Source organism: Citrobacter amalonaticus Y19 (assembly GCF_000981805.1).
In the GTDB taxonomy this organism is placed as follows: domain Bacteria; phylum Pseudomonadota; class Gammaproteobacteria; order Enterobacterales; family Enterobacteriaceae; genus Citrobacter_A; species Citrobacter_A amalonaticus_C.
Genome location: NZ_CP011132.1, coordinates 692,056 through 805,918 on the forward strand (window position 1 = coordinate 692,056; position 113,863 = coordinate 805,918).

Here is a 113,863-nt window from a genome sequence, read left to right on the forward strand (position 1 = left end):
TCCCTGTGCGCGCAGGCGTTGGGCCTCGGCGAGCATAGCCCAGGTTTTCCCGACGCCCGCACAGGCGCCGAAGAAAATTTTCAGTTTTCCGCGATGCGGCGCAACCGCCTGCTCCAGCAGGCGATCGGGATCGGGGCGTATCGGTTCATCATTGACCATCAGAGCCTGTCCAGCGCTAAATTGAGTTCGACAATATTCACGACCGGTTGGCCGATAAAGCTCACCAGCGGTTTCTGCGTGTATTCTGCAACCAGTCGCGTCACCTGTTCAATGGTGAGATGGCGGGCCTGCGCCACGCGAGGGATTTGCCACGCCACCGCAGCAGGCGTCAGGTTGTTGTCCAGACCGCTCGCGGAGGCAGTGACCAGTTCCACCGGTACGCTACGACTGGCCTGCGGGTTGGCGGCGCGCAGGGCGGCGACTCGGCTTTGCAGTTGTTTATCCAGTTCCGGGTTACTGACGGCGAGATTACTGCCGCCGGAAGCCATGGGATTATAGGGCATTTCAGCGGTAGCCGAAGGCCGTCCCTGGAAATAGCCTTCGGCGGTAAAGTTCTGCCCAATCAGCGCAGAACCCCGCACCCCGAGGTCATCCCGAATCAGTGAACCGTTAGCCTGATGCGGGAACCACCATTGCCCCAGCGCAGTGGTCAGCAGCGGATACACGCCGCCCGTCAGCAGCATCAGGAAAATCATTGTTGAGAACAACGGACGTAAACCACTCATCAGACACCTCACACCAGACCCAGCAGGGTCAGCAGTAAATCAATCACTTTGATGCCGATAAACGGCACAACCAGACCACCCAGACCGTAGATCCACAGGTTACGCCGCAGCATGGCAGACGCGGAAAGCGGCTTGTAGCTCACGCCTTTCAGCGCCAGCGGGATCAGAAAAACAATGATCAAGGCGTTAAAAATCACCGCGCTCAGAATGGCCGAATCAGGCGAATGCAGACGCATAATGTTCAGCACATTCAGTTGCGGATACGTCGCGGCGAAAGCGGCCGGAATGATCGCGAAGTACTTCGCCACGTCGTTGGCGATACTGAAGGTGGTCAGCGAACCGCGCGTCATCAGCATCTGCTTGCCGATGTGCACCACTTCGATAAGCTTGGTGGGGTTAGAGTCGAGATCCACCATGTTGCCTGCTTCTTTTGCTGCCTGCGTACCGGAGTTCATCGCTACCGCGACATCGGCCTGGGCCAGCGCCGGAGCGTCGTTGGTGCCATCGCCGGTCATTGCCACTAAGCGGCCTTCCTCCTGGTACTGGCGGATGAGCGCCAGTTTGGCCTCCGGCGTCGCTTCGGCAAGGAAGTCATCTACGCCCGCTTCGGCGGCGATGGCGGCGGCGGTCAGGCGGTTATCGCCGGTAATCATCACCGTTTTGATGCCCATTTTACGCAACTGGGCAAAGCGCTCTTTTATCCCGCCTTTGACGATATCCTTCAGCGCGATCACGCCGAGTACACGGGAACCTTCCACCACCACCAGCGGCGTGGCGCCCTGACGGGCGACGCTATCCACTTTCTGCTCAACATCCACCGGGAACTGGCCACCGTTGGTCTCAACGTGGCGACGGATGGCATCGACGGAGCCTTTACGAATCATCCGGTTGTCGATGTTAATGCCGCTCATGCGGCTCTGGGCGGTAAAGGGAACAAAGGTGGCATGCAGCGACTGCACGTCGCGCTCGCGCAGATTAAACCGCTGCTTGGCGAGGATCACGATGCTGCGGCCTTCCGGCGTTTCATCGGCTAATGAAGAAAGCTGTGCGGCGTCGGCCAGCGTTTTTTCATCCACGCCCTGGGCAGGCAGGAAGTCCGAGGCCTGACGGTTGCCCAGCGTGATGGTGCCGGTTTTGTCCAGCAGCAGTACGTCCACGTCGCCTGCGGCCTCCACTGCGCGTCCGCTGGTGGCGATGACGTTCGCGCCGAGCATACGACTCATCCCGGCGACGCCAATGGCGGAGAGCAACCCGCCGATGGTTGTTGGGATCAGGCAAACCAGCAGAGCGACCAGCACCGTGACGCTGACCGCGTGACCGCCCCAGGCCGAAAACGGCCACAGCGTGGCGGTTGCCAGTAAAAAGACAATCGTCAGGGCAATCAACAAAATGGTCAGGGCAATCTCATTGGGTGTTTTACGACGCTGTGCGCCTTCGACCATGGCGATCATCCGGTCAAGGAAGGTTTCGCCGGGGTTTACGCTGCATTCGATCACTAGCCAGTCGGAGAGAATACGCGTCCCGCCGGTTACCGAGGCGAAATCACCGCCGGACTCGCGGATAACCGGCGCGGACTCGCCGGTAATGGCGCTTTCATCCACCGAGGCACCGCCTTCAATGACTTCGCCGTCGCAGGGAATGATATCGCCTGCTTCCACCAGCACAATGTCGCCTTTGCGTAGCTCATCAGCAGGGACGTGGTCCATCTTCGCCCCGTATTTCGGCTCACGCAGTTTGCGGGCGAAGGCGGTTTTTTTAACCCCTTTGAGGCTATTGGCCTGCGCTTTACTGCGCCCCTCGGCGAGCGCTTCGGCAAAGTTGGCAAACAGTACGGTGACCCACAGCCACAAACTGATTGCCCCGGTAAACAGCGCATTGCCCCCCATCTGTCCCGTCACCATCGCCAGCGCGATAACGGTGGTCAGCAGACTGCCAATCCAGACGATGAACATCACCGGGTTGCGCCACTGGGTATGTGGGCTTAATTTTTTCACTGCGTCCATCAGCGCCTGAGCGACCAGAGAGGGTTCGAACAGCGCCAGTTGTTTGCGACTCATAACATTCTGCTCCGCATTACTCAGCGTAAGGAAAGGTGTTCAGCGACTGGGCCAAGCGCCAGTGCAGGAATAAAAGTCAGGGCGCCGACTAACAGCACGGTGCCTACCAGTAAACCGATAAACAGCGCGCCGTGCGTCGCCAGCGTACCAGGACTGGCCGGTTGGCTTTTTTTCGCCACCAGCGACCCGGCAATCGCCATCACCGGGATGATGACCCCGAAGCGACCGACAAACATGCAGAACGCCAGCAGGCAGTTCCAGAACGGGGTGTTGGCGCTCAGACCGGCAAAGGCGCTGCCGTTGTTGTTGGCGGCTGAAGAGACGGCGTACAACACTTCGCTAAAGCCGTGCGGACCGGGATTGAGCATGGCGCTGCGTCCCGCATCGGTCATCATGGCGAGCGCGGCGCCAAGCAAGACCAGAGCCGGGGTCACCAGAATCGCCAGCGCGGTCATTTTCATCTCGCGAACGTCGATCTTTTTGCCCAGGTATTCCGGCGTGCGGCCAATCATCAGTCCGGCGATAAACACCGCCAGCAGCACGAACAGCAGCATGCCGTAAAGACCCGAACCGACGCCGCCGAACACCACTTCGCCAATCTGCATCAGCCACATTGGCACCATGCCGCCCAGCGCAGTAAACGAGTCGTGCATCGCGATCACCGCGCCGCACGAGGCCGCCGTCGTGACCACGGCAAACAGACTGCTCACCAGCACGCCAAAACGGCTCTCTTTACCTTCCATATTGAGACTGGAATCTGCGCCAAACTGCAGCAGATGCGGGTTGCCCTGAACCTCTGCCCACATCACCACGGCAACGCAGACGATAAAGATGAGCGACATGGCCGACAGCAGCATCCGTCCCTGACGACGATCGCCTGCCGCGTCGCCAAACGCGAAACAGAGCGCGGCTGGAATTAAAAAGATCGCCAGCATTTGCACCATGTTGGTCAGCGCAGTCGGGTTTTCGAACGGGTGCGCAGAGTTGGCGTTAAAGAAACCTCCGCCGTTGGTTCCCAGCATTTTGATGGCTTCCTGCGAGGCCACCGGCCCCATCGGCAACAGCTGTTGCACGCCTTCCAGAGTGGTGAAGGGTTGATAGGGCAACAGGTTTTGCAGGCTGCCTTGCTGAATAAAAAACAGCGCAATCACCAGCGCGATGGGGCATAAGATCCACAGCGTAATACGCACCAGATCGACCCACGCATTGCCCAGCGTGCTCATGCTCTGGCGCGTAAAGGCGCGGATCAGGGCAAATACCACGGCGATCCCGGTTGCGGCAGATAAAAAGTTTTGTACAGTCAGTCCGGCCATCTGGCTGAAGTAGCTTAAGGTGGTTTCTCCGCTGTAGGACTGCCAGTTGGTGTTAGCAACAAAGCTGACCGCGGTGTTGAGCGCCAGATGCCACGACAGGCCAGGCAACTGTTGAGGATTTAGCGGCAGAAGGTTTTGCCACAGCAACAGCAGAAACAGGATGACCAGCCCCAGCACGTTCAGCCCGAGGATCGCCAGCAGGTACTGCTTCCAGTTCATCTCGTGTGACGAAATGCCCAGTCCACGCCAGATCAGGCGCTCAACGCCCGCTGTACCAGGCAGTGAATTGTTGCCGATCAGCCGCGCCAGGCCCGCACCTAACGATCTTGCGAGCACGAATAGAATCACCAGGAAACTGACGATGAGTAAAAATCCTTGCGCAGCCATCAGAACGCCTCCGCATTGATTAATGCATACACCAGGTAACCTAATAATAAGAAAATCAGCACGATGCCAATTATCACGCCTGCACTCACGGTGCACCTCCAGTGGCATAAATGAGATAAACAAAGCGTAAATATCTGGCTGCAAAGATTTCGCAAAAATCGGCGTCGGGGGTGTAAAAAAAGTATAAAAATGGCAAAGACCATTGTTTAACTAATGGTTAGTATTAATTTAACCTTCTTGTAACTTTATTACGCGATAAAGATAAACAAAGCGTAAATAGCTAAAAATAAGTGGTCGGATGAGTAGTAAAATTACACGCAAAGCGGTACTATTTTCAGCAGATAACCAATTTGACTTTACCGGTGATGATTACCGGCCAGATAAAGGGGAGAGAATCATGGGGTTGTACAAAGAATATCCAGCACATGTTGTATTGTTACGCCGTACTTTCGCCATTGTGGCTGGGGTGCTGGCGCTGCCGGTCATGTTGTTCTGGAAAGACCGCGCCCGTTTTTATAGCTATTTACATCGCGTCTGGTCAAAAACCAGCGATAAACCGGTGTGGATGGATCAGGCTGAAAAAGCCACCGGCGATTTCTACTAAGACAATCGCGTTCAGAAAAACCGCCAACAGCAATGTGGCGGTTTTTTTTATGCTCCGGCGTCTACACTGATACAGTGAAATGCAAAAGGAGCTGTCATGAGCGAGAAAATCCCTGTTGGCCTCAGTGCCTGCTTGTCAGGGGGCGCGGTGTTGGATTCAGGCGAAGGCCGACCGCAGATTGACGAAAATGAACTGGTGCGGATCTACGCGCTGCATGAACTGTACGTATTACATCAGCAAGGCTTAACGCGTGCGGCGTTGATCGCCTGGCACAGCCGTTACAAGCTGCTGATGCTGGCACACTCCCAGCCCGAGTATCGCCAGTTGGGGCCGTTTGTGGCGGCCGTCCATGAATGGGACAATCTTGAGGCTTTTTTTACCGCCTACCGTCAGCGTGTGGCGCAGCTACTGTCACACCGTTCCACCCGGCGTAACCATACCAACGTGCTGATGCACGTTCAGGGCTATTTCCGTCAACAGCTTACGCACTCACAGCGGCGTGAGCTGACTTCACTTATCGATGCGTACCGGTGCGGAACGCAGCCCCTGCTTGCGCCGCTGATGCTCATCAAACACTATATGCGGCAATACCCGCACCTCTGGCTTTCTGGGCAGCGTTATTTTGAACTCTGGCCTGCGATTCTGCGTTTACGTACTGAACGTTAATTCTTTGATTCATTCGGGAGTGTTATGTCCACCCATCTGGTCTGGTTTCGCCGCGATCTCCGTTTGCATGACCATCTTGCCCTCGCCGCCGCCTGTCGCCACCGCACCGCGCGCGTCATGGCGCTGTTTATCTCCACGCCTGAACAGTGGGCGAACCATGAGATGTCACCGCGACAGGCCGCCTTTATCCAGGCTCAGTTGACCGCCTTACAAAAGGCGCTGGCGGAAAAGGGCATTCCGCTGCTGTTTGAGGAGGTCGATGATTTTGCGGCCAGCATCGACGTGGTGAAATCGGTGTGTGAGCAGCAGGACGTCAGTCATCTTTTCTACCACTACCAGTACGAAGTGAATGAGCGTGAGCGCGATGCGGCAGTGGAACGCGCGTTACCCAATGTGGTTTGCGAAGGGTTTGATGACAGCGTGATCCTGCCGCCAGGTTCGGTGATGACGGGCAATCATGAGATGTATAAAGTCTTCACGCCGTTTAAAAACGCCTGGTTAAAACGGCTGAAGGAGGGGATGCCAGAGTGCGTTCCCGCGCCCCAACGGCGTGAGGGGCATGAGGTTTCGTCATCGTTACCTCCGCTTCGCCTTAACTATCCGCAGCAGGAATTTGACCCGACGCTTTTCCCGGTGGACGAGAAAGCCGCGATTGCCCGACTGCGTCAGTTTTGCCAGCAGGGCGCGGGTGAGTACGACGAACGTCGTGACTTCCCGGCAATTGAAGGCACCAGCCGTTTGTCCGCCAGTCTGGCAACGGGAGGCTTATCGCCGCGTCAGTGTTTGCATCGCCTGCTGGCAGAACAGCCGCAGGCGCTGGACGGCGGCGCGGGCTGCGTCTGGCTGAACGAACTTATCTGGCGCGAATTTTACCGCCATCTGCTGACGTACTATCCCAAACTGTGCAAACACCGCCCCTTTATTCTCTGGACCGATCGCGTGCGCTGGCGGGACAGCGCGGCCCACTTGCAGGCCTGGCAGGAGGGAAAAACGGGCTATCCGATTGTCGATGCGGCGATGCGGCAACTGAACGCCACCGGCTGGATGCATAACCGTCTACGGATGATTACGGCCAGCTTCCTGGTGAAAGATCTGCTGATTGACTGGCGTAAAGGCGAGCGTTATTTCATGTCGCAACTGATTGATGGCGATCTCGCCGCGAATAACGGCGGCTGGCAGTGGGCGGCCTCCACCGGAACCGACGCCGCGCCGTATTTCCGTATTTTTAACCCAACGACGCAGGGCGAAAAGTTCGACCGCGACGGTGAGTTTATCCGCCAGTGGATCCCCGAACTTAGCGATGTACCGGGTAAGGCTATCCACGAACCGTGGAAATGGGCGACGAAAGCAGGCATCACGCTCGACTATCCGCAGCCCATTGTCGATCACAAACAGGCGCGCACGGAAACGCTCGCCGCGTATGAGGCCGCGCGAAAAAGCGGATGATGACTATGCGGTCTGACGCCATAACTATTCAGGAAGATGTCCGTAACCACACATCTTTTTTAGGGTTTAACACCGGGCGATGGTTTCTTAATATGGCTAATAATTGTCTATCGACGAACAGGCACAGGGACGTTATGTTAACGGAGTGCATAAATAAACAAGGGCTCGATGATGAAAAACACCGAACTGGAACAACTGATCAACGAGAAACTGAACAGCGCCGCCATCAGCGACTACGCGCCAAACGGTTTACAGGTTGAAGGTAAAGAGACGGTGCAGAAAATTGTCACCGGCGTGACCGCCAGTCAGGCGTTACTGGATGAAGCGGTGCGTCTGCAGGCCGATGCGGTCATCGTTCATCATGGTTATTTCTGGAAAGGCGAGTCCCCGGTGATTCGTGGGATGAAGCGCAATCGCCTGAAAACGTTGCTGGCGAATGATATTAACCTCTACGGCTGGCATCTCCCGCTGGATGCGCATCCTGAACTGGGCAACAACGCACAGCTGGCGGCCCTGCTGGGGATCACTGTGATGGGTGAAATCGAGCCGCTGGTTCCCTGGGGCGAACTGGCGATTCCGGTGCCGGGGCTGGAACTGGCGTCGTGGATTGAAGCGCGTCTTGGGCGCAAGCCGCTATGGTGTGGTGATACCGGGCCGGATACCGTTAAACGCGTCGCCTGGTGCACCGGCGGCGGACAAAGCTTCATCGACAGCGCCGCGCAGGCTGGCGTCGACGCCTTTATTACCGGCGAAGTTTCCGAACAAACCATCCACTCTGCCCGTGAACAGGGGCTGCATTTTTACGCCGCCGGGCATCACGCCACCGAACGTGGCGGGATCCGCGCGCTCAGTGAATGGCTGAATGAAAATACCGATCTGGATGTGACGTTTATTGATATTCCCAACCCTGCATAACCCGCCTCATAAGGGCTATTTTACTTGCCATTCTGGCCCTGGGCAGTGCTCAAAATCCTCACGTACTTCCTGTACGCTCCGGTTTTTGCGCGCTGTCCGAGTCCAGACTGGCTGCGACAATAACGCCTGATGAAGCGGGTGGTAAGAACAAGAGGAACGCAAGTGCAACGAGCGCGTTGTTATCTGTTAGGTGAAACGGCGGTGGTGCTGGAGCTTGAGCCGCCGGTGACGCTGGCGAGTCAGAAACGTATCTGGCGACTGGCCCAGCGTTTGGTTGAGACGCCCAATGTCGTTGAGGCCATTCCTGGAATGAACAATATCACCGTGATCCTGCGCGACCCGCAAACGCTGGCGCTGGATGCGATTGAACGCCTGCAACGCTGGTGGGAGGAGAGTGAGGCGCTGGAGCCTGACTCGCGCTATATCGAAATTCCGGTGACCTACGGCGGCGCAGGGGGGCCCGATCTGGCAGACGTTGCCCGCCACAGCGGTATGAGCGAAAAGCAGGTGGTGGAACTGCACGCGTCGGTCGAGTACGTGGTCTGGTTTTTAGGTTTTCAGCCGGGATTCCCGTATCTCGGCAGCTTACCGGAACCGCTACACACGCCAAGGCGCGCAGAGCCGCGGCTGATCGTTCCGGCAGGTTCGGTGGGGATCGGCGGGCCGCAAACCGGCATTTATCCGCTGCCAACGCCAGGCGGCTGGCAACTGATTGGACACACCGCGCTGCCGCTGTTCGATCCGAAAAAAGAGCAACCGGTTCTCCTGCGCCCCGGCGATAGCGTGCGCTTTATCCCGCAGAAGGAGGGGGTATGCTGAATATTATTCGCGCGGGACTGTACACCTCGGTTCAGGACGGCGGTCGTCACGGTTTTCGTCAATCGGGCGTCAGCCACTGTGGCGCGCTGGATAAACCCGCGATGCAAATCGCCAATCTGTTGGTGGGCAATGAGGCCAGTGCGCCCGTGCTGGAAATTACCCTTGGGCAACTGGTGGTGGAGTTTGAAACCGACGGCTGGTTTGCCCTGACCGGGGCGGGATGTGAAGCGCGACTGGATAATCACCCCGTCTGGACGGGCTGGCGTCTGCCGGTAAAAGCGGGCCAGCGCCTGGCGCTGAAGCGTCCGCAGCACGGTATGCGCAGCTATCTTGCGCTGGCGGGCGGCATTGACGTGCCGGAAGTGATGGGGTCATGCAGTACCGATCTCAAAGTGGGCATTGGCGGGCTGGAAGGTCGTCTGCTCAAAGATGGTGACCGGTTGGCCATCGGCAAACCCCGCCGCGCGTTCAGGGAGGCGCTGGGGGTAAAACAGCTATTGTGGGGTAATCGCATTCGGGCGCTGCCGGGGCCGGAGTACCACGAATTTGACGCGGTTTCGCAGGAGTCATTCTGGCGATCGCCGTGGCATCTCAGTCCGCAGAGTAACCGGATGGGCTATCGCCTGCAGGGGCAACCGCTGACGCGAACAACGGATCGGGAACTGGTGTCGCACGGTCTGCTGCCTGGTGTGGTTCAGGTTCCGCACAACGGCCAGCCGATTGTGTTGATGAACGATGCCCAGACGACCGGCGGCTATCCGCGCATCGCCTGTATTATCGAGGCCGACATGTACCATCTGGCGCAAATCCCGCTCGGTCAACCCATTCACTTTGTTCAGTGTTCGCTGGAGGAGGCGCTAAAAGCGCGTCAGGACCAACAGCGCTATCTGGAACAACTCTCATGGCGACTTAACGATGAACATTGATTTAAATGCGGACCTCGGCGAAGGCTGCGCCAGCGATGGAGAGCTGCTGACGCTGGTCTCATCGGCCAACATTGCCTGCGGATTTCATGCCGGCGATGCGCAAACCATGCTGGCAAGCGTGCGTGAAGCGCTGAAAAATGGCGTGGCCATTGGCGCACACCCGAGCTTTCCGGACCGGGAAAACTTTGGTCGTACGGCGATGACGCTGCCTGCACAAACGGTTTATGCACAAACGCTGTATCAAATCGGCGCGCTGGCGGCAATGACCCGGGCGGAGGGCGGTGTCATGCGCCATGTGAAACCTCACGGCATGCTCTACAACCAGGCGGCGAAAGATCCGCAACTGGCGGATGCCATTGCGAAGGCGGTGCACGCCTGCGATCCGGCGCTGATTCTGGTCGGCCTGGCGGGAAGTGAACTGATCCGCGCGGGTGAGCGTTACGGTCTCGCCACGCGCCAGGAGGTGTTTGCCGATCGTGGCTATCAGGCGGATGGCAGCCTGGTGCCGCGTAGCCAGCCGGGCGCGTTGATTGAAGACGAAGAACAGTCGCTGGCGCAAACGTTGGGGATGGTTGAGCATGGACGCGTGAAAAGCCTCACCGGTGAATGGGCAAGCGTCATCGCGCAGACGGTCTGCATTCATGGCGATGGCGAACACGCGCTGGCCTTCGCCCGACGTTTACGCTCGGCGTTTGAAGCTCGCGGGATTAAGATTGTCGCATAAAAACTGACGCAGCCCCCGCAGAGGGGCTGTGCATATAAAAACACCACAACAAAACACAACATACAGGAATGGATTATGGGAGATGCAATAACTCTCTGGCCACTGATGGGCATAGCCGTCATTGTGGTCGGATTTCTTTTACGTTTTAACCCGGTGCTGGTGGTCATTGTCGCCGGGATCGTCACGGGACTGGCGGCGCAAATGCCGTTCGCCACGATCCTCGAAAAACTGGGTGAAGGTTTTCTCAACACCCGCAACCTGCCGTTTATCCTGCTGATCCCGCTGGCGGTGATCGGCCTGCTCGAGCGTCACGGTCTGAAAGAACGCGCCCAGGCGTGGATTGCCAAAATTCAAAGCGCCACGTCAGGCCGCCTGCTGATTGTTTATCTGTTTATTCGTGAAGCTACCGCCGCGCTGGGGCTGACCAGCCTGGGTGGACATCCGCAAATGGTGCGCCCACTGTTAGCGCCAATGGCGGAAGGGGCGGCGGAGAAAACGTATGGGACATTGCCCGGCGCGGTGCGCTACCGCCTGCGGGCGATGTCGGCGGCGACGGATAACGTGGGGCTCTTTTTTGGCGAGGATATCTTCGTGGCGTTCGGCGCGATTATCTTCATGCACAACTTTATGCTGGAGTCCGGCGGCATTCAGACCGAGCCGCTGCACATAGCCCTGTGGGGGATCCCGACGGCCCTGTGCGCCTTCGTGATCCACGGCACGCGACTGTGGCGGTTGGATAACTATCTGCAACGCGAGATGGCGAAAGCCGGTTCTGTCGACACCCGCAAAGGAGAGGCGCAATGAATTTTCAACAAAGCTACCTCTACTGGTTGGCGGGGATCGTTCTGCTGATTGTCGCCATCATGTCCTGGCAGGACAAAGCCAACCCACGTCGGCTGACGACCGGGTTATTCTGGGGCGTTTACGGACTGCTGTTCCTGCTGGGCGACTGGACGTATCAACTGGTGGGCGACAAACGTACGGTCAACATTGCCGTGGGCGTCGCGGTGGTGCTCATGGCGCTGATCGCCGGTTTTGGCGGCGTGAAGCTGGGGAGTTATCATCAGCGCACCCGCGAGCAGCGTGAAGAGAGCGCCACGCGTCTTGGGAACCGCCTGTTTTATCCGGCGCTGGCCATTCCGGTGGTCACCGTGATTGGCGTGCTGATGTTCAACCATATTCCGGGATTGCAGGACGCCCTGTTTGGACCGGGCAATCACGCCACGCTGGTGACGCTGTTCTCAATGACCGCAGGCTCGCTGATTGGTCTGGGTATGGCGATTAAAATGACCCATGAGAAGGTGCATCAGCCAGTTCAGGAGGCACGTCGCCTGCTGGATTCCATCGGTTGGGCATTTATTCTGCCGCAGATCCTCGCGACGTTAGGGCTGCTGTTTACGGCGGCAGGCGTCGGCAGCGGAATTTCGTATCTTACGCAAGAGTATCTGGCCGTCGACAGCCGCTTTATCGCGGTGGCGGTGTATACCATTGGGATGGCTCTGCTGACGATGGTGATGGGCAATGCGTTTGCCGCCTTCCCGATTGTCACGGCGGGGATTGGCATTCCGATTCTGGTGCTCCAGCACGGCGGGAATCCGGCGGTGATGGCGGCCATCGGGATGTTCTCCGGCTATTGCGGCACGCTGATGACGCCGATGGCGGCGAACTTTAACATTGTGCCTGCCGCGCTGCTGGAACTGCCGGATAAAAATGCGGTCATTAAAGCGCAGGTGCCGACCGGCGTACTGTTACTGCTCGTTAACGTGTTCCTGATGTATTTCCTGATGTTCCTGTAAGGAGGACGGATGAAAACGGTATTAATCACCGGGTTTGAGCCCTTCGGCGGCGAGCGGGTTAACCCTTCCTGGGAAGTGGTCTCGCAGCTCGACAATGCTGTCATCGCCGGGTGTCGCGTAGTGGCGCGCCAGTTGCCGTGTGTGTTTGGCGAGTCGCTCAGTGTGCTGAATTCCGCCATTGATACGCTCTCGCCGTCGCTGGTGCTGGCGATCGGTCAGGCGGGCGGACGGTCGGATATCACCGTTGAGCGCGTGGCTATCAACGTTGACGACGCCCGTATCCCGGATAACAAAGGCCAACAGCCAGTGGATGAACCGATTGTTGTCGGCGGGCCAGCGGCCTGGTTTAGCACGCTGCCGATCAAAGCGATGGTGGCCGCGATGCGTGAAGCGGGCGTGCCAGCGTCGGTATCACAGACGGCGGGGACGTTTGTCTGCAACCATGTGATGTACGGATTGCTGCATAAACTGAGCGGCATTGCGGAGGTGAAAGGGGGATTCATCCATATTCCTTATTTGCCGCAGCAGGCGGCGGCGCATCCGGGGGCGCCCAGTATGGCGGCGGAAACGGTGCGTCTGGCGCTGGAAGTGGCGATCGCCACCGCATTACAGGTCGATGATGACATCGCCGTGACGGGTGGCGCCACGCACTAATTCTCTTCAGATAAGGACTGAACCATGCCTGAAGGCCCGGAGATCCGCCGCGCGGCGGATAACCTGGAGGCGGCGATCAAAGGCAAACCCCTGACGGATGTCTGGTTTGCCTTCGCGCAGTTAAAACCGTATCAATCTCTGCTGGTGGGGCAGACCGTCACGGCGATGGAGACGCGCGGCAAAGCGCTGCTGACCCATTTTTCCGCTGGTTTGACGCTCTATAGCCATAACCAGCTGTATGGCGTCTGGCGCGTGGTGGACAGTGGTGAAATGCCGCAAACCACCCGCGTTCTGCGCGTTAAACTGCAAACGGCGGATAAAACCATTCTGCTCTACAGCGCGTCTGACATCGAGATGCTGACGCCAGCGCAACTGACTACCCATCCCTTTCTGCAACGGGTCGGGCCGGACGTGCTGGACCCGCGCCTGACGCCCGAAACGGTGAAAACCCGGTTACTCTCACCGCGTTTTCGCAACCGTCAGTTTTCCGGTCTGCTGCTGGATCAGGCCTTTCTTGCCGGGCTGGGGAACTATCTGCGAGTGGAGATCCTCTGGCAGGTGGGATTAACCGGCCAGCACAAAGCGAAGGATCTTAGCGATCAGCAGCTTGAGGCGTTAGCGCATGCGTTGTTGGATATTCCGCGCCTGTCGTACACCACGCGCGGACAGGCGGATGACAACACCCATCATGGCGCGCTGTTTCGTTTCAAGGTGTTCCACCGCGACGGTGAACCCTGCGAGCGCTGCGGCGGGATCATCGCAAAAACCACGCTTTCTTCCCGTCCGTTCTATTGGTGTCCGCATTGCCAGCATTAATGGGCCTGTCGTGGCGCATGGGCAGAAATAAACCGCGCCACCGCGGGACCGGTCAGCAAAATGCTAAACAGTCGCAGGGTTTGCATCGCCATGATCAGCGACATATCGGCGTGACTGCCGGCGGCAATCACCGCAACCGTATCCAGCCCGCCAGGGCTGGTGGCGAGATAGGCGGTTAAAAAATCAATCTGCATATAGTGGGCGAGTCCCCAGGCCATCGCCGCACAAATCGCCAGTAAGGCGAAGATGGAGACCAGGATCTGCGGCAACGGTCGCAGCGCCATAAAAAACACCTGCTTGTCGAACCCCAGACCAATCTGCCAGCCAATGATCATATAGGCTATCGCCAGCAGCCATTCCGGCAGTTCAATCACCATCACGCCGCTTGCGTGCAGCACTGCGCCAATCAGCATCGGCACCAGCATCGTACCGGAGGGAATGCGCAGCACCCGTCCGATGACGCTTGCCACCGCCGCTAACAGCAGTGTCGTGAACAAATTACCGCTCAGCGGCGGGAACCACGCAATCTGTTGGCTGACGGACTCTGCGCTTTCGCCCATGATAAACCGCGTCACCAGCACTGCCGCTCCGGCGACGAACAGGACCCGCAGATACTGCATAAAGGCGACCAGACGGATGTCCGCGCCGTAATCCTGAGCCATTGCAACCATCGCCGCCGCGCCGCCGGGCGATGAGCCCCACGCGCCGGTGTTACCCGGTAGCGAACTGTAACGAACCAGTAGCCAGCCGACGACCGTACTGGAAAACAGCGTCACCAGTAGAACCGCCAGCACGACCGCCCAGTTCGCCGCCAGAGTGGTCAACAAGGACGCGGAAAGATTTTGCGCAATCATGCAGCCGAGAATGGCCTGAGCACCGAGGAACGTGCAGCGGGGAAGTTGCAGGGAGATACCGCGCAGGCTGAACAGTATGCCGGTAATCATCGGGCCGAGCAGTAACGCCGCCGGAAGATGAATGCTGAGAAAGAGCAGGGACAAAAGAAGCGACAGCAAAAACAACAAGCCCCACTGCAGAACTGGCATCCTGTGCTCCCGGAGAAAATGAACAAACTATCCGTAAATCATAGAGAAGGGCAGAGAGGATTAATATAACGAGGGTCAAGAAAAGGTAGGGAAGTTGCCGGATGGCGCTAACACGTATCCGGCCTACGAATTGACAACAGTAGGCCGGATAAGACGCGGTAGCGTCACCATCCGGCAGTCTGACGATTAATGCTTAAGGTCAGATTTAAAGTCGCGCTTGTCGTAGCCGGTATACAGCTGACGAGGACGTGCGATCTTCATGCCATCGGTATGCATTTCGCTCCAGTGCGCAATCCAGCCAACGGTACGCGCCATTGCGAAGATCACCGTGAACATGGAAGACGGGATCCCCATCGCTTTCAGGATGATACCGGAGTAGAAGTCGACGTTCGGGTAGAGTTTCTTCTCGATGAAGTACGGGTCGTTCAGCGCGATGTGTTCCAGCTCCATCGCCACTTCCAGCAGGTCATCTTTGGTACCCAGCTCTTTCAGGACTTCATGGCAGGTCTCACGCATCACGGTCGCACGCGGATCGTAGTTTTTGTAAACACGGTGACCGAAGCCCATCAGGCGGAAAGAGTCATTCTTATCTTTCGCACGACGAACAAATTCCGGAATGTGTTTAACCGAGCTGATTTCTTCAAGCATTTTCAGTGCGGCTTCGTTCGCACCGCCGTGTGCCGGTCCCCACAGGGAAGCAATACCGGCCGCGATACAGGCAAACGGGTTCGCGCCAGACGAACCGGCAGTACGTACGGTCGAGGTGGATGCGTTCTGTTCGTGGTCGGCGTGCAGGATCAGGATACGGTCCATCGCGCGTTCCAGTACCGGGTTCACTTCATACGTTTCGCACGGTGTGGAGAACATCATGTTCAGGAAGTTACCGGCGTAGGAGAGGTCATTACGCGGATAAACAAACGGCTGACCGATAGAATATTTGTAACACATCGCCGCCATCGTCGGCATTTTGGACAGCAGACGGAATGCCGCGATTTCGCGGTGGCGCGGATTGTTAACATCCAGAGAGTCGTGATAGAACGCGGCGAGCGCGCCGGTGATCCCACACATTACCGCCATCGGATGTGAATCGCGGCGGAAGGCGTGGAACAAACGGGTGATTTGCTCATGGATCATCGTATGACGGGTCACGGTGGTTCTGAACGCGTCGTATTCTTCCTGCGTCGGTTTCTCACCGTTCAGCAGGATGTAGCATACTTCCAGATAGTTAGACTCGGTGGCTAACTGATCGATCGGGAAGCCGCGATGCAACAAAATCCCTTCATCGCCATCGATGAATGTAATTTTGGATTCGCAGGATGCAGTAGAGGTGAAACCAGGGTCAAAAGTGAACATCCCCTTTGAACCCAGGCTACGAATATCAATAACATCTTGACCTAGCGTGCCCTTCAGCACATCCAGTTCAATAGCAGCATCACCATTGAGAATGATTTTTGCTTTTGTGTCAGCCATTTACGGTCTCCTTAGCGCCTTATTGCTTAAGACTACTCAGGTGAGATTTGCCATCGATACATCAATCAACCGTTACCAGTTTGTTATTCGGCTCGCCGCTCTGGATAGAGGAGAAAACCAGGGTACAGAGCAATGGGCGCTTGCAGGTAAATCAGTTAACTCATGGTGAATTAGCAACAAATCAACAACTTAGCAATCCGAATTATTCAACCTGTCTATCACTATTAACTGTACTGAAGGGATCGGTCAATATCTTCCTACTGTTGCATAACTTATTTGCAGGTTAAAGAGTGACCCCATAACTTTTACGCATTATATGCCTTTTCTGGTGTTGTTTGTAACAACTTTGTTTAATGATTGTCAAATCAGATGATTAAAAATTAAATAAATGTTGTTATCGTGACCTGTGTCACTGTTCGGGATAAAACCCGACAAACTATATGTAGGTTAATTGTAATGATTTTGTGAACGTCCTATACTGCCGCCAGGTCTCCGGAAACCCCTGCAATCCCGAGCCACCCAGCGTTGTAACGTGTCGTTTTAGCAACTGGAAGCAGTGTTTTACATGACGCGCAGTTATAGAAAGGACGCTGTCTGACCCGCACGCAGACCGGAGGAAGGAAATCCCGTCGTCTTTCAGGCTACAGGAGATTCACTCTCTGTACCCGAAGTCCAAAGGGAATAATAAGAACAGCATGTGGGCGTTATTCATGATAAGAAATGTGAAAAAACAAAGACCTGTCAATCTGGATCTACAAACGATCCGGTTCCCAATCACGGCGATAGCGTCCATTCTCCATCGCGTTTCCGGAGTGATCACCTTTGTGGCGGTCGGGATCCTGTTGTGGTTACTGGGCACCAGCCTCTCTTCCCCTGAAGGATTCCAACAGGCATCCGCCATCATGGGTAGCTTTTTTGTTAAATTTATTATGTGGGGCATCCTCACCGCGCTGGCGTATCACGTCGTGGTCGGTGTTCGTCACATGATGATGGATTTTGGTTATCTGGAAGAAACATTCGAAGCGGGTAAACGCTCTGCCAAAATCTCTTTTGTTATCACTGTCGTGCTTTCACTTCTCGCAGGAGTCCTCGTATGGTAAGCAATGCCTCCGCACTAGGACGCAATGGCGTACATGACTTCATCCTGGTCCGTGCTACCGCTATCGTTCTGACGTTATACATCATCTATATGGTGGGTTTTTTCGCCACAAGCGGCTCACTCACCTGGGAAGTCTGGACCGGTTTCTTCTCATCGGCTTTCACCAAAGTTTTCACCCTGCTGGCACTTTTCTCCATCTTGATTCATGCCTGGATCGGCATGTGGCAGGTGTTGACCGACTACGTTAAACCACTGGCAATTCGTTTGCCGCTGCAACTGGCTATCGTCGTTGCACTGGTGGTTTACGTGATTTATGGATTCGTTGTGGTGTGGGGTGTGTAATGAAACTGCCAGTCAGAGAATTTGATGCTGTAGTCATTGGTGCAGGCGGCGCAGGTATGCGCGCAGCGCTGCAAATTTCCCAAAGCGGCCAGACCTGTGCGCTGCTGTCCAAAGTGTTCCCGACCCGTTCCCATACCGTTTCTGCGCAGGGTGGCATCACCGTCGCGCTCGGTAATACCCATGAAGATAACTGGGAATGGCACATGTACGACACCGTTAAAGGGTCGGACTACATCGGTGACCAGGACGCGATCGAATATATGTGTAAAACCGGTCCGGAAGCGATTCTGGAACTGGAACACATGGGACTGCCGTTCTCCCGTCTTGACGATGGCAAAATTTACCAGCGTCCGTTTGGCGGCCAGTCGAAAAACTTCGGCGGCGAGCAGGCGGCACGTACCGCGGCGGCGGCTGACCGTACGGGTCATGCGCTGTTGCACACGTTATATCAGCAGAACCTGAAAAACCACACCACCATTTTCTCCGAGTGGTATGCGCTGGATCTGGTGAAAAACGCCGACGGCGCGGTGGTCGGTTGTACCGCACTGTGCATCGAGACCGGTGAAGTGGTCTACTTCAAAGCCCGCGCGACGGTGCTGGCAACCGGCGGCGCAGGTCGTATCTATCAGTCCACGACCAACGCCCACATCAACACCGGTGACGGCGTGGGGATGGCTATCCGTGCCGGTGTCCCGGTTCAGGATATGGAAATGTGGCAGTTCCACCCAACCGGTATTGCCGGTGCGGGCGTGCTGGTGACAGAAGGCTGTCGCGGTGAGGGCGGTTATCTGCTGAATAAACACGGCGAGCGCTTTATGGAGCGTTATGCCCCGAATGCGAAAGACCTCGCGGGTCGTGACGTGGTGGCGCGTTCCATCATGATCGAAATCCGCGAAGGTCGCGGCTGCGACGGCCCGTGGGGCCCGCACGCTAAACTGAAACTCGACCATCTGGGTAAAGACGTTCTCGAATCCCGTCTGCCGGGCATCCTGGAACTGTCCCGTACCTTTGCGCACGTTGACCCGGTGAAAGAGCCGATTCCGGTTATCCCAACCTGTCACTACATGATGGGCGGTATTCCGACCAAAGTGACCGGCCAGGCGCTGACGGTGAACGAGCAGGGCGAAGACGTGGTGATCCCGGGGCTGTTCGCGGTGGGTGAAATCGCCTGCGTATCGGTACACGGCGCTAACCGTCTGGGCGGTAACTCGCTGCTGGATCTGGTGGTGTTCGGTCGTGCGGCAGGTCTGCATCTGCAGGAATCTATTACCGAGCAGGGCGAACTGCGCGATGCGACAGAAGATGAAATCGAGGCTTCCCTGGCGCGTCTGAACCGCTGGAACAATAACCGTGATGGTGAAGATCCGGTGGCGATTCGCAAAGCGCTGCAAGAATGTATGCAGCATAACTTCTCGGTCTTCCGTGAAGGCGATGCGATGGCGAAAGGGCTGGAAGAGTTGAAAGCTATCCGCGAGCGTTTGAAAAATGCCCGTCTGGACGACACCTCCAGTGAATTTAACACTCAGCGCGTAGAGTGTCTGGAGCTGGATAACCTGATGGAAACTGCCTATGCCACCGCAGTGTCCGCCAACTTCCGTACCGAAAGCCGTGGCGCGCATAGCCGCTTCGACTTCCCGGAACGTGATGATGCAAACTGGCTGTGCCATTCCCTGTATCTGCCAGAGACGGAATCCATGACCCGACGTGAAGTCAACATGGAACCGAAACTGCGCCCGGCATTCCCGCCGAAGATTCGTACTTACTAATGCGGAGACAGGACAATGAAACTCGAGTTTTCAATTTATCGCTATAACCCGGATGTTGATGACGCTCCGCGCATGCAGGATTACACCCTGGAAGGCGAAGAAGGGCGCGACATGATGCTGCTGGACGCACTGATGCAGCTCAAAGAGAAAGACCCCAGCCTCTCTTTTCGCCGCTCCTGCCGTGAAGGCGTGTGCGGTTCAGACGGCGTGAACATGAACGGCAAGAACGGTCTGGCCTGCATCACGCCGGTGTCTGCACTGGTTCAGCCGGGTAAGAAAATTGTTATCCGTCCGCTGCCCGGATTGCCGGTGGTTCGCGATTTGGTAGTAGACATGGGGCAATTCTATGCACAATATGAGAAGATTAAGCCTTACTTATTGAATAATGGGCAAAATCCGCCAGCTCGCGAGCATTTACAAATGCCAGAGCAGCGTGAAAAACTCGATGGGCTGTATGAATGCATTCTGTGCGCATGTTGCTCAACGTCTTGCCCATCTTTCTGGTGGAATCCGGATAAGTTTATCGGTCCGGCAGGTCTGTTAGCGGCCTATCGCTTCCTGATCGACAGCCGCGATACCGAAACCGACAGCCGTCTGGAAGGGCTAAGTGATGCATTCAGCGTATTCCGCTGTCACAGCATCATGAACTGCGTCAGTGTATGTCCTAAGGGACTGAACCCGACGCGCGCCATCGGCCATATTAAGTCGATGCTGTTGCAACGCAGTGCGTAAGTAGACATTGCCCGCGGTGGCAATCCTGTAGGCCGGATAAGACGTTTACGTCGCCATCCGGCACATTTTGCCTGATGGCGCTTCGCTTATCAGGCCTACGGGGTCGCCATCCGGCAAATGAGTGCAGGAAACCTCTAAAAACTGCCAGATTGATAGCAATAATCGAGATGTTCAGCGCGAGACAAGGCGCGAACGGAACGAATCACCGGGAGCATAGTTCACTATGTGACCGGCGTGAGAGACGGTTGCAACGCAGTCGCAGCCTGAACAGCGACGATTATTAGACAGTTTTTAAAGGTTCCTTAGCGGACGCAGATGACACGACAGTCCGTAACAAGTGAACCCCGGCACGCATACGGCGTATGCGTGGTAGTATCCACGGCGAAGTAAGCATATAAATGCTTAAGGGATCACGATGCAGAACAGCGCTTTGAAAGCCTGGTTGGACTCTTCTTACCTCTCTGGCGCAAACCAGAGCTGGATAGAACAGCTCTATGAAGACTTCTTAACCGATCCTGACTCGGTAGACGCTAACTGGCGTTCGACGTTCCAGCAGTTACCTGGCACCGGAGTCAAACCGGATCAATTCCATTCAAAAACACGTGAATATTTCCGTCGTCTGGCGAAGGATGCCTCACGTTACACTTCTTCGATTTCCGACCCTGACACCAATGTGAAGCAGGTAAAAGTCCTGCAGCTCATCAACGCTTATCGCTTCCGTGGTCACCAGCATGCGAATCTCGATCCGCTGGGACTGTGGCAGCAAGACACTGTGGCAGATCTGGATCCCTCCTTCCACGATCTGACTGAGGCCGATTTCCAGGAAAGCTTTAACGTAGGTTCTTTTGCCGGCGGCAAAGAGACGATGAAGCTGGGTGAGCTGATTTCCGCGCTCAAACAAACGTACTGCGGCCCGATCGGCGCTGAGTACATGCACATCACCAGCACCGAAGAGAAACGCTGGCTGCAACAGCGGATCGAATCCGGTCGCGCCGCATTCAGCGGTGAAGAGAAAAAACGCTTCCTGAGCGAACTGACCGCAGCAGAAGGTCTGGAACGTTACCTGGGCGCGAAATTCCCGGGCGCGAAACGCTTCTCGCTGGAAGGCGGCGATGCGTTAATCCCAATGCTCAAAGAGATGATCCGCCATGCAGGCAACAGCGGCACCCGTGAAGTAGTGCTGGGTATGGCGCACCGTGGTCGTCTGAACGTACTGGTCAACGTGCTGGGTAAAAAACCGCAGGACCTGTTCGACGAATTTGCGGGCAAACATAAAGAACACCTCGGCACCGGCGACGTGAAGTACCACATGGGCTTCTCGTCAGATATCGAAACCGAAGGCGGTCTGGTTCACCTGGCGTTGGCGTTTAACCCGTCGCACCTGGAAATCGTCAGCCCGGTGGTGATTGGTTCCGTGCGTGCGCGTCTGGACCGACTGGACGAGCCAAGCAGCAATAAAGTCCTGCCGATCACCATTCACGGTGACGCGGCGGTCACCGGGCAGGGCGTGGTTCAGGAAACGCTGAACATGTCGAAAGCGCGGGGTTACGAAGTGGGCGGTACCGTTCGCATCGTTATCAACAACCAGGTGGGCTTCACTACCTCTAACCCGCTGGATGCCCGTTCCACCCCGTACTGCACCGACATCGGTAAAATGGTACAGGCGCCAATCTTCCACGTGAACGCGGACGATCCGGAAGCGGTCGCATTCGTGACGCGTCTGGCGCTGGACTTCCGTAACACCTTCAAACGCGATGTCTTCATCGATCTGGTGTGCTACCGCCGTCACGGCCACAACGAAGCCGACGAGCCGAGCGCAACCCAGCCGCTGATGTATCAGAAAATCAAAAAGCATCCGACCCCGCGCAAAATCTACGCTGACAAGCTGGAAGCGGATAAGGTCGCGACGCTGGAAGATGCCACTGAAATGGTTAACCTGTATCGCGATGCGCTGGACGCGGGCGAATGCGTGGTGAAAGAGTGGCGTCCGATGAACATGCACTCCTTTACCTGGTCGCCGTACCTCAACCACGAGTGGGACGAAAACTACCCGAGTCAGGTTGAGATGAAGCGTTTGCAGGAACTGGCGAAGCGTATCAGTACGGTGCCGGAAGCGGTTGAGATGCAGTCACGCGTCGCGAAGATTTACGGCGATCGTCAGGCGATGGCTGCCGGTGAGAAGCTGTTCGACTGGGGCGGCGCCGAGAATCTGGCCTATGCCACGCTGGTGGACGAAGGTATTCCGGTTCGTCTGTCCGGTGAGGACTCAGGTCGCGGCACCTTCTTCCACCGTCACGCGGTCATTCACAACCAGGCGAACGGTTCAACCTATACTCCGTTGCAGCATGTGCATAACGGACAGGGTTCCTTCCGCGTCTGGGACTCCGTGCTGTCTGAAGAAGCAGTACTGGCCTTCGAATACGGCTACGCCACAGCGGAACCGCGTACCCTGACTATCTGGGAAGCGCAGTTCGGTGACTTCGCCAACGGCGCCCAGGTGGTTATCGACCAGTTCATCTCTTCCGGCGAGCAGAAATGGGGTCGGATGTGTGGTCTGGTGATGCTGTTGCCGCACGGTTACGAAGGGCAGGGGCCGGAGCACTCCTCCGCGCGTCTGGAACGTTATCTGCAACTTTGCGCCGAGCAAAACATGCAGGTGTGCGTACCGTCTACCCCGGCACAGGTGTATCACATGCTGCGTCGTCAGGCGTTGCGCGGGATGCGTCGTCCGCTGGTGGTCATGTCGCCGAAATCGCTGCTGCGCCATCCGCTGGCCGTCTCCAGCCTGGATGAACTGGCTAATGGCACCTTCCTGCCAGCCATCGGCGAAGTCGATGACCTCGATCCGAAAGGCGTGAAGCGTGTGGTGATGTGTTCTGGTAAGGTTTATTACGACCTGCTGGAACAGCGTCGCAAGAACAACCAGAAAGATGTCGCCATTGTGCGTATCGAACAACTCTATCCTTTCCCGCATCAGGCGATGCAGGAAGTATTAAAACAGTACGCTCACGTACATGATTTTGTCTGGTGCCAGGAAGAGCCGCTCAACCAGGGCGCATGGTACTGCAGCCAGCATCATTTCCGTGAAGTGATTCCATTTGGGTCCGCTCTGCGTTATGCAGGTCGCCCGGCCTCCGCCTCTCCGGCGGTAGGGTATATGTCCGTTCACCAGAAACAGCAACAAGATCTGGTTAATGACGCGCTGAACGTCGATTAATTAAAGGATAAATAATGAGTAGCGTAGATATTCTTGTTCCCGACCTGCCTGAGTCCGTAGCGGACGCGACTGTTGCCACCTGGCACAAAAAACCGGGTGATGCGGTAGTTCGTGACGAAGTGCTGGTAGAAATCGAAACTGACAAAGTGGTACTGGAAGTACCGGCATCAGCGGACGGCATTCTGGATGCGGTTCTGGAAGATGAAGGCACGACCGTGACCTCGCGCCAGATCCTCGGTCGCCTGCGTGAAGGCAACAGCGCCGGTAAAGAAACCAGCGCGAAGTCTGAAGAAAAAGCGTCCACCCCGGCGCAGCGTCAGCAGGCTTCTCTGGAAGAACAAAACAACGATGCGCTGAGCCCGGCGATCCGTCGCCTGCTGGCTGAGCACAGCCTCGACGCCAGTGCTATCAAAGGCACCGGTGTGGGTGGTCGTATCACCCGCGAAGATGTGGATAAGCATCTGGCGAAAGCGCCTGCGAAAGCCGAAGACAAAGCAGCGCCAGCGCCAGCGGCACAGCCTGCTCTGGGTGCACGCAGCGAAAAACGTGTACCGATGACCCGCCTGCGCAAACGCGTTGCCGAGCGTCTGCTGGAAGCGAAAAACTCCACCGCCATGCTGACGACCTTCAACGAAGTCAACATGAAGCCGATTATGGATCTGCGTAAGCAGTACGGTGAAGCGTTTGAAAAACGTCACGGCATCCGTCTGGGCTTCATGTCCTTCTACGTGAAGGCCGTGGTGGAAGCGCTGAAACGTTATCCGGAAGTGAACGCCTCTATCGACGGCGACGACGTGGTGTATCACAACTACTTCGACGTGAGCATGGCGGTTTCTACGCCGCGCGGCCTGGTGACCCCGGTTCTGCGTGACGTTGATACGCTGGGTATGGCTGACATCGAGAAAAACATCAAGACGCTGGCAATCAAAGGTCGTGACGGCAAGCTGACGGTGGAAGATCTGACGGGCGGTAACTTCACCATCACCAACGGTGGCGTGTTCGGTTCCCTGATGTCCACGCCGATCATCAACCCGCCGCAGAGCGCGATCCTCGGTATGCACGCGATCAAAGATCGTCCGATGGCGGTAGATGGCAAGGTGGAAATCCTGCCGATGATGTACCTGGCGCTGTCCTACGATCACCGCCTGATCGATGGTCGCGAATCCGTGGGCTTCCTGGTGGCGATTAAAGAACTGCTGGAAGATCCGACACGTCTGCTGCTGGACGTGTAGTAAACAAGAGTATCACCTGCCCGTAGGCCGGATAAGGCGTTTACGCCGCCATCCGGCATTGATGAGATGCCTGATGGCGACGCTACCGCGTCTTATCAGGCCTACGGTTTAAGATAACGATTACCTGAAGGATGGACAGAACACATGAACTTACATGAATACCAGGCAAAACAACTTTTTGCCCGCTATGGCTTACCGGCGCCGGTGGGTTATGCCTGTACTACTCCGCGTGAAGCTGAAGAAGCGGCATCGAAAATCGGTGCAGGTCCGTGGGTAGTAAAATGTCAGGTTCACGCGGGCGGCCGCGGTAAAGCGGGCGGTGTGAAAGTGGTCAAAAGCAAAGAAGAGATTCGCGCTTTTGCTGAACACTGGCTGGGCAAACGTCTGGTGACCTATCAAACAGACGCCAACGGTCAACCGGTAAACCAGATTCTGGTTGAAGCAGCGACCGATATCGATAAAGAGCTGTATCTGGGCGCGGTGGTTGACCGTAGCTCTCGTCGCGTGGTCTTCATGGCCTCCACCGAAGGCGGCGTAGAAATTGAAAAAGTCGCGGAAGAAACCCCGCACCTGATCCACAAAGTTGCGCTTGATCCGCTGACCGGCCCAATGCCGTATCAGGGACGTGAGCTGGCGTTCAAACTGGGTCTGGAAGGCAAACTGGTTCAGCAATTCACTAAAATCTTTATGGGGCTGGCGACGATTTTCCTGGAGCGCGACCTGGCGCTGATCGAAATCAACCCGCTGGTCATCACCAAACAGGGCGACCTGATCTGCCTCGACGGCAAACTGGGCGCTGACGGCAACGCGCTGTTCCGCCAGCCGGATCTGCGTGAAATGCGCGACCAGTCTCAGGAAGACCCGCGTGAAGCGCAGGCTGCACAGTGGGAACTGAACTACGTCGCGCTGGATGGCAACATCGGCTGCATGGTTAACGGCGCAGGTCTGGCGATGGGCACCATGGACATCGTGAAACTGCACGGCGGCGAACCGGCTAACTTCCTTGACGTTGGCGGCGGCGCAACCAAAGAGCGCGTGACCGAAGCGTTCAAAATTATCCTCTCTGACGACAACGTTAAAGCGGTTCTGGTTAACATCTTCGGCGGTATTGTGCGCTGCGACTTGATCGCTGACGGCATTATCGGCGCGGTAGCGGAAGTGGGTGTTAACGTACCGGTTGTGGTTCGTCTGGAAGGCAACAACGCCGAACTCGGCGCGAAGAAACTGGCTGACAGCGGCCTGAATATTATTGCAGCGAAAAGTCTGACGGATGCAGCTCAGCAGGTTGTTGCCGCAGTGGAGGGGAAATAATGTCTGTTTTAATCGATAAAAACACCAAGGTTATCTGTCAGGGCTTTACCGGTAGCCAGGGGACGTTCCACTCCGAACAGGCGATTGCTTACGGTACGCAGATGGTTGGCGGCGTAACCCCAGGTAAAGGCGGCACCACGCATCTGGGTCTGCCGGTGTTCAACACCGTGCGTGAAGCGGTTGAAGCAACGGGCGCGACCGCAACGGTTATCTACGTTCCGGCACCGTTCTGCAAAGACTCCATTCTGGAAGCGATCGACGCAGGTATCAAACTCATCATCACGATCACCGAAGGTATTCCGACGCTGGATATGCTGACCGTGAAGGTGAAACTGGATGAAGCCGGCGTACGCATGATCGGTCCAAACTGCCCGGGTGTTATCACCCCAGGCGAATGCAAAATCGGCATCATGCCGGGTCACATCCATAAGCCGGGTAAAGTGGGTATCGTCTCTCGCTCCGGTACGCTGACCTATGAAGCGGTTAAGCAGACCACCGACTACGGTTTCGGCCAGTCCACCTGTGTGGGCATCGGCGGCGACCCGATCCCGGGCTCTAACTTTATCGACATTCTGAAACTGTTCCAGGAAGATCCGCAGACCGAAGCGATCGTGATGATCGGCGAGATCGGCGGTAGCGCTGAAGAAGAAGCGGCTGCGTACATCAAAGATCACGTCACCAAGCCGGTTGTTGGCTACATCGCCGGTGTGACCGCGCCGAAAGGCAAGCGCATGGGTCACGCAGGGGCCATCATCGCAGGCGGGAAAGGCACGGCGGATGAGAAATTCGCTGCGCTGGAAGCTGCCGGCGTGAAAACCGTTCGCAGTCTCGCCGATATCGGCGAAGCGCTGAAAGCCGTGATTAAGTAAGACTCAAATAAGCAATAAAACAGTCTACTCCCCTTCATTTACCCGTGATGAAGGGGCAAAGACTGGTCCATTTTCGACATGGTTGGCCATCTGATGATGGCCTTTTTTTTACCTGCAGGTTTGCCGGATGGCGCTGTCGCTTATCCGGCCTACGGGTGTAGGCCTGATAAGATGCGCCAGCATTGCCATCAGGCGCTTTCCGCCAGCGTTTTCAGCCAGCGGATGCCACTTTCTGGTGAGGTCATCACCGGGACGGGCGGAGGAGGGAGCTGTTGCAGAACGCGCGCCATCGATGCCTGCGCCAGCATTACGACATCGGCCTGTTTATACGCGCTGTGCAATCCTTCGCTGACGATGCGATCGTGGGTTTCCATATCGCCCGCCAGCAGAGCGTGGAAAGCCTCTTCCATCAATATCGGCGTCACCGCGCACTGCTTGCCGCTGGCCTGTACTTTGCGCTGCACGTATTCCAGCGTCGGTTTCATCGTGGTGGCGACGGTGGCCAGTACGGCAATGTTTTCACCCAGGCTAATGGCGCTTTCCACCATTGCGCAGTCGATACGGGCAAGTTGCAGCGGCGTCATAAACTGACACTGCTCAACCGCTGTGCCAATGGACGAGCAGGCGGTGATGAAAATCTCACAATCTGCTTTTTCGGCAATATGGACGTAGTCGGCAATGCGCGCCGCAATGTTCGGCGTGACGCCCCCGGCTTTCATCACCTGTTTAATCATCGACTCTTCGACCAGGTGCATCACGTCCGCTTCTGGCATGATGTCCCCGATCAGTTGCTGCATCATGGCGAGCGTGGCGGAACTGGTGTGAAGCATAGCGATCTTTTTCATTCTGCGATCTCCTTGAGCAAACATTCGGCAACGGCCATGGCCGCATCATGATCTTCCTGCGCGGACAGTCCACCGACCGCGACGGCTCCCAGGCATTTACCGTTGTGAAGAATCGGTACGCCGCCGGGCAGCGCGGTAAAACGTGGGTCAGCAAAGTAGCTGATATCCAGCGACTCCTTTTGCAGGCGCTGTAGAAACGCCTGCGTGGTGCAGCCTAAACGGCTGCTGGTGCGCGCTTTGCGCTGTGTCAGCTCAATGGTTAACAGTTTGGCGTTATCCATACGGGCAAAGCTCAGTAACTCACCGTGGGCGTCGCACACTGCCGCGCTGAGCGGACGTTGCGTATAACGGGTGTCAGCGAGCTCGAGCGCACAGTCTACCGCGCGTCGTGCCTGTTCCAGAGTTAAAGTCATCATTGTGAATTATCCTTTTGACAGAGGTTCTGATACTGGCTGAGCAGACAAATTCTCGTTCTGTGCCTGCGCCTGTCGGGCATCTTTTTTGCGCCAGTAGTTAGCCAGCAGCGAGCCGCTGACGTTGCCGAGCGGCGTCATGACCGCAGAGGCGAGACCGACGGTCGCCAGTTTGCCCATCGCGGCAGCAAGACCCGACGCCATACCGCCATTTTGCAGACCGACTTCGAAGGCCACCGTCCGCGCTGACTGGACATCCATGCGGAACACCCAACGGCTCATCAGATAGCCAATCAGGAAGCCACCGAGGTTGTGCATCAGCATGGCGAAGCAGAGCAGGAAACCGACCTGCACCAGGTTGTCACGCCCGGCGGCGGCCGCGGTAGTGGTGAAGAAAATGATGCCCATCATCGAGATGGTCGGCATGACTTTCTTAACGCCGACCACGCGGCTGTAGAGCCAGTTGTAGAACAGCGCCCAGATAATCCCGCCTGCCACAAAGTTCAGCACCACTGCGTACATTTGTGCGTCGGCGCTGGCGCTGCCAAACAGCGAGTCCCAACCCCCGGCAATCATATACAGCAGCCAGACGGCGCTGATCCCGGCCAGAATTTGCACGGTACGACGTCCCTGCACACCGGCATAGGTTTTCAGGTAGTCGTGTAAAATCGCCGCGCCAATTGGGATCAACACGATTTTCACCACGTCCATTACCATCGCGGTGAGCTGAATGTCGATCATCGATCCAGCCAGCAGATTCACCCACAGCGGCGTCATCACCGTCGCCGCCAGCGTCGAGACTGCGGCGATAGAGACCGCCAGCGCCAGGTTGGCGTTAGCGATATACACCATGACGGTGGAGGAGAGCCCGCTGGGGCAGGAACCAATCAGCAGAATGCCCACTGCCACTTCCGGTGGGAAGTCAAAGAGCAGCGTGATGCTCAGGCCAAGCAAAGGCATGATGACGAAATGGCAGAAGGTGCCGATAAACACCGCCCATGGCATTTTGGCAACGTCGATAAAATCCTGAATCGTGAGTTTGGTCCCCATACTGAACATGGTCGCCTGGATCACTAAAAAGACGATCCACTTATGCGTGATGTTGAATCCGCCCCAGACGATCAGATCGGTTGACCAGGTCATCGCGGCGACAAAGCCGGCGATGATCCACAGGGTAAACTGGTAGCTGCGAAGACCAGGCCAATGGCCTGCGCCAGCCGCGAAGCCTGCCGTCAGCATTACCAGCCCCGGCTGCCAGAGGGCGGGAGACTGCATCAGCGCGCCAATCGCCGCCAGTGCGCCACCGGCGATGCAGACGCCCAGTCCGGTTTTGTGAATAACGGTCGTGATAGTCATGATGAAATGTCCTTTCTCTCGTTATTACTGTCGTGGTGGAATAGCTAACATTTGCCGCGCAATATCCGGCGTGGCGACCTTTTTATCCATACTGCGAATAAGCGTGGCGAGTTTGGCAACCTGCTGATAATTATGCTGGGCTTTTTCTTCGGCGCTTAAATAATAGCTGTCTTCAAAACCAATTCTCACTTCACTGGCGCCCATACCGACCGCTGCTGCAATAATGTCGAAGTTCTTGCGGCCAAAATGCGTAATTCCCCACAAGGCGTCACGTGGAATCATGCTCCGCAAGGCTATTAATGCATCAACCGTCGCCGGCGAACTTCCACGATGTCCGAGCACAATATTGAATAACATGGGTTTTGTGAACTGAATTTTTTCTTCCAGCGCCAGAATGTTATTAATCATTCCTATTTCAAAGACTTCAAATTCAGGAATAATGGAACGCTGGGTAATTTGTCGGGAACAATATTCGACGTCCGGTCCGGGATTAAAATACACGGCATCGCCGAGGTTAACGGAGCCGACATTCAGCGAGGCCATTTCGACGCCGGGACAATCCAGCGGCGCACAGCGCTCGGCAATCGACATCGAGGAGACGCCACCGGTGGAGGCCTGAATGATCAGGTCGGAATGGCGCATGACGTTATCGATCGTCGCCTGAAAATCCGTGGTGTCCGGCGTCAGGCGACCCTGCTTATCGCGAACGTGTAAATGCACTATTGCCGCACCATGTTCGACGCTGGCTAATATTTCCTGCGCCAGTTCTTCGGGTATAACTCTGGGGCAATCCGCGGCAACGGGTGCCAGCGAGATAATAACAGTATCCGACATGTGTTCCTCCGGTTTTCCGGTACAGAGATATTAAAATTATAAGTACGGTGTCATCCAGCGTAACGATTCGGGCCCTGGTGTTGACGGTTTATATTCACAACCCATCCAGCCCTGATAACCTGTCTGCTTAATAAATTCAAAGAGCCATGCTTCGTTTAATTCTCCCGTTCCCGGTTCATGGCGACCTGGCACGGAAGCAATCTGAAAGTGTTTAATTATCGGTAAATAACGTTCAATAAGATGCGCAACATTACCGTGTATTTTTTGGCAGTGATAAATATCAAACTGTAAGCCGATATTTTCCCTGGCCACTTTGTTAATCAGACTTTCGGCCAGTGGAAAGCTGTCGACGACATAACCTGGCATATCCTGCGGATTTAAGGGTTCAATCAGCACGTCGATTCCGGTCTCGACCATGACGTCACAGGCGATACGCAGTCGTTCGGTTAACCGTTCATGCTGGGCGCTGACGGAAAGTGTGTCCACGCGCAGCCCAGCCATGACGTGCACCTTGCGACAACCCAACGCCGTGGCGTAATCGCGGGCAATCATCAGACTGTGATGAAATTCCTCATCACGATCCGGCAGGGATGCCAGCCCACGTTCGCCTGCCAGCCAGTTACCCGCCGGTGCATTCATTAACGCCACGGGCAGACCGGTTTCCCGCTGTGCTGCCAGCAGAACATCCAGCGGATGCTGCCAGAGAAACAACCCTTCAACGCCGTGGAAACCCGCCGCCTTTGCGGCCTGAAAGCGCCCGGCAATGGGGCGTTCGCAAAACAGCCAGTCGAGGTTAGCCGCTAACTTCAGCATGGTGCGTTCCCTCCCGACAATCAACCAGATGCAGCTTCACGCCCTGGCTGGCAATGGTGTCCTGCGCCACGTCGGGCAACTGGTTATCCGAAATAATATCGGTCAGTTGATCCAGCGAGCAGATGTGGAACATCCCGTATTTGCCAAATTTACTGCTGTCGCAGACCAGCACCCGACGGCGGGAAACGGTGAGCACCGCCTCTTTCACCGAGGCCTTGCCCTCGCTGGGAGTCGACATACCGCGTTCGGTATCCCACGAGGATGAGCTGAGAAACGCCACGTCGATGTTAATCGTGCGCAGAAAACTGGCAGCGCTTTTCCCGAGGCAGGAACGGTTGCGCTGATCCACCAGTCCCCCGGTGTGATACAGCGTGATGTGCGGCATGTCCATCAGATAGTGGCTGATGGAAAAATCGTTCGTCACGACCGTCAGGTTGAAGCAGTGGCTGGCAGCGACCGCTTTCGCCACTTCAAACAGTGAGGTGCCGGCATCCAGATACAGCGTTTGCCCTGGTTCTATCAGCATTGCGGCAAGCTGTCCCATCCGCCGCTTCACATCATGATGCAGTTCGGCCTTTTCACGCCACGGCAGCTCCGATTTCAGCAGATTGTTGAGTTTCACCCCGCCGTTGATCGAGATGACTTTGCCTTCTTCTTCCAGCAACTGGATATCGCGACGCACGGTCATGTGCGACACGCTCATCAGATCCGCCAGCTCATTAAAAGAGGCGACGTTTTTTTCATGCACGTAGCGGTAGATAAAATCACGTCGTTGTTCGGGGATCATCATTTCACCTCACGCTTGCCGGGATGACTGAAGTTCGGCTACCGCTTCCGCCGTTAGCGGCACGTAACCGAGGGGTTTTAAGGTCAGCCAGATCCGGGCGCTATCTTCCAGCTCTTCGGCATTAAACACCGCCTCACGGAGTGAGCGGCCACTGACTACCGGGCCGTGATTGGCCAGTAGCGCCGCGGTATGGTCCGCCGCAATCTCGCTGAGTGCGCTGGCAATGCCTTCATGACCGGGTTTGAAATAGGGCAGAAGCGGCAACTGCCCGACGCGCATCACGTAGTATGGCGTTAACGGCGGCAGACAGTTTTCCGGCGTGCTGCACGGCAGACAAGAGAGGGCAGTCAGCCACGGCGAATGCAGATGAACTACCGCGCCGCAGGCCGGGCGATGACGGTACCAGGCCAGGTGCATAGGCACCTCTTTTGATGGCTTATCGCCACTCAGGTGAACGCCGTTAGCATCCAGTTTACTGAGCGTGGCGGCGTCCAGTTCTCCCAGGCAGGAGTTGGTCGGTGTGACCAGATAGCCACCGTCCGGCAGCCTTACGCTCAGGTTGCCCGAGCCGCCGCTGCTGAAGCCGCGCATAAACAGAGAGCGACCATAATGCACCAGCTGTTCACGGAGTTGCTGTTCGGTAAGCGGGTTCATGATGTGTGCTCCTGCGCGGTAAAAAAGAAGTCTTCGTCACCGAAGTTGCCTGACTTTAGCGCCAGCGCTAACGGTGGTTCGGCGGAAAACACCCAGGGGACACCGGGGGCGATGGCTTTACCGACCGCCAGTCGCGACACCTGTAACGCTTCCACTACGGTGCCGGAGGTTTCGCCGCCCGCGACGATAAAACCGTTCACGCCTGCGGCCTGCAGTTTGGCTGTCAGTCTGGCAAAGGTATGTTCAATCGCCCGGCTGGCAGGCTGCTCGCCATACTCCTGTTGAATGCGTTTAAGCGCTTCCGGCGGCTGGGTGGCGTAAATCAACGGGGCAAGCGCGTCATCGACATGCGCCATCGCCCACAGCGATAACTCATCGCTGTAACGTTCTGCGTCTGTCAGGCAGCGCGCCACGTCGAGTAAACGGGATGCAGCCTGCGCCTTATAGCGGTTCACCTGGCGGTTGCTCATGGTCGAACAGCTTCCGGAAAAGACCACCGTTTTTGCAGGCGTCGGGAAAGGATGTGCCGCTTCCTGCCCACGCTGCGGGGTGGCGCAGGCGGCCAGTGCGCCGCCCAGTCCGGAACCGCCCGCCAGCAGCGGCGTATGACGCAAGGCCTGAGCGAGCGTGTGCAGATCGGCTTCGCTGAAGGTATCCACGATCACATGGCGTACCCCTTCAGACTGACAGCGGTCCAGCGCGTGAGTGACCGCTTCCACACCTTTTTGAATTGTGCTGAGGTCGATGCGCCCGACGGTGCGGGGTGTTTGCGCCGCGAGCAGTCGAATCAGGTTCGCGTCGGTCATCGGGTTGAGCGGATGTTTCTCCATGCCGGATTCGTTCAGCAATACGCCATTCACAAACAGATGTCCGTGGATCACCGTCCGTCCGTTTTGCGGCAGGGCGGGACAGTGAATGATATACGGCGTGTGCATGGCTTCCATCAGCGCATCGCTGACCGGACCGATATTACCGGCAGGGGTGGAATCAAAAGTGGAACAATATTTGAAGTAAATCTGCTGCGCACCGGCTGTGTTGTGCAGCCATTGCCAGCAGCGTAATGATTGATCGATAGCCTGGTCAGCCGCCAGAGAACGGCTTTTAAGCGAGATGACAATCGCGTCGACCTCTTCATTCCACGGCTGTGCGGCGTCTGGCATACCGGGCAGCAGTGCGACTCGCCAGCCTTGTTCAGCCATAAAACTTGCTATATCCGTTGCGCCAGTAAAGTCGTCGGCGATAACACCTGTCGTGACGGGCATACATCCACTCCGTTCAGATTGTCTGGTAATTGAGCCTATTATTCAGGAGCGCGTTTCACATTCACATGATGATTCTCACAAATAAGCACATCATAAAATTGTATGAATATGTGGTAACTCAATGAAAATAATGGATAAAATTTAAATTCACATTGAAATAAAGCTCACAGGGTGGTGTGAAGATTCGTTAATCTTTGGGAAATGTTGTCACAACAGCCGTAGGACAGGTTTTGAGGAGACGGGACGCCGCTCTTGCAATTTGATCATAATCACCTGAATAAATGAGATTATTTTTTGCGGTCAGGGTCATTCTTTCCCCCGGCTAAATTCTGCATATTAGCGACGTTATCCAGACCACGGGCGGAGCGTAACGTGCCTCAGCATATTCAGGACGATGTCTTACACACTTTTTACTCCCTGGCAGAGGTGTTTGCTAAGGCGACAGGGCTTGCCGCTGTCGTGGTGGACATTAATGGTCGGGAAATTTCCGCCTGTCATAATTTTAATTCTTTCTGTTCATTACTGCGTACCGATCCGCGATATCAAAAAAGTTGTCAGAAATGTGACAAATATTGCGCTTTTGAAGGACTGAAAGAAGAAAAAACCAGAATACTCTGCTGTCATGCGGGGTTGAGTTTTTTCTCTATGCCATTAATTCGTCAGGGGCATCTGCTGGGATTTATTATTTGTGGTCAGGTGCGCGCAAAGTATCCGGAATATAAAACCATTGTCATTGATGACGATCGGCAATGGGATTACGATCCCAAAATTAAATCAGCCTGGAGTCAGGTTGCCGTTGTTGAAAATAATCATCTGGTGGCGGCGGCAAACCTGCTCAGTTTTATTATTAATAATCTTAATCCGGTACAGAGTACAACGCTGAGCAATACCGATGTGCAGTTGAGTGATCTGCGCTTGTCGGCAATGGAGCTTTCGCGTCACGAAAAGAAACTGGTCGCGGCACTGCGTTATATCGATGAGCACTTGTACGAGGAGCTGACGCTGGAGTCGGTGGCGGCACATGTCTGTTTAAGTGCTAACTACTTTAGCCGCTTCTTTAAGAAACGGCAGGGCGTGAATTTTAAAACCTGGGTGAGTCAGAAAAAAATGCAGCGGGCGAGTGAGTTACTGTGCGATCCGACGAACTCTATCGACAGCATCGCCCGGAAACTTCAGTATGCGCAGACCAGCTACTTTTGTCGGGTGTTCCGGGCGGCTCACCAGACCTCTCCGCAGTCATTCCGTCATGAACAACTTTCGCTGTAGACGCGTTCCATCACCTCTGGAATAAAAGAGAGCCGGTCGCTCAGACGGACAACATCGCCAACCACAATCAGCGCCGGCGGCACAATATTCGCTTCCTGCGCCTTGGTGAGCAATGTGCCGAGCGTACAGGTTAAGCGCCGCTGATTTTCCCGGGTAGCCGACATCACAATGGCGGCGGGCGTGTCCGGTGATTTGCCCCCCATCAGCAGTTCTTCACAAATAAACGGCAGATTCGCGATCCCCATAACAATCACCAGCGTGCCGTTGAGCTTCGCAAGCTGCCGCCAGTCCTGTTGCTGATTGCCTTCTCGGGTATGTCCCGTCACGACATGAAAACCTGAGGCCAGGTCGCGGTGGGTGACCGGGATCCCGGCGCAGGCCAGCCCGCCAATAGCGGAACTGATACCCGGCACCACTTCGAAGGCAATACTTTCCTCAACCAGACACTCTACCTCTTCGGCACCGCGACCAAACACGTAAGGATCGCCGCCTTTCAGACGGACAATGTTCCGCTGCGTCCGCGCATGATGGATAAGCAGGGCATTGATCTCCTCCTGAGGAACGCAATGATAGCCCGGACTTTTGCCGACGTTGATACAGGTACAGTTCGCTGAGCACCACTCGAGTATTTTAGGGTTGACCAAGCGATCGTAAATAATGACATCAGCCTGTTGAATGCATTGCAGGGCTTTGAGGGTCAGTAAGGTGATATCACCAGGACCGGCGCCAACCAGCCAGACTTTTCCGGAATTTTTCATATGTCGTCCTTAATTATTGTCGGGAAAAACGGTAAAAAGAGTAAAAGCGGATGGAAAAACGCCATCGTTTGCTTATCGTTTAGTGAACTAAATTCTCCTGAAATAATAAGTAAATAATATTGATTAAACCCGCAAAGTTTTTTCTCCGATAAACAAGTTATCTTGAAAAATTATTAAGAACTTATTGACGCTATTTGTCGCAAAATAACCTTAATTAAATTGTGTTTATGGCCAGCCTTGCGTATTATCGGTCATTATTTGTTCGCCTTCTGTGTGAATAAACCATGGAGTGGATCAATGACATCCAGGTAGGAAATAAAATATAACTCTCAGGCCAATCGGGAGTCGGTTGCATTTATTTTTTATAAATTAAACTATTTTTGTACGCGGCATATGGAAGACGTTATGAGAGGAAAGATACCAAAGACTGAATTACTGGTGACGTTTGAAGTGGTGGCACGCCATGAAAGTTATACGCGTGCGGCGGAGGAGTTAGCATTAACGCAAAGTGCCGTATTTCGCCAGGTGAATGCCCTTGAGGATTTTCTGCATACTGCATTATTTAATCATGCTAAAAAGCGGATTTTTTTAAACGCGGCCGGAAAGCATTATTTGAGCATTGTTAAAGAAACGCTAAATAAACTGGAGCGTGATACCAACACCATTATGACCTGGCAGCCGACGGTCGAAGTCATTGAACTGGCGGTCAATCCGACGTTCAGCACCCACTGGCTGATCCCCAATCTGCGTGAATTCAACAAGCTTAACCCCGATATTATCGTCAATATTCACTCACTGGCGAACATAGGCGATTTTCTCAACCGTGAATATGATGCGGCCATTATGCGTGAGGACTTCTGTTCGCCGTGGTCAGAAGTGGAGTATCTGTTCGAAGAGGAAATTTTACCGGTCTGTAGCGGCAGTCTGCTGTCGCAGCCCAACCAGAAACTGGCGGTCGAAGAGTTGCTCAATGAGTTTCCGTTACTGCATCAAAGTACGCGAATTAACGGCTGGCAGGAGTGGTTCGCCCTGTCGGATGTCAGTAGCCCACTGGCCAACAAAGGCCCGCGCTTTGATCTGCTGTCGATGCTGATCGCGGCGGTGCGGTCTAATCTGGGGGTCGCGCTGCTCCCGCGCTTTGCGATCCAACACGATCTGGACAACGGTGACATGGTGATCCCTTGTGATGTGCCCATGCGTACCGTTAATCGTTTCATCATGACCTGGCGGGAAGAAAAAGCGGAATCCCGTCATTTACAGGTCTTCCGCGAGTGGTTGTTGCAAAAATCAGTGGTGTCACCCCTGGAACGCTGATGCTGGATGACAGGCGAACGGTAGGCCGGATAAGCGCATGCGCCATCCGGCAACTACGTGACTACCAGTCGATTCCCGCCTGTGCCTGAATACCGCTGTCAAAGGCATGCTTTACCGGGCGCAGTTCGCTCACCGTATCAGCAAGCTCCAGTAACTGCGCGTGGCAACCCCGCCCGGTTACAATCACACTTTGCTGCGCCGGACGTTCCCGGATAGCGGCGATCACCTCTTCGGTATCAAGATAGTGATACGCCAGCATATAAGTGAGTTCGTCCAGTACCACCAGATCGTAATGCGCATCGGCCAGCATACGCTTGCTCTCTGTCCAGACGGCAAGCGCCGCCGCGATATCCGACTCGCGGTTTTGCGTTTCCCAGGTAAACCCGGTGCCCATAATGTGAAATTCAACGCCCAGCGGATGCAGGGTGTTGTATTCGCCATTATCCCACTGGCCTTTGATAAACTGCGCGACGCCAACGGTTTTACCGTGTCCCACCGCGCGCGTAGCGGTGCCAAAAGCGGCCGTGGATTTCCCTTTTCCATTACCGGTGAAAACGATCACAATCCCTTTTTGTTCCGTGGCGGCTGCCACGCGAATATCAACCTGTTCTTTCAGCTTTTGCTGACGCTGACGATGACGGTCGCTATTGGCTCGCGCTTGCATAAACGCTCCTTAATGTCCTGCCGGGCAGGATGCACAACGGTGCTGTTGTTCAAACTGGCTGAAGAAGTTGTTCCCTTTGTCATCCACCAGAACGAAGGCAGGCAGATTTTCAACTTCCATCATCCAGACCGCTTCCATTCCCAGTTCGGGATATTCGAGGCAGCGCAGACTTTTCACATACTGTTGCGCCAGCAAGGCCGCGGCGCCGCCGATACTGCCGAGGTTGAATCCGCCGTGTTTATGGCAGGCGTCGGTTACCTGCGGGCTGCGGTTGCCTTTTGACAGCATGACAAGGCTGCCACCAGCGGCCTGGAAGGCATCGACATAACCGTCCATGCGCCCGCCGGTGGTTGGCCCGAGCGAGCCGCAAGCCATCTGGTCTGGTGTTTTGGCCGGGCCCGCGTAGTAGACAATGTGGTCTTTCATGTACGCCGGCATCGCTTCGCCGTTGTCCAGACGCTCTTTGAGTTTGGCGTGCACGATATCGCGGGCGACGACAATCGGGCCGTTCAGCGAAAGCCGTGTGCCGACGGGCAGGGCGGATAAATCATGCAGGATCTCGCGCAGCGGACGGTTCAGATCCAGGTTTACGCTCTGCGCGCTGTTCTCGACGCGGCTGGATTCAGGGATAAATTTGCCCGGGTTATGCTCGAGTTTTTCCAGCCAGATCCCGTGTTTGTTGATCTTCGCTTTGATATTGCGATCGGCGGAGCAGGAGAGGGCCATTGCGATCGGACAAGAGCCGCCGTGGCGCGGCAGGCGAATCACGCGTATATCATGGGCGAAATATTTGCCGCCAAACTGCGCGCCGATGCCAAATTCGCGACTGGCGTTAAGCAGCGCGGACTCCAGCGCCGTGTCACGAAACGCCTGGCCCAGTTCGTTACCGCTGGTGGGCAGATTGTCGTAATACTTGGTTGAGGCCAGTTTGGCGACCTTGAGCGCCTGGTCAGCGGAGAGACCGCCGACCACAAAGGCAATGTGATACGGAGGGCAGGCTGCCGTACCCAGCGATTTCATCTTCTCTATCAGGAACGCGGTGAGTTTTTCCGGTTGCAGGATAGATTTGGTCTCCTGGAACAGTGCCGCTTTGTTGGCCGAGCCGCCGCCCTTATTGACAAACAGGAAGCGGTATTCGTTACCCGGCGTGGCGCTGATGTCTATCTGCGCTGGCAGGTTCGTGCCGGTGTTGACCTCGTTATACATATCCAGCGGGGCATTTTGCGAATAGCGCAGGTTATTTTCTTTAAAGGTGGTGTAAATCCCTTTGCTGAGCGCTTCGGCATCATCGCCGCCGGTCCATATTTGCTGACCTTTGCTGGCAACAACCGTCGCGGTGCCCGTGTCCTGGCAGTTCGGCAGCACGCCTTTCGCCGACACTTCCGCATTACGCAACAGTTGCAGGGCGACGTATTTGTCGTTACTGCTGGCCTGCGGATCGTGCAGGATGCTGGCTATCTGCTTTAAATGTCCGGTGCGCAGGAAGAACGATGCTTCGTAGAATGCCTGTTGAGCCAGCAGCGTTAATGCTTCCGGCGCCACTTTGATGACCTCTTCGCCATCCAATTCTGTCACCGTAACATGCTGATTGCTCAGTAATTCGTATTCCGTACTCTCTTTGCTTTGTACAAAGAGTTCTTGCCAGACAAAGGGTTTAGACATGTGACTTCTCACGTTAAGGTTGATATCGCCGGAGGGTGGCGCAAGCACCTTATCCGGCCTACAGGTTAATGCTGTATATGTAGGCCGGATAAGCGATAGCGCCATCCGGCAACCTTATACAATCAGGACATCACCACTTCTGACGGTTCCGTTGCAGGACGTTCCTGTTCCGGCGTTTTGACCGGCGCAGTGCCCCGGCAGCCTGAACCGAAGTGTTCACCTTCCCAACGACCGACAATCGCGGCACCCATGGCGTTACTCATCACGTTGGTCGCAGAACGGCCCATGTCGAGGAACGGATCGACGCCCATCAGCAGGATCAGACCCGCCTCCGGAATGTTGAACTGGTTGAGGGTGGCGGCAATGACGACCATCGAGGCGCGCGGTACGCCCGCCATGCCTTTGGAGGTCAACATCAGGATCAGCAGCATGGTGATCTGCTCGCCCATGCTCAGCTCAATGTTGCACGCTTGCGCGATAAACACGGTGGCAAACGAGCAGTAAGCCATTGAACCGACCAGGTTGAAGGAGTAACCGATAGGCAGCACGAAGCTGGCAATCTTGGACGAGACGCCGAATTTCTCCAGCTTATCCAGGGTTCCCGGGAACGCGGCTTCAGAACTGGAGGTGGTAAACGCCAGCAGCGCCGGTTCGAGGATTGCTTTCGTCAGACGGCTAATGCACGGACCGACAATCATGGTTGACAGGCCGATCAGAATCGCCCACAGCATCCCCAGCGTCAGGTAGAACTCACCCATGAAGATCCCGGCGCTAACCATCACGCCCAGCCCGCGTTCAGCGATCAGCCCGGAGATGGCGGCGAACACCGTTAACGGAGCGAACAGCATGACGTAACCTGTCAGCTTCAGCATGACGTGCACCAGCGAGTCGAGCACTTTCACGATCGGCTCGGCTTTCTCGCCAATGGCGGCCAGGCTGCAGCCGAGGAAAATCGAGAACACCACGATTTGCAGGATTTCGTTACGCGCCATCGCATCGACGATACTGGTCGGTACGGCGTGAGAGATAAATACTTTCAGCGTGAACGGTTCTGACTGCACGCCAGCCACTGCCGCAGCGTCATGGGCGACGAAGTTGATGCCCGCACCTGGCTGGAACAGATTGACGATGACCAGACCCAGCGCAATCGACAACAGTGAGGCGCAGATAAACAGGAAAAAGGTTTTCGAGAATATACGTCCCAGCGTTTTGGCATCGCCCATTTTTGCGATACCAACGACCAGGGTTGAAATAACCAACGGTGCGATAATCATTTTTACCATACGTAAGAAAATAGTGGTAAAAATCGAAATATCCTGCGCGTACGATTTTGCTGTATCAGCCGATGCCATATTATTAATAGCCACCCCGGCAATCATGCCGAGTATCAGGCCTAATATGATCATTTTGGTTAGACTTATTTTCTTCATGTTTACTCCATCGGATCAAGGCTAGTCTGTAAAATTATGTAGGGCGGCGTGCGCCTGAGCGTGGACAGCAGCTCAGATGCACGCCTGTTATGACCAACCGCATGAATTATCTGGAATACAGTGATACAGCGAAATCCTGTACGCCAATGGACGTTGTTGTATTTTTTAATTACAGATCAAACTCAATACTTAATAACGGCGCATGCTGCTGCGCGCCATAAACATCATTGTCACCAACGTTGCCGGAAATAATATCGCGAGGCATCACGATTTTTACGGCATTCGCGGGGTCAAACCAGACGATGCGATGAATAAAATCAGGTTCAACGTTATATAAGCGGGCAATTAACTGCGGCGTTAATTGCTCAGAACGTTTTACCCGCTGATAGTCTTCGCGCGTTTTAAATAAAATATCTAACACCAGTTCATACGGTCCGGCGTTTTTGGAACGAATCACCTGCGCCAGGGTGCAAATAGCGTGTTTCATGCCTGAACTCCTTCTGGCGTCACCTGTTCAATGTGGAAGTCAAAACGCAGGGCGTCGCTGGCTTCGATCAGGTGATAGATTGAGAACTCATACACCGGGCCGCTTTGAATATCGGATGGTGAGAACGGGAAGGCGAGGTTGCCTGCCGTGGCGATCCGGTTTTCGTAGCCGTAGTGCAGCAGGGTAGAGCGCACCAGCGAACAGACGCTGTTGGCGATATCCTGCGTTGGCGCGACCACGTCCAGCAAAATGCCCAGTTCGTGCCCGGCAGTTTGCATCGGTTCATGATTGCCCATCACGCCGTTCTTACCGTACAGGTGGAACGTCATGCGGATGCTGTCATCATTCAGCGAGAGGTTGCGGGCAACGCTTGCCTGCACTTCTTCGAGAATGGTGTCGATGCCAGCAATCATGATCGGATCGCGGGTACCGGCAATGGTCAGGCAGCGGAAGCCCACCTGGCGCGCACCTTCCAGCTTCAGCGCATACGGCGTTTCTTCATGACGGGAACCGCTGACGTACACTTCGCCATCGTTTACCGCTGTGAAGCTGCACCCTTTCAGGTTCAGCACACCGCCAGGACCTGGCAGGAAGTACGGATCGGACTTCTCATACAGGGTGTGCGCCGCCGCCGACGTTTCGGTGAACTTGCGCTTGGGATTGAACGTCTTCAGCGTAAAGCCGTTGTCGTCGATAATCCCCATTGCGCAGTCGGAACCGGAACCTGGGGTCGCGGCAATGGCCGCACATTCCAGGATCTTGCCGCAGTGCAGCGCCAGACCTTCATCAAAGCCCTGCATAATCGGCAGTGCCGCGAAGCAGGCCGGATCATAAGCCCGTCCGCCCAGCACCACTTGCGCACCCGCTTCCAGCGCACGCTGGAACGGTTCGATCCCCATCTGCGCCACGATGTAGGTGCTCTCTTCGATCGCCTCGTGGGTCAGTGCCGGAACAAAGTCCAGCGCGGTGATTTTGCCGTTATCCAGCGCCTGATGAACCACCTCTTTATTCACATCCGATGGGATCAGCGCCATTGAGAAGGACAGTTTTTCTTCCTGCGCAATCTCAAGGATAATCTGCCGACACCACTCAAGGTGCGGGGCAGCCCCGGATCCCCCGGCGGTGCCAATCACCACCGGAATGTTGTTCTTAACGCCCGCCGTGATCATATAACGCAGATCGCGTTTCACCCCGGCCCTGTCGGTAAACGGTTTACCCGCCCCCAGATAGTGGGGGCCTGGATCGGAGGAGCCTGCGTCAACCGCGATCAGATCCGGTGACTCTTCCATGGCTTTACGAAAGCTCTCTTCCGGGAAGCCATAACCCAGGATAGCCGTCGGCGATAAGATCTTAAATGTGCGTGCCATCTCTTAATCCTTAGTCTGCAACAGCGCGATGGTGCGGTTCATTTCGTTAAACACGATATTGAGACCTTCATCGAAGCCCATACCAGGCTTGATCAACATACGCATCGGACGTGCGGCGAGAGCCACATGTACACAGGTGCGGGCGCTGATTTCGGTTTCGTTACAAGTACCGCCCTGGTAGGCTTCCATTCCGTGTTTGTTGCAGTACAGCACCGCGTCAACGATGTTGTGAATGCCGCCAAGATCCGGCGTTTTGATCTGCACCATGTGGCAGCTGCCGGCATCGGTGAAGTCCACGATGTCCTGATAGGTGTTACACCATTCATCCGCGACAATTTTCACGCCGGAACCCAGACGGGTCAGCTCTTTGGTGATGGCCGTCAGCATGCGGATTTGATCCGGTTTGTTGCCTGCATCAACCGGGCCTTCAATGTACAGCGGCAGACCTTGCGCTTCTTTTTCCAGGCTGGCGATGTACTCGGCGCAGCGTACCGGGTCCATATCGAAGATCAGACCGATGGTGCCATACACGTCGATATGCAGCGTCGGATGGTAGCGCGGGCTGCTGCGCAGGCTGAGAATACGGTCGGACAACCAGCGCACGTACTCACGCAGTTTTTCGCCTTTGAAACCGAGCTTCTCTTCAACGTTGTTGATCAGCGCATGCGGCAGGACGTCAACGCCTTTGAGGATCATTTTGTCGACGGCGATGTAGCGGTCGTCGCCGCTCTGACCAAATAAAGGAATTGCTTCTGGTACGCACGGCAGTTGCCATTCGTCACACACCACTTCCGTTTTCAGGCGACCCGAGGCCAGCGCAGTGGCGTCAAGCAGCGCCTGTGACAGACCGTAACGAACGGCGGTATGCAGCAAATTACCGTCGATACGCAGTTTGTCGAAGAAGCGGGCGTTCGGCAGGAACGCATCCACATCGCGGCCTTCGAGCAGCGGTTTGATGTGATCGTTGAGGAACGGAATAAAATGTTCAGCCAGGAACAGCGGATCGCGACCACCGGCACCGGAGTACTGCACCGCGGCGCAATCACCCACTGCCACTGCGCCGTTTTCCAGAATCAACTGGACGGAAACGCACTCGCCAGCCTGACGCACAGAGGTAAAGCCAGGGGTAACCGGATCGCCGGTATAAATAAACCCGTCATGACCTGCGCCATTTTTGATCGCCTGCTGGTCATCAAAATAGAATGAGGAGTAGCCAGCGGTGAAAAGCGCCTGTTTAATTTTCATTATGGTCTTCCTATTAATTGACTGTGGGATACAGCGTTGATGTCATCAACAACCATCTGGAATGAGGGTTTACGTCCTTCGTATTGCGCACGCTCGGCCACATAGTCGTGGTGCAGGGCGAGAATGTCTTTCGGCAGTGGAACCGAGCCGGCTTCCAGAATACGGATAGCGCCGGAGTTGTCGCGAACCGGCAGAATTTTCCCGGCGTTGCAGGAGGCCGGGGCGAAAGGCACATCCAGTACGCCTGCTTCAAAGGCCAGCACCGTGCCGCGCGCAACGTCGCCGTTGCCCAGCTCAAACACTTTCTTCAGGACCGCGCGAACTTCGCTCTTAATCAGATCCACTTCCTGTTCTACTGCGGCGCACGGCGGGAATTTCTGGTCGCTGACCATGTTGAGCATCTGACGCGATGCGCGCAGCCCCTGGGCGTTAGCCGCTGCCGTCGGAATACCGAAGGCTTCGTGCGGGCTCTTGGTGATCACTTTGGTGGCACCGGACATACCGGCGACCGCTGCGCCCCAGGAGATAATGGCGAACGCTTTGGATTCGTCTTCCGGGAAGCCGCCCATCCACTGGTGGAAGACGGTGCTCAGTTCGTAATCATTGAACCCGTAATTCTGGAAATATTCGTGGGACAGTTCGCGCAGTGACTGGATAGCCGCAATATCCTGCGTCAGGCTGCCTACCTGGCCGTAGCCGACGGTGATGGATTTCACACCCTGTTCCAGCGCCAGCAGACCTTCGATAATCGCCACCGCGTGAGACATGAATGGCGGGATCAGCGTGCCGGTCAGCGGGCCGAACGGTTCGCGGTTAATGCGAATGCCGTGCTCTTCATACAGTCCCATCAGACGGTCGCAGTACTGCCAGTCTCGAATGGATTTTTCCAGCGTAACGCGCTTGGCGTAAGGAATGTTGTAGGAGATACCGCCGCCTTCGTAGCTGGTGAAACCGCTGGCCATGGCAATCTCCGCCAGCAGACGCGCATCCGGCGTACCGTGACGTACCTGAATGGGTTTCTCCAGCGATTCGGTCATTCGACGACAGGCCGCCACGCCGTGGTTAACCACCGGCAGTCCGTTGAGCTTCGAGGTTCCGGCTTCGATGGATTTCTGGATCCCAATGGCGGCTTCTTCATAACGATTCAGACGGGTGTAGGCATCGATGGTGCTGGGCAGCAGGTCACACTCTGCCTGCAGGGTTTTCAGCAGTTCAATGTGCTCATCCATCAGCGCCACGCCGGCACGCGGTTGGCTCAGGGTTTTTCCTTCCTGATCGGCTTTCAGCAAGGCATGAGAGAAACGTTTTTTCTCAGGAATGGTCTGCTGGTACTTCACGCCATCTTCAAAATGTTCGACGTCTTTGCCGGTATGCCACGTCTGCAACACCTGATGCCGCTCAGTCATAAATTCGTCATGGGTTAATTTCTTATTTCGAAGTTCCATTCGTCGCTGCCTTAGGTTTTATAGGGTTAAACAGTGAATGCTGGTGCGCGCAGCGGCCTGGGGATCCAGTCTGGCAACGTTTGCCAGCAGCGGGAGCAGACCTTTTGCATCGCGGTAGTACTCAAACTGAGTGGGTAAAAGAATGCGTCTGCCGTCATCGTCCAGTTCGCGATACTTGAGCCAGTGATGGATATCAAACTGACTGGCGCGGGAGAGCCAGCCGCCCGAACCGACCACTTTGCGCACGGTGGTCAGGTCGCGCCCCATCTGTAAATCGACGTTGCCAACGCAGGTACAGACCTGTTTTTTGGTGCCTGCGTGACGCTCGGCGGCGTAACCCACGCACAGTCCGGCTAACAGAGAGTCAAAGTATTTCTCTTCCTCGCTTTGCGGCAGATAATCGGGATGCGCGACCAGATGGCGCAGGTAGCCATAGAAGGCCTCCTGGCGTGCCGGTTGCTGAGCGAATACCACCTTCACCAGTGCCTGGGTGCTTTCGCCCACCACCACTGCGGAGACGCGCATGCCGAGATCGCCTTCCACGGTGCGCTTAACGAAGGGCTCCGGGACGCCGTGCAGTACGGTGTCGGGCGATAGGGTATTGGCGCTGGCGGAATAGACGTCGGTGGTCGCGCCGCCCATGTCGATGAGCATGAACTCTTTCCATGCGCTATCGACTTCGCTGATGGCTTTGACCAGTTCGTACACCGTCCAGGGCGTCGGCATGGGTTCTTCGCCGGTTTCACCGACAATCACATCCAGTCCTTTGCCTTTTACGATGCGCGACAGGAAAACATCACAAATCGCCTTGCGGGCGGCGAAGGGATTCGGGTGATCGAGGTCGGGCAGGATGTTATCTACCGTGATCAGATCTTTGTGTCCCAGAATCGCCTGGACGTCGTCCTGAATGTCGCGGTTTCCGGCGTAGATAATGGCGCAGTCGAGGCTGGATTCCGCCAGCGCGTGCGCATTAGCCAGTCCATAGCTCTCTTCACCGCCATCGGTTCCGCCGGTAAACAACAGAATGTCCGGCGGCGTGGCTTCCAGCGCCTGAATGTCATGGCGGTTCAGCTTATACGAGTAGTACTGAGCGATTTTTGCCCCGGCGGAATGCGCCGTGACTTTTGCTGATTCCAGCGTGATCGACGGCACCAGTCCCATTGCGGCGACGGCAAGACCGCCTTTCGCCGACGAGGAGTATTTCAGTGTCACTTCACCGCGGTTGAGCAGTGGGCGCGCATCGGCAACGTTCAGCACCTGGTTCAGGCTGGCGAAAAAACCGTCCGCCAGATGATGGGTCGTCGTCGGAGTCAGAACGTGGTTAACCAGTGTTAACGCATCCCCCTCCTTTGCGAAGAGGGCAGCTTTGGTCCACGTCGAGCCGATATCGACAGAGACGGTTTGCATCAGATAGCCTCTTCCAGACAACGCTGTTCGACACCGTGGCGCTTGTTGATATCCGTTGCCATCAACTGACAAACATCTTCGAGATCGTGGCTTGGGGCGAAGACGCGCTGGAAGCCCATCTCTTTAAATTTGGCTTCAACGTCCGCGAAGTCATGCTTTCCGACCACCAGGTTGCCGCCGACGTAAAGCAGGATATCGCCAATGCCGCGCTCAATGCAGCGCTCGCGCAGCCCCAGGCAGTCAATGTCGCCATGGCCATAAATGGAAGAGACGACAATCGCATCGGCGCCGGTTTCGATTGCGGCATCGATATATTCATCCTGGCTCACCATTACGCCCAGATTGATTACGCGAAAATCATGGGCAGTAAAAACGCGGTCCAGAACTTTATTGCCTACGGCATGGCAGTCAGCACCAATGACGCCAATAACGAGTGTTGATTTTTTCATGGGTAATCCTCTCCAGGACTCAGGGTAAGAAATAAAATGTTTTCGAATGTTTTAATAGGGACGGAGTGTCGTGGGGCGAGGGTAATGATGCAATTGATCTATTTTCAGAATATCATTCGAAAAACGACTGTTCTATGAATGAAAATTAAAATCTCTTTGTTTTCATGTGGTTGTGATTTAGCTTTCAAATGGTTAATATTTTAATAAAGAGGTATCGGTTAAACGGAGTTTCATGTTTGTGATCTGAATCTTGTTTATTTGTCTTTAAGCGAAAGGGCTGTTTAAATAATTTCAGAAGAAGAAGTGTGAGGCAGATAACGGAATTAACCGATCCCTTAATATAGACATAAAAATAGCTGTTAATAAAAAGATAATAATTTGTTCTGAGTGCGTTTGTATTATTCTATTAAGCTGTACACCATTCCACGCACACCGTGCCGCCTTCTGGTCATTTCTTACCGTTTCGGGTGAGTCAGTTCCGCAAACGTATCGTCTTGAGATTGATGGGGTCTGGCTAAATGTGAGCGCATGCCGGGAGGGGAGAACGATTCTTGGTCAACATGCAGGGCAAGCAGAGGTATACCTGGCGGAATAATCAGCAAACAGATCGGCGCTGTTCACAGTATCATTTTATTGTTAACGAAATAATAACAACATGGTGTTAATTCATCTTTCCGTAAAAGTAAAATAATTGTGAATGACGGCGAGCAAATTCGCCGACTCTGGAAAATAGCCAAAAATTGACTACGCTAAATTGAGCGGGCAGGGCCACGGAAAATGCCGTTACCGCGTTAATTAAAACACTGTCTTTTTATATATACATTTTCACTTAGTAACCACTCCCACCCGCAAAGATACATGTTAGCAACATGTTTTTCACTACGATCACTCAATTTAAACACCATTAACAAAAAGCATTGTTTTTGATTTAAATCAATGTTTAAACGTTGGAAAAAGGATGTGAAACACGTTAAATTGTCGCCGATCAAATTGGTGAAAAGGTGATAAATTCGCTATAAATTGATCACTGTCGAAAAATGCAAATCTTCCTCAATAAAAACCTGTTTATTGTAAGGATTTTGCGGCGTAATATAATTGCGGGATCAATTTGAGTTTTTTATTAACATGTTTGTAACCTTTCGCGCTTTCTGTTTTCCTTCTTCAGGAAAACGGTAACGGTGAAAGTGCACAGATAAATTTGTATTGGGGCATGCGTGTGACCCTTTCTAACGGGGTCACTCTCGGAGTCTTCATGCGATGAGCAAGGAGTCATGATGTTAGATATAGTCGAACTGTCGCGCTTACAGTTTGCCTTGACCGCGATGTACCACTTCCTTTTTGTGCCACTGACGCTCGGTATGGCGTTCCTGCTGGCCATTATGGAAACGGTCTACGTCCTTTCCGGCAAACAGATTTATAAAGATATGACTAAGTTCTGGGGCAAGTTGTTTGGTATCAACTTCGCTCTGGGTGTGGCAACCGGGCTGACCATGGAGTTCCAGTTCGGGACAAACTGGTCTTACTATTCCCACTACGTTGGGGATATCTTCGGTGCGCCGTTGGCGATCGAAGGTCTGATGGCCTTCTTCCTCGAATCCACCTTTGTAGGTCTGTTCTTCTTCGGCTGGGATCGTCTGGGCAAAGTTCAGCACATGGCGGTAACCTGGCTGGTCGCTTTAGGTTCTAACCTGTCAGCTCTGTGGATCCTGGTCGCAAACGGCTGGATGCAGAACCCTATCGCATCGGATTTCAATTTCGAAACCATGCGTATGGAGATGGTGAGCTTCTCTGAACTGGTCCTTAACCCGGTTGCCCAGGTGAAATTTGTTCACACCGTGGCGTCTGGCTACGTGACCGGCGCGATGTTCGTGCTGGGGATCAGTGCTTACTACCTGCTGAAAGGTCGCGACCTTGCTTTCGCAAAACGCTCTTTTGCTATCGCTGCTAGCTTTGGTATGGCTGCCGTGCTGTCTGTTATCGTTCTGGGTGATGAATCTGGTTACGAAATGGGTGACGTGCAGAAAACCAAACTCGCGGCTATTGAAGCAGAGTGGGAGACTCAGCCTGCTCCGGCTGCCTTTACCCTGTTCGGTATTCCTGACCAGGAGTCGCAGGAAAACAAACTGGCGATTCAAATCCCTTACGCACTGGGCATCATTGCCACGCGTTCTGTCGATACGCCGGTTATCGGTCTGAAAGACCTGATGGTGCAGCATGAAGAGCGTATCCGTAGCGGGATGAAAGCGTATGAATTGCTGGAGCAACTGCGTGCCGGTTCGACCGACCAGGCGGTTCGCGATCAGTTTAACAGCATGAAGAAAGACCTCGGTTATGGTCTGCTGCTGAAACGCTATACCCCGAACGTCTCTGATGCGACCGAAGCGCAGATTCAGCAGGCGACGAAAGATTCTATCCCACGCGTTGCGCCGCTGTATTTCGCATTCCGTATCATGGTGGCATGTGGCTTCCTGCTGCTGGCGATCATTGCGCTCTCCTTCTGGAGCGTGATTCGTAACCGCATCGGTGAGAAAAAATGGCTGCTGCGCGCCGCGCTGTACGGTATTCCACTGCCGTGGATTGCTGTAGAAGCCGGCTGGTTTGTCGCCGAATATGGCCGTCAGCCGTGGGCGATCGGTGAAGTGTTGCCAACCGCAGTGGCGAACTCGTCACTGACCGTCGGTGACCTGCTGTTCTCCATGATCCTGATTTGTGGCCTGTATACCCTGTTCCTGGTGGCTGAACTGTTCCTGATGTTCAAGTTCGCACGCCTTGGCCCAAGCAGCCTGAAAACCGGTCGCTATCACTTTGAGCAGTCCACCGCGACTACTCAGCCGGCACGCTAAGACAGGAGTCGTCAAATGATCGATTATGAAGTACTACGTTTTATCTGGTGGCTGCTGGTTGGCATTCTGCTGATTGGTTTTGCGGTCACTGATGGCTTCGACATGGGGGTGGGCATGCTCACCCGTTTCCTCGGTCGTAACGACACCGAGCGTCGAATTATGATTAACTCCATCGCCCCGCACTGGGACGGCAACCAGGTGTGGCTGATCACCGCAGGCGGCGCGCTGTTTGCCGCCTGGCCGATGGTTTACGCCGCAGCGTTCTCCGGATTCTATGTGGCAATGATCCTCGTGCTGGCGTCCTTGTTCTTCCGTCCGGTCGGTTTTGATTACCGCTCCAAGATTGAAGACACCCGCTGGCGCAACATGTGGGACTGGGGCATCTTCGTGGGGAGCTTCGTGCCGCCGCTGGTGATCGGCGTGGCATTCGGCAACCTGTTGCAGGGCGTACCGTTCCATATCGACGAGTATCTGCGTCTGTACTACACCGGTAACTTCTTCCAGTTGCTGAACCCGTTTGGTCTGCTGGCAGGCGTGGTGAGCGTGGGGATGATCATTACTCAGGGCGCGACCTATCTGCAGATGCGTACCGTGGGTGAACTGCACCTGCGTGCTCGTGCGACATCGCAGATTGCGGCGCTGGTCACTCTGGTCTGCTTCGCGCTGGCGGGTGTCTGGGTGATGTACGGTATTGACGGCTACGTGGTGACCTCTGCGGTTGATCATCATGCGGCGTCTAACCCGCTGACCAAAGAAGTGGCGCGTGAAGCGGGAGCCTGGTTGGTTAACTTCAACAATGCACCGATCCTGTGGCTGGTTCCGGCACTGGGCGTGGCGCTGCCGTTGCTGACAATTCTGACTTCCCGTATGGAGAAAGGGGCATGGGCATTCCTGTTCTCTTCTCTGACGCTGGCTTGCATCATTCTGACTGCCGGTATCGCGATGTTCCCGTTCGTGATGCCTTCAAGCACCATGATGAACGCGAGCCTGACCATGTGGGATGCGACGTCCAGTCAGTTGACGCTGAATGTGATGACCTGGGTTGCTGCGGTGTTTGTACCGATCATTCTCATCTACACCAGCTGGTGTTACTGGAAAATGTTCGGCCGCATCACCAAAGAACACATTGAAAGCAACACCCACTCTCTGTACTAAGTAAGGAGCAAAACTATGTGGTATTTCGCCTGGATTCTGGGAACGCTTCTTGCCTGTGCATTTGGGATCATCACCGCGCTGGCCCTTGAGCACGTCGAGGCAAGCAAAGACGGTCAAGAAGAACACTGATGACCACCCTGATCGCGATGCAATATAACGCGATGGACAAGCGCCCGTTACGGGCGCTTTCTTTGCTGATGGCGTTAGTGTTAGCAGGATGTATGTTTTGGGACCCCTCTCGCTTCGCGGCTAAAACCAGCGGGCTGGAAATCTGGCATGGTCTGCTGATGATGTGGGCGGTCTGTGCGGGCATCATTCATGGCGTAGGTTTTCGTCCTCGCGCCGCGCACTGGCAGGGGATTTTCTCGCCTCTACTCGCCGATATCGTGCTTATTGTTGGTCTGATTTTCTTCTTCTTTTGAATAAGAAACATCCTTAATGATCTATGGGCTTGCATAAGCCCATAAATTTTTACTCTCCCTTAACCTCTCCCCATTCCCAAGCCTCAATCGCGCGCGTATAGTAGCAACGTTTAAAAGCACTAACTTTTGTTGCATTACCGGGATGTAAAGTGAATACAACGCTGTTTCGATGGCCGGTTCGTGTCTATTACGAAGACACCGATGCCGGTGGTGTGGTTTATCACGCCAGTTACGTCGCTTTTTATGAAAGAGCACGCACAGAGATGCTGCGTCATCATCACTTCAGTCAGCAGGTGCTGTTGGCTGAGCGAGTTGCCTTCGTGGTGCGGAAAATGACGCTGGAATACTATGCGCCAGCGCGACTCGACGATATGCTCGAAATCCAAACAGAAATTACGTCAATGCGTGGCACCTCTTTGGTTTTCACGCAACGCATTGTCAACGCAGAGAACACCGTGCTTAATGAAGCTGAGGTTCAGATTGTTTGCGTTGATCCACTCAAAATGAAGCCTCGTGCGCTTCCCAAGTCTATTGTCGCGGAGTTTAAGCAGTGACTGACATGAATATCCTTGATTTGTTCCTGAAGGCAAGCCTTCTGGTTAAACTTATCATGTTGATTTTGATTGGTTTTTCAATCGCATCCTGGGCCATCATTATCCAGCGGACACGTATTCTTAACGCGGCAGCGCGTGAAGCCGAAGCGTTTGAAGACAAATTCTGGTCCGGAATCGAACTCTCTCGCCTGTATCAGGAGAGCCAGGGACGTCGTGATAATCTGGCGGGTTCGGAACAAATCTTCTATAGCGGGTTCAAAGAGTTTGCGCGATTGCATCGGGCAAACAACCATGCGCCAGAAGCGGTGGTTGAAGGCGCATCTCGAGCGATGCGGATCTCGATGAACCGTGAACTTGAAACGCTGGAAACGCATATTCCGTTCCTCGGCACCGTGGGTTCCATCAGCCCGTATATCGGTCTGTTCGGTACCGTGTGGGGGATCATGCATGCGTTTATCGCTCTCGGGGCGGTAAAACAGGCGACATTGCAAATGGTTGCACCGGGTATCGCAGAAGCACTGATCGCGACCGCAATCGGTCTGTTCGCCGCGATCCCGGCGGTCATGGCCTATAACCGACTGAATCAGCGCGTTAACAAACTGGAACTGAATTACGACAACTTTATGGAAGAGTTCACCGCGATTCTGCACCGTCAGGCGTTTACCAGCACCGAGAGTAACAAGGGGTAAACCATGGCCAGATCGCGTGGACGAGGTCGTCGCGAACTCAAGTCCGAAATCAATATTGTACCGTTGCTGGACGTATTGCTGGTGCTGCTGCTGATCTTTATGGCGACGGCGCCGATCATCACCCAGAGTGTGGAAGTTGATCTGCCGGATGCGACCGAGTCGCAGGCGGTGAGCAGTAACGACAATCCACCGGTCATTATTGAAGTTTCCGGAGTAGGGCAGTACAGCGTGGTGGTTGAGAAAGATCGTATGGATCAACTGCCGCCGGAACAGGTGATCGCCGAAGCGAAAAGCCGCCTGGAGTCCAATCCGAAAACGGTCTTCTTGATCGGGGGCGCGAAAGACGTGCCTTACGATGAAATAATTAAAGCGCTGAACTTGTTGCACAGTGCGGGTGTGAAGTCGGTTGGCTTAATGACGCAGCCTATCTGATCATTTGCGTCTCTGGTTTGAAAGAGAGCGTGTAACAGGCGAACAGTTTTTGGGAACCGAGAGTGTCAAAGGCAACCGAACAAAACGACAAGCTCAAACGGGCGATAATTATTTCAGCGGTACTGCATGTCATTCTATTTGCAGTCCTGATCTGGAGTTCGTTCGATGAGCATATAGAGGCTTCAGCCGGCGGCGGCGGTGGTTCTTCCATCGATGCCGTGATGGTTGATCCTGGCGCCGTGGTTCAGCAGTACGAACGTCAGCAGCAGCAACAGTCAAGTGCGCAGCGTGCCAAAGAGCAACGAGAGAAACTGGAGCAGCAGCAGGCGGAAGAGCTTCGTGAGAAGCAGGCTGCCGAACAAGAACGGCTTAAGCAGATTGAGAAAGAACGTTTAGCGGCTCAGGAACAGCAGAAGCAGGCTGAGGCTGATACGAAGAAAGCGCAAGAACAGCAGAAACAGGCAGAAGAAGCGGCGCGGAAAGCCGCAGCGGATGCCAAAGCGAAAGCTGACGCGCAGGTGAAAGAAGCTGCCGAAGCCGCGAAGAAAGCGGCGGCGGATGCGCAGAAAAAAGCCGAAGCAGAAGCAGCAAAAGCCGCTGCTGACGCGAAGAAGAAAGCGGAAGCAGAAGCGGCTAAAGCGGCTGCCGACGCGAAGAAGAAAGTTGAGGCAGAGGCCGCTAAGCAAGCTGCCGCGGAAAAAGCGGCTGCAGCCAAAGCCGCCGCCGCCGAGAAAGCCGCTGCTGAGAAAAAAGCAGCCGCAGAAAAGGCCGCCGCTGATAAAAAAGCTGCAGCTGAGAAAGCCGCTGCCGATAAGAAAGCAGCAGCCGATAAAGCCGCTGCGGCCAAAAAGGCGGCTGCGGCATCCGGCGTTGACGATCTATTTGGCGAGCTCAGCTCCGGTAAGAATGCGCCGAAAACTGGCGGTGGGGCGAAAGGAAGCAATGCGTCGCCTTCAGGAAGTGGTAACACTAAGAATAACGGCGCTTCTGGCGCTGAAATCAACGACTACAAGAACCAGATTGTGGCGGCTATATCTAGCAGACTTAACGACAAATCGCTGTATGCCGGGAAAACGTGCAAGTTGCATATTAAACTGGCTACTGATGGAATGGTGTTGAGCGTTGAATCTGAAGGTGGTGATGAAGCATTGTGCCAGGCAGCTCTTGTGGCTGTAAACCAGGCAAAATTACCTAAGCCACCGACTCAGGCTGTCTATGAGGTGTTCAAAGATGCAGCGTTGAATTTTAAGCCATAAGCGGAACCGGTGCGGTGACTGCTACCGGGTTCTGATAGTGTTGTGTAATTGAGTTTGTTAACCTTCTGCCACATTATCCAGGGCTATCTGTTCGGATAAGGGAGATATAATGAAGCAGGCATTACGATTAGCTTTTGGTTTTTTTATACTGTTAGCTGCATCAGCGCATGCAACAGTAAGCATTGATATCACGGACTGGAACGACTCGGCGCGTCCGATTGGCGTTGTGCCATTCCAGTGGGCGGGGCCGGGTGCTGCACCTGAAGATATCGGTGGTATCGTTGGCGCAGACCTGCGCAACAGCGGTAAATTCAATCCGTTAGACCGGTCTCGTTTGCCACAGCAACCAGGGACTGCGCAGGAAGTACAACCTGCTGCCTGGTCTGCGCTGGGGATTGACGCGGTTGTGGTCGGTCAGGTGACTCCTAATCCGGACGGTTCCTACAATGTCGCTTATCAACTGGTTGACACCGGCGGCGCACCGGGTACTGTACTGGCTCAGAACTCCTACAAAGTGAACAAGCAGTGGCTGCGTTATGCCGGCCATACTGCCAGTGACGAAGTGTTTGAGAAACTGACCGGTATTAAAGGCGCATTCCGTACCCGTATCGCGTATGTTGTTCAGACTAACGGCGGCCAGTTCCCGTATGAACTGCGCGTGTCTGACTATGATGGCTACAACCAGTTTGTGGTCCACCGTTCACCGCAGCCGTTGATGTCTCCGGCCTGGTCTCCGGACGGTTCTAAACTGGCGTATGTGACTTTCGAAAGCGGCCGTTCTGCGCTGGTTATCCAGACGCTGTCAAACGGTGCGGTTCGTCAGGTTGCATCATTCCCGCGTCACAACGGTGCGCCGGCGTTTTCTCCGGATGGCAGCAAACTGGCATTTGCCCTGTCTAAAACCGGGAGTCTGAACCTGTATGTGATGGATATTGGCTCAGGCCAGATTCGTCAGGTGACCGATGGTCGCAGCAACAATACGGAGCCGACCTGGTTCCCGGACAGCCAGAACCTGGCCTTTACGTCGGATCAGGCGGGTCGTCCGCAAGTGTATAAAGTTAACGTTAACGGCGGTGCTCCGCAGCGTATTACCTGGGAAGGTTCACAAAACCAGGATGCTGATGTCAGCAGCGACGGCAAATTTATGGTAATGGTAAGCTCAAATAGTGGGCAGCAACACATTGCCAAACAAGATCTGGTAGCGGGTGGCGTACAAGTTCTGTCGTCAACGTTCCTGGACGAAACGCCAAGTCTGGCACCTAACGGCACTATGGTAATCTACAGCTCTTCTCAGGGGATGGGATCCGTGCTGAATTTGGTTTCTACAGATGGGCGTTTCAAAGCGCGTCTTCCGGCAACTGATGGACAGGTAAAATTCCCTGCCTGGTCGCCGTATCTGTGATAATAAATAATTGATTAATAAAGGAATCATTGAAATGCAACTGAACAAAGTGCTGAAAGGGCTGATGATTGCTCTGCCTGTTATGGCTATTGCGGCATGTTCTTCTAACAAGAACGCCAGCAATGACGGCAGCGAAGGCATGCTGGGTGCCGGCACTGGTATGGATGCAAACGGCAGCGGCAACATGTCCTCCGAAGAGCAGGCTCGTCTGCAGATGCAACAGCTGCAGCAGAACAACATCGTTTACTTCGATCTGGACAAGTACGATATCCGTTCTGACTTTGCTGCAATGCTGGATGCACACGCTAACTTCCTGCGTAGCAACCCGTCTTACAAAGTCACCGTAGAAGGTCACGCGGACGAACGTGGTACTCCTGAGTACAACATCTCCCTGGGTGAACGTCGTGCGAACGCCGTTAAGATGTACCTGCAGGGTAAAGGCGTTTCTGCTGACCAGATCTCCATCGTTTCTTACGGTAAAGAAAAACCTGCAGTACTGGGTCACGACGAAGCGGCTTACTCCAAAAACCGTCGTGCCGTACTGGTTTACTAAGAGAATTGCATGAGCAGTAACTTCAGACATCATCTGTTGAGTCTGTCGTTACTGGTTGGCATAGCGGCCCCATGGGCCGCTTTTGCTCAGGCGCCAATCAGTAGTGTCGGCTCAGGCTCGGTCGAAGACCGTGTCACTCAACTCGAGCGTATTTCTAACGCTCACAGTCAGCTTTTAACCCAACTCCAGCAGCAACTCTCTGATAATCAGGCCGATATCGACTCCCTGCGTGGTCAAATCCAGGAAAGTCAGTATCAACTGAATCAGGTTGTTGAGCGTCAGAAGCAGATCCTGCTGCAGATGGACAGTTTGAGCAGTGGCGGCGCTGCCGCGCAACCTACAGGCGGTGATCAGAGCGGAGCAGCAACGGGGGCAGCGACACCTGCGCCTGATGCGGGTGCTGCGACGTCGGGAGCGCCGGTACAAAGCGGTGACGCGAATACCGATTACAATGCGGCAATCGCTCTGGTGCAGGATAAATCCCGCCAGGATGATGCGATTGTGGCATTCCAGAACTTCATCAAAAAGTACCCTGATTCGACCTATCAGCCGAATGCCAACTATTGGCTCGGTCAGTTGAATTACAACAAGGGTAAAAAAGATGATGCCGCGTTTTATTTTGCTTCGGTGGTAAAGAACTACCCGAAGTCACCTAAGGCTGCAGACGCGATGTATAAAGTTGGCGTGATCATGCAGGACAAAGGTGACAGTGCGAAAGCAAAAGCGGTATATCAGCAGGTTATCAGCAAATACCCAGGTACCGAAGGCGCGAAGCAAGCGCAAAAACGTCTTGGCGCGATGTAATGCACAGCATGCGACCAGAAATCGAATTATTTCTGGTCGTGTCGTGCGATTCCTAAGCAGTTGAGTGATCTACATCGAAATTTTTGTTGCGCTCAAATCTGAAATCAGTAATATATGCCGCCGTTGCCAAGGGATATCAAACAAACCAAAAGCAGCGCAAAAGTGGGTCGTTAGCTCAGTTGGTAGAGCAGTTGACTTTTAATCAATTGGTCGCAGGTTCGAATCCTGCACGACCCACCAATCGTTCTGGTGGACGCGAGAGTAGAACGTGAAGGATAACGTTGCGAAAGCAACGGCCCGTAGGGCGAGGCGAAGCCGAGTCATCCTGCACACCCACCACTTAAAGATGGAAACATCTTACCAGCGTAGTATCGGGTGATTAGCTCAGCTGGGAGAGCACCTCCCTTACAAGGAGGGGGTCGGCGGTTCGATCCCGTCATCACCCACCACTCGGGTCGTTAGCTCAGTTGGTAGAGCAGTTGACTTTTAATCAATTGGTCGCAGGTTCGAATCCTGCACGACCCACCAATTAAACATCGTACTTAGATGTTGAACGTGAAGGATAACGTTGCGCTAGCAACGGCCCGAAGGGCGAGGCGAAGCCGAGTCATCCTGCACGACCCACCAATTTAATATTAAATATCGAATTGGTGCCGAGTAAAATCTTTCAGGTAACACCCGAATGGGGCGTTAGCTCAGTTGGTAGAGCAGTTGACTTTTAATCAATTGGTCGCAGGTTCGAATCCTGCACGCCCCACCAATATTAAAGTGGGTTCCTGAAAAGAATAAAGCAGTAAATCCCATATGGGTCGTTAGCTCAGTTGGTAGAGCAGTTGACTTTTAATCAATTGGTCGCAGGTTCGAATCCTGCACGACCCACCAATTAAACATCGTACTTAGATGTTGAACGTGAAGGATAACGTTGCGCTAGCAACGGCCCGAAGGGCGAGGCGAAGCCGAGTCATCCTGCACGACCCACCAGTGTAAAAAGGCGCCCTAAAGGCGCCTTTTTGCTATACACAGAATTTAACGATTCGAACCTGCGTCACGCCTGATGACGCTTCGCTTATCAGGCCTACAATGATTGATCTGGTCAATGGCTACGCCCTGCACGAACCACCAGTGTAAAAGAGGGCGCTTGCGGCGCACAGAATTTAACGATTCAAACCTGCGTCACGCCTGATGGCGCTTCGCTTATCAGACCTACAATGATTGAGCTGGTCAATGGCTACGCCCTTGTAGGCCGGATAAGACGTCAGTCGCCATCCGGCGTTAGCAAGCGCAATTGTTGTGACTTTTGCCGCTCAATCCGCTATCTTGTTTAGCATATAAAACAAATATGACCGAACATGGCATGCATCACGCCTTAAGTCGGTTATTTCGTTAAGCCAGTAAAACGAGAAAGCATGATGAGCGTGATGTTTGACCCTGAAGCCGCAATCTATCCGTTTCCCCCTAAGCCGGTACCGCTGAGCGCCGATGAAAAGGCGTTCTACCGCGAAAAGATCAAGCGCCTGCTGAAGGAGCGTGATGCGGTGATGGTGGCGCACTATTACACCGACCCTGAAATTCAGCAACTGGCCGAAGAGACCGGCGGCTGTATCTCTGACTCACTGGAGATGGCCCGCTTTGGCGCAAATCATCCCGCCTCCACGCTGCTTGTCGCAGGGGTGCGCTTTATGGGCGAGACGGCCAAAATCCTCAGCCCGGAAAAAACCATTTTAATGCCAACCCTCGAGGCGGAATGTTCGTTAGATCTCGGCTGCCCGATTGACGCGTTCAGCGCGTTCTGTGATGCCCACCCGGATCGTACCGTCGTGGTCTACGCCAATACCTCCGCGGCGGTTAAGGCTCGCGCCGACTGGGTGGTGACGTCCAGCATTGCCGTTGAACTGATTGAGCATCTGGATAGTTTGGGTGAAAAAATCATCTGGGCACCGGATCGCCATCTCGGGAATTATGTCCAGAAACAAACGGGTGCAGATGTCCTCTGCTGGCAGGGGGCGTGCATTGTCCATGATGAATTCAAAACACAGGCGCTGAGTCGTATGAAAGGGCTGTACCCGGATGCCGCGATCCTGGTTCATCCGGAATCACCGCAGTCGATCGTGGATATGGCCGATGCCGTCGGTTCGACCAGTCAGCTCATTAGTGCAGCCAAAACCCTGCCGCATCAGCAACTTATTGTCGCCACCGATCGGGGTATTTTCTACAAAATGCAGCAGGCAGTACCGGGCAAAGAGTTGCTGGAAGCCCCCACTGCCGGTGAAGGCGCCACCTGCCGCAGCTGCGCGCACTGCCCGTGGATGGCGATGAACGGCCTCAAAGCGATTGCTGAAGGCCTGGAGCAGGGTGGGAAGACCCATGAGATTCACGTTGATAAGGCGCTGAGAGAAGGCGCATTAGTGCCGTTAAACCGCATGCTGGAATTTGCGGCTACACTACGTGCGTAGATAATGAAACGCTCTGGGGGAAAAGATGGACTTTTTTAGCACGCAGAACATTCTGGTACATATTCCAATAGGCGCAGGGGGTTACGATCTGTCGTGGATCGAAGCGGTGGGCACCATCGCCGGTTTGCTGTGTATTGGCCTTGCCAGCATGGAGAAGATCAGCAACTACGCTTTCGGCCTGATTAACGTTACGCTGTTTGCGATCATCTTTTTCCAGATCCAGCTCTACGCCAGTCTGCTGCTGCAGCTTTTCTTCTTCGCTGCCAACATTTACGGCTGGTACGCCTGGTCGCGGCAGACCACGCAGAACGAGGCGGAACTCAAAATTCGCTGGCTGCCTCTGCCTAAGGCGCTGGGCTGGCTGGCGGTTTGCGTGGTGGCGATCGGTCTGATGACGGTCTACATCGACCCGGTCTTTGCCTTTCTGACCCGCATTGCGGTAACTGTCATGCAGATGCTGGGCTTGCAGGTTGTTGTTCCGCAATTGCAGCCTGATGCCTTCCCGTTCTGGGATTCCTGCATGATGGTGCTGTCAATTGTGGCGATGATCCTGATGACCCGCAAATACGTTGAGAACTGGCTGCTGTGGGTGGTTATCAATGTGATTAGCGTCGTGATCTTTGCCCTGCAAGGGGTTTATGCGATGTCGCTGGAGTACTTGATCCTGACCTTCATTGCGCTCAACGGCAGCAGGATGTGGATTAACAGCGCGCGCGAACGAGGCTCACACGCGCTGTCCCATTAGTGGTGATGATGTGAATGGTCGGACACCTTCTGATTCAGATCGCAGTCCGGCCCGTGACAGGGCTGATATTCCATCTGAATGGTGGCGTGTTCAATCTGGTAATGATGAATGAGAAAGTGCTGGATGCGCTCCAGCAGCCCGTCATGATCGTGCGGCGGGATCACCTGTACATGCAGGGTCATGACCGGTTTTTCACCCACCATCCATACGTGCACGTGATGGACGTTACGCACTTCGGGAAGCTCCCGGCTAAGGTGGCGTTGCAACGCAGCGATATCCAGCGAAACCGGGGCACCTTCCAGCAACTCATTCACGCTATCTTTCAATAAGCGCCACGCGCTCCGCAGGACCAGCAGCGAGACCAGTATTGACAGTATCGGGTCAGCGGGCGTCCAGCCGGTCCAGATAATAATCACCGCCGCGATGATAGCCCCGACCGAACCCAGCAAATCACCCATCACATGCAGTGCCGCGGCGCGTACGTTCAGGTTTTTCTCTTCGCTGCCACGATGCAGGATCCAGAAGGCAAGGATGTTTGCCAGCAAGCCCGCGACGGCGATGATCATCATCATGCCGCCCGCCACCGGGCGCGGCGTGTAGAAGCGCTCAATCGCCTCCCAGACGATTAAAATCGTAATGACCACCAGCGCAATCGCGTTGACGAAGGCAGCCAGTGTCGTAAGCCTCAGCCAGCCAAAAGTGTGGCGGATGGTCGGTGGTCGGCGGGCAAACTGGACGGCCAGCAGGGCAAACAACAGCGCGGCGGCATCGGTCAGCATGTGTCCGGCATCGGCGAGCAACGCCAGCGAGCCGGATAAAATCCCTCCCACCACCTCCAGCAACATAAAGCCCGCCGTGATGCAAAACGCGAGCAGCAGGCGACGGGCATTGCCATCCTCGGGCAGGTGAGGGGCCGAATGAGAGTGTGAGTGCGCCATAATGTCATCCCTTAGTTATTTTCATCTTAACTGTATGACATCATACCGTTTCTGGACGAATAAAATAAAAAGGAGAGCCAGCGCTCTCCCATTATTAGCCCTGTTTTCAGTATTACTGGGTAGTGCCATCGGTTTTGCTATCAACATTGCTGTTCATACCTTCACCGGTTTCCACTTTTTTGTTCATGTCCGGGCAGCGCCCGTCCTTACACATGGTGTTTTTGTGCACCTCATCCTGGGTCATTTCATCGTGATTCATGGATGAGCCATTTGGATGCAGCATTGTGCCGCCAGAGTTGATGTTGTCGTTATCAACGTTATTCGGGGCGACGTTTTCTTTTGCATCCGGAGCAACCTGGCCGGCGTCGGCGGCGGCGTTCGCCTGGCCATTATTGCTCTGGGTACTGGATTCGGCGGCCAGTGCAGCGCCGCTGGCGAGGCTGAGCGTGGCGGTCAAAAAAAGTGAAGCCAATGTTGTCATTTGCATAAGATGCTCCTGTTTTGGTTGAGATGTCGGATAACGTCTTCCAACAGTGCATATGCCAGTCAAAGGGTCAGGCAATGGTTGAAGATCCCAGATGAGCGCAATGGCTCAGTAGAGAATCTTGAAAAAATTCATAAACAGAGTGGTTGCAGTTAAAAATTGTAGGTTAGATCTCGTTTTTCGCTACTTTGTGGCGTTTTTTAGCTAAATTCCAGGATTAATCCGTCCGAAGTGTAAAAGCCCGTTTACACTTTTAGACTGAGGATATAGATTGGGGGGATTGCATTCATTTAGATAAGTATGGCTACGCTGGAATAATCATGAATTATCAGAACGACGATTTACGTATTAAAGAGATCAACGAGTTATTACCCCCTGTCGCACTGCTGGAAAAATTCCCCGCTACAGAAAATGCCGCCAACACGGTTGCCCATGCGCGTAAAGCCATTCACAAAATTTTGAAAGGGAATGACGATCGCCTGCTGGTGGTGATTGGTCCATGCTCGATTCATGATCCCGTCGCGGCGAAAGAGTACGCAGGTCGCTTGCTGGCACTGCGTGAAGCGCTGAAAGGCGAACTGGAAATCGTCATGCGTGTCTACTTTGAGAAACCGCGTACGACCGTTGGCTGGAAAGGGTTGATTAACGATCCGCACATGGATAACAGCTTCCAGATCAATGACGGCTTGCGTATTGCGCGCAAGCTGCTGTTGGATATCAACGACAGCGGCCTGCCGACGGCGGGTGAATTCCTCGATATGATTACCCCGCAATATCTGGCGGACATGATGAGCTGGGGCGCGATTGGCGCGCGTACCACAGAATCTCAGGTTCACCGTGAGCTGGCGTCGGGTCTCTCTTGTCCGGTTGGCTTCAAGAACGGTACCGATGGCACCATCAAAGTGGCGATTGATGCCATCAATGCTGCCGGTGCGCCACACTGCTTCCTGTCGGTCACCAAATGGGGTCACTCCGCCATTGTGAACACCAGCGGTAACGGCGACTGCCATATTATTCTGCGCGGCGGCAAAGAGCCGAACTACAGCGCTGCACATGTCGCGGCGGTGAAAGAAGGTCTGGCGAAAGCGGGGCTGCCCGCGCAAATCATGATTGATTTCAGCCATGCCAATTCCTGTAAGCAGTTTAAAAAGCAGATGGAAGTCGGGGCCGATGTGTGCCAGCAAATCGCCAGCGGCGAAACCGCGATAATGGGCGTGATGATTGAAAGCCATCTGGTTGAAGGTAATCAGAACCCGGACAGTGGTGAACCGCTGGTGTACGGCAAAAGCATTACCGATGCCTGTATTAACTGGGAAGATACCGACACTATCCTGCGCCAACTCGCGGATGCGGTAAAAGCGCGTCGCGGATAAAACCTCGTTAACCTGAGCAGCCGACTCCTGGAGTCGGCTTTTTTGTCTCTTCGTCGTCTACATCAATCTATCGGGATATAATTTTTTATATAGCGTGTGACAAGTGCGCTATAATTCGGCCTTCATCCGCAAACTCCCGTTACCCGCTATGTCTCTTCTTTCTCAGACACCCGTTGACGATGCCATTAATGCGCAATATCGCAGGATCATCCGCAGGCGTGTACTGTTGGTGCTGATGAGCGTACTGGCGATTGTCGGCTCGTTGTTGCTGGATTTCACGCTTGGCCCGTCAGGTTTGCCAGTCGGCGAGCTCTGGCAAACGCTGATTCATCCGATGAGCGCCAGCGGCGGCACCCGGGTTATCGTCTGGGAAATCCGCCTGCCTTACGCCCTCATGGCGCTGTTGGTTGGCATGGCGCTGGGGCTGGCAGGGGCAGAAATGCAGACCATCCTCAATAATCCGCTGGCGAGTCCATTCACATTGGGCGTCTCTTCGGCGGCGGCATTTGGCGCGGCGCTGGCGATTGTGCTGGGGATCGGTATTCCTGGTGTTCCTGACGCGTGGTTTATTCCGGCGAATGCCTTCATTTTTGCATTGCTCTCTGCGCTGCTGCTCGACGGTATTACCCGCTGGACCCGCGTGGCGACGTCCGGCGTGGTGCTCTTTGGTATCGCGCTGGTCTTTACCTTCAATGCGCTGGTATCGATGATGCAGTTTGTGGCTGATGAGGATACGTTGCAGGGACTGGTGTTCTGGACGATGGGCAGTCTGGCACGGGCGTCGTGGGAAAAACTGGCCGTACTGGCACTGGCGTTTATCTGCGTCGGCGCGTGGTCAATGCGCAGCGCCTGGCAACTGACCGCGCTGCGGTTGGGGGAGGAGCGGGCGATGAGTTTTGGCATCGACGTACGCCGCTTACGCCTGTCATCGCTGTTGCGTATCAGTTTGCTGTCCGCACTCTCGGTAGCCTTCGTCGGGCCGATTGGCTTCATCGGCCTGGTGGCGCCGCACATTTCACGCCTGCTGTTTGGTGAAGATCACCGCTTCTATCTGCCTGGCAGCATCCTGACGGGCGGGCTGGTGCTCTCTCTGGCCTCTGTTGCCTCGAAAAATATTCTTCCTGGTATCATTATTCCGGTGGGCATTGTCACTTCGCTGGTGGGGGTTCCCTTCTTTTTGAGCATTATTTTGCGCCACCGCGGGAGCATGTCATGAGTGGCTTGATCCTGCGAGGCGTCACTGCGGGCTATCCGAAGCGAACGGTGATTGACAATCTTAACGTCGACGAACTGCCGCGCGGCAAAATTACCGCGCTGCTGGGGCCGAACGGTTGCGGGAAATCCACCTTGTTACGCGCGCTGGCCGGATTGAATAAAGCGCAGGGGGAGATGATGCTTGGGGGCGAAAACCTGTCGGCGCTGTCGCTGGTTGAGCGGGCCGCCAGCGTCGTGTTTTTGCCCCAGTCGCTGGCGCAGGGAGTGCATTTGCATGTTCTGGAGTCGGTATATGTTGCGCAGCGGGCGCTGGGTAAACGCGATGATAAACAGGTGCTGGCGATTCTCGAACAACTGGGGATTGCCCATCTGGCATTGCACTATCTCGATCAGCTTTCCGGGGGGCAACGGCAGCTTGTGGGGCTGGCGCAATCGCTGATCCGCCGTCCCGAGCTGTTGCTGCTCGATGAACCCCTGAGTGCGTTGGATCTGAACTATCAGTTTCATGTGATGGATGTGGTTCGCCGTGAGACCCGGCTGCGTAATATGGTCACGGTGGTGGTGGTGCATGACATCAATATTGCGCTGCGCCACTGTGAACATGTGCTGATGCTGAAAGCCGGAAAGCGGGTCGCCAGCGGTGAACCGGAAAAGGTCATCACCACAGAAAGTCTGGCGCAAGTCTATAACGTACAGGCTCGCGTGGAGCGCTGCTCACAGGGCAGGGCGCAGGTGGTGCTGGATGGGGTGATTGGGGTTTAAGAAGAATGACCCGGTTAGCGTTCGCCACCGGGTCATTCAGATTACTTCGCTTTACCCTGGTTGGCGACGGCAGCGGCTTTCGCGGCGATCTCGTCAGCATTACCCAGATAGTAGCGCTTGAGCGGCTTGAAGTTTTCGTCGAACTCATACACCAGCGGTACGCCGGTTGGGATGTTCAATTCGAGGATTTCTTCTTCGCTCAGGTTGTCGAGGTATTTTACCAGCGCGCGCAGGGAGTTACCGTGCGCCGCGATGATGACGCGCTCGCCGCTCTTCATGCGTGGCAGAATGGTATCGTTCCAGTAAGGGATAACGCGATCGATGGTCAGTGCCAGGCTTTCGGTCAGCGGCAGCTCTTTTTCGGTCAGTTTGGCATAACGCGGATCGTGGCCCGGATAGCGCTCGTCATCTTTGGTCAGTTCCGGCGGGGTCACCGCGAAACCACGACGCCACTGTTTAACCTGCTCGTCACCGTACTTCTCAGCGGTTTCCGCTTTATTCAGACCCTGCAACGCACCGTAGTGACGTTCGTTCAGCTTCCAGGATTTCTCCACCGGCAACCAGGCCTGATCCAGTTCATCCAGTACGTTCCACAGCGTGTGGATGGCACGTTTCAGCACAGAGGTATAAGCAAAATCGAAGCTATAGCCTTCCGCTTTCAGCAGTTTGCCTGCCGCTTTCGCTTCGCCTACGCCTTTCTCGGACAGGTCAACGTCGTACCAACCGGTGAAGCGGTTTTCATTGTTCCACTGGCTTTCGCCGTGGCGTACCAGAACCAGCTTAGTTACAGCCATACTCTCACTCCTCAAGCTTTATCGAATGATAATAATTCTCATTATATTGCCGTAGCGGGGCAGCGGCAATGCTTACGCATAACCATAGCGAAAATAGTGCAGCAGTGTAAGGTTCTTGTGAACTCTGAGTTGCGATTTTGTCTTTGAGTGGTGGGGATTTGAACAAAACAGATTTTGTAGGCCCGATAAGCTTGCGCCATCGGGCATGTTACATGTTACGTCAAACAGGAATAAAGCGATATTCCGTCAGGCTGGTGTACTCTTCGCCGGGACGCAGAACGCAGTCTGGTTGCGGCCATTCCGGATGGTTCGGGCTGTCCGGCAGGAATTCACTCTCCAGTGCCAGGCCCTGATAATCGCCGTAGGCGTGCGGTCCACGCGAAGAGGTGCCGCCGAGAAAGTTACCCGAGTAAAATTGCAGCGCCGGAGCCGAGGTGTAAACCTCCATCTGCAACTTCCCGTCCTCAGAAGAGAGCAGGGCAACCGGCTTTTTACTGTCGCCTTTTGCCTGCAACAGGAAGGCGTGATCGTAACCCTTCACTTTGCGCTGGTCGTCATCGGTAAGGAATTCGCTGGCGATGGCCTTCGCGGTGCGAAAATCAAATGAAGTTCCGGCGACCGGTTTCAGACCGTCGCGTGGGATCCCGCCTTCATCCACCGGCAGATACTCATCCGCCAGAAGCTGCAGCGTATGGTTGCGCACATCGGTCTGATCGCCATCAAGGTTGAAGTAGACATGGTTGGTCAGATTCACCGGACACGGCTTATCCACCGTCGCGCGATAGGTAATGGAGATGCGGTTGTCATCGGTCAGACGATACTGCACCGTGGCGCAAAGGTTGCCCGGAAAGCCCTGATCGCCATCGTCTGAGCTTATCGCAAACAGAACCTGACGCTCGTTATGGTTAACGATTTGCCAGCGGCGTTTATCAAATCCGTCCGGTCCACCGTGCAACTGGTTGACGCCCTGGCTTGGTTGCAGGGTCACCGTTTCCCCATTGAGGACATAGCGACTGTCGGCGATGCGGTTGGCGTAACGACCAATTGAGGCGCCCAGAAACGCCGCCTGGTTCTGATAATGCTCCGGACTGGCACAGCCCAGCAGCGCTTCACGCACGCAGCCGTCGGAAAGGGGAATGCGGGCCGAGAGTAACGTAGCACCCCAGTCCATCAGCGTGACCACCATCCCCGCGCTATTGCGCAGGGTTAACAGGCGATACGGCTGACCATCGGGTGCCAGTGCGGGAGTTTCATTCAGCACTGTCCTGCTCCTTGTGATGGTTTGCATACATAGAACGTTTCTTTGATGCCGGTTTTGGCTTCGTACTGCGCGGCGACGGCTTGCTGAACGGTTGGGACCAGTGCTTCCGGCATCAGTGCGACGATGCAGCCGCCAAATCCGCCTCCGGTCATGCGTACGCCGCCTTTGTCACCAATGGTGGCTTTGACGATGTCAACCAGCGTATCAATCTGCGGCACGGTGATTTCGAAATCATCACGCATTGAGGCGTGCGATTCAGCCATCAGTTGCCCCATGCGGTGTAGATCGCCTTTTTCCAGCGCGCTGGCGGCTTCCACCGTTCGCGCATTCTCAGTTAACACGTGACGGACGCGTTTGGCAACCAGTGGGTCCAGTTCATTCGCCACGGCGTTAAAGGCTTCGAGACTGACATCACGCAATGCCGGTTGCTGGAAGAAACGAGCGCCCGTTTCGCACTGCTGACGGCGCGTGTTGTACTCGCTGCCGACCAGCGTGCGCTTAAAGTTGCTGTTGATGATAACAATCGCCACGCCTTCTGGCATTGAAACCGCTTTGGTGCCGAGCGTCCGACAGTCGATCAGCAGGGCATGATCTTTCTTACCCAGCGCGGAGATGAGCTGATCCATAATTCCGCAGTTACAACCGACAAACTGGTTTTCCGCTTCCTGACCGTTAAGCGCAATCTGCGCACCGTCCAGCGGCAGATGATAAAGCTGCTGGAACACGGTGCCGACCGCCACTTCCAGCGAGGCGGAAGAGCTCAGTCCCGCGCCCTGTGGAACATTACCGCTGATCACCAGGTCCGCGCCGCCAAAGCTGCTGTCGCGTTTTAACAGGTGTTTTACCACGCCGCGCACATAGTTTGCCCATTGCTGGCTGTCGTGAGTCACGATGGGGGCATCGAGGGAGAACTCGTCAGTCTGATTATCGTAATCGGCAGCAATGACGCGGATCAGGCGGTCGTTGCGGGCGGCGCAACTGATCACGGTTTGATAATCAATGGCGCAGGGCAGCACAAAGCCGTCGTTATAATCGGTATGCTCACCGATAAGGTTGACGCGGCCTGGTGCCTGAATGGTGTGGGTCGCAGGGTAGCCGAAAATTTCTGCAAACAGAGATTGTGTTTTCTCTTTCAGACTCATTTTTATACTCCGGATTCGCGAAAATGGATGTCGCTGACCGCGCGCAGACGTTCTGCCGCTTGTTCCGCTGTGAGATCGCGCTGGGTCTCTGCCAGCATTTCGTAACCGACCATAAATTTACGGACGGTTGCAGAGCGCAGCAGCGGCGGATAAAAGTGCGCGTGCAACTGCCAGTGGTCATTCTCTTCGCCGTTAAACGGCGCGCCGTGCCAGCCCATCGAATACGGGAAAGAGCACTGGAAGAGATTGTCATAACGGCTGGTCAGTTTTTTCAACGCCAGCGCCAGGTCTGCGCGCTGTTCGTCGGTCAAATCGGTGATGCGTAGTACATGCGCTTTCGGCAGCAACAGCGTTTCGAACGGCCATGCCGCCCAGTAGGGCACAACAGCCAGCCAGTGATCGGTTTCCACTACCGTACGGCTGCCGTCAGCCAGTTCACGCTGCACGTAGTCGACCAGCATCGGCGACCCCTGCTCAGCCAGCCAGGCTTTTTGCAGACGATCTTCGCGTTCAGCTTCGTTTGGTAAGAAACTGTTGGCCCAAATCTGTCCGTGGGGATGGGGGTTAGAGCAGCCCATCGCCGCGCCTTTGTTTTCAAAGACCTGCACCCAGGGATAGCGTTTCCCGAGGTCTGCGGTTTGCTCTTGCCAGGTTTTCACAATTTCAGTCAGGGCGGGAACGCTTAGCTCCGGCAGCGTTTTACTGTGATCAGGCGAGAAGCAAATGACGCGACTGGTGCCGCGCGCGCTCTGGCAGCGCATCAGCGGGTCGTGACTGTCCGGCGCGTCGGGGGTGTCGGTCATTAACGCCGCGAAGTCGTTGGTGAAGACGAACGTCCCACTGTAATCCGGGTTCTTATCGCCAGTGACGCGGGTATTGCCCGCACACAGGAAGCAGTCCGGATCGTGTGCCGGCAGCACGTCGTTAGAGGGCGTTTCTTGCGCCCCCTGCCAGGGGCGTTTAGCACGATGCGGCGAGACCAGAATCCACTGCCCGGTGAGCAGATTAAAACGACGATGCGGATGATCGACGGGGTTAAATTGACTCATGGTGGTTTCTTAATCCTCGTATCCCTGCGGATGACGCGACTGCCAGTGCCAGGTGTCCTGTGCCATCTCATCAAGCGTGCGCGTCACGCGCCAGTCCAGTTCGCGGTCAGCTTTGCTGGCATCCGCCCAGTAGGCAGGCAGGTCGCCATCGCGACGCGGCGCAAAATGGTAGTTAACCGGTTTACCGCAGGCTTTGCTGAAGGCGTTGACCACGTCCAGCACGCTGCTGCCGACACCCGCGCCGAGGTTGTAAATATGGACGCCCTGAATGCCTGCCAGTTTTTCCATCGCGGCAACGTGACCGTCAGCGAGATCCATCACATGGATGTAATCGCGTACGCCGGTGCCGTCTTCGGTTGGGTAGTCGTTGCCAAAAATGGCGAGGGAGTCGCGACGGCCCACCGCCACCTGCGCGATGTACGGCATCAGGTTATTCGGGATGCCCTGCGGGTCTTCGCCCATGTCACCTGATGGATGCGCGCCGACCGGGTTGAAATAGCGCAGCAGCGCGATGCTCCACTCCGGCTGGGCTTTTTGCAGATCGGTGAGGATCTGCTCGACCATCAATTTGCTTTTGCCATAAGGGCTTTGCGGCGTACCGGTCGGGAAGCTTTCGACGTAAGGGATTTTCGGCTGGTCGCCGTAGACGGTTGCCGATGAGCTGAAAATGACGTTTTTGACGCCGGCGGCGCGCATGGCGCTAATCAGTCGCAGTGTGCCGTTGACGTTGTTGTCATAGTATTCCAGCGGTTTTGCGACCGATTCGCCGACGGCCTTCAGCCCGGCAAAATGGATGACGGTGTCAACCGCGTGATCGTGCAGAATTTCGGTTATCAGCGCTTCGTTGCGGATATCGCCTTCGACAAACGTCGGATGTTTGCCGCTCAGACGTTCAATAACTGGCAGTACGCTGCGCTTACTGTTACAGAGGTTATCAAGGATGATGACGTCATGACCGTTTTTCAGTAACTGTACACAAGTATGGCTTCCTATGTAACCGCTACCACCGGTGACCAGAACTCTCATAATTCGCTCCGTTAAGCTTATGGTATGGAATTACCATAGCATAACAAAGATGCGAAAAGTGTGACATGGAATAAAATAGTGGAATCGTTTACACTCGCAAATTCTCTCGCTGAGTCATCAATTATTCGATTATAAATCATAAACTTTAAGAATGATTGCGCCTTTTATCCGAAAAAAAAGGGCGCTTTCGCGCCCACGGATGAAAACTAACGCAACGGCGTTTGCAGATAGGTATATGTCTCGCCCTCTGGTACAAACTCCAGACGGTGGGTAATACAGGCCGGCGCATCTTCAGCGTGATGGGAGACAAACAGCAACTGCGTGTCGCCCTCGCTAATTAACACGTCGACAAAACGACGGATGAGCTGGCGGTTCAGCGGGTCCAGTCCCTGTAACGGTTCGTCCAGAATCAGCAGGGTCGGGTGCTTAACCAGCGCCCGGGCGATCAGCGCCAGTCGTTGTTGTCCCCAGGAGAGACTATGAAACGGCGCGTCGGCGGTGCGTTTGTCGAGTCCCAGAATATCCAGCCACTGCTGCGCGAGTTTCTGCTGACGATCCGACACGGCCTGATAGATCCCGATAGAGTCAAAATAGCCCGACAGAATCACATTGCGCACGGTGGTACTCACCCGGTAGTCGAGATGCAGACTGCTACTGACATAGCCGATGTGTTTTTTGATATCCCAGATGGTTTCACCGCTGCCGCGACGACGACCAAATAGCGTCAGATCGTTGCTGTATCCCTGCGGATGGTCGCCGGTTATCAGGCTGAGCAATGTGGATTTTCCGGCGCCGTTGGGGCCGACAATCTGCCAGTGCTCACCGGGATCCACCTGCCAGCTCAGACGATCGAGAATAGGGCGGTCGTTGTACGACACGACGCCATCCTTGAGGATGATCCGCGGCGTATCGGCGGACAGAACAGGGTGGGCGGCAGGTTCGTCGGCTTCAGGCAGCGCCACCCCTTCCAGTCGCTCGCTATGGGCAAGTTGGGCGATCAGCGCCTGCTGGAGTAAGTCCGTTTTCGATCCCGTTTCCATTAAGGCGCAGTCAACCAGTACGCCGGCATACTGAACGAACGACGGGATTTCATCAAAGCGGTTCAACACCAGCACCAGTGTGATGCCGGACTGGTGCAGCGTTTCAAGCAGTACTGCCAACTGCTGGCGGGAGGCGACATCCAGACCGTCAAACGGCTCATCGAGAATCAATAAATCGGGCTCAGACATCAGCGCCTGACAGAGCAGCGTTTTGCGCGTTTCCCCGGTAGAGAGATATTTAAAGCGGCGATCGAGCAGATGCGTGATACCAAACTGCTGAGCTAGCGTCGCGCAGCGGGTCGGGTCCTTCACCTCGTCCTGAACGATCTCCATCGTGGTGCGTCCGGTATCCTCTTCGCCTGGACTGAGCATATCGGTGTTATTACGCTGCCATTCATCGCTGACCAGTTTCTGCAGTTGCTCAAAAGAAAGACGGGTAATCCGCGAAAAGGCGCACTGGCGTTCGCCTTTGAGCAGCGGCAACTCACCGGCCAGCGCGCGCGCCAGTGCCGATTTCCCGCTTCCATTCGACCCCACAAACGCCCAGCTCTCACCCGCGTTTAATGTCACGGAATCCAGACGAAGCGTTTTTGTATCGCTAAGACGAAACGTGCCTTGCAAAATATGCAACGATGACATTTTGTATCCCATTTTATGCAGCAATGAATGACAGGGATACGTGTTCCGCAATGGAATGTCAATGTGATTAGCGCGACTGCGAGTAAAAACGGCCCTCAACGTTCGGTGTGGGTATCTGTGCCGTATGCTTGCTATTACGCCAGAGCTATCGCCATTTTGTGAACCACTGCAAAAAAGGGCGACGCGTTATCCAGTATTTTTTCGCAGCCAGTAGAGATGTCATGGCGATAAATGATGGAGTGTTTTGTGGATATTTTTATCTCGAAAAAAATGCGTAATTTCATCCTGTTGGCGCAAACCAATAATATCGCCAGAGCCGCTGAGAAAATACACATGACGGCCTCGCCGTTTGGTAAAAGCATTTCAGCGCTGGAAGATCAGATTGGCTATACGTTGTTTACCCGCAAAGATAACAGCATAAGCCTGAACAAGGCCGGGCAGGAGTTGTACCAGAAACTGTTTCCGATTTATCAGTCCTTGTCGGCTATCGATAATGAAATTCATCACTCTGTGCGTGGTTCGCGCAATATTGTGATTGGCGTCGACAACACCTATCCGACGATTATTTTCGATCAGTTGATTAGCCTGGGCGACAAGTACGACGGCGTGACCGTAAAGTCTGTCGAGTTTAGCGAGAATGAAGTCATTGATAACCTGTTTAGCCGCCAACTCGATTTTATCATTTCGCCGCAGTATGTTTCGGCTCGTGTGCAGGAACTGGATAATCTGACCATCAGTGAGTTGAAGCCGCTGCGTCTGGGGTTTCTCGTTTCCCGTCGCTACGAGGATAAACAGCCGCAGGATCTGCTCCGTGAACTGCCCTGGTTGCAAATGCGTTTTCAGAATCGGGCCAATTTTGAGGCGATACTGGAGGCTCATATGCGGCCATGCGGCATTAATCCGACGATTATCTACCGCCCGTACAGCTTTATGGCGAAAATCAGCGCGGTGGAGCACGGGCAGTTTCTGACCGTGATCCCACACTTTGCGTGGCGTCTGGTGAATCCGGCGACACTGAAGTATTTCGATGCGCCTGGTCGTCCGATGTACATGCAGGAATACCTGTACTCGTTGAAAAACCACCGCTATACCGCCACGATACTTCAGCAAATTGCGGAAGATCGTGGCACAGAGGTGAATTAGCCGAGCATCGAACCGCGTTCAAGCAGATTGCGGTGCAGATCGAACACGTGGCTGAGATCGTGGTGAATATGCCCGCCAGGCGCACTCTCGAGATAGCGGTGCAGATAGTCCTGGTAGAGAGGATGCGCACAGTTGTCGATGATCGTGTGCGCCCGCTGCAGCGGTGAAAGCCCGCGAAGATCGGCGATCCCCTGTTCGGTGATGATCACCTTCACGCTGTGCTCGCTGTGGTCAACGTGGCTGCACATCGGGACGATGGTGGAAATCTTGCCGCCTTTGGCGATGGACGGCGCCATAAAGATAGACAGATAGGCGTTGCGCTCAAAATCACCGCTGCCGCCAATGCCGTTCATCAGATTCACACCGGCCACGTGTGTCGAATTGGCGTGACCGTAGATATCAAATTCCAGCCCCACGTTCAGGGCTATCACCCCAAGACGACGGATAATCTCCGGATTGTTGGAGATCTCCTGCGGGCGGAGCACAATACGACTGGCGAAGAAGTCCATGTTGTCGTAAATCTTCAGCAAGGAATCGGCGGATACCGTCAGGCTGGAGGCACTGGCGCCGGTGATTTTTCCCGTTTCAAGCAGATGGACGACGGACTCCTGTAACACCTCTGAATACATCATGAAAGGCGGAATGTCCGGGTTCTCCCCAAGTCGCGCCATCACGGCATTATTGATATTGCCAACCCCACTTTGCAGTGGCAGAAACTCAGGCGGGATCCGCCCTCGCGCCATCTCTTCCAGTAGAAACGTCACGACGTTATCGGCGATTTGCTGGCAGACAGGATTGGCGTTATCCAGTACGTTTCCGCTGTCGGGCAGTTCAGTGTCAACCACCGCCACAATCTTGTTGGGATCGATTTGCACATACCGGGTACCCACGCGATCCATCGCATGATAAATGGGCACGCTGTTACGACGCGGCGGCGCGCCGGGAATGACGATATCAGCCAGTTCAGCGACGCGTGGGTTGTGGTAGTGGTTCAGCTCAATAATGATTTTCTTCGCCCGCAGCAGCCAGGTGGGCGCATTACCGATCCCGCTGGTAAGCCAGACCCGTCCGTCAGGCGTAATGGCCGAGGCTTCAATTACCGCAACGTCAATATCACCAAAGAAGCCATAGTTCACCATCTGCGCCACTTCGCTCAGATGCAGGTCCACAAAGCGTACCTGGCCCTGATTGATTTTTTGCCGTAGGCTGCCTGACGTCTGATACGGCGCGCGCCATGAGATGGCGTCAGCCTCTGAAAGTACATCATCAGCGGCAGCGCTAATCGACGCCCCCGTCAGCAGCCTTATCTGAAACGGTTTTTGCGCCTGATGGAGTTCGCTGGCGCGGCGGGCGATAGCCGCAGGGAGTGCTTTGGGAGAACCAGCGGGGGTAAAGCCGCTGAAAGCAACCATCGCATTATGCTCGATAATCTGCGCCGCTTCATCGGCGCTCATCCGTGACCAGGGGTCTTTCATATCTTGTCCCTTCCCGGTATCAGTGACCGACAAAGTTGGGTTTACGTTTATTCATAAACGCGTTCATCCCTTCCTGGTAATCTTCGCTGTCGTAAACGGCACGGCGCATTCCCTGAATACGTTCGAACTCATCGGAATTCATGGTATGCGCTTCACCAAGCACGCGAAGCTCTTCTTTAATCACTGCGATGGCAAGCGGCGCTTTTTCCGAAATATGGTGCGCCATCTGCAATGTGAAATCCTCCAGCTCTTCGACGGCGACAACGTGGTTGAGGATACCGACCGCCTGCGCGCGCTGTGCGGTAATAGGGGAGGCGGTGAAGATCAGTTCTTTAACGATATGGAAACCCGCATCGCGGGTCAGGTTGTGGATACCGACCAGATTGTACGGAACGCCAAGGTTGACCGGGGTCATGGAGAATGTGGAGGTACTGGCTGCGATGATCAGATCGGAGCTCATGATCATCTCAAATGCGCCTCCCCAGACGCTGCCCTCGACCATTGAGATAACCGGTTTGGGGTACTTCTGAATCATGCGGGTGATCTGGCGCAGAGGATCGTCATAAGAGAGCGGATCGCGCCGTCCGGCGGGCAACTCATGAATGTCATGACCGGCGGAGAAGACCTTCGCGCCAGCAGGTGCGCGCAGGATAATACAGCGAATATCCGGGCGATTGAGATCGCTGAGCGCCAGCATGAGATCGTCAATAAAGACTTTGCTCAGGGCGTTCAGCTTGCGGGCATAGTTGAACTCAATGACGGCCACTTTACGGATGATGACAACGTTAACATATTGATAAGACATGCTTTTCTCTTTTTCAAAGTAATGATTCTGAAGGTATTCGCGGATTCGCTGAAGACCGGCGCGTGACGAGAGACGGTTGTTTTTGACGGCCTGCTGCGTCAGGTGGTAGTAGCGGTCGAAGTCGTCACGGGAGAACAGGAGCCGCAGCGCCTCGGCTTCTGTTTGTTTTTGCAACCAGTTAATTTCCTGCAACTGGCGTACCTGCTGTAGTCGTCCGCTGGCGGTTAATTGGGTTCTGAAATCGCAGATGGCCTGCCAGACCTCGTCAATACCGCGTTTTTCCAGCGCGCTACAGCTCAATACCTGCGGCTGCCACTCGGCATATTTATGGCGCAAAATATGCAGTGCGCTCTCGTACATATGGCGGGCAATGGCGACGCGGTTGTGGTTTTCACCGTCATCCTTGTTGATGACAATCAAATCCGCCATTTCCATGATCCCTTTTTTTATGCCCTGCAGGTCATCGCCGCCACCGGCTATCTGTAACGACACAAAGCAGTCCACCATGTTGGCGATTTCCGTTTCCGATTGTCCGACACCGACCGTTTCAATGATCACAACGTCGAATCCCGCCGCTTCGCACAACAGCACCAGTTCCCGGGCATGCAGGCAGGCACCGCCCAGATGACCTCGGGAGGGGGCCGGGCGGATGAAGGCGGCATCCGATCGCGCCAGTTCGGTCATTCGCGTTTTGTCGCCAAGAATGCTGCCACCGCTGACAGGACTGCTGGGATCGACGGCAATCACCGCCACGCGCAGTCCGTCGCGGATGAGACGCGTGCCGAAAGCCTCCAGAAACGTGCTTTTCCCGGCGCCTGGCGTGCCTGTGATGCCCAGGCGCAGCGCGTTGCCGGTGAAAGGCATAATGGCATCCAGCAGTTGTGCGCTTTGCGCCTGATGACGAGGATGCTGACTTTCAACCAGCGTCATGGCCCGGGCGAGCGTGGCTCGTTCTCCTTGCCGTAATCGCTGTACGGTATCAGCCAGCGTGGAGTCGTTAATCATGATGCTGGCTTATCCGTCTCAGCACGTCGCGTACGCTGTCCAGCATCGGCGTGCCGGGGCCGTAGATGGCCGCTACGCCGCGCTCCTGCAGGAAGGCATAATCCTGGGGAGGAATCACGCCACCGGCGACCACGCAGATATCGTCACGCCCCCATTTTTTCAGCGCGGCAACCAGTTCAGGGATGAGCGTCTTGTGACCGGCCGCCAGCGATGAGGCACCGACGACGTGGACATCGTTTTCTACCGCCAGACGGGCTATCTCTTCCGGGGTGGAGAACATCGGGCTGAGATCGACATCGAATCCGAGATCGGAATAGGCGCTGGCGATCACTTTCGCGCCGCGATCGTGACCATCCTGGCCCATTTTGGCGATCAAAATGCGGGGGCGGCGACCACTGTCTTCGAGGAACTGCTCTGTCTGCGCAACGATAGCGTCGAACTCGCAGGCGGATTTCTCGGACTGATGGTAGCTCTGCGCAATCACCCCGGTAACGCACTGGCTTGGCACCAGATAACGGTCAAAGGCGGCTTCCAGCGCGTCGGAGATCTCACCCAGCGTGGCGCGTACGCGCGCCGCATGAATGGCGGCAGCCAACAGATTTTCATTATGCAGTGCTGCGTGGGTTAATGCCGCCAGCGCGGCGTTAACGGCGGCATCATCGCGGGTCGCGCGGACCTGTGCCAGCGAGGCGATCTGCTCGTTGCGCACCTTAATGTTGTCTATCTCCAGTACGGCCGTTTCGTCCTCTTTCTCCAGCTTGTATTTGTTGACGCCGACAATGACGCGCTTACCCTGGTCGATCAGCGACTGTTCGCGGGCTGAGGACTCTTCAATCATCCGTTTCGGCAGTCCGGCTTCGATAGCTTTTGCCATCCCGCCGGCTTCGTCTATCTGCCTGATAATGTCTCGCGTCTGTTTCACTACCTGGTCGGTCAACGATTCCACATAGTATGACCCGGCGAGCGGATCCACGGTGCGGCAGATTTCTGACTCTTCCTGAAGAATTATCTGCGTGTTACGCGCGATGCGGGCGGAAAAGTCGGTGGGCAGACCGAGTGCTTCGTCAAAGGCGTTGGTGTGGAGCGACTGAGTGCCGCCAAGCGTGGCGCCCAGCGCTTCGATAGTGGTACGGATCACGTTGTTATACGGATCCTGCTCAGTCAGGCTCCAGCCGGAGGTCTGGCAGTGGGTGCGAAGTGCTAAGGATTTTGGATCGGTTGCGCCAAAACCGCTAACCGCTTCGCTCCACAGATAACGTGCCGCACGCAGCATGGCGATGTTCATAAACAGATCCATGCCAATGCCAAAGAAGAACGAAAGGCGGGGCGCGAAATCATCAATTTTCAATCCGGCAGAAAGGGCGGCTTTGATGTATTCAATGCCATCGGCCAGGGTAAAGGCGACCTGCTGCACGCAGTTGGCACCCGCTTCGGCCATATGATAGCCGCTGATGCTGATGGTATTAAAACGCGGCATGTTGCCCGAACACCAGGCGATGATGTCGGCGATAATTCGCATTGAGGAGGTTGGCGGGTAGATGTAGGTATTGCGGCACAGGTACTCTTTCAGAATGTCGTTCTGAATGGTTCCGGTTAGCTGTTGCGGCGTCACGCCTTGTTCTTCTGCCGCGACGATGTAAAACGCCATCACCGGCAGTACTGCGCCGTTCATGGTCATCGACACCGACATCTCATCCAACGGGATCTGGTCGAACAGTACCTTCATGTCTTCGACGGTATCGATAGCCACGCCCGCCTTGCCGACATCGCCCGCGACGCGCGGATTATCGGAATCATAACCACGGTGGGTGGCGAGATCGAAAGCGACAGAAAGGCCTTTTTGTCCGGCGGCGAGGTTGCGACGATAGAAGGCGTTAGACTCTTTGGCGGTAGAGAAACCGGCGTACTGACGGATGGTCCACGGTTGCGCGGTATACATGGTCGCGCGTGGTCCACGTACGTAAGGCGGCAGACCGGGAAGGGTGCCGGTGACTTCCAGTTTATCGAGATCGGCTTCGGTATACAGCGGTTTGATGGCAATGCCTTCCGCTGTCTGTTTGACCAGCGACTCGACGGTTTTTCCCCGTCGGCTGAGCTCCTTGTTGGCGAGTGTCTGCCACTCCGGTAAGTCTGACATTTTTTGCTCCGTATTCCGCAATAAAAAGAGGGTATTGCGGGTACGATGAGCTTTTTAATGTCCCCTGTCGCCAGCAAAAAATAGCCAACGATGCGTCGTTTTTTGCCGGGTGGGATTATTCATTTTGTAATGAATTTCAAAGAAAAAATAACGGCGGGTAACTTCCCGCCGTGATACCGCTGCGGTGATACTCAGCACAACGTCGCGAGAATCACTCTGTCGGCATTGAAATACGCTGTAACGTTCGCGCCTTCGGTCAGCGAGGCGGCATCATCCACGGGTACGGTGGCGCACAGTATCTGGCCGTCCGGCAGCGTCATTAATACTTCACACTGTTCTGTGCCGCGTTCAATATGATTGATAATGCCCTGGAGTTGGTTATCTGCCGCCTGGGCGATGGCGTCGTTTTGGGTGATTCCCACCCACGGCGCTTTCAACAGTACGAGGACCTCTTTGCCTTCATCAAGCCCCAGTCGCTCGCCGCTCTGGGCGGTAATTGCCACTTTCAGTCGCGTTTCACCATCGGCCAGGAGCACATCGACATGTTGCTGCACCTGATCGTGGTCGCGGGCGGTAATAGTGCCAAACCACTGGTTACGCGCACTGGTTTGTAGAGAAAAACGCGAAATGGCCGCTAACAGACTGTTGAGCGGCAGCGCGTCATCGTCGCTTAAGACATCGAAGGCTTTTTGCTGAATCTGCGCCAGCAGATCATAAAGCTGGATCAGGCGCTGACCGTAGCGGGTTAACACGGCACCGCCGCCGCCTTTGCCGCCTGTCGCACGCTCGACCAGCGTCTGCTCGCTGAGGAGGTTCATCTCATTGATGGCGTCCCAGGCGCTCTTATAGCTGATGCCTGCGTCTTTCGCGCCCTGACTAATGGAACCGGAAAGTGCAATATGCTTGAGCAAAGAGATGCGTCGGGGATCGGCAAACAGTTTTTGCTGAAGTTTCAGGGTAAGAAGGATTTCGGCTTGCATAACAAGATCCTGGCAAAAAGGTTATTGTGACGGAAAACCACAGAGACGCAAAGCCGACCGCACAAAAGGGGAGTGCTTTTCTCAGTGATGCGGTTAGAATACTACAAGGACTATATCAGGAGTTGACCATGTTAGAGTTATTGAAAAGTCTGGTATTCGCCGTAATCATGGTACCTGTGGTGATGGCCATCATCCTGGGTCTGATTTACGGTCTCGGTGAAGTGTTCAACATTTTTTCCGGTATCGGTCAGAAAGACCAGTCCAGACAGAATCACTGATTTCCCTCAAACGCCCGCTCAGTCGGGCGTTTTTGTTCCTTTCGTCTTCCCGGTCGCATTTTTGTTCATTGGGGATGGTTTCTCAAGTTCTCCTCATTTCTGCCGATATTTTCTTTGCGTAACCTCTTATAGGTATCAATAACTTCTGGGAAAAACGTTGCTTTGTCGCTATATTTGCGTCTACATAACGACACCCGAAAGGAGTTACAGATGGCTCGTACATGGTTACGCTTGTTTGCTGGGGCAACATTATCACTGACTGTTGCTGGACATGCACTTGCGGATGAAGGGAAAATTACGGTATTTGCTGCGGCGTCATTGACCAATGCAATGCAGGATATCGCGGCACAATACAAAAAAGAGAAGAATGTCGACGTGGTTTCTTCTTTTGCTTCGTCTTCGACGCTGGCTCGCCAGATAGAAGCCGGTGCGCCTGCGGATCTGTTCATCTCTGCCGATCAGAAATGGATGGACTACGCGGTAGACAAGAAGTCGATTGATACTGCATCGCGTCAGACGCTGCTGGGCAACAGCCTTGTGGTGGTGGCGCCCAAAGCCAGTGAGCAGAAAGATTTTACGATTGACAGTAAAACCAACTGGACGACGCTGCTGAACGGTGGACGTCTGGCAGTGGGCGACCCGGAACACGTTCCGGCGGGGATCTACGCGAAAGAAGCGCTGCAGAAACTGGGTGCCTGGGAGACGCTGTCACCGAAACTGGCGCCTGCAGAAGATGTACGCGGCGCACTGGCGCTGGTCGAGCGTAACGAAGCGCCGCTGGGCATCGTTTACGGTTCTGACGCGGTTGCCAGCAAAGGGGTTAAAGTCGTAGCCACCTTCCCGGAAGACTCGCACAAAAAAGTGGAATACCCCATCGCGATTGTTGATGGACATAAAAACGCCACGGTCAGCGCGTTCTATGATTACCTGAAAGGACCGCAGGCTGCTGAAATCTTTAAACGCTACGGATTTACGACCAAGTAATGATATTGACCGATCCCGAATGGCAGGCCGTTCTCCTGAGCCTGAAAGTGTCTTCCCTGGCCGTGCTGTTTAGTTTGCCGTTTGGGATCTTCTTTGCCTGGCTGCTGGTGCGCTGCACCTTCCCAGGCAAAGCCTTATTAGATAGCGTGCTGCATCTGCCGCTGGTGTTACCGCCGGTAGTGGTCGGTTATCTGCTGCTGGTCTCAATGGGACGGCGTGGATTTATCGGTCAGTGGCTGTACGACTGGTTTGGCATTACTTTTGCCTTCAGCTGGCGCGGCGCGGTACTGGCGGCGGCAGTGATGTCTTTCCCGCTGATGGTGCGCGCCATCCGGCTGGCGCTGGAAGGGGTGGACATCAAGCTGGAGCAAGCCGCCCGTACGCTGGGCGCGGGACGCTGGCGCGTCTTCTTCACCATTACACTTCCGCTGACGCTGCCTGGCATTATTGTCGGGACGGTGCTGGCGTTTGCCCGCTCGCTCGGCGAGTTTGGCGCCACAATTACCTTTGTCTCCAACATTCCCGGAGAAACGCGCACCATTCCTTCGGCGATGTATACCCTGATCCAGACGCCGGGCGGTGAAAGCGCGGCGGCGCGACTGTGCCTTATCTCCATCGTACTGGCGCTGATTTCACTGTTGATTTCTGAATGGCTGGCGCGACTCAGCCGCGAACGGACGGGGCGATAATCATGCTGGAACTCAACTTCTCTCAGACGCTGGGCACCCATTGTGTGACGCTCAACGAAACGCTGCCCGCCAGCGGTATCACCGCGATTTTTGGCGTCTCCGGTTCCGGAAAAACCTCGCTCATCAATGCTATCAGTGGCCTGACGCGACCGCAGAAAGGGCGCATTGTGCTCAACGGACGGGTGCTGAACGACACGGAAAAACATATTTGTCTGACGCCGGAAAAACGTCGGGTAGGCTACGTTTTTCAGGATGCGCGCCTGTTCCCGCATTATAAAGTGCGCGGCAATCTGCGTTACGGCATGGCGAAAAGTATGGCCGGTCAGTTTGATAAGCTGGTGGCGCTGTTAGGTATTGAGCCCCTGCTCGACAGATTGCCGGGCGGCCTCTCCGGCGGTGAAAAACAGCGTGTGGCGATTGGTCGGGCGCTGCTGACTGCGCCGGAACTGCTGCTGCTGGATGAACCGCTCGCCTCGCTGGATATTCCGCGTAAGCGCGAACTGTTGCCCTATCTGCAACGTCTGGCGCGGGAGATCAATATTCCTATGCTCTATGTCAGCCACTCGCTCGACGAAATTCTCCATCTGGCCGATAACGTGATGGTACTGGAAGACGGTCAGGTGAAGGCGTTTGGCGCGCTGGAAGAGGTCTGGAGCAGCAGCGTGATGCATCCGTGGCTGCCGAAAGAACAACAGAGCAGTATCCTGAAAGTGAGTGTGCTGGAGCACCATCCGCATTACGCGATGACGGCACTGGCGCTGGGCGACCAGCATTTGTGGGTCAATAAGCTCAATGAGCCGCTACAAGCCTCGCTGCGCATTCGTATTCAGGCGTCGGATGTTTCGCTGGTACTGCAACCGCCGCAGCAGACCAGCATCCGCAATATCCTGCGCGCGAAGGTGACCCACTGCTACGACGATAACGGGCAGGTGGAAGTTCAGCTTGAGGTGGGGGGCAAAACATTGTGGGCGCGCATAAGCCCGTGGGCCAGGGATGAACTGGGGATCAAACCTGGCCTCTGGCTGTACGTGCAGATTAAGAGCGTATCCATCACCGCCTGATCACAGCAGTTGGCTATAAATGAATTTCGCAATGCTGTCGGTGGTGTTGTCGCCGATGACAACGTTAGCGCGCGCTTTGATTTCGTCGTCAGCATTGCCCATCGCCACGCCGGTACCGGCCGCTTCCAGCATGCTGATGTCGTTGTAGTTATCCCCGAAGGCAATTACGTTTTCCATCGACCCGCCCTGAGATTCGACCCACTGGGTCAGGCGTTTGCCCTTGCTGTTACCCTGACGGGCAATATCGACCTGATCGTGCCACGACCATTCGCACTCAAGGCCCAGTTGCTGTTCGACATGCTTGCCAAATTGCTGCAGTTTAGGAATATCGTCGTCTGTCAGGGCGAATTTCCATACCGCATCGACATCGCGCGCCGCCTGCGCCAGTGAAGGCACCTGAGTGAAGACCGGACGCTGTTCCGGCGGCAGCGTCTGCGCCCAGTTTGATGTGCGAATGACATGGCCGGTCGGATGCTCATACAGCATGGCGTCATCGACATACATCAGACCATGAACCTGATGCGCTTCCAGCAGCGTAATAAGCTGTAGCGCCTGGTCAACCGGCAGAGGATCGGCCGCAAGAACGTTTTTTGCGTGATAATCATACAAATAGGTGCCATTACAGCAAATTGCAGGTGTATCCAGCGCCAGTGCCTGATAAAAAGGATGAATCGCGACGTGATGACGCCCGGTGACGATGATAAGTTGGTATCCTGCCGCTCTGGCGCGTGACAGCGCTTCGACAGACGAGGGGAGCAGGGTCTTTTGCGGGGTCAGCAGGGTTCCATCTAAATCCAGGGCAATCACGCGAGCGGTCATATCGTCATCCCGATTAATATTGAACATTTTGTCTGCCTGAATGGTACACCGGGACGGGGAGCAGGCAAAATTTAGTGCGTATATCCTAAATAATTTGAGTTGCAGGAAGGCGGCAAGGGAGTGAATCCTCAGAAGCTTACTCGAGTAAGTGACTGGGGTGAACGAGCGCAGCCAACACACCTGCAACTTGAAGTATGACGGGTATAGATTCAGCATTCACCGTTAAAAGCGACTACGTTAAGCTGTATTCCATCATTGCAGCCAGTTGCCTAAAGCAGAGGAGCATTCATGAAGCAAACCGTTTATACCGCCAGCCCTGAAAGCCAACAGATCCATGTCTGGAGCCTGAGTCATGATGGCGCGTTGAAGCTGGTACAGGTGGTTGATGTGCCCGGGCAGGTTCAGCCGATGGTGGTCAGCCCGGATAAACGTTATCTCTACGTGGGCGTGCGTCCTGAATTCCGCGTGCTGGCTTACCGGATTGCGCCGGATGACGGTGCGCTGACGTTTGCCGCAGAATCCGCACTGCCGGGCAGCCCAACGCATATTTCAACCGATCATCATGGGCGTTTCGTTTTTGTCGGCTCCTATAATGCGGGCAACGTCAGCGTGACCCGTCTGGAAGACGGCCTGCCGGTCGGGCTTGTGGATGTAGTGGAAGGGATGGATGGCTGTCACTCTGCCAATATCTCCCCGGACAACCGCACCCTGTGGGTACCGACGTTGAAGCAGGATCGTATCTGCCTGTTTACCCTCAGCGATGACGGTAAGCTGGTGGCACAAGATCCAGCGGAAGTGACCACCGTTGAAGGGGCTGGTCCGCGCCATATGGCGTTCCATCCGAATCAGCAATATGCGTACTGTGTCAACGAGCTCAACAGCTCTGTGGATGTCTGGGAGCTGAAAGACCCACACGGCGACATCGAATGCGTGCAAACGCTGGATATGATGCCGGCTGATTTCTCTGACACCCGCTGGGCGGCGGACATTCACATCACGCCTGATGGTCGTCATCTGTACGCCTGTGACCGTACTGCCAGCCTGATTACCGTATTCAGCGTTTCAGAAGATGGCAGCGTGCTGACCAAAGAGGGCTTCCAGCCAACCGAAACGCAGCCGCGCGGTTTCAACGTTGACCATAGTGGGAAATACCTGATTGCCGCCGGGCAGAAGTCACACCATATCGCGGTGTACGAGATTGCCGGTGAGCAGGGATTGTTAACGGAGAAGGGACGTTATGCGGTAGGCCAGGGCCCGATGTGGGTGGTGGTTAACGCGTATTAATCGGGGGCGCTTTTAACCCACCGGTAAAAGAACAACCGGCATCACAGGATGCCGGTTTTTTTAATGCTTACTGCTTCGGTGCCGCCACCACTTTGCTGCCCACACCGCGGTTATTGTATTCCCACATGCGGTTGAAGTTGGTGTCGTTCAGGTTACGCTGGGTTTCGCCTTTATCATCCTTCGCGCCGGTATTGCCCGCGAAAGGACGCTTCGAGATCACCGCGTCAGCCCACGGCTGCGCCAGGTTAAAGCCTTCGTTAATCACGCTATCGCGGATCACGACCTGACCGTTGGTGTTGCTGTCGACATCCAGTGCGCGACCCAGTTGCGCCACGCCGTCACCAGCGGCGGTGAAGCGGCTGTTGGTGGCGAGGAAACCGTAGTAAATGTTCGACAGCGTTGCCGGTGCGAAGACGTACGCTTCCTGTTGAGTGCGGGAGTTCACCACGCGGAAGTCGGTGTTATCAAACACCACTGCGCCGCGCCCGGAAACCATATCCACATCCCCTTCGATATAGCTGTTGGTGACCAGGGTGCGCGGCTGACGGTCATTTTCCAGACGGTTCTGCACGCCGCTGTTGGTCACAAAGAAGGTGTTCTGGCGGCCCAGAATGTTCACATTGTTGATCTGAACTTTGTCACCGTCGGTACGCAGCGCAACGGCCGGGTGGTTACCCGCATCCACGCTGTCGCCGAGATTGTTTTCAACGGTCAGGTTCTGCAACTGCAGGCCATTGTTCTGTGACCACAGTACGGCTGAACACATCACGCCAATGTTCGCGCCGCGTTTGTTCTGGCAGTTGTCAAACATGTACCAGGCCGGTTTGCCAGGCATATATTTCCCGCTCGGGTTTACCGTATGACGCCAGTCCGCGGTGCTCATTTCACCGTCGATCGCCGCGCCAATCTTCACGTCTAACGGTTTCTCACCCGTTCCGTACAGCGTCAGGCTGCCGGGTGCGGCAGGGATATAGACGGTTCCCTGATATTCACCTGGCATAATGGCAATGTACTGACGTTTGTTGGTGCGCGTGGTGATCGCCGCATCCACCGCTGCCTGAATGGTGGTGTGGGTCACGCCCTGCGTACCGGCCGGGCCGACCACAAAGTCAGGCTGAGCAGGCAGAGTGATTGAGGACGGTGTCCATGGCGCGGTGTTTGGCGTCAGGGAAGAAAAATAGTTTTTAGCGACAAAATTCTGCGCTTCATTCGCCGACAAAATGGGGCGCGAGGAGGTTCCTGGCGCGGTTTGATCGGAAGGAATTTGATCCGGCGGGGTAGAGCTACAGGCGGTCAGCGTCACGCCAAAAGCCAGTGCCAGCGCCAGACGGGAAACTGATGATGTGTTCACGAGTTGCTCCGGGCTATAAAAGTATCCATTGAAGCCTGCTTTTTTATACTAAGTTGAGCAAAACGGGAAGGTGAAAAGCTAAAAAGTTGTTTTTTAAGCCACACCTCGCGGATCCTGACACCGTCAACGTCACAATTAAGTAACATTTTTGTCCTGGATGATTGACTTCCCGCGCGCGATCTCAAATAAATGTCTATACAACCTAAGACAACCTGGAGAGGGCATGCAACACCTGTTACCCGATGATACGCTCTGGCGAAATCTCCGTCTGGCAACGCTCGACCCGGAGCTGCCGACGCCGTATGGCATGCTGGACCATCATGCGTTGATTATCCGCGAGGGGCGCGTGCTGGCAATTGTACCGGAGACTTCACTCCCGACAGCGCACGCTAATTCGCATGACCTGCAGGGGCGTCTGGTGACGCCCGGACTGATTGACTGCCACACGCATCTGGTGTTTGGCGGCAACCGCGCCAGCGAGTGGGAGCAACGGTTGAACGGTGTCTCTTACCAGCAGATCAGTGCGCAAGGCGGCGGTATTAACGCGACCGTGTCGGCGACGCGTGCCGCGACGCAGGAGACGCTCTTTGCCTCTGCACAGGCGCGGATCGCACGTCTGATGCGCGAGGGGGTGACCCTGCTGGAAGTGAAATCCGGCTACGGTCTGAATGTGGCAGCAGAAGAAAAGATGCTGCGCGTGGCCGCCCGCCTGGCTGAAGAAAATCACATTGAGATAAGCTCCACGCTGCTGGCGGCGCATGCCGTACCGGCTGAATACCGGGACAATCCTGACGGCTATATCACCTATGTCTGCGAAACGATACTGCCGCAGCTATGGGAAAAGGGGTTGTTTGAAGCAGTCGATCTGTTCTGCGAGAGCGTAGGGTTCACCCTGGCCCAGAGCGAGCGGGTACTGCGCGCGGCACAGGCGGCGGGCATCCCGGTCAAAGGACACGTTGAGCAATTGTCTCTGCTTGGCGGGACGCAACTGGTCAGTCGCTATCACGGACTTTCTGCCGATCACATTGAATATCTTGATGAAGCGGGCGTGGCGGCGATGCGTCACAGCGGCACCGTTGGCGTACTACTACCGGGAGCGTTCTATTTCCTGAAAGAGACACAGCGTCCGCCCGTTGAATTGCTGCGCCGCTACCAGATCCCGATGGCGGTGGCGACCGATTTCAACCCCGGCACCAGTCCCTTTATCAGCCTGCATCTGGCAATGAACATGGCCTGCGTTCAGTTTGGACTGACGCCGGAAGAGGCGTGGGCGGGCGTCACCCGTCATGCCGCTCAGGCGCTGGGACGCCAGACGACGCACGGACAACTGAAAGCGGGCTACGTTGCCGATTTTAACGTCTGGGATGCGCAAAACCCGGTGGAGATCCTCTATGAGCCTGGGCGCAACCCGCTGTATCAACGCATATTTCGAGGAGAAATCACATGACGCAATGGGAAGCCGCTGCCCCTGAACTGTGGCAGGGGCGAGATGACAGCGGTGAAGCCGCAAACGCGCTGCGTCTGTTTCAGACCACAGCGCGCAGCCTGACGTTTTCGCCAGAGCATTATCGCGACAAGATAGCCCTGCTCGGCTTTGCCTGCGATGAGGGGGTCAAGCGTAATCAAGGGCGTCCCGGTGCCGCCGGCGCGCCGGACGCGCTGCGTTGCGCGCTGGCTAATCTGGCGAGCCACGCGGGGCATGAGCGACTGGTGGATATGGGGAATCTGCTGGCCCCGACGGCGGATCTGGAAGGGGCGCAACAGGCGCTGCGCGATGCGGTCTCTCGATGCCATCAGGCCGGGATGCGCACCTTCGTGCTTGGCGGCGGGCATGAAACGGCATTCGGCCACGGGGCAGGCATTTTCGATGCGTTCCCCGGCGAGCGGGTAGGGATCATTAACCTCGACGCACATCTGGATCTGCGTAACGCCGGGCGGGCGACCTCCGGCACGCCGTTTCGCCAACTGGCGCAGCTTTGCGACCAGCAGCAGCGCGAGTTTCGCTATGCCTGCATCGGCGTGAGTCGGGCGGCAAATACCCAGGCGCTGTGGGATGAGGCGCAACAGCGTAACGTGCTGGTGGTTGAAGATTTGCAGTGCAGCGAAGCTGATGCCCGGCTGGCGGCGTTTATCAGCGAGGTGGATAAACTCTATCTGACTGTCGATCTCGACGTGCTGCCTGTTGCCGAGATGCCCGCGGTATCGGCGCCTGCGGCGCTGGGCGTGCCGTTGGCGACCCTGCTGAAATTGATTGAACCCATTTGCCGCAGCGGTAAGCTCCAGGCGGTGGATATGGTTGAATTTAATCCTCGCTTTGATAATGATGGCAGGTCGGCACGCGTGGCTGCGCGGCTTGGCTGGCAAATCGCCCACTGGTGGCAGTAATCGATTGATAAGGTAAAACATTCCCATGACACTCTCTCGCCCTCGTTCTGCTCCCGCGCCGTTTTATGAGACGGTAAAACGCGAGATTAGCGAAAAGATCGCCAGCGGCGTCTGGCAGCCGCACGATCGTATTCCGTCGGAGGCGGAGCTGGTGGCGCAGTACGGCTTCAGTCGGATGACCATCAACCGGGCGCTGCGTGAACTGACCGACGAAGGGATGCTGGTGCGTCTGCAGGGGGTGGGAACCTTTGTTGCAGAGCCGAAAGGCCAGTCCGCGCTGTTTGAAATTCGCAGTATTGCCGACGAAATTGCCTCACGGGCGCATCGGCATCACTGCGAGGTGTTGATTCTGGAAAAAAAACCGGCCAATGCGCGACAGGCGGCGGTGCTGAAGGTCAGTGAAGGCACGGCGATTTTCCATTCTGTGATGGTGCATTTTGAAAACGACCAGCCGGTACAGATAGAAGATCGCTGTGTGAATGCCGACATCGTCCCGGAGTATCTGGCGCAGGATTACAGCCAGACCACGCCGCATGCCTACCTGTCGTTGATTGCGCCGCTGACGGAAGGGGAGCACATCGTTGAAGCGGTGCGCGCCACGGCGCAAGAGTGCGCCTTACTGGATATCGGCGAGACCGATCCTTGTCTGCTCATTCGTCGTACCACCTGGTCCGCCACGCAGATTGTTTCCCATGCGCGACTGCTCTTCCCGGGGTCTCGCTACCGGTTGCAGGGCCATTTCTCCTCCTGAGCCGCGCGGACTGAAAAGCGTGATTGCTGACGCAATATAACAAAAATGTATCTTTTTTGTTAACTACTGCCTTGTTATGTCTTGTATAGACAAGTATATATTTACCTCACACCCGATCATTCCATTATGCCGGATAAACAGTATCCGGCACGTCCGTGAGGAGTCGTTGTTATGTCTCATAGCAAGTATCGCCAGCAAGATATCCGCGCCCCGCGAGGGACAACGCTGACGGCCAAATCCTGGCTGACCGAAGCGCCGCTGCGCATGTTAATGAATAACCTGGATCCCGACGTCGCCGAAAACCCGCATGAGCTGGTGGTGTACGGCGGTATAGGACGCGCGGCACGTAACTGGGAATGCTATGACGCGATTGTCAACGCCCTGACCCAACTGGAAGCGGATGAAACGCTGCTGGTCCAGTCCGGTAAACCGGTTGGCGTATTCAGAACCCATCAGAACGCCCCGCGCGTGCTTATTGCCAACTCTAACCTCGTACCGCACTGGGCGACCTGGGAGCATTTCAACGAACTGGATGCGAAAGGGCTGGCGATGTACGGCCAGATGACGGCCGGAAGCTGGATCTATATCGGCAGTCAGGGGATCGTGCAGGGCACCTATGAAACGTTCGTCGAAGCGGGACGCCAGCACTACGACGGCAATCTGCGCGGACGCTGGGTGTTAACCGCCGGGCTCGGTGGCATGGGGGGCGCGCAGCCGTTGGCGGCAACGCTGGCTGGCGCCTGTTCTCTGAACATTGAATGTCAGCAGAGCCGCATCGATTTCCGTCTGCGCACCCGCTATGTCGATGAACAGGCGACGTCTCTCGATGACGCGCTGGCGCGCATCGAAAAATATACCCGCGAAGGCAAAGCCGTCTCGATTGCCCTGTGCGCCAATGCGGCGGACATCGTGCCCGAGCTGGTGAAGCGCGGCGTACGCCCGGACATGGTCACCGACCAGACCAGCGCCCACGATCCCTTGCATGGTTATCTGCCTTCCGGCTGGGACTGGGAGACCTATCAGCAGAAAGCGCTCTCCGATCCGCAGGGAACCGTAGAGGCGGCGAAGCGCTCGATGGCGAAACACGTCGAGGCCATGCTGGCGTTCAACGACATGGGCGTACCCACGTTCGATTACGGCAACAATATCCGCCAGATGGCAAAAGAGATGGGTGTGGAAAACGCCTTTGCCTTTCCTGGCTTCGTACCGGCCTATATTCGCCCGCTGTTCTGTCGCGGCATCGGGCCGTTCCGCTGGGTGGCGCTTTCCGGTGATCCTCAGGATATTTATAAAACCGATGCCAAAGTGAAAGAGATTGTGGCGGATGACGAGCACCTCCACCATTGGCTGGACATGGCGCGGGAGCGAATTAATTTCCAGGGGCTGCCAGCGCGTATCTGCTGGGTGGGTCTCGAATGGCGGCAAAAACTCGGCCTGGCGTTCAACGAAATGGTGCGCAGTGGTGAAGTGTCTGCACCTATTGTGATCGGTCGCGACCATCTGGATTCTGGCTCTGTCGCCAGCCCGAACCGCGAAACCGAGGCGATGCGCGACGGCTCTGATGCGGTGTCCGACTGGCCGCTGCTCAATGCCCTGCTCAACACGGCGAGCGGAGCCACCTGGGTATCGTTGCATCACGGCGGTGGCGTAGGAATGGGCTTCTCGCAGCACGCCGGGATGGTCATTGTCTGCGACGGCAGCGATGAAGCGGCCGAGCGAATTGCCCGGGTACTGCATAACGATCCGGCGACCGGCGTGATGCGTCATGCGGATGCAGGTTATGACATCGCCGTGGAGTGCGCTGTGGAACAAGGTCTGAATCTACCGATGGTTGCGGCAACGCAGGGGAAACGCTGATATGAACACCATGACCTTAACGCCGGGCCATCTGAGCTTTTCACAGCTACGCGAGGTCTGGCAGCGGCCGGTTAAACTGAGCCTCGATGCCAGCGCCATCGAGGGCATTAACGCCAGCGTGGCCTGCGTCAACACGATTGTTGCTGAGGGGCGCACGGCCTACGGCATTAACACGGGCTTTGGCCTGCTGGCGCAGACGCGCATTGCCAATGACGATCTGCAAAACCTGCAACGTTCGCTGGTGCTGTCGCATGCGGCAGGCGTGGGCGACGCGTTAGATGATGCGCTGGTGCGCCTGATCATGGTGCTGAAGATAAACAGCCTTGCGCGCGGTTTCTCCGGTATTCGCCTTAGCGTGATTGACGCGCTGATTGCGTTGGTTAACGCCGAAGTCTGGCCGCACATTCCGGCGAAAGGGTCGGTGGGTGCATCAGGCGACTTGGCACCGTTGGCCCACATGTCGCTCACGCTGTTAGGAGAAGGGAAGGCGCGCTGGCAGGGGGAATGGCTAGCGGCGACGGAAGCACTGAAAAAAGCCGGGCTGGAGCCGATTACGCTGGCGGCGAAAGAAGGGCTGGCGCTGCTTAACGGCACGCAGGCGTCGACGGCATTTGCGCTGCGCGGGCTGTTTGAAGCGCAGGAGCTGTTCGCGTCCGCCATCGTGTGCGGATCGTTAACCACCGAAGCCGTGCTGGGATCTCGTCGCCCGTTCGATGCGCGCATTCACGCCGCACGCGGGCAGCGTGGGCAGATTGATGCGGCGGCGCTGTATCGCCATGTCCTGACGGAGACCAGCGCGCTGTCGGCGTCGCACCACAATTGTGAAAAGGTACAGGATCCGTATTCTCTGCGCTGTCAGCCGCAGGTGATGGGGGCATGTCTGACGCAGATGCGCCAGGTGATGGACGTGCTGCTGGCGGAAGCCAATGCGGTTTCTGATAACCCGCTGGTTTTTGCTGAGCAGGGGGACGTCATCTCTGGGGGTAACTTCCATGCCGAACCGGTGGCGATGGCGGCAGATAATCTGGCGCTGGCCATTGCCGAAATTGGCGCGCTTTCCGAACGTCGTATTGCGCTGATGATGGATAAACATATGTCGCAACTACCGCCTTTCCTTGTCAAGAACGGTGGGGTGAACTCCGGCTTTATGATTGCTCAGGTGACGGCGGCAGCGCTCGCCAGTGAGAACAAAGCGCTGGCGCATCCGCACAGCGTGGACAGCCTGCCAACGTCGGCGAATCAGGAAGATCACGTATCGATGGCGCCTGCGGCAGGACGCAGACTGTGGGAGATGGCGGCGAACACTCGCGGCGTGCTGGCCGTCGAGTGGCTGGCAGCCTGTCAGGGGATCGATTTACGCGAAGGGTTAACGTCAAGCCCGCTACTGGAGGAGGCGCGAACCGCATTGCGTGAGCAGGTTGCGCATTATACCCAGGACCGTTTCTTCGCCCCGGATATTGAGCGTGCGACAGCATTGCTTGCGCAGGGAACGTTGTTGCAGCTCGTGCCGGAATTTCTTTGAACAGAGCCGGATGGCGCTGACGCTTATCCGGCCTACAAAACGATGCCTGACGCGTAGGCCGGATAAGACGCTAATTTCTCTGAACAGCGCCGGATGGCGCTAACGCTTATCCGGCCTACAGAACGGTGCCTGACGCGTAGGCCGGATAAGACGCTAATTTCTCTGAACAGCGCCGGATGGCGCTGACGCTTATCCGGCCTACAGAACGGTGCCTGACGCGTAGGCCGGATAAGACGCGTGAGCGTCGTCATCCGGCACAACACGATCAACTGAACATCGCGGTAATCGAGGCGCTGGCGAGCGAGTGGAAATGGACGTTAAATCCTACCATCGCGCCGCTGGCACCTTCATCGACGTCAATCTTGTCCACATCCAACGCGTGAACGGTAAAGATATAGCGGTGGGTTTCACCTTTTGGCGGCGCGGCGCCGCCGTAGCCCGCTTTACCGAAGTCGGTACGCGTCTGGATAACGCCGTCCGGCAGCGCGACCAGCCCGGAGCCAAAGCCCTGCGGCAGTACCCGGGTGTTGGCAGGAATATTGGCCACTACCCAGTGCCACCAGCCGGAGCCGGTTGGCGCATCCGGATCAAAACAGGTCACCACGAAACTCTTCGTTCCGGCGGGCACCTCATCCCAGGCCAGATGCGGAGAAAGGTTATCGCCGTCATAGCCCATACCGTTGAAGACATGGCGCAGGGGAAGCTTTTCCCCGTCGCGCAGATCGTTGCTGATTAATTTCATGCACTCTCCTTCATTTTCGCCAAAAAGTGTCGCCAGAAACCTCACAGCTTACCGTTAATTATGCGTTAAAAAACGTTTCTTCGCGCACAGCGTCGTTCACTGCCTGGGTCAGGCGGCGCAGTTGCTCTGGTTGAATGAGATACGGCGGCATCAGGTAGATGAGTTTGCCAAACGGGCGGATCCACACGCCCTGTTGCACAAAGAATTTTTGCAGGGCCGCCATGTTGACCGGATGCGTCGTTTCCACCACGCCTATCGCCCCCAGCACGCGCACATCTGCCACCCACGGTGACGCCTGCGCCGGGGCGAGTTCCTGGCGTAGCTGGGCTTCAATGGCGGATACCTGCGCCTGCCAGTCGCCGGATTCCAGCAAAGACAGGCTAGCGGTCGCCACCGCGCAGGCCAGCGGATTGCCCATAAACGTCGGGCCATGCATGAAACAACCTGCTTCGCCGTCGCTGATGGTTTCCGCCACCTGGCGGGTGGTCAGGGTGGCGGAGAGGGTCATCGTCCCGCCGGTTAGCGCTTTGCCCAGACACAGAATATCGGGCGCGATCCCGGCGTGTTCGCAGGCAAACAGTTTGCCCGTGCGGCCAAATCCGGTCGCGATTTCATCGGCAATCAGCAGAATGCCTTCGCGGTCGCACATTTTGCGGATACGGCGCAACCATTCCGGATGGTACATGCGCATACCGCCCGCCCCCTGGACGATCGGCTCAAGAATAACTGCCGCGATATCATGACGATGCGCCGCCATCAGGCGCGCGAAGGTCACCATGTCTCGCTCATCCCACTCGCCATCCATCCGGCTTTGCGGCGCAGGGGCAAACAGGTTTTCCGGCAGATAGCCCTTCCACAGGCTGTGCATGGAGTTGTCCGGATCGCAGACCGACATCGCGCCGAAGGTATCGCCGTGATAGCCGTTACGGAACGTCAGGAAGCGCTGACGTGATTCACCCAACGCCTGCCAGTATTGCAGCGCCATTTTCATCGCCACTTCTACCGCGACGGAACCGGAATCGGCGAGAAATACGCACTCCAGCGACGCGGGCGTCATGGCGACCAGTTTACGGCACAGGTTGACGGCGGGGGCATGGGTGATCCCTCCGAACATCACGTGTGACATGGCGTCAATCTGCGTTTTCATCGCCGCATTGAGCTGTGGGTGATTGTAACCGTGAATCGCGGCCCACCATGACGACATGCCATCAATCAGGCGCTCACCGCTGGATAAAATCAGTTCGCAGCCCTCAGCACGTTCAACAGGATAGACCGGCAGCGGGGACGTCATAGAGGTGTAGGGGTGCCAGATGTGGCGCCGATCAAAAGTGATATCGTCCGTTGTCATAATCGACTTGTAAACCAAATTAAAAAGTTTTAGGTTTACAAGTCTACACCCTTATCACCACAAAAAGTATAAAATTATGACCACTCATTCTCGCTGGACGCTGTCGCAAGTCACCGAATTATTTGAAAAACCGCTGCTGGATCTGCTGTTCGAGGCTCAGCAAATCCACCGTCAACATTTCGACCCTCGTCAGGTACAGGTCAGCACGCTGTTGTCGATCAAGACCGGCGCCTGCCCGGAAGATTGTAAATATTGCCCGCAAAGTTCGCGCTATAAAACGGGCCTCGAATCTGAGCGACTGATGGAAGTCGAACAGGTGCTGGATTCGGCGCGCAAAGCGAAGAACGCCGGTTCCACCCGTTTCTGCATGGGTGCGGCGTGGAAGAACCCGCACGAACGTGACATGCCGTATCTGCAGCAAATGGTTCAGGGGGTGAAAGCGCTGGGGCTGGAAGCCTGCATGACGCTTGGCACGCTTGATGAATCGCAGGCGCAGCGACTGGCGGAAGCGGGACTGGACTATTACAACCACAACCTCGATACCTCGCCGGAATTTTACGGCAACATTATCACCACCCGTTCCTACCAGGAGCGCCTCGACACGCTGGACAAAGTGCGCGAAGCCGGGATCAAAGTCTGTTCCGGCGGCATTGTCGGTCTGGGCGAAACGGTAACTGACCGCGCCGGGCTGCTCCTGCAACTGGCGAATCTGCCGACCCCGCCGGAAAGCGTGCCGATCAACATGCTGGTGAAGGTGAAAGGCACGCCGCTGGCGGATAACGATGACGTCGACGCGTTTGATTTTATTCGCACCATTGCCGTGGCGCGCATCATGATGCCGACCTCTTACGTACGTCTCTCCGCCGGTCGCGAGCAGATGAATGAGCAAACGCAGGCCATGTGCTTTATGGCCGGGGCTAACTCTATTTTCTACGGTTGCAAACTGCTCACCACGCCAAACCCGGAAGAGGACAAAGATCTCCAGCTCTTCCACAAGCTGGGGCTGAATCCACAGCAAACGGCGGTGCTCGCGGGGGATAACGAACAGCAACAGCGTCTGGAGCAGGCGCTGTTGACGCCGGATACCGACGATTACTACAACGCGGCTGCCGTATGATCTGGCAACAGAAAATCGACGATGCGCTGGCGGCGCGTCGTTCGGCTGACACCCTGCGGCGCCGTTACGCGGTCGCGCAGGGGGCGGGTCGCTGGCTGGAGGCGAACGGCCAGCGCTATCTCAATTTCTCCAGCAATGATTATCTGGGCTTAAGCCATCATCCGCATATCGTTCGCGCCTGGCAGCAGGGGGCGGAACGGTTCGGCGTCGGCAGCGGCGGCTCGGGCCACGTCAGCGGTTATTCCATCGCCCATCAACAACTGGAAGAGGAGCTGGCCGACTGGCTGGGCTATCCGCGTGCGCTGCTGTTTATCTCCGGTTTCGCCGCAAACCAGGCGGTGATTACCGCGCTGCTGGAAAAGGATGACCGGATTGTCGCTGACCGCCTCAGCCATGCTTCGCTGCTGGAAGCGGCGAGTCTGAGTCCGGCGCAGCTTCGCCGCTTTACCCATAACGACGTGTCGCATCTCGCGCGCCTGCTTGATGCCCCCTGTTCGGGGCGACAACTGGTGGTGACCGAGGGCGTGTTCAGCATGGATGGCGACAGCGCGCCGCTTGCGGAAATTCAGCACGCCGCACAGACCCGTAACGCCTGGCTGTTGGTGGATGACGCTCACGGCATTGGCGTGAGTGGAGAAGAGGGGCGCGGGAGTTGCTGGCAGCAGCGGGTAAAACCGGCGCTGTTGGTGGTGACGTTCGGCAAAGGTTTTGGCGTCAGCGGCGCGGCGATCCTGTGTTCCGAAAGCGTTGCCGACTATCTGCTGCAGTTCGCCCGTCATCTGATCTACAGCACCAGCATGCCGCCCGCGCAGGCGATGGCGCTACAGGCGTCGCTTTCGGTGATTCGCAGTCAGGAAGGTGACGCGCGCAGGGAGAAACTGGCTGCGCTTATTCAGCGTTTTCGTTCGGCAGTCAATCCTGCCGATTTCAGGCTGGCGCAATCGCACAGCGCCATCCAGCCACTGATTGTCGGTGAAAATGCGCGCGCGTTGCGGCTGGCGGACACCCTGCGCCGTCAGGGATGCTGGGTCACGGCTATCCGTCCACCCACCGTGCCCGCCGGGACGGCTCGTCTGCGCCTGACGTTAACCCAGGCGCATGAGCCCAAGGATATCGATCGTTTGCTGGAGGTGCTGCATGGGGCAGGTGAATAAGCAAGCCGTCGCGGCGGCGTTTGGCCGTGCGGCAGCGCACTATGAACAGCACGCCACATTGCAGCGTCTGAGCGCAGACGCCTTGCTGGCGCAACTGCCGGCGCGCCAATTTTTACAGGTGCTGGATGCCGGCTGCGGGCCGGGTCGTCTGAGTCGCTACTGGCGCGAGCAGGGCTGTCAGGTCACCGCGCTGGATCTCTCTGCCCGTATGCTGGACGAGGCGCGTCGTCAGGATGTGGCGCATCACTATCTCGCCGGTGACATTGAGTCGCTACCGTTAGCCAGCGAAACATTCGACCTGGCCTGGAGCAATCTGGCCGTGCAGTGGTGTGACAGTCTGTCTGATGCGCTAAGCGAGCTTTACCGGGTTGTGCGCCCCGGCGGCTGTGTGGCCTTCACCACGCTGGCCCAGGACTCGCTGCCGGAGCTTCATCAGGCCTGGCGCGCGGTGGATGACCGGGCGCATGGCAACCGGTTTTTATCCCGTGAGGCGCTGGGTGACGCGATGTGCAACTGGCAGGGGCATCATCACTTAATCTCCCTGACGCTGGAATTTGATGACGCTCTGAGCGCCATGCGCTCGCTGAAAGGCATTGGCGCGACCCATTTGCACGAGGGACGCACGTCGGGCGTCTTAACCCGCTCGCAGTTACAGCAGCTTCAAGTGGCCTGGCCCCAGCGGCAGGGGAAATATCCTCTGACTTATCATCTTTTTGCAGGAGTGATTACACGTGACTAAACGTTATTTTGTCACCGGTACCGATACGGAAGTTGGTAAAACCGTCGCCAGCTGTGCGCTGTTACAGGCGGCGCGCAGTCTGGGCTACCGGACGGCCGGGTATAAGCCGGTAGCATCAGGCAGTGAAATGACGCCAGAAGGACTGCGCAACAGCGACGCCCTGGCGCTTCAGCACAACAGCAGTCTGGCGCTGGACTATGCGGCGGTGAATCCTTATACCTTCGCGGAACCCACTTCGCCGCATATCATCAGCGCCGACGAGGGGAGACCGATTCGTGCTGACGTGATGTCAGACGGATTACGTGCGTTGGACGCCCAGGCGGAGTGGCTGTTGGTGGAAGGCGCAGGCGGCTGGTTTACCCCGCTTGCGGAGGATTTTACCTTCGCCGACTGGGTGCAGCGCGAGCAGTTGCCGGTAATCCTGGTGGTTGGCGTGAAGCTTGGGTGTATTAACCATGCCATGCTGACAGCGCAGGCCGTACAGCAGGCAGGGCTCCCGCTTGCCGGGTGGGTGGCGAATGACGTCACGCCGCCGGGAAAACGCCACCATGAGTATCTGGCGACGCTTAAGCGGGCCATCCCCGCGCCATGGTTAGGCGAAATCCCGTGGCTGGCGGCAGGAGCCGAAAATGCGGCCACAGGACAATATCTGGATCTCGCTTTGCTTGATGGTGAGTAAAAGGCGAAATTGCGAGCAAGATCTCGCCTGCCAGGGGCGCTCCGTTAGCTGATAAAAATCAAAATTTAGCGATAATTTTTTTTTATGTGCGTCCTGGTGGGCCGGACCGGGAATTTGCCAGGCGGCAGGCCATACGGCCTGCAGGCAGTTATCCACCATTCCTGTGGATAACCTTGTGTATTAGAGTTAGAAAACACAAGGCAAGCGAGAGAATACGCGGCTTTCAGCCGAATTGGTGCGAAAGGCGTCTTTATGAAATATCCTATAATTTACAGCGCGTTAGATAAAATCAATGGCTGTCATATTACGATCATTGAATGCAATAAAACTTTCATAACACATCTTGACAATGTTAACGAAGTCAATGGTCTGGGGATAAACCCGCTTCATAGTGTAATATCTTGCCAGCGATGAAATTTTAGCCATCTCCGATTCGATTTTATCACGCGTAACACAAATTTTATGAGGCGCCACTGTTTTTTCATCCAGTATATTTTACTGGCAATATTATCCTCTGCGAGTAAAATTACACACCTGCCCGCCCATTCCTTCAGGTAGCTGCTCATGAGTAAAGCGTTCAAACTGAATTCCGCATTTAAACCTTCCGGCGATCAGCCCGAGGCCATACGACGTCTGGAAGAGGGACTGGAGGACGGCCTGGCGCATCAGACGCTGCTTGGCGTAACGGGGTCGGGGAAAACGTTCACCATCGCCAATGTGATTGCGGATCTACAACGCCCGACGATGGTGCTGGCACCCAACAAAACGTTGGCGGCACAGCTGTATGGGGAAATGAAAGAGTTTTTCCCGGATAACGCCGTCGAGTATTTCGTCTCCTACTACGACTACTATCAGCCGGAAGCGTACGTTCCCAGTTCTGACACCTTTATCGAAAAAGATGCGTCGGTAAACGAACACATTGAACAGATGCGTCTGTCCGCCACCAAAGCATTACTGGAGCGCCGTGACGTGATCGTCGTGGCCTCCGTTTCCGCTATCTATGGTCTGGGCGATCCGGATTTATACCTGAAGATGATGCTGCACATGACGGTGGGCATGATCATCGATCAGCGCGCCATTCTGCGTCGACTGGCTGAACTGCAATATACCCGCAACGATCAGGCTTTCCAGCGCGGGACCTTCCGCGTGCGCGGCGAAGTGATCGACATCTTCCCGGCGGAATCCGACGACATTGCGCTGCGTGTGGAGCTATTTGACGAAGAGGTTGAGCGTCTGTCGCTGTTTGATCCGCTGACCGGGCAGGTGGAGTCCACCATTTCGCGCTACACCATCTACCCGAAAACGCACTACGTGACCCCGCGTGAGCGCATTGTGCAGGCGATGGAAGAGATCAAAGTCGAACTGGCTGAACGACGCAAGGTCCTGCTCGCCAATGACAAACTGCTGGAAGAGCAGCGTCTGAGTCAACGAACCCAGTTTGATCTGGAGATGATGAACGAGCTGGGCTACTGCTCGGGGATTGAAAACTACTCGCGCTTTCTGTCAGGACGCGGGCCGGGTGAGCCACCGCCGACGTTGTTTGACTATCTGCCTGCCGACGGTTTGCTGGTGGTGGATGAGTCCCACGTGACTATCCCGCAGATTGGCGGGATGTACCGTGGTGACCGTGCGCGTAAAGAGACGCTGGTGGAGTACGGTTTCCGTCTGCCGTCGGCGCTGGATAACCGCCCGTTAAAGTTCGAAGAGTTTGAAGCGCTGGCACCACAGACCATCTACGTGTCTGCGACGCCGGGCAATTACGAGCTGGAGAAATCAGGCGGCGATGTGGTTGATCAGGTGGTGCGTCCGACAGGGTTGCTGGATCCGGTGATTGAAGTGCGTCCGGTGGCAACGCAGGTGGACGATCTGCTTTCTGAGATCCGCAAGCGTGCGCAGATCAACGAGCGCGTGCTGGTGACCACGCTGACCAAACGGATGGCGGAAGATCTCACCGAATATCTGGAAGAGCACGGCGAGCGGGTGCGCTATCTGCACTCGGACATCGATACCGTGGAGCGTATGGAAATCATTCGTGACCTGCGTCTGGGCGAGTTTGATGTGCTGGTGGGGATCAACCTGTTGCGCGAAGGTCTCGACATGCCTGAGGTGTCGCTGGTGGCGATTCTCGACGCCGACAAAGAAGGGTTCCTGCGTTCCGAACGTTCGCTGATTCAGACCATCGGTCGTGCGGCGCGTAACATTAACGGGAAGGCGATTCTCTACGGCGACAAAATTACGGCCTCAATGGCGAAGGCGATCAGCGAAACCGAACGCCGTCGCGAGAAACAGCAGCAGTACAACGAAGAGCACGGCATTATCCCGCAGGGCCTGAATAAAAAAGTGGTCGATATTCTGGCGCTGGGACAGAACATTGCGAAAACCAGGGCGAAGGGCAGAGGTAAGTCACGTTCCGCGGCGAAGTCGGATGTGGTCGAACTGGACATGACGCCAAAAGCGCTGCAGCAGAAGATTCACGAGCTGGAAGGGCAGATGATGCAGCATGCCCAGAACCTGGAATTCGAAGAAGCCGCGCAGATTCGCGATCAGTTGCATCAACTGCGTGAACTGTTTATCGCCGCCTCGTAGTCCAGGCCAGGCTTTGTAGGCCGGATAAGCGAAGCGCCATCCGGCAATAAAATACTCATCCCAAAGCTTGCACTGCTTTCTCCAGCGCGCTGTGTAATAACTGGCGGTCATGGCGATAGGGAATATCGCTGGCTTCCAGCACTTCCTGAATCACCACCCGGTCACTGACCGCAGAGATATCCACCTTCGGCCCCACGATAACCGCATCAACGACTTTCTTGCCAACATACTGCTCCATAATGGTTAGCTTATCGAGAAGCGTGAGGCTCGCGGCGGGGATACTCAGTTCCCGACCCAGATTACCGATATAGACCATGGGCGCCTGCGTGCGACGCAGCGCCTGCGCGAGCTCATCCAGCAGCAGGATTGGCATCAGGCTGGTGTAAAAGCTGCCCGGGCCGATAATAATCAGATCGGCGTCGTTAATCGCCTGCACCGCTTCCCGGGTGGTGGGCACCTTCGGCGACAGCATTAGCTCCTGCAACGGTGAGGTGAGCTGATCGATATTCACCTCGCCGTACACTTCATGCCCCTGATCGTCTATCGCCATCAGGTCAACAGGCAACTCCGACATGGGGATTAAATGCGCATCTACCTTCAGCAGATTACGAATTAAATTGATGGCTTCCAGAGGCCGCACGCTCAGGTGATCGAGCGCCTTTAACATCAGATTTCCGAGGTTATGACCGGAAAGTTCGCCATTACCGCCAAAACGGTATTCAAACATGGCGGAGGCGACGCTCGGTTCGGTAATCAACTGATTGAGACAGTTGCGCATATCGCCCCAGGCGATTCCCCCTTCTGAACGGCGAATACGGCCCGTCGAACCGCCGTTATCGGTGGTGGTCACGATACCGGTGAGGCGTGAACCCAGAGGAGAGAGGGAAGAGAGAACGCGTCCTAATCCATGCCCTCCGCCGAGCGCGACGACACGATCCAGGTCAGCCAGCGTACGATTGCGCATAAAAATTCCTGAAGTCAGATTTACCGCGCTACAGTAGCGCAAACTGGGGCTTTTCAGCAATTCGCCAGCGGCGAGTTGAGAAAATAAATTCTGACGCACTACCCCTTTAGGGTGACTCGCGCCTGACAGCGAAATGATGTACATCAATGCAAAAGTGCTATTTTCGCTTATTCTGTAGCGAAATAGCACGATCATGACGCTATATACATGATTATACAGCGTTAAGTGTGAATGGCATAATGTCCGTTTACACGCTAGTATCGGCATAACCACAGTAAACACTCTAGCCTCTGCACCTGGGTCAAATGATACGGTGCTTTGGCCGTGACAACGCAAACGCATTGCCACCAGGGCGCAGGAAGAAATGACTTCGCCTCCCGTATTTGGAAAGGTGTACATGGCCACACAACTGACCGATGCTTTCGCGCGCAAGTTTTACTACTTGCGTCTGTCGATTACCGACGTGTGTAACTTTCGTTGCACATACTGTCTGCCGGATGGCTACAAGCCCGGCGGCGTCACCAATAAAGGTTTTCTCACCGTCGATGAAATTCGTCGGGTGACGCGCGCCTTTGCCAATTTGGGCACTGAAAAAGTGCGCCTGACCGGTGGTGAACCCTCCCTGCGTCGCGACTTTACCGACATCATTGCCGCCGTGCGTGAAAACGAGGCGATTCGTCAACTGGCGGTGACCACTAACGGTTACCGTCTGGCGCGCGATGCCGCCCACTGGCGCGATGCTGGCTTGACCGGCATTAACGTTAGCGTCGATAGCCTCGATGCGCGTCAATTCCGCGCGATTACCGGTCAGGATAAATTCCAGCAGGTGATGGCGGGCATTGATGCTGCATTTGATGCTGGCTTTGAAAAGGTCAAAGTGAACACCGTGCTGATGCGCGATGTGAACCATCATCAGCTTGATACCTTTCTCGACTGGATCCAGACGCGTCCCATTCAACTGCGCTTCATTGAACTAATGGAGACAGGCGAGGGCAGTGACCTGTTCCGCAAACACCATATCTCCGGTCAGGTGCTGCGTGATGAACTGCTGCGTCGCGGTTGGATCCACCAGCTACGCCAGCGCAGCGATGGCCCGGCGCAGGTCTTCTGCCACCCCGATTATGAGGGTGAGATCGGCCTCATCATGCCGTATGAAAAAGACTTCTGCGCCACCTGCAACCGTCTGCGCGTCTCTTCCGTGGGTAAACTTCATCTTTGTCTGTTCGGTGAGGGCGGCGTCAGCCTGCGCGATCTGCTGGAAGACGATGCGCAGCAAGCCGCGCTGGAAGAGCGTATCTCGCTGGCGTTGCGTGAGAAAAAGCAGACCCATTTCCTGCACCAGAACAATACGGGTATTACCCAGAACCTCTCATACATAGGCGGTTAATACCGCTTTGAACAAGGAGTTTTCCATGAGTCAGGTAAGCGCTGAATTTATCCCGACCCGCATTGCTATTTTGACGGTATCGAATCGTCGTGGCGAAGAGGACGATACCTCCGGCCATTTCCTGCGTGATGCCGCGCAGGAAGCGGGACATCAGATTATCGATAAAGCGATTGTCAAAGAGAACCGCTACGCCATACGCGCGCAGGTCTCGGCGTGGATTGCCAGTGATGAGGTGCAGGTGGTGCTGGTCACCGGCGGCACGGGCCTGACCGAAGGCGACCAGGCCCCGGAAGCGCTGTTGCCGCTGTTTGACCGAGAAGTGGAAGGCTTTGGTGAAGTGTTTCGCATGCTGTCGTTTGAAGAGATTGGCACTGCCACGTTGCAGTCGCGCGCGGTGGCGGGCGTGGCCAACAAAACGCTGATTTTCGCGATGCCAGGTTCTACCAAAGCCTGCCGCACGGCCTGGGACAATATCATCGCGCCGCAACTGGATGCCCGTACGCATCCCTGTAATTTTCACCCACATCTGAAGAAATAAGTATGTCGCAACTGACTCACATTAACGCCGCCGGTGAAGCGCATATGGTGGATGTGTCCGCGAAAGCGGAGACCGTCCGCGAAGCGCGCGCCGAAGCTTTTATCACCATGCGTAGCGAAACGCTGGCGATGATTATCGACGGTAGCCACCATAAGGGCGACGTGTTCGCCACCGCGCGCATTGCCGGGATTCAGGCAGCAAAACGCACCTGGGAGCTGATCCCGCTGTGCCATCCGCTGCTGCTGAGCAAAGTGGAAGTACAGCTACAGGCTCAGCCAGAACACAACCGCGTTCGTATTGAGTCGCTGTGTCGCCTCACGGGAAAAACCGGGGTGGAGATGGAAGCGCTCACGGCGGCATCAGTCGCTGCGTTGACCATTTACGACATGTGCAAAGCGGTACAGAAAGACATGGTGATTGGCCCGGTGCGCCTGCTGGCGAAAAGCGGCGGCAAGTCTGGTGATTTTAAGGCGGATTCGCATGATTAAGGTTTTATTCTTCGCCCAGGTTCGAGAACTGGTAGGGACTGATGCGCTGGACGTGGCGGCTGATTTCCCGACGGTAGAGGCGCTGCGTCAGCATCTGGCGGCGAACAGCAACCGCTGGGCGCTGGCCCTGGAAGACGGCAAGCTGCTGGCGGCGGTAAACCAGACGCTGGTGAGCTTTGATCATCCGCTGTCGACGGGTGATGAAGTGGCCTTCTTTCCCCCGGTTACGGGAGGTTGAGATGGCTGAAACGAAAATTATCGTCGGACCTGCGCCGTTCAGCGTGGGTGAAGAGTATCCCTGGCTGGCAGAACGCGACGAAGACGGTGCGGTGGTGACCTTCACCGGTAAAGTGCGCAACCATAATCTTGGCGACAGCGTGAAGGCGCTGACGCTGGAGCACTATCCGGGGATGACGGAAAAAGCGCTGGCAGAGATTGTCGATGACGCACGGGCGCGCTGGCCGCTGGGACGCGTCACGGTGATTCACCGGACTGGCGAACTGTGGCCGGGTGATGAAATCGTCTTTGTCGGCGTCACCAGTTCGCACCGCAGCAGTTCATTTGAGGCCGGGCAGTTCATCATGGACTATCTGAAGACGCGCGCGCCGTTCTGGAAGCGTGAAGCCACGCCGGAAGGAGAGCGCTGGGTCGAAGCCCGCGATAGCGATCGTCAGGCGGCGCAACGCTGGTAGCAGGAAATTGTGATACGCTTATCCCGTGTAGTCACTTTCAATCAGGAGATTATCATGGACCGATTTCCACGATCCGAATCAATCGTGCAGGCCCGTTCCGGCCTGCAAACCTATATGGCGCAGGTTTACGGCTGGATGACGGTCGGGCTGCTGCTTACCGCGTTTATTGCGTGGTATGCGGCGAATTCCAGTGCGTTCATGGAGTTGCTTTATACCAACAGAATCTTTTTCTTTGGTCTGGTTATTGCACAATTAGCTGTCGTATTTGTGTTATCGGGTCTGGTCAACAGACTCAGTGCGGGCGTCATGACCACGCTGTTTATGCTCTATTCAGTCCTGACCGGTCTGACGCTTTCCAGCATTTTTATTATTTATACCGCGTCCTCCATTGCCAGTACCTTTGTGGTCACCGGCGGGATGTTTGGCGTGATGAGCCTGTGGGGTTACACCACGAAGCGCGATTTGAGCGGCTGGGGCAACCTGCTGTTTATGGCGTTGATTGGCATCATCCTGGCCTCACTGGTCAACTTCTGGCTGAAGAGTGAAGCGCTGATGTGGGCTGTGACCTACATCGGGGTGGTGGTGTTTGTCGGGCTGACCGCCTATGACACCCAAAAGTTGAAAAATATCGGTGAGCAGATCGATGTTCGCGACAGTTCTAACCTGCGTAAATATTCGATCCTCGGTGCGCTAACGCTGTATCTGGACTTCATTAACCTGTTCCTGATGCTGCTGCGTATCTTAGGCAACCGTCGCTGAGTTTGCTCGCCTTATCCGGCCTACGGTGACTTACACCCGATGAAGCATCTCGTAGGTCTGATAAGCGCAGCGCCATCAGGCAGTTTGCCGGATGACGGCACAAGGCCTTATCCGGCCTACGGTGACTTATACCCGATGAAGCATTTCGTAGGCCTGATAAGCGTAGCGCCATCAGGCAACGATTTGTCACTTCGCCATCGCCTTTTCGTTTTTCGCCCGTAGTTTCTTCGCCCGACTCTCCAGCAGCAGATAGCCAATCAGCGCCAGCAAAAGCGGGACAAAGTAATACAGCACGCGGTACGCGAGCAGCGCGGCAATGATGATGCCTTGTGACGTGTCTTCTCCCGCCAGCAGCGCGATAAACACCGCTTCCAGTACGCCAATCCCTGCCGGAATGTGGACAATCACCCCCGCGATACTGCTGACCAGCAGCACGCCCAGCACAAAGAAATAGTTCACCTCCTGACCCAGCAACAACCAGATAATCGCCCCCATGACCATCCAGTTGGCGCTGGAGATAGCCATCTGAACCAGTGCAAATTTCCATGACGGTAGCACCAGTTTCTGCCCTTTGATCGTCATATGACGATGCTTTGCGAAGGCGCAGAACCACAGATAAATAGCGATGATAAACAGCAGCGCCACACCCAGAATGCGCAGGGTGCTCTCGTCGATATACCAGTGCGTGGGCAGTTGTACCACGCCAAAGGTGAAGATGATCCCGCCAAGCAGAATGTAACCCAGCCAGTTGGTGGTGATACTGAGAGAGAAAATACGGGTGATGGTGCCGCCCGGCAGGCCGAGACGGGAATAGAGCCGGTAGCGCATACCGATGCCGCCGACCCAGGTACTGAGCGTCAGGTTGAAGGCGTAGCAGATAAACGACACCAGCATCACCTGCCGCTTCGCCAGCCGGTGACCGCAATAGGCGCGTCCGAGCAGGTCATAGCAGCCATAGAGCAGATAGCTGAGGATCACCAGTCCAACGGCGCTCAGTAATGCAACGCGGTTATAATCGCGAATAACCGTCCACACTTCCTCCCAGTTGACCTTGCTGGCGTAGATGACCAGCAGCACGATCACGGCAATGAAAAACAGCCAAGTGAGGATCTTTTTTGCCAACCGCCAGCGCGGGTGTGATTTTGCCATCAGGGCTTGGCTCCCGTGTTTTGTACCTCCACCCGATCCTGCGTTTCCATCTCGGGTTGGGCTGGAGGATCCACCTGCGCCAGATGAGGAGTATGCGCCGGAAGCCAGCCGACCAGCGCCGGGAAGTGGCGTAAGAAGTGGAATGCCAGCACGCTTTTGGTCAGGTTCCACCAGGTGCGCCTCGGCAGCATCGACTCGTCCACCCGTTTACAGTCTTCGGCAATGATCGCGTTGAGGTTGTCGCGCAGCGTCTGGTTGAATGCTCTGTCGTGTACGACCAGGTTGGCTTCCAGATTGAGCGACAGGCTGAGCGGGTCAAGATTGCTGGAGCCGACCGTCGCCCAGTGGTCATCCATCAGCGCCACCTTGCCATGCAGCGGTTTACGGCGGTACTCGTAAACCTGAACATCGCCTTTCACCAGATAGTTGTACAGCAGACGAGCACCCACTTTCACAATCGGCATATCCGGTTCGCCCTGCACAATCAGTTTCACGCGCACGCCCCGTCGGGCGGCTTTGCGCATGGCATGCAGCAACCGGTAACCGGGAAAGAAGTAGGCGTTGGCGATAATCACCTCCCGCCGGGCCTGGGTGAGCATTTTCAGGTAGTGACGCTCAATATCGTCGCGGTGCTCGTCGTTGTCGCGCCAGACGAACAGCGCCTGCGCCTCGCCGGGCTGGCGGTTCTCTTCAGCGCGGTGATGGCGACGCCACCAGCGGCGCACCGCGCTCTGTCCGGGGAGGTTTTCCACTTCAAACTGTAAAATATCCGCGACGACGGGGCCTTCCACACGCACCGCGTAATCCTGCTTGGCCTCTGGCCCGTAGTCGGACATATGCTCGTCGGAATAGTTAATCCCGCCGACAAACGCCACCCGGTTGTCAATCACCACAATCTTGCGGTGCATGCGGCGAAAGACGTTGGTACGCATGCCGAAGATCCGGGGGCGCGGATCGTAGTAGCGAAACACCACGCCTGCCGAGGTCAGTTCACCGACGAAGGCGTCGCTCAGGTCCGGCGAGCCGTAGCCGTCCAGCAATACTTCCGCTTTCACACCGCGCTTCGCTGCGGTTAACAGGGCCGCATGAAGCTGTTTTCCCACCTCATCTTCAAACCAGATGAAGGTTTCCAGAATAATTTTCTGCTGCGCATCGGCAATCGCCGCAAACACGGCGGGATAATACTGGTCGCCGTTTTCCAGTAACTGGATCTGATTACCTTCACGCCAGCCACATTTCATAGATGGATCTCCGCGCTAAGAGGGGCATGGTCAGAGAGATGCCGCCAGTTGCGCAGCGGCAGCGCCGTCGGCGAACTGGCATTGGCATTTTTCACGTAAATCCGGTCAAGGCGCAGCAGCGGCAGGCTGGCGGGAAACGTCCGTGCCGGGCGACCGTGGGCGCGGGTAAAGATTTCGTCCAGCCCGGCGGCTTTTAACTGAGGGTTTGCCTTCTGTCGCCAGTCGTTGAAATCACCGGCCACGACCACTGGCTCGCCGTCGGGTAGGGCGTTGACCCAGTCCGCCAGCAGAGTAAGTTGTGCCTGCCGGTGGGCTTCGCGCAGGCCAAGATGAACACACATCACATGAATCGGTTTCCCGAGTTGCGGAGGGACAATGCGGCAATAGAGTACACCGCGCTTTTCACTGGTCCCAACCGAGATGTCGCGATTTTCATCATGTTCAATAGGATAGCGTGACAGCACCGCGTTGCCGTGATGCCCTTGTGGGTAGACGGCGTTGCGCCCGTAAGCGTAGTCACTCCACATGGTGTCGGCGAGAAATTCGTAGTGGGTGGTATCCGGCCAGTTTTCGACGTGCAGCGGATGCACCTCGTGTGCGCCCATCACCTCCTGCAGACAGACGATGTCGGCGCCAACCGTACGAACGGCATCGCGCAGTTCCGGTAAAATGAAGCGCTTGTTAAAGGCGGTAAAGCCTTTATGCGTATTAATGGTGAGCACGGTGAATGAAAAATTTCGCGTCGATTGAGTCATTTTTCTCCTGTTGGCGTCACTCTTCTGATTGAAATAGTGTAGTCGTCGTCACAAAAAGGTGCGGCGTTACGGAATTTTCCGTAAAGTGCGGTACTCTGAGTAATTAGAGAAAAATCCTTCAGGAGAAAAGCCATGAGGTGGCAACAACGTGTTCGTGTCGCAACGGGGTTAAGTTGCTGGCAGATTATGTTGCATTTACTGGTCGTGGCGTTGTTGGTCATGGGCTGGATGAGCGGCACACTGGTGCACGTCGGCCTGGGATTATGCGTAGTGTATGGCGTGACCGTATTACTGATGCTGGCGTTACAGCGTCATCACGAGCAGCGTTGGCGCGAAGTCGCTGACGTGCTGGAAGAACTCACCACCACCTGGTATTTCGGTGCGGCGCTGATCGTGCTGTGGCTGCTGTCCCGGGTTTTACAAAACAATATCCTGCTGGCGATAGCGGGACTGGCAATCCTGGCCGGACCCGCTGTGGTTTCGCTGCTGGCGAAAGACAAAAAGCTACATAATTTTGCGTCTAAACATCGCATACGCCGCTGATCCCGTCGTGGCCGCTATTACCAGTAGCGGCCACAAGCTTCCCCAGACAATCTGCAAACTCGCATCTTTCAAATAGATCTGCTTGGTAATATCCGTGAAGTGACGGATAGGGTTTATCCATGTCAGGTTCTGCAACCAGACCGGCATATTTTCGACCGGGGAGACGTACCCCGACAGTAAAATCGCCGGCATCATAAAGACGAACACGCCGATAAACGCCTGCTGCTGCGTGGAGCAGAGCGAGGATATCAGCAGCCCGAAGCCCACCAGCGACAGCCCGTAAATCACCATCGTGAAGTAAAACAGCGCCAGCGACCCGGCAAACGGTATCTGATATGCCCAGATACCGATTGCCAGCACGATAGAGGCCTGTCCGGTGGCGACAATCAGCGCGGGAACCGCTTTACCGATAAAGATTTGCCAGGTGGTGAGCGGAGAGACCAGCAGTTGATCCAGCGTCCCCTGTTCACGTTCGCGCGCCACGGACAGCGAGGTGACGATCATCACGCCAATGGTGGTGATCATCGCGATAAGCGACGGCACCACGAACCACTTATAGTCGAGGTTAGGGTTGTACCAGTTGCGCACCACCAGCTCGCTGTTGTTGGGCTTTGGCTTACCCTCCATCAGCTCCTGCTGATAGTTCTTCACGATTTGCTGGAGATAGTTGGCGGCGATTTGCGCGCTGTTTGAGTTACGGCCGTCGAGAATTAACTGCATGGGTGCAGACTGAAAAGTATCCAGATTGCGCGAGAAATCCGCCGGAAAGCGCACCAGCAGCAGCGCCTTTTGCGTATCGATTGTGGGCTGGATTTCCTGCGGGCTTTTCAGCAACAGAATGTGGGTAAAGGCTTTGGCGCGGGCAAAACGCTGTGTCAACTCAACCGAGTGCTTCCCGTTGTCTTCGTTATAGATGGCGATGGTGGCGTTAGTCACTTCCAGGGTCGCCGCAAAGGGAAACAGAAACACCTGAATCAGCACCGGCAGAATCAGGATCGCGCGGGTCTGCGGCTCGCGTAACAGCGACTGCAGCTCTTTGCGAATTAACGTCCATAAACGATGAAACATAGTATTGCCCTTAATACCCGAAGAAGCATCTCGTAGGCCTGATAAGCGCAGCGCCATCAGGCAGTTTGCCGGATGACGGCACAAGGACTTATCCGGCCTACGGTGACTTATACCCGATGAAGCACCCCGTAGGCCTGATAAGCGCAGCACCATCAGGCAGTTTTCCGGATGGCGGCACAAGGCCTTATCCGGCCTACGGTGACTTATACCCGATGAAGCACCCCGTAGGCCTGATAAGCGCAGCGCCATCAGGCAGTTTGCCGGATGACGGCACAAGGCCTTATCCGGCCTACGGTGACTCATACCTGATGAAGCACTCCGTAGACCTGATAAGCGTAGCGCCATCAGGCAGTTTTCCGGATGGCGGCACAAGGCCTTATCCGGCCTACGGTGACTTACCAGATGAAGCACTCCGTAGGCCTGATAAGCGTAGCGCCATCAGGCAGTTTGCCGGATGACGGCACAAGGCCTTATCCGGCCTACGGTGACTCATACCTGATGAAGCACTCCGTAGACCTGATAAGCGTAGCGCCATCAGGCAGTTTTCCGGATGGCGGCACAAGGCCTTATCCGGCCTACGGTGACTTACCAGATGAAGCACTCCGTAGGCCTGATAAGCGTAGCGCCATCAGGCAGTTTGCCGGATGACGGCACAAGGCCTTATCCGGCCTACGGTGACTTATACCCGATGAAGCATCTCGTAGGCCTGATAAGCGCAGCGCCATCAGGCAGTTTGCCGGACGACGGCACAAGGCCTTATCCGGCCTACGGTGACTTATACCAGATGAAGCACTCCGTAGGCCTGATAAGCGCAGCGCCATCAGGCAGTTTGCCGGATGACGGCACAAGGCCTTATCCGGCCTACGGTGACTTATACCTGATGAAGCATCTCGTAGGCCTGATAAGCGCAGCGCCATCAGGCTGTTTACCGGATATGCAAAAGCGCCATCCGGCAAATCATCAATCCAGCCGACGTTTGGTTTTTATCCACGTCAGCCCAATAAACATCACCGCCGAGGCGATTAAAAACAGCACGTTGACTATCAGCACCACCGGAATATTACCGGCGAGAAACAGGCTTTGCAGCGTACTGACGAAGTAACGCGCCGGAATAATGTAGGTCACCGCGCGGATCACCGCAGGCATACTGTCTATCTGGAAAATAAAGCCTGACAGCATAATCGACGGCAAAAAAGCGGCGTTGAGCGCCACCTGGGCGGCATTAAACTGGTTGCGGGTGATGGTGGAAATCAACAGCCCCATCCCCAGCGTACTGAGCAAAAACAGGCTGGTGATGAAAAACAACAGCAGTAACGATCCGCGATACGGGACGCCGAGAATAAACACCGACACCAGCATACACAGCCCCATTGCCAGCATGCCGAGGAAGTAGTAGGGGATGAGTTTACACAGCAACAGCTCGGCGCGCGTCACTTCGGTGGAGAGTAATGCTTCCATCGTGCCGCGTTCCCACTCGCGCGCAACGACCAGCGAGGTGAGGATCGCGCCGATCACCGTCATGATGATCGTCACTGCGCCAGGGATAATAAAATGCTGACTGATGGCCGCCGGGTTGAACCAGTAGCGGGTCTGCACCTCAATCAGCGGTTCAAACGTTTCCCCGCGATCTTCTGCCCGCTGCATCTGCCAGATTTGCCAGATCCCCTCCACATAGCCCTGCACGAAGTTGGCGGTGTTGGGTTCACTGCCGTCGGTTATCACCTGAATCGGCGCGGTGTCGTTGGCGCGCGCCATCTGCTGGGCGAAATCGACCGGAATGACCACCAGCCCACGAATGCGTCCGGCCTGCATCTTCTCAATCAGCGCCTGGCGGTTATCGCTAATGGTGGCGTCAATGTACGGCGAACCGGTCATTGTGTGGGCAAAGTCCAGCGCCTCTTTGCTTTGCTGCTCAAGCAGGATCCCTACCCGCAGCTTGCTGGAATCGAGGTTAATGCCGTAGCCAAAAATAAACAGCAGCAGCAGTGGGATGACCACGGCAATCAGCCAGCTACTGGGATCGCGGACGATTTGTCGCGTCTCTTTGACGCACAGCGCCCGCACGCGACGCCAGGAAAGCAGGCGGTTACCCATTGGCATGCTCCTTATCCCAGTCATTAATCAGCCGGATAAAGGCCTGTTCCATGGTCGGGTCCGGCGTGTCATCATCGGCCGCCTGTGCCTTCAGGTCGTCCGGCGTGCCGCTGGCAATCAGCTTCCCACGATAGACCAGGCCGATGCGGTCGCAATATTCCGCTTCATCCATAAAGTGTGTCGTGACCATCACCGTCACGCCTTTTTCCACCATGCTGTTGATATGCAGCCAGAACTCGCGGCGGGTGAGGGGATCGACGCCCGAAGTGGGCTCGTCGAGAAACAGAATGTCGGGTTCATGCATCAGCGAACAGGCCAGCGCCAGACGCTGCTTAAAGCCCAGCGGGAGTTCATCGGTGGCATGCGAGGCGATACTTTTCAGGCCAAACGCCTCGCTCATGCGGGCAATTTTTTCGTTCTGCGCGCGTCCTCGCAGACCGTAAACGCCGGAAAAGAAGCGCAGGTTTTGCTCCACCGTCAGGTTGCCGTACAGCGAGAATTTTTGCGCCATATAGCCCAGATGCTGGCGCGCCTTACCGGAGCTGACTTTCAGATCCATATCCAGCACCAGCGCTTTTCCGGAAGTGGGCACCAGCAGGCCGCACATCATTTTAAAGGTGGTGGATTTCCCCGCGCCGTTAGGGCCCAGCAGGCCAAAAATCTCCCCGCGCTGGACGGCGAAATCAACGTGATCGGTGGCGGCGAAATCGCCGAATTTCTTGGTCAGCGCTTTCGCTTCAATCACCGTTTCGCCCGGCGTCCCTTCGACGGTATGCAGAATGGCGCCCAGCGGCGATTCAGAGGTGGCAGCCCCGCCCAGCAGATCGATAAACGCATCTTCGAAGCGTGGCGCGGTTTCGCTGATGTCGATCTCCG

Annotated in this window: 109 protein-coding genes, 5 tRNA genes, 1 pseudogene and 1 riboswitch (2 of these 116 running past the window's edge); of the genes and pseudogenes, 66 read left to right on the forward strand and 49 right to left on the reverse strand. The window is 55.6% G+C overall.

Translation table 11 applies throughout. The features are described 5' to 3' along the window. The 5 genes in view from kdpD to kdpF are tightly spaced (at most 20 nt apart) and all read right to left on the reverse strand, a layout consistent with a single transcriptional unit that may run on beyond the window. A protein-coding gene (gene kdpD, locus F384_RS03075) for a two-component system sensor histidine kinase KdpD (RefSeq protein ID WP_046477521.1) crosses the window boundary here: on the reverse strand, positions 1–159 show its start. 2,529 nt of this gene lie to the left of the window's left edge; the window shows 159 of its 2,688 coding nt (coding positions 1–159); its start codon is at positions 157–159; its stop codon lies off the left edge, out of view. Further along, positions 159–725, reverse strand: coding sequence for a potassium-transporting ATPase subunit KdpC (kdpC, locus tag F384_RS03080; protein ID WP_046477523.1), 567 nt, complete (start codon positions 723–725; stop codon positions 159–161). Before kdpC ends, kdpD begins: the two co-directional genes overlap by 1 nt. A gap of 8 nt (positions 726–733) precedes the next feature. Beyond that, a complete protein-coding gene (kdpB, locus tag F384_RS03085; protein ID WP_046477525.1) occupies positions 734–2,782 on the reverse strand; it encodes a potassium-transporting ATPase subunit KdpB in 2,049 nt (682 codons plus the stop codon). A 20-nt stretch (positions 2,783–2,802) separates the two neighbouring features. Beyond that, positions 2,803–4,482 carry a potassium-transporting ATPase subunit KdpA gene (gene kdpA, locus F384_RS03090; protein WP_046477526.1) on the reverse strand — a complete coding sequence of 560 codons (1,680 nt, stop codon included), beginning with the start codon at positions 4,480–4,482 and terminating at the stop codon, positions 2,803–2,805. Then, positions 4,482–4,571: a K(+)-transporting ATPase subunit F gene (gene kdpF, locus F384_RS03095; RefSeq protein ID WP_042285393.1), complete on the reverse strand. Its 90-nt coding sequence runs from the start codon at positions 4,569–4,571 to the stop codon at positions 4,482–4,484. Before kdpF ends, kdpA begins: the two co-directional genes overlap by 1 nt. Before the next feature lie 308 nt (positions 4,572–4,879). Here kdpF and F384_RS03100 point away from each other — a divergent pair, with 308 nt between their 5' ends. The 11 genes from F384_RS03100 to nei all read left to right on the forward strand — a co-directional run bounded on the left by F384_RS03100 (position 4,880) and on the right by nei (position 13,848). Further along, positions 4,880–5,086, forward strand: a complete 207-nt coding sequence (locus F384_RS03100; protein WP_046477528.1) for a YbfA family protein — start codon at positions 4,880–4,882, stop codon at positions 5,084–5,086. A gap of 96 nt (positions 5,087–5,182) precedes the next feature. Continuing rightward, complete coding sequence (locus tag F384_RS03105) at positions 5,183–5,752, forward strand: YbgA family protein (RefSeq protein WP_080949865.1); 570 nt, start codon at positions 5,183–5,185, stop codon at positions 5,750–5,752. A gap of 24 nt (positions 5,753–5,776) precedes the next feature. Next, on the forward strand, positions 5,777–7,198 hold the full coding sequence (gene phrB / locus F384_RS03110; RefSeq protein WP_046477529.1) for a deoxyribodipyrimidine photo-lyase: 1,422 nt from the start codon (positions 5,777–5,779) through the stop codon (positions 7,196–7,198). A gap of 171 nt (positions 7,199–7,369) precedes the next feature. Next, positions 7,370–8,113 carry a radiation resistance protein YbgI gene (ybgI, locus tag F384_RS03115; RefSeq protein WP_046477531.1) on the forward strand — a complete coding sequence of 248 codons (744 nt, stop codon included), beginning with the start codon at positions 7,370–7,372 and terminating at the stop codon, positions 8,111–8,113. 162 nt (positions 8,114–8,275) lie between these two features. Further along, complete coding sequence (pxpB, locus tag F384_RS03120; RefSeq protein WP_046477533.1) at positions 8,276–8,932, forward strand: 5-oxoprolinase subunit PxpB; 657 nt, start codon at positions 8,276–8,278, stop codon at positions 8,930–8,932. Further along, the gene (gene pxpC, locus F384_RS03125) at positions 8,926–9,858 is read left to right on the forward strand and encodes a 5-oxoprolinase subunit PxpC (RefSeq protein ID WP_046477535.1); all 933 of its coding nucleotides are present in this window, start codon (positions 8,926–8,928) and stop codon (positions 9,856–9,858) included. Before pxpB ends, pxpC begins: the two co-directional genes overlap by 7 nt. Next, complete coding sequence (gene pxpA / locus F384_RS03130) at positions 9,848–10,582, forward strand: 5-oxoprolinase subunit PxpA (RefSeq protein WP_046477537.1); 735 nt, start codon at positions 9,848–9,850, stop codon at positions 10,580–10,582. Before pxpC ends, pxpA begins: the two co-directional genes overlap by 11 nt. A gap of 75 nt (positions 10,583–10,657) precedes the next feature. After that, complete coding sequence (locus F384_RS03135; RefSeq protein WP_046477539.1) at positions 10,658–11,386, forward strand: DUF969 domain-containing protein; 729 nt, start codon at positions 10,658–10,660, stop codon at positions 11,384–11,386. Next, positions 11,383–12,378: a DUF979 domain-containing protein gene (locus tag F384_RS03140; protein ID WP_046477541.1), complete on the forward strand. Its 996-nt coding sequence runs from the start codon at positions 11,383–11,385 to the stop codon at positions 12,376–12,378. The genes F384_RS03135 and F384_RS03140 overlap by 4 nt, the downstream gene beginning before the upstream one ends. Positions 12,379–12,387: 9 nt before the next feature. Next, a complete protein-coding gene (gene pcp / locus F384_RS03145; RefSeq protein ID WP_046477543.1) occupies positions 12,388–13,032 on the forward strand; it encodes a pyroglutamyl-peptidase I in 645 nt (214 codons plus the stop codon). 24 nt (positions 13,033–13,056) lie between these two features. Then, positions 13,057–13,848: an endonuclease VIII gene (nei, locus tag F384_RS03150; protein WP_046477545.1), complete on the forward strand. Its 792-nt coding sequence runs from the start codon at positions 13,057–13,059 to the stop codon at positions 13,846–13,848. Here nei and F384_RS03155 read toward each other — a convergent pair. After that, a complete protein-coding gene (locus F384_RS03155) occupies positions 13,845–14,891 on the reverse strand; it encodes an AbrB family transcriptional regulator (RefSeq protein WP_046477547.1) in 1,047 nt (348 codons plus the stop codon). The two genes, nei and F384_RS03155, sit on opposite strands and share 4 nt — an antisense overlap. 186 nt (positions 14,892–15,077) lie before the next feature. Then, positions 15,078–16,361, reverse strand: a complete 1,284-nt coding sequence (locus tag F384_RS03160) for a citrate synthase (protein ID WP_046477548.1) — start codon at positions 16,359–16,361, stop codon at positions 15,078–15,080. A 695-nt stretch (positions 16,362–17,056) separates the two neighbouring features. On the opposite strand from F384_RS03160, the gene sdhC reads away from it, so the two are divergent. From sdhC to sucD, 8 genes are all read left to right on the forward strand, one after another. Beyond that, complete coding sequence (sdhC, locus tag F384_RS03165; RefSeq protein ID WP_043001371.1) at positions 17,057–17,461, forward strand: succinate dehydrogenase cytochrome b556 subunit; 405 nt, start codon at positions 17,057–17,059, stop codon at positions 17,459–17,461. Next, positions 17,455–17,802 (forward strand): succinate dehydrogenase membrane anchor subunit, encoded by a 348-nt coding sequence (gene sdhD, locus F384_RS03170; protein ID WP_046477550.1) that lies wholly within the window; start codon positions 17,455–17,457, stop codon positions 17,800–17,802. The genes sdhC and sdhD overlap by 7 nt, the downstream gene beginning before the upstream one ends. After that, complete coding sequence (gene sdhA, locus F384_RS03175; RefSeq protein WP_046477551.1) at positions 17,802–19,568, forward strand: succinate dehydrogenase flavoprotein subunit; 1,767 nt, start codon at positions 17,802–17,804, stop codon at positions 19,566–19,568. The genes sdhD and sdhA overlap by 1 nt, the downstream gene beginning before the upstream one ends. Positions 19,569–19,583: 15 nt before the next feature. Then, on the forward strand, positions 19,584–20,300 hold the full coding sequence (gene sdhB / locus F384_RS03180; protein WP_046477553.1) for a succinate dehydrogenase iron-sulfur subunit SdhB: 717 nt from the start codon (positions 19,584–19,586) through the stop codon (positions 20,298–20,300). A 415-nt stretch (positions 20,301–20,715) separates the two neighbouring features. After that, a complete protein-coding gene (gene sucA, locus F384_RS03185) occupies positions 20,716–23,517 on the forward strand; it encodes a 2-oxoglutarate dehydrogenase E1 component (RefSeq protein ID WP_046477554.1) in 2,802 nt (933 codons plus the stop codon). A gap of 14 nt (positions 23,518–23,531) precedes the next feature. Beyond that, entirely contained in the window at positions 23,532–24,749 is a 1,218-nt protein-coding gene (gene odhB / locus F384_RS03190; protein WP_046477555.1) for a 2-oxoglutarate dehydrogenase complex dihydrolipoyllysine-residue succinyltransferase, read from the forward strand. 144 nt (positions 24,750–24,893) lie between these two features. Beyond that, positions 24,894–26,060 (forward strand): ADP-forming succinate--CoA ligase subunit beta, encoded by a 1,167-nt coding sequence (gene sucC / locus F384_RS03195; protein WP_042320639.1) that lies wholly within the window; start codon positions 24,894–24,896, stop codon positions 26,058–26,060. Next, a complete protein-coding gene (gene sucD, locus F384_RS03200; RefSeq protein ID WP_042320638.1) occupies positions 26,060–26,929 on the forward strand; it encodes a succinate--CoA ligase subunit alpha in 870 nt (289 codons plus the stop codon). The genes sucC and sucD overlap by 1 nt, the downstream gene beginning before the upstream one ends. Before the next feature lie 188 nt (positions 26,930–27,117). Here the strand turns inward: sucD and F384_RS03205 are convergent, their stop codons facing one another. From F384_RS03205 to otnK, 8 genes are read right to left on the reverse strand one after another with little or no spacing between them, the layout of a single operon-like run. Beyond that, a complete protein-coding gene (locus F384_RS03205; protein WP_046477557.1) occupies positions 27,118–27,774 on the reverse strand; it encodes an aspartate/glutamate racemase family protein in 657 nt (218 codons plus the stop codon). After that, positions 27,771–28,190 carry a GlcG/HbpS family heme-binding protein gene (locus F384_RS03210; RefSeq protein ID WP_046477558.1) on the reverse strand — a complete coding sequence of 140 codons (420 nt, stop codon included), beginning with the start codon at positions 28,188–28,190 and terminating at the stop codon, positions 27,771–27,773. The genes F384_RS03205 and F384_RS03210 overlap by 4 nt, the downstream gene beginning before the upstream one ends. A gap of 6 nt (positions 28,191–28,196) precedes the next feature. After that, positions 28,197–29,543, reverse strand: coding sequence for a bile acid:sodium symporter family protein (locus F384_RS03215; protein ID WP_046477559.1), 1,347 nt, complete (start codon positions 29,541–29,543; stop codon positions 28,197–28,199). A 24-nt stretch (positions 29,544–29,567) separates the two neighbouring features. Then, positions 29,568–30,377 (reverse strand): 3-keto-5-aminohexanoate cleavage protein, encoded by an 810-nt coding sequence (locus F384_RS03220; RefSeq protein ID WP_046477560.1) that lies wholly within the window; start codon positions 30,375–30,377, stop codon positions 29,568–29,570. A 36-nt stretch (positions 30,378–30,413) separates the two neighbouring features. Further along, positions 30,414–31,190, reverse strand: a complete 777-nt coding sequence (locus F384_RS03225; RefSeq protein WP_046477561.1) for a hydroxypyruvate isomerase family protein — start codon at positions 31,188–31,190, stop codon at positions 30,414–30,416. Beyond that, on the reverse strand, positions 31,171–31,980 hold the full coding sequence (locus F384_RS03230; RefSeq protein WP_193388312.1) for a DeoR/GlpR family DNA-binding transcription regulator: 810 nt from the start codon (positions 31,978–31,980) through the stop codon (positions 31,171–31,173). The genes F384_RS03225 and F384_RS03230 overlap by 20 nt, the downstream gene beginning before the upstream one ends. Before the next feature lie 6 nt (positions 31,981–31,986). Further along, entirely contained in the window at positions 31,987–32,631 is a 645-nt protein-coding gene (locus F384_RS03235; RefSeq protein ID WP_046477565.1) for an aldolase, read from the reverse strand. Next, positions 32,628–33,893, reverse strand: a complete 1,266-nt coding sequence (otnK, locus tag F384_RS03240; RefSeq protein WP_046477566.1) for a 3-oxo-tetronate kinase — start codon at positions 33,891–33,893, stop codon at positions 32,628–32,630. The genes F384_RS03235 and otnK overlap by 4 nt, the downstream gene beginning before the upstream one ends. A 372-nt stretch (positions 33,894–34,265) precedes the next feature. Here otnK and F384_RS03245 point away from each other — a divergent pair, with 372 nt between their 5' ends. Then, positions 34,266–35,159: a PocR ligand-binding domain-containing protein gene (locus tag F384_RS03245; RefSeq protein ID WP_046477569.1), complete on the forward strand. Its 894-nt coding sequence runs from the start codon at positions 34,266–34,268 to the stop codon at positions 35,157–35,159. Here the strand turns inward: F384_RS03245 and cobA are convergent. Further along, positions 35,138–35,917 carry a uroporphyrinogen-III C-methyltransferase gene (gene cobA, locus F384_RS03250; protein ID WP_046477570.1) on the reverse strand — a complete coding sequence of 260 codons (780 nt, stop codon included), beginning with the start codon at positions 35,915–35,917 and terminating at the stop codon, positions 35,138–35,140. The two genes, F384_RS03245 and cobA, sit on opposite strands and share 22 nt — an antisense overlap. Before the next feature lie 405 nt (positions 35,918–36,322). Here cobA and F384_RS03255 point away from each other — a divergent pair, with 405 nt between their 5' ends. Then, positions 36,323–37,231: a LysR family transcriptional regulator gene (locus tag F384_RS03255; protein WP_046477571.1), complete on the forward strand. Its 909-nt coding sequence runs from the start codon at positions 36,323–36,325 to the stop codon at positions 37,229–37,231. Between the two features lie 61 nt (positions 37,232–37,292). On the opposite strand, the gene cobO is transcribed toward F384_RS03255, so the two are convergent. The 9 genes from cobO to glmS form a co-directional block, all read right to left on the reverse strand. Beyond that, a complete protein-coding gene (cobO, locus tag F384_RS03260; protein WP_046477573.1) occupies positions 37,293–37,895 on the reverse strand; it encodes a cob(I)yrinic acid a,c-diamide adenosyltransferase in 603 nt (200 codons plus the stop codon). Positions 37,896–37,904: 9 nt separating this feature from the next. Further along, complete coding sequence (locus tag F384_RS03265; RefSeq protein ID WP_046477575.1) at positions 37,905–39,557, reverse strand: class I fumarate hydratase; 1,653 nt, start codon at positions 39,555–39,557, stop codon at positions 37,905–37,907. 122 nt (positions 39,558–39,679) lie between these two features. Next, the gene (locus F384_RS03270) at positions 39,680–40,987 is read right to left on the reverse strand and encodes a dicarboxylate/amino acid:cation symporter (RefSeq protein ID WP_046477577.1); all 1,308 of its coding nucleotides are present in this window, start codon (positions 40,985–40,987) and stop codon (positions 39,680–39,682) included. A gap of 169 nt (positions 40,988–41,156) precedes the next feature. Further along, positions 41,157–41,474 carry a DUF4387 domain-containing protein gene (locus tag F384_RS03275; RefSeq protein ID WP_042320615.1) on the reverse strand — a complete coding sequence of 106 codons (318 nt, stop codon included), beginning with the start codon at positions 41,472–41,474 and terminating at the stop codon, positions 41,157–41,159. Beyond that, complete coding sequence (locus tag F384_RS03280; protein WP_046477579.1) at positions 41,471–42,841, reverse strand: acyclic terpene utilization AtuA family protein; 1,371 nt, start codon at positions 42,839–42,841, stop codon at positions 41,471–41,473. Before F384_RS03280 ends, F384_RS03275 begins: the two co-directional genes overlap by 4 nt. A 3-nt stretch (positions 42,842–42,844) precedes the next feature. Further along, positions 42,845–44,086: a methylaspartate ammonia-lyase gene (locus tag F384_RS03285; RefSeq protein WP_046477582.1), complete on the reverse strand. Its 1,242-nt coding sequence runs from the start codon at positions 44,084–44,086 to the stop codon at positions 42,845–42,847. Then, a complete protein-coding gene (locus F384_RS03290; protein WP_046477584.1) occupies positions 44,086–45,531 on the reverse strand; it encodes a methylaspartate mutase subunit E in 1,446 nt (481 codons plus the stop codon). Before F384_RS03290 ends, F384_RS03285 begins: the two co-directional genes overlap by 1 nt. Before the next feature lie 18 nt (positions 45,532–45,549). Further along, positions 45,550–46,938: a methylaspartate mutase accessory protein GlmL gene (gene glmL / locus F384_RS03295; RefSeq protein ID WP_046477586.1), complete on the reverse strand. Its 1,389-nt coding sequence runs from the start codon at positions 46,936–46,938 to the stop codon at positions 45,550–45,552. Beyond that, entirely contained in the window at positions 46,938–47,387 is a 450-nt protein-coding gene (gene glmS / locus F384_RS03300) for a methylaspartate mutase subunit S (RefSeq protein WP_046477588.1), read from the reverse strand. The genes glmL and glmS overlap by 1 nt, the downstream gene beginning before the upstream one ends. Positions 47,388–48,661: 1,274 nt before the next feature. Between glmS and cydA the strand changes: the two genes are divergently transcribed. The 18 genes from cydA to pnuC all read left to right on the forward strand — a co-directional run bounded on the left by cydA (position 48,662) and on the right by pnuC (position 60,695). Beyond that, positions 48,662–50,230, forward strand: a complete 1,569-nt coding sequence (gene cydA, locus F384_RS03305; RefSeq protein WP_046477589.1) for a cytochrome ubiquinol oxidase subunit I — start codon at positions 48,662–48,664, stop codon at positions 50,228–50,230. Between the two features lie 15 nt (positions 50,231–50,245). Further along, entirely contained in the window at positions 50,246–51,385 is a 1,140-nt protein-coding gene (cydB, locus tag F384_RS03310) for a cytochrome d ubiquinol oxidase subunit II (protein ID WP_046477591.1), read from the forward strand. Positions 51,386–51,400: 15 nt separating this feature from the next. Further along, positions 51,401–51,514, forward strand: coding sequence for a cytochrome bd-I oxidase subunit CydX (gene cydX / locus F384_RS27795; RefSeq protein WP_042320599.1), 114 nt, complete (start codon positions 51,401–51,403; stop codon positions 51,512–51,514). Beyond that, positions 51,514–51,807 (forward strand): cyd operon protein YbgE, encoded by a 294-nt coding sequence (ybgE, locus tag F384_RS03315; RefSeq protein WP_046477592.1) that lies wholly within the window; start codon positions 51,514–51,516, stop codon positions 51,805–51,807. The genes cydX and ybgE overlap by 1 nt, the downstream gene beginning before the upstream one ends. Before the next feature lie 149 nt (positions 51,808–51,956). Further along, the gene (gene ybgC / locus F384_RS03320) at positions 51,957–52,361 is read left to right on the forward strand and encodes a tol-pal system-associated acyl-CoA thioesterase (protein WP_046477594.1); all 405 of its coding nucleotides are present in this window, start codon (positions 51,957–51,959) and stop codon (positions 52,359–52,361) included. Then, positions 52,358–53,050: a Tol-Pal system protein TolQ gene (gene tolQ / locus F384_RS03325; RefSeq protein ID WP_080949866.1), complete on the forward strand. Its 693-nt coding sequence runs from the start codon at positions 52,358–52,360 to the stop codon at positions 53,048–53,050. Before ybgC ends, tolQ begins: the two co-directional genes overlap by 4 nt. A 3-nt stretch (positions 53,051–53,053) precedes the next feature. Further along, positions 53,054–53,482: a colicin uptake protein TolR gene (gene tolR / locus F384_RS03330; RefSeq protein ID WP_046477596.1), complete on the forward strand. Its 429-nt coding sequence runs from the start codon at positions 53,054–53,056 to the stop codon at positions 53,480–53,482. 62 nt (positions 53,483–53,544) lie between these two features. Next, positions 53,545–54,738 carry a cell envelope integrity protein TolA gene (gene tolA, locus F384_RS03335; protein WP_046477598.1) on the forward strand — a complete coding sequence of 398 codons (1,194 nt, stop codon included), beginning with the start codon at positions 53,545–53,547 and terminating at the stop codon, positions 54,736–54,738. Between the two features lie 109 nt (positions 54,739–54,847). After that, positions 54,848–56,140, forward strand: a complete 1,293-nt coding sequence (gene tolB / locus F384_RS03340) for a Tol-Pal system beta propeller repeat protein TolB (protein ID WP_046477600.1) — start codon at positions 54,848–54,850, stop codon at positions 56,138–56,140. A gap of 34 nt (positions 56,141–56,174) precedes the next feature. After that, the gene (pal, locus tag F384_RS03345; RefSeq protein WP_006685431.1) at positions 56,175–56,693 is read left to right on the forward strand and encodes a peptidoglycan-associated lipoprotein Pal; all 519 of its coding nucleotides are present in this window, start codon (positions 56,175–56,177) and stop codon (positions 56,691–56,693) included. A gap of 9 nt (positions 56,694–56,702) precedes the next feature. Next, on the forward strand, positions 56,703–57,497 hold the full coding sequence (gene cpoB, locus F384_RS03350) for a cell division protein CpoB (RefSeq protein ID WP_046477603.1): 795 nt from the start codon (positions 56,703–56,705) through the stop codon (positions 57,495–57,497). A gap of 164 nt (positions 57,498–57,661) precedes the next feature. Then, positions 57,662–57,737 (forward strand) — tRNA-Lys (locus tag F384_RS03355). A gap of 133 nt (positions 57,738–57,870) precedes the next feature. Next, positions 57,871–57,946, forward strand: a tRNA-Val gene (locus tag F384_RS03360). A 3-nt stretch (positions 57,947–57,949) separates the two neighbouring features. Beyond that, positions 57,950–58,025 (forward strand) — tRNA-Lys (locus F384_RS03365). A gap of 156 nt (positions 58,026–58,181) precedes the next feature. Further along, a tRNA-Lys gene (locus F384_RS03370) sits at positions 58,182–58,257 on the forward strand. Between the two features lie 46 nt (positions 58,258–58,303). After that, positions 58,304–58,379: transfer RNA gene (locus tag F384_RS03375), tRNA-Lys, on the forward strand. Between the two features lie 527 nt (positions 58,380–58,906). Next, positions 58,907–59,950, forward strand: a complete 1,044-nt coding sequence (gene nadA, locus F384_RS03380) for a quinolinate synthase NadA (RefSeq protein WP_046477605.1) — start codon at positions 58,907–58,909, stop codon at positions 59,948–59,950. A 25-nt stretch (positions 59,951–59,975) separates the two neighbouring features. Beyond that, positions 59,976–60,695, forward strand: a complete 720-nt coding sequence (gene pnuC, locus F384_RS03385) for a nicotinamide riboside transporter PnuC (protein WP_046477607.1) — start codon at positions 59,976–59,978, stop codon at positions 60,693–60,695. Here pnuC and zitB read toward each other — a convergent pair. Next, positions 60,692–61,633, reverse strand: coding sequence for a CDF family zinc transporter ZitB (gene zitB, locus F384_RS03390; protein ID WP_046477609.1), 942 nt, complete (start codon positions 61,631–61,633; stop codon positions 60,692–60,694). The genes pnuC and zitB overlap by 4 nt on opposite strands. Positions 61,634–61,745: 112 nt before the next feature. Continuing rightward, on the reverse strand, positions 61,746–62,120 hold the full coding sequence (locus F384_RS03395) for a YbgS-like family protein (RefSeq protein WP_046477611.1): 375 nt from the start codon (positions 62,118–62,120) through the stop codon (positions 61,746–61,748). 317 nt (positions 62,121–62,437) lie between these two features. Between F384_RS03395 and aroG the strand changes: the two genes are divergently transcribed. The 3 genes from aroG (at position 62,438) to F384_RS03410 (ending at position 65,467) form a co-directional block, all read left to right on the forward strand. After that, on the forward strand, positions 62,438–63,490 hold the full coding sequence (gene aroG / locus F384_RS03400) for a 3-deoxy-7-phosphoheptulonate synthase AroG (RefSeq protein ID WP_046477612.1): 1,053 nt from the start codon (positions 62,438–62,440) through the stop codon (positions 63,488–63,490). Between the two features lie 148 nt (positions 63,491–63,638). Next, on the forward strand, positions 63,639–64,706 hold the full coding sequence (locus F384_RS03405; RefSeq protein ID WP_046497684.1) for a FecCD family ABC transporter permease: 1,068 nt from the start codon (positions 63,639–63,641) through the stop codon (positions 64,704–64,706). Beyond that, the gene (locus tag F384_RS03410; RefSeq protein WP_046477614.1) at positions 64,703–65,467 is read left to right on the forward strand and encodes an ABC transporter ATP-binding protein; all 765 of its coding nucleotides are present in this window, start codon (positions 64,703–64,705) and stop codon (positions 65,465–65,467) included. The genes F384_RS03405 and F384_RS03410 overlap by 4 nt, the downstream gene beginning before the upstream one ends. 41 nt (positions 65,468–65,508) lie before the next feature. Here the strand turns inward: F384_RS03410 and gpmA are convergent, their stop codons facing one another. The 6 genes from gpmA to modF form a co-directional block, all read right to left on the reverse strand. After that, on the reverse strand, positions 65,509–66,261 hold the full coding sequence (gene gpmA / locus F384_RS03415) for a 2,3-diphosphoglycerate-dependent phosphoglycerate mutase (protein ID WP_042320535.1): 753 nt from the start codon (positions 66,259–66,261) through the stop codon (positions 65,509–65,511). Positions 66,262–66,481: 220 nt separating this feature from the next. Further along, positions 66,482–67,522, reverse strand: a complete 1,041-nt coding sequence (gene galM, locus F384_RS03420) for a galactose-1-epimerase (protein ID WP_046477615.1) — start codon at positions 67,520–67,522, stop codon at positions 66,482–66,484. Continuing rightward, complete coding sequence (gene galK / locus F384_RS03425) at positions 67,516–68,664, reverse strand: galactokinase (protein WP_046477617.1); 1,149 nt, start codon at positions 68,662–68,664, stop codon at positions 67,516–67,518. Before galK ends, galM begins: the two co-directional genes overlap by 7 nt. 2 nt (positions 68,665–68,666) lie before the next feature. Then, on the reverse strand, positions 68,667–69,713 hold the full coding sequence (gene galT, locus F384_RS03430; protein ID WP_046477618.1) for a galactose-1-phosphate uridylyltransferase: 1,047 nt from the start codon (positions 69,711–69,713) through the stop codon (positions 68,667–68,669). A 9-nt stretch (positions 69,714–69,722) separates the two neighbouring features. Next, a complete protein-coding gene (gene galE, locus F384_RS03435; protein ID WP_046477619.1) occupies positions 69,723–70,739 on the reverse strand; it encodes a UDP-glucose 4-epimerase GalE in 1,017 nt (338 codons plus the stop codon). 206 nt (positions 70,740–70,945) lie between these two features. After that, entirely contained in the window at positions 70,946–72,418 is a 1,473-nt protein-coding gene (gene modF / locus F384_RS03440) for a molybdate ABC transporter ATP-binding protein ModF (protein ID WP_046477620.1), read from the reverse strand. 246 nt (positions 72,419–72,664) lie between these two features. Between modF and srsR the strand changes: the two genes are divergently transcribed. Beyond that, positions 72,665–73,561, forward strand: a complete 897-nt coding sequence (srsR, locus tag F384_RS03445) for a LysR family transcriptional regulator SrsR (protein ID WP_046497687.1) — start codon at positions 72,665–72,667, stop codon at positions 73,559–73,561. On the opposite strand, the gene F384_RS03450 is transcribed toward srsR, so the two are convergent. The 5 genes and pseudogenes from F384_RS03450 to modE form a co-directional block, all read right to left on the reverse strand. After that, positions 73,558–75,036 (reverse strand): acetyl-CoA hydrolase/transferase family protein, encoded by a 1,479-nt coding sequence (locus F384_RS03450; RefSeq protein WP_046477621.1) that lies wholly within the window; start codon positions 75,034–75,036, stop codon positions 73,558–73,560. The two genes, srsR and F384_RS03450, sit on opposite strands and share 4 nt — an antisense overlap. 19 nt (positions 75,037–75,055) lie before the next feature. After that, the gene (gene scpB, locus F384_RS28430) at positions 75,056–75,841 is read right to left on the reverse strand and encodes a methylmalonyl-CoA decarboxylase (RefSeq protein WP_080950047.1); all 786 of its coding nucleotides are present in this window, start codon (positions 75,839–75,841) and stop codon (positions 75,056–75,058) included. Positions 75,842–75,853: 12 nt separating this feature from the next. Next, positions 75,854–76,846, reverse strand: a pseudogene (gene meaB, locus F384_RS03455) (methylmalonyl Co-A mutase-associated GTPase MeaB); the annotation flags it as partial. After that, positions 76,839–78,983 carry a methylmalonyl-CoA mutase gene (scpA, locus tag F384_RS03460; protein WP_046477623.1) on the reverse strand — a complete coding sequence of 715 codons (2,145 nt, stop codon included), beginning with the start codon at positions 78,981–78,983 and terminating at the stop codon, positions 76,839–76,841. The gene scpA and the pseudogene meaB, both read right to left, overlap by 8 nt. Positions 78,984–79,174: 191 nt before the next feature. After that, positions 79,175–79,963, reverse strand: a complete 789-nt coding sequence (gene modE / locus F384_RS03465; protein WP_046477625.1) for a molybdenum-dependent transcriptional regulator — start codon at positions 79,961–79,963, stop codon at positions 79,175–79,177. Positions 79,964–80,091: 128 nt separating this feature from the next. Here modE and F384_RS03470 point away from each other — a divergent pair, with 128 nt between their 5' ends. From F384_RS03470 to modC, 4 genes are all read left to right on the forward strand, one after another. After that, the gene (locus F384_RS03470) at positions 80,092–80,241 is read left to right on the forward strand and encodes an AcrZ family multidrug efflux pump-associated protein (protein ID WP_003023026.1); all 150 of its coding nucleotides are present in this window, start codon (positions 80,092–80,094) and stop codon (positions 80,239–80,241) included. A 210-nt stretch (positions 80,242–80,451) separates the two neighbouring features. Then, positions 80,452–81,225, forward strand: a complete 774-nt coding sequence (modA, locus tag F384_RS03475) for a molybdate ABC transporter substrate-binding protein (protein ID WP_046477632.1) — start codon at positions 80,452–80,454, stop codon at positions 81,223–81,225. Then, entirely contained in the window at positions 81,225–81,914 is a 690-nt protein-coding gene (modB, locus tag F384_RS03480) for a molybdate ABC transporter permease subunit (RefSeq protein WP_042320520.1), read from the forward strand. The genes modA and modB overlap by 1 nt, the downstream gene beginning before the upstream one ends. Before the next feature lie 2 nt (positions 81,915–81,916). Next, positions 81,917–82,975 (forward strand): molybdenum ABC transporter ATP-binding protein ModC, encoded by a 1,059-nt coding sequence (gene modC / locus F384_RS03485; protein WP_046477634.1) that lies wholly within the window; start codon positions 81,917–81,919, stop codon positions 82,973–82,975. On the opposite strand, the gene F384_RS03490 is transcribed toward modC, so the two are convergent. Further along, a complete protein-coding gene (locus tag F384_RS03490) occupies positions 82,976–83,794 on the reverse strand; it encodes a pyridoxal phosphatase (RefSeq protein WP_046497692.1) in 819 nt (272 codons plus the stop codon). Between the two features lie 288 nt (positions 83,795–84,082). Between F384_RS03490 and pgl the strand changes: the two genes are divergently transcribed. Next, positions 84,083–85,078 carry a 6-phosphogluconolactonase gene (pgl, locus tag F384_RS03495; protein WP_046477636.1) on the forward strand — a complete coding sequence of 332 codons (996 nt, stop codon included), beginning with the start codon at positions 84,083–84,085 and terminating at the stop codon, positions 85,076–85,078. Positions 85,079–85,145: 67 nt separating this feature from the next. On the opposite strand, the gene F384_RS03500 is transcribed toward pgl, so the two are convergent. Then, on the reverse strand, positions 85,146–86,429 hold the full coding sequence (locus tag F384_RS03500; RefSeq protein ID WP_046477638.1) for a putative acyl-CoA thioester hydrolase: 1,284 nt from the start codon (positions 86,427–86,429) through the stop codon (positions 85,146–85,148). A 223-nt stretch (positions 86,430–86,652) separates the two neighbouring features. Here F384_RS03500 and hutI point away from each other — a divergent pair, with 223 nt between their 5' ends. The 5 genes from hutI (at position 86,653) to hutH (ending at position 92,944) form a co-directional block, all read left to right on the forward strand. Further along, the gene (hutI, locus tag F384_RS03505) at positions 86,653–87,876 is read left to right on the forward strand and encodes an imidazolonepropionase (RefSeq protein ID WP_046477639.1); all 1,224 of its coding nucleotides are present in this window, start codon (positions 86,653–86,655) and stop codon (positions 87,874–87,876) included. Further along, a complete protein-coding gene (hutG, locus tag F384_RS03510; protein WP_046477643.1) occupies positions 87,873–88,814 on the forward strand; it encodes a formimidoylglutamase in 942 nt (313 codons plus the stop codon). Before hutI ends, hutG begins: the two co-directional genes overlap by 4 nt. Before the next feature lie 25 nt (positions 88,815–88,839). Beyond that, positions 88,840–89,565, forward strand: coding sequence for a histidine utilization repressor (locus F384_RS03515; protein WP_046477644.1), 726 nt, complete (start codon positions 88,840–88,842; stop codon positions 89,563–89,565). A gap of 171 nt (positions 89,566–89,736) precedes the next feature. Next, positions 89,737–91,422 carry a urocanate hydratase gene (gene hutU, locus F384_RS03520; RefSeq protein ID WP_046477645.1) on the forward strand — a complete coding sequence of 562 codons (1,686 nt, stop codon included), beginning with the start codon at positions 89,737–89,739 and terminating at the stop codon, positions 91,420–91,422. A gap of 1 nt (position 91,423) precedes the next feature. After that, entirely contained in the window at positions 91,424–92,944 is a 1,521-nt protein-coding gene (gene hutH, locus F384_RS03525; RefSeq protein ID WP_046477647.1) for a histidine ammonia-lyase, read from the forward strand. A gap of 265 nt (positions 92,945–93,209) precedes the next feature. Here the strand turns inward: hutH and F384_RS03530 are convergent, their stop codons facing one another. Together F384_RS03530 and bioA are read right to left on the reverse strand one after the other, a co-directional pair. After that, positions 93,210–93,686 carry a kinase inhibitor gene (locus F384_RS03530; RefSeq protein WP_046477648.1) on the reverse strand — a complete coding sequence of 159 codons (477 nt, stop codon included), beginning with the start codon at positions 93,684–93,686 and terminating at the stop codon, positions 93,210–93,212. 58 nt (positions 93,687–93,744) lie between these two features. Continuing rightward, positions 93,745–95,034 (reverse strand): adenosylmethionine--8-amino-7-oxononanoate transaminase, encoded by a 1,290-nt coding sequence (gene bioA / locus F384_RS03535; protein WP_046497694.1) that lies wholly within the window; start codon positions 95,032–95,034, stop codon positions 93,745–93,747. A gap of 76 nt (positions 95,035–95,110) precedes the next feature. On the opposite strand from bioA, the gene bioB reads away from it, so the two are divergent. The 5 genes from bioB (at position 95,111) to uvrB (ending at position 101,309) form a co-directional block, all read left to right on the forward strand. Next, positions 95,111–96,151 (forward strand): biotin synthase BioB, encoded by a 1,041-nt coding sequence (bioB, locus tag F384_RS03540; protein ID WP_046477650.1) that lies wholly within the window; start codon positions 95,111–95,113, stop codon positions 96,149–96,151. Then, positions 96,148–97,305, forward strand: coding sequence for an 8-amino-7-oxononanoate synthase (gene bioF, locus F384_RS03545; RefSeq protein ID WP_046477651.1), 1,158 nt, complete (start codon positions 96,148–96,150; stop codon positions 97,303–97,305). The genes bioB and bioF overlap by 4 nt, the downstream gene beginning before the upstream one ends. Beyond that, entirely contained in the window at positions 97,289–98,044 is a 756-nt protein-coding gene (gene bioC / locus F384_RS03550) for a malonyl-ACP O-methyltransferase BioC (RefSeq protein ID WP_046477654.1), read from the forward strand. Before bioF ends, bioC begins: the two co-directional genes overlap by 17 nt. Continuing rightward, complete coding sequence (gene bioD / locus F384_RS03555) at positions 98,037–98,723, forward strand: dethiobiotin synthase (protein WP_046477655.1); 687 nt, start codon at positions 98,037–98,039, stop codon at positions 98,721–98,723. Before bioC ends, bioD begins: the two co-directional genes overlap by 8 nt. 564 nt (positions 98,724–99,287) lie before the next feature. Then, positions 99,288–101,309 (forward strand): excinuclease ABC subunit UvrB, encoded by a 2,022-nt coding sequence (uvrB, locus tag F384_RS03565; protein ID WP_046477659.1) that lies wholly within the window; start codon positions 99,288–99,290, stop codon positions 101,307–101,309. A 55-nt stretch (positions 101,310–101,364) separates the two neighbouring features. Here the strand turns inward: uvrB and F384_RS03570 are convergent, their stop codons facing one another. Further along, positions 101,365–102,273, reverse strand: a complete 909-nt coding sequence (locus F384_RS03570) for a YvcK family protein (RefSeq protein WP_046477661.1) — start codon at positions 102,271–102,273, stop codon at positions 101,365–101,367. A 267-nt stretch (positions 102,274–102,540) separates the two neighbouring features. Beyond that, a riboswitch (molybdenum cofactor riboswitch) is annotated at positions 102,541–102,683 on the forward strand. Here F384_RS03570 and moaA point away from each other — a divergent pair. The 6 genes from moaA (at position 102,671) to F384_RS03600 (ending at position 106,137) form a co-directional block, all read left to right on the forward strand. After that, on the forward strand, positions 102,671–103,660 hold the full coding sequence (moaA, locus tag F384_RS03575; protein ID WP_046477663.1) for a GTP 3',8-cyclase MoaA: 990 nt from the start codon (positions 102,671–102,673) through the stop codon (positions 103,658–103,660). (Overlaps the previous riboswitch by 13 nt.) 25 nt (positions 103,661–103,685) lie before the next feature. Further along, positions 103,686–104,198 (forward strand): molybdenum cofactor biosynthesis protein B, encoded by a 513-nt coding sequence (gene moaB, locus F384_RS03580; protein WP_046477664.1) that lies wholly within the window; start codon positions 103,686–103,688, stop codon positions 104,196–104,198. Between the two features lie 2 nt (positions 104,199–104,200). Continuing rightward, positions 104,201–104,686, forward strand: coding sequence for a cyclic pyranopterin monophosphate synthase MoaC (gene moaC, locus F384_RS03585; protein WP_046477666.1), 486 nt, complete (start codon positions 104,201–104,203; stop codon positions 104,684–104,686). Next, positions 104,679–104,924: a molybdopterin synthase sulfur carrier subunit gene (moaD, locus tag F384_RS03590; RefSeq protein WP_046477668.1), complete on the forward strand. Its 246-nt coding sequence runs from the start codon at positions 104,679–104,681 to the stop codon at positions 104,922–104,924. Before moaC ends, moaD begins: the two co-directional genes overlap by 8 nt. A 1-nt stretch (position 104,925) precedes the next feature. Beyond that, positions 104,926–105,378 carry a molybdopterin synthase catalytic subunit MoaE gene (gene moaE, locus F384_RS03595; RefSeq protein WP_046477670.1) on the forward strand — a complete coding sequence of 151 codons (453 nt, stop codon included), beginning with the start codon at positions 104,926–104,928 and terminating at the stop codon, positions 105,376–105,378. Positions 105,379–105,432: 54 nt separating this feature from the next. Then, complete coding sequence (locus F384_RS03600; protein ID WP_046477672.1) at positions 105,433–106,137, forward strand: Bax inhibitor-1 family protein; 705 nt, start codon at positions 105,433–105,435, stop codon at positions 106,135–106,137. Positions 106,138–106,323: 186 nt separating this feature from the next. Here F384_RS03600 and F384_RS03605 read toward each other — a convergent pair whose 3' ends face one another. Genes F384_RS03605 through F384_RS03615 form a run of 3 tightly spaced genes read right to left on the reverse strand, consistent with a single transcriptional unit; the run spans position 106,324 to position 109,282 of the window. Next, positions 106,324–107,286 (reverse strand): lysylphosphatidylglycerol synthase domain-containing protein, encoded by a 963-nt coding sequence (locus F384_RS03605; RefSeq protein WP_046477674.1) that lies wholly within the window; start codon positions 107,284–107,286, stop codon positions 106,324–106,326. Further along, on the reverse strand, positions 107,286–108,527 hold the full coding sequence (gene clsB / locus F384_RS03610) for a cardiolipin synthase ClsB (protein ID WP_046477676.1): 1,242 nt from the start codon (positions 108,525–108,527) through the stop codon (positions 107,286–107,288). The genes F384_RS03605 and clsB overlap by 1 nt, the downstream gene beginning before the upstream one ends. Then, positions 108,524–109,282: an endonuclease/exonuclease/phosphatase family protein gene (locus F384_RS03615; RefSeq protein ID WP_046477678.1), complete on the reverse strand. Its 759-nt coding sequence runs from the start codon at positions 109,280–109,282 to the stop codon at positions 108,524–108,526. Before F384_RS03615 ends, clsB begins: the two co-directional genes overlap by 4 nt. 132 nt (positions 109,283–109,414) lie before the next feature. Between F384_RS03615 and F384_RS03620 the strand changes: the two genes are divergently transcribed. Continuing rightward, a complete protein-coding gene (locus tag F384_RS03620) occupies positions 109,415–109,825 on the forward strand; it encodes a YbhQ family protein (RefSeq protein WP_046477680.1) in 411 nt (136 codons plus the stop codon). Here F384_RS03620 and F384_RS03625 read toward each other — a convergent pair. Beyond that, entirely contained in the window at positions 109,787–110,893 is a 1,107-nt protein-coding gene (locus tag F384_RS03625; RefSeq protein ID WP_046477683.1) for an ABC transporter permease, read from the reverse strand. The two genes, F384_RS03620 and F384_RS03625, sit on opposite strands and share 39 nt — an antisense overlap. 402 nt (positions 110,894–111,295) lie before the next feature. On the opposite strand from F384_RS03625, the gene F384_RS03630 reads away from it, so the two are divergent. Beyond that, positions 111,296–111,541, forward strand: a complete 246-nt coding sequence (locus tag F384_RS03630) for a hypothetical protein (RefSeq protein ID WP_155403972.1) — start codon at positions 111,296–111,298, stop codon at positions 111,539–111,541. Positions 111,542–111,853: 312 nt separating this feature from the next. On the opposite strand, the gene F384_RS03635 is transcribed toward F384_RS03630, so the two are convergent. Together F384_RS03635 and F384_RS03640 are read right to left on the reverse strand one after the other, a co-directional pair. Further along, positions 111,854–112,987: an ABC transporter permease gene (locus tag F384_RS03635; RefSeq protein ID WP_046477687.1), complete on the reverse strand. Its 1,134-nt coding sequence runs from the start codon at positions 112,985–112,987 to the stop codon at positions 111,854–111,856. Continuing rightward, positions 112,980–113,863 carry the 3' portion of an ATP-binding cassette domain-containing protein gene (locus F384_RS03640; RefSeq protein ID WP_046477689.1) on the reverse strand. 853 nt of this gene lie beyond the right edge of the window, so the window shows 884 of its 1,737 coding nt (coding positions 854–1,737); the start codon falls outside the window, past its right edge; its stop codon occupies positions 112,980–112,982. Before F384_RS03640 ends, F384_RS03635 begins: the two co-directional genes overlap by 8 nt.

What these genes read in the sequence shown, in the direction of transcription:
- modB (WP_042320520.1), top strand. Translation starts at nt 81,225, where the DNA reads ATGATATTGACCGATCCCGAATGGCAGGCCGTTCTCCTGAGCCTGAAA.
- gpmA (WP_042320535.1), bottom strand. Translation starts at nt 66,261, where the DNA reads ATGGCTGTAACTAAGCTGGTTCTGGTACGCCACGGCGAAAGCCAGTGG.
- bioB (WP_046477650.1), top strand. Translation starts at nt 95,111, where the DNA reads ATGACCACTCATTCTCGCTGGACGCTGTCGCAAGTCACCGAATTATTT.
- F384_RS03605 (WP_046477674.1), bottom strand. Translation starts at nt 107,286, where the DNA reads ATGGCAAAATCACACCCGCGCTGGCGGTTGGCAAAAAAGATCCTCACT.
- F384_RS03215 (WP_046477559.1), bottom strand. Translation starts at nt 29,543, where the DNA reads ATGACTATCACGACCGTTATTCACAAAACCGGACTGGGCGTCTGCATC.
- F384_RS03570 (WP_046477661.1), bottom strand. Translation starts at nt 102,273, where the DNA reads ATGCGCAATCGTACGCTGGCTGACCTGGATCGTGTCGTCGCGCTCGGC.
- F384_RS03620 (WP_046477680.1), top strand. Translation starts at nt 109,415, where the DNA reads ATGAGGTGGCAACAACGTGTTCGTGTCGCAACGGGGTTAAGTTGCTGG.
- cydX (WP_042320599.1), top strand. Translation starts at nt 51,401, where the DNA reads ATGTGGTATTTCGCCTGGATTCTGGGAACGCTTCTTGCCTGTGCATTT.
- sdhC (WP_043001371.1), top strand. Translation starts at nt 17,057, where the DNA reads ATGTGGGCGTTATTCATGATAAGAAATGTGAAAAAACAAAGACCTGTC.
- pxpC (WP_046477535.1), top strand. Translation starts at nt 8,926, where the DNA reads ATGCTGAATATTATTCGCGCGGGACTGTACACCTCGGTTCAGGACGGC.
- F384_RS03625 (WP_046477683.1), bottom strand. Translation starts at nt 110,893, where the DNA reads ATGTTTCATCGTTTATGGACGTTAATTCGCAAAGAGCTGCAGTCGCTG.
- F384_RS03135 (WP_046477539.1), top strand. Translation starts at nt 10,658, where the DNA reads ATGGGAGATGCAATAACTCTCTGGCCACTGATGGGCATAGCCGTCATT.
- F384_RS03265 (WP_046477575.1), bottom strand. Translation starts at nt 39,557, where the DNA reads ATGTCTAAACCCTTTGTCTGGCAAGAACTCTTTGTACAAAGCAAAGAG.
- galT (WP_046477618.1), bottom strand. Translation starts at nt 69,713, where the DNA reads ATGAGTCAATTTAACCCCGTCGATCATCCGCATCGTCGTTTTAATCTG.
- glmS (WP_046477588.1), bottom strand. Translation starts at nt 47,387, where the DNA reads ATGAAAAAATCAACACTCGTTATTGGCGTCATTGGTGCTGACTGCCAT.
- F384_RS03140 (WP_046477541.1), top strand. Translation starts at nt 11,383, where the DNA reads ATGAATTTTCAACAAAGCTACCTCTACTGGTTGGCGGGGATCGTTCTG.
- bioC (WP_046477654.1), top strand. Translation starts at nt 97,289, where the DNA reads ATGGGGCAGGTGAATAAGCAAGCCGTCGCGGCGGCGTTTGGCCGTGCG.
- moaD (WP_046477668.1), top strand. Translation starts at nt 104,679, where the DNA reads ATGATTAAGGTTTTATTCTTCGCCCAGGTTCGAGAACTGGTAGGGACT.
- galK (WP_046477617.1), bottom strand. Translation starts at nt 68,664, where the DNA reads ATGAGTCTGAAAGAGAAAACACAATCTCTGTTTGCAGAAATTTTCGGC.
- F384_RS03210 (WP_046477558.1), bottom strand. Translation starts at nt 28,190, where the DNA reads ATGATGACTTTAACTCTGGAACAGGCACGACGCGCGGTAGACTGTGCG.
- F384_RS03235 (WP_046477565.1), bottom strand. Translation starts at nt 32,631, where the DNA reads ATGAACCCGCTTACCGAACAGCAACTCCGTGAACAGCTGGTGCATTAT.
- phrB (WP_046477529.1), top strand. Translation starts at nt 5,777, where the DNA reads ATGTCCACCCATCTGGTCTGGTTTCGCCGCGATCTCCGTTTGCATGAC.
- nei (WP_046477545.1), top strand. Translation starts at nt 13,057, where the DNA reads ATGCCTGAAGGCCCGGAGATCCGCCGCGCGGCGGATAACCTGGAGGCG.
- otnK (WP_046477566.1), bottom strand. Translation starts at nt 33,893, where the DNA reads ATGCCCGTCACGACAGGTGTTATCGCCGACGACTTTACTGGCGCAACG.
- moaC (WP_046477666.1), top strand. Translation starts at nt 104,201, where the DNA reads ATGTCGCAACTGACTCACATTAACGCCGCCGGTGAAGCGCATATGGTG.
- cpoB (WP_046477603.1), top strand. Translation starts at nt 56,703, where the DNA reads ATGAGCAGTAACTTCAGACATCATCTGTTGAGTCTGTCGTTACTGGTT.
- odhB (WP_046477555.1), top strand. Translation starts at nt 23,532, where the DNA reads ATGAGTAGCGTAGATATTCTTGTTCCCGACCTGCCTGAGTCCGTAGCG.
- F384_RS03615 (WP_046477678.1), bottom strand. Translation starts at nt 109,282, where the DNA reads ATGACTCAATCGACGCGAAATTTTTCATTCACCGTGCTCACCATTAAT.
- sucD (WP_042320638.1), top strand. Translation starts at nt 26,060, where the DNA reads ATGTCTGTTTTAATCGATAAAAACACCAAGGTTATCTGTCAGGGCTTT.
- F384_RS03515 (WP_046477644.1), top strand. Translation starts at nt 88,840, where the DNA reads ATGACACTCTCTCGCCCTCGTTCTGCTCCCGCGCCGTTTTATGAGACG.
- hutG (WP_046477643.1), top strand. Translation starts at nt 87,873, where the DNA reads ATGACGCAATGGGAAGCCGCTGCCCCTGAACTGTGGCAGGGGCGAGAT.
- bioF (WP_046477651.1), top strand. Translation starts at nt 96,148, where the DNA reads ATGATCTGGCAACAGAAAATCGACGATGCGCTGGCGGCGCGTCGTTCG.
- F384_RS03205 (WP_046477557.1), bottom strand. Translation starts at nt 27,774, where the DNA reads ATGAAAAAGATCGCTATGCTTCACACCAGTTCCGCCACGCTCGCCATG.
- galE (WP_046477619.1), bottom strand. Translation starts at nt 70,739, where the DNA reads ATGAGAGTTCTGGTCACCGGTGGTAGCGGTTACATAGGAAGCCATACT.
- glmL (WP_046477586.1), bottom strand. Translation starts at nt 46,938, where the DNA reads ATGCAAACCGTCTCTGTCGATATCGGCTCGACGTGGACCAAAGCTGCC.
- pxpA (WP_046477537.1), top strand. Translation starts at nt 9,848, where the DNA reads ATGAACATTGATTTAAATGCGGACCTCGGCGAAGGCTGCGCCAGCGAT.
- sdhD (WP_046477550.1), top strand. Translation starts at nt 17,455, where the DNA reads ATGGTAAGCAATGCCTCCGCACTAGGACGCAATGGCGTACATGACTTC.
- sdhA (WP_046477551.1), top strand. Translation starts at nt 17,802, where the DNA reads ATGAAACTGCCAGTCAGAGAATTTGATGCTGTAGTCATTGGTGCAGGC.
- F384_RS03405 (WP_046497684.1), top strand. Translation starts at nt 63,639, where the DNA reads ATGTCTCTTCTTTCTCAGACACCCGTTGACGATGCCATTAATGCGCAA.
- F384_RS03530 (WP_046477648.1), bottom strand. Translation starts at nt 93,686, where the DNA reads ATGAAATTAATCAGCAACGATCTGCGCGACGGGGAAAAGCTTCCCCTG.
- zitB (WP_046477609.1), bottom strand. Translation starts at nt 61,633, where the DNA reads ATGGCGCACTCACACTCTCATTCGGCCCCTCACCTGCCCGAGGATGGC.
- aroG (WP_046477612.1), top strand. Translation starts at nt 62,438, where the DNA reads ATGAATTATCAGAACGACGATTTACGTATTAAAGAGATCAACGAGTTA.
- F384_RS03160 (WP_046477548.1), bottom strand. Translation starts at nt 16,361, where the DNA reads ATGGCTGACACAAAAGCAAAAATCATTCTCAATGGTGATGCTGCTATT.
- bioA (WP_046497694.1), bottom strand. Translation starts at nt 95,034, where the DNA reads ATGACAACGGACGATATCACTTTTGATCGGCGCCACATCTGGCACCCC.
- F384_RS03630 (WP_155403972.1), top strand. Translation starts at nt 111,296, where the DNA reads ATGAAGCACTCCGTAGGCCTGATAAGCGTAGCGCCATCAGGCAGTTTG.
- F384_RS03275 (WP_042320615.1), bottom strand. Translation starts at nt 41,474, where the DNA reads ATGAAACACGCTATTTGCACCCTGGCGCAGGTGATTCGTTCCAAAAAC.
- ybgI (WP_046477531.1), top strand. Translation starts at nt 7,370, where the DNA reads ATGAAAAACACCGAACTGGAACAACTGATCAACGAGAAACTGAACAGC.
- kdpC (WP_046477523.1), bottom strand. Translation starts at nt 725, where the DNA reads ATGAGTGGTTTACGTCCGTTGTTCTCAACAATGATTTTCCTGATGCTG.
- kdpA (WP_046477526.1), bottom strand. Translation starts at nt 4,482, where the DNA reads ATGGCTGCGCAAGGATTTTTACTCATCGTCAGTTTCCTGGTGATTCTA.
- kdpB (WP_046477525.1), bottom strand. Translation starts at nt 2,782, where the DNA reads ATGAGTCGCAAACAACTGGCGCTGTTCGAACCCTCTCTGGTCGCTCAG.
- tolB (WP_046477600.1), top strand. Translation starts at nt 54,848, where the DNA reads ATGAAGCAGGCATTACGATTAGCTTTTGGTTTTTTTATACTGTTAGCT.
- modE (WP_046477625.1), bottom strand. Translation starts at nt 79,963, where the DNA reads ATGCAAGCCGAAATCCTTCTTACCCTGAAACTTCAGCAAAAACTGTTT.
- moaA (WP_046477663.1), top strand. Translation starts at nt 102,671, where the DNA reads ATGGCCACACAACTGACCGATGCTTTCGCGCGCAAGTTTTACTACTTG.
- sdhB (WP_046477553.1), top strand. Translation starts at nt 19,584, where the DNA reads ATGAAACTCGAGTTTTCAATTTATCGCTATAACCCGGATGTTGATGAC.
- ybgE (WP_046477592.1), top strand. Translation starts at nt 51,514, where the DNA reads ATGACCACCCTGATCGCGATGCAATATAACGCGATGGACAAGCGCCCG.
- F384_RS03100 (WP_046477528.1), top strand. Translation starts at nt 4,880, where the DNA reads ATGGGGTTGTACAAAGAATATCCAGCACATGTTGTATTGTTACGCCGT.
- scpB (WP_080950047.1), bottom strand. Translation starts at nt 75,841, where the DNA reads ATGTCTTATCAATATGTTAACGTTGTCATCATCCGTAAAGTGGCCGTC.
- F384_RS03255 (WP_046477571.1), top strand. Translation starts at nt 36,323, where the DNA reads ATGAGAGGAAAGATACCAAAGACTGAATTACTGGTGACGTTTGAAGTG.
- sucA (WP_046477554.1), top strand. Translation starts at nt 20,716, where the DNA reads ATGCAGAACAGCGCTTTGAAAGCCTGGTTGGACTCTTCTTACCTCTCT.
- F384_RS03410 (WP_046477614.1), top strand. Translation starts at nt 64,703, where the DNA reads ATGAGTGGCTTGATCCTGCGAGGCGTCACTGCGGGCTATCCGAAGCGA.
- F384_RS03395 (WP_046477611.1), bottom strand. Translation starts at nt 62,120, where the DNA reads ATGCAAATGACAACATTGGCTTCACTTTTTTTGACCGCCACGCTCAGC.
- modA (WP_046477632.1), top strand. Translation starts at nt 80,452, where the DNA reads ATGGCTCGTACATGGTTACGCTTGTTTGCTGGGGCAACATTATCACTG.
- F384_RS03280 (WP_046477579.1), bottom strand. Translation starts at nt 42,841, where the DNA reads ATGGCACGCACATTTAAGATCTTATCGCCGACGGCTATCCTGGGTTAT.
- F384_RS03635 (WP_046477687.1), bottom strand. Translation starts at nt 112,987, where the DNA reads ATGGGTAACCGCCTGCTTTCCTGGCGTCGCGTGCGGGCGCTGTGCGTC.
- hutI (WP_046477639.1), top strand. Translation starts at nt 86,653, where the DNA reads ATGCAACACCTGTTACCCGATGATACGCTCTGGCGAAATCTCCGTCTG.
- sucC (WP_042320639.1), top strand. Translation starts at nt 24,894, where the DNA reads ATGAACTTACATGAATACCAGGCAAAACAACTTTTTGCCCGCTATGGC.
- hutU (WP_046477645.1), top strand. Translation starts at nt 89,737, where the DNA reads ATGTCTCATAGCAAGTATCGCCAGCAAGATATCCGCGCCCCGCGAGGG.
- modC (WP_046477634.1), top strand. Translation starts at nt 81,917, where the DNA reads ATGCTGGAACTCAACTTCTCTCAGACGCTGGGCACCCATTGTGTGACG.
- F384_RS03285 (WP_046477582.1), bottom strand. Translation starts at nt 44,086, where the DNA reads ATGAAAATTAAACAGGCGCTTTTCACCGCTGGCTACTCCTCATTCTAT.
- F384_RS03230 (WP_193388312.1), bottom strand. Translation starts at nt 31,980, where the DNA reads ATGATGATCCCCGAACAACGACGTGATTTTATCTACCGCTACGTGCAT.
- tolR (WP_046477596.1), top strand. Translation starts at nt 53,054, where the DNA reads ATGGCCAGATCGCGTGGACGAGGTCGTCGCGAACTCAAGTCCGAAATC.
- modF (WP_046477620.1), bottom strand. Translation starts at nt 72,418, where the DNA reads ATGTCATCGTTGCATATTTTGCAAGGCACGTTTCGTCTTAGCGATACA.
- cobA (WP_046477570.1), bottom strand. Translation starts at nt 35,917, where the DNA reads ATGAAAAATTCCGGAAAAGTCTGGCTGGTTGGCGCCGGTCCTGGTGAT.
- nadA (WP_046477605.1), top strand. Translation starts at nt 58,907, where the DNA reads ATGAGCGTGATGTTTGACCCTGAAGCCGCAATCTATCCGTTTCCCCCT.
- cobO (WP_046477573.1), bottom strand. Translation starts at nt 37,895, where the DNA reads ATGCAAGCGCGAGCCAATAGCGACCGTCATCGTCAGCGTCAGCAAAAG.
- F384_RS03290 (WP_046477584.1), bottom strand. Translation starts at nt 45,531, where the DNA reads ATGGAACTTCGAAATAAGAAATTAACCCATGACGAATTTATGACTGAG.
- pgl (WP_046477636.1), top strand. Translation starts at nt 84,083, where the DNA reads ATGAAGCAAACCGTTTATACCGCCAGCCCTGAAAGCCAACAGATCCAT.
- cydA (WP_046477589.1), top strand. Translation starts at nt 48,662, where the DNA reads ATGTTAGATATAGTCGAACTGTCGCGCTTACAGTTTGCCTTGACCGCG.
- F384_RS03490 (WP_046497692.1), bottom strand. Translation starts at nt 83,794, where the DNA reads ATGACCGCTCGCGTGATTGCCCTGGATTTAGATGGAACCCTGCTGACC.
- F384_RS03600 (WP_046477672.1), top strand. Translation starts at nt 105,433, where the DNA reads ATGGACCGATTTCCACGATCCGAATCAATCGTGCAGGCCCGTTCCGGC.
- clsB (WP_046477676.1), bottom strand. Translation starts at nt 108,527, where the DNA reads ATGAAATGTGGCTGGCGTGAAGGTAATCAGATCCAGTTACTGGAAAAC.
- moaB (WP_046477664.1), top strand. Translation starts at nt 103,686, where the DNA reads ATGAGTCAGGTAAGCGCTGAATTTATCCCGACCCGCATTGCTATTTTG.
- F384_RS03270 (WP_046477577.1), bottom strand. Translation starts at nt 40,987, where the DNA reads ATGAAGAAAATAAGTCTAACCAAAATGATCATATTAGGCCTGATACTC.
- F384_RS03220 (WP_046477560.1), bottom strand. Translation starts at nt 30,377, where the DNA reads ATGTCGGATACTGTTATTATCTCGCTGGCACCCGTTGCCGCGGATTGC.
- F384_RS03450 (WP_046477621.1), bottom strand. Translation starts at nt 75,036, where the DNA reads ATGAAAGACCCCTGGTCACGGATGAGCGCCGATGAAGCGGCGCAGATT.
- moaE (WP_046477670.1), top strand. Translation starts at nt 104,926, where the DNA reads ATGGCTGAAACGAAAATTATCGTCGGACCTGCGCCGTTCAGCGTGGGT.
- cydB (WP_046477591.1), top strand. Translation starts at nt 50,246, where the DNA reads ATGATCGATTATGAAGTACTACGTTTTATCTGGTGGCTGCTGGTTGGC.
- hutH (WP_046477647.1), top strand. Translation starts at nt 91,424, where the DNA reads ATGAACACCATGACCTTAACGCCGGGCCATCTGAGCTTTTCACAGCTA.
- F384_RS03225 (WP_046477561.1), bottom strand. Translation starts at nt 31,190, where the DNA reads ATGCTGAAGTTAGCGGCTAACCTCGACTGGCTGTTTTGCGAACGCCCC.
- F384_RS03470 (WP_003023026.1), top strand. Translation starts at nt 80,092, where the DNA reads ATGTTAGAGTTATTGAAAAGTCTGGTATTCGCCGTAATCATGGTACCT.
- F384_RS03155 (WP_046477547.1), bottom strand. Translation starts at nt 14,891, where the DNA reads ATGCCAGTTCTGCAGTGGGGCTTGTTGTTTTTGCTGTCGCTTCTTTTG.
- scpA (WP_046477623.1), bottom strand. Translation starts at nt 78,983, where the DNA reads ATGTCAGACTTACCGGAGTGGCAGACACTCGCCAACAAGGAGCTCAGC.
- F384_RS03105 (WP_080949865.1), top strand. Translation starts at nt 5,183, where the DNA reads ATGAGCGAGAAAATCCCTGTTGGCCTCAGTGCCTGCTTGTCAGGGGGC.
- pcp (WP_046477543.1), top strand. Translation starts at nt 12,388, where the DNA reads ATGAAAACGGTATTAATCACCGGGTTTGAGCCCTTCGGCGGCGAGCGG.
- pnuC (WP_046477607.1), top strand. Translation starts at nt 59,976, where the DNA reads ATGGACTTTTTTAGCACGCAGAACATTCTGGTACATATTCCAATAGGC.
- pal (WP_006685431.1), top strand. Translation starts at nt 56,175, where the DNA reads ATGCAACTGAACAAAGTGCTGAAAGGGCTGATGATTGCTCTGCCTGTT.
- uvrB (WP_046477659.1), top strand. Translation starts at nt 99,288, where the DNA reads ATGAGTAAAGCGTTCAAACTGAATTCCGCATTTAAACCTTCCGGCGAT.